The sequence below is a fragment of the Candidatus Nitrospira nitrificans genome, assembly GCF_001458775.1.
GTDB classification, from domain to species: domain Bacteria; phylum Nitrospirota; class Nitrospiria; order Nitrospirales; family Nitrospiraceae; genus Nitrospira_D; species Nitrospira_D nitrificans.
This window is the reverse complement of sequence record NZ_CZPZ01000003.1, coordinates 1-115343: the sequence shown is the minus strand read 5'-3', so window position 1 is coordinate 115343 and position 115343 is coordinate 1. Positions and strand designations below refer to the sequence as shown.

General features: G+C 56.3%; 103 protein-coding genes, 3 tRNA genes, 4 pseudogenes and 1 CRISPR repeat array (1 of these 111 running past the window's edge). Of the genes and pseudogenes, 56 read left to right on the top strand and 54 right to left on the bottom strand.

The genetic code is table 11. The annotated features are described in order from the left end of the window. A protein-coding gene (locus COMA2_RS03490) for a CC0125/CC1285 family lipoprotein (RefSeq protein ID WP_139077013.1) crosses the window boundary here: on the bottom strand, positions 1 to 30 show its 5' end (the start). Its footprint begins 360 nt before the window's first position; 30 of the gene's 390 nt are visible here — the first part of the coding sequence; it begins with the start codon at positions 28 to 30; its stop codon lies off the left edge, out of view. 309 nt (positions 31 to 339) lie between these two features. On the opposite strand from COMA2_RS03490, the gene COMA2_RS03485 reads away from it, so the two are divergent. The 6 genes and pseudogenes from COMA2_RS03485 to COMA2_RS03460 all read left to right on the top strand — a co-directional run bounded on the left by COMA2_RS03485 (position 340) and on the right by COMA2_RS03460 (position 3145). Further along, entirely contained in the window at positions 340 to 579 is a 240-nt protein-coding gene (locus COMA2_RS03485) for a type II toxin-antitoxin system RelE/ParE family toxin (RefSeq protein WP_217490604.1), read from the top strand. 14 nt (positions 580 to 593) lie between these two features. Next, a complete protein-coding gene (locus tag COMA2_RS03480) occupies positions 594 to 902 on the top strand; it encodes a HigA family addiction module antitoxin (protein ID WP_217490603.1) in 309 nt (102 codons plus the stop codon). Positions 903 to 1118: 216 nt separating this feature from the next. Further along, positions 1119 to 2075: an IS5 family transposase gene (locus COMA2_RS03475; protein ID WP_090894682.1), complete on the top strand. Its 957-nt coding sequence runs from the start codon at positions 1119 to 1121 to the stop codon at positions 2073 to 2075. Positions 2076 to 2341: 266 nt separating this feature from the next. Next, a pseudogene (locus tag COMA2_RS21015) lies at positions 2342 to 2502 on the top strand (glutathione peroxidase); the annotation flags it as partial. A gap of 204 nt (positions 2503 to 2706) precedes the next feature. Continuing rightward, positions 2707 to 2931, top strand: a complete 225-nt coding sequence (locus COMA2_RS03465; RefSeq protein WP_090894675.1) for a type II toxin-antitoxin system HicB family antitoxin — start codon at positions 2707 to 2709, stop codon at positions 2929 to 2931. Then, the gene (locus tag COMA2_RS03460) at positions 2924 to 3145 is read left to right on the top strand and encodes a type II toxin-antitoxin system HicA family toxin (RefSeq protein ID WP_090894673.1); all 222 of its coding nucleotides are present in this window, start codon (positions 2924 to 2926) and stop codon (positions 3143 to 3145) included. Before COMA2_RS03465 ends, COMA2_RS03460 begins: the two co-directional genes overlap by 8 nt. Before the next feature lie 460 nt (positions 3146 to 3605). Here COMA2_RS03460 and COMA2_RS03450 read toward each other — a convergent pair whose 3' ends face one another. The 11 genes and pseudogenes from COMA2_RS03450 to COMA2_RS03400 form a co-directional block, all read right to left on the bottom strand. Next, positions 3606 to 3950 carry a hypothetical protein gene (locus COMA2_RS03450; RefSeq protein ID WP_090894669.1) on the bottom strand — a complete coding sequence of 115 codons (345 nt, stop codon included), beginning with the start codon at positions 3948 to 3950 and terminating at the stop codon, positions 3606 to 3608. Between the two features lie 272 nt (positions 3951 to 4222). Next, positions 4223 to 5707 (bottom strand): patatin-like phospholipase family protein, encoded by a 1485-nt coding sequence (locus tag COMA2_RS03445; RefSeq protein ID WP_245630859.1) that lies wholly within the window; start codon positions 5705 to 5707, stop codon positions 4223 to 4225. A gap of 120 nt (positions 5708 to 5827) precedes the next feature. Further along, positions 5828 to 6055: pseudogene (locus COMA2_RS21240) on the bottom strand (patatin-like phospholipase family protein); the annotation flags it as partial. Positions 6056 to 6283: 228 nt separating this feature from the next. Further along, a complete protein-coding gene (locus COMA2_RS03440) occupies positions 6284 to 7129 on the bottom strand; it encodes a hypothetical protein (protein ID WP_090894666.1) in 846 nt (281 codons plus the stop codon). A gap of 63 nt (positions 7130 to 7192) precedes the next feature. Next, the gene (locus tag COMA2_RS03435) at positions 7193 to 8212 is read right to left on the bottom strand and encodes a chymotrypsin family serine protease (protein ID WP_090894665.1); all 1020 of its coding nucleotides are present in this window, start codon (positions 8210 to 8212) and stop codon (positions 7193 to 7195) included. Between the two features lie 14 nt (positions 8213 to 8226). Then, the gene (locus COMA2_RS03430) at positions 8227 to 9372 is read right to left on the bottom strand and encodes a hypothetical protein (protein WP_090894663.1); all 1146 of its coding nucleotides are present in this window, start codon (positions 9370 to 9372) and stop codon (positions 8227 to 8229) included. A 1077-nt stretch (positions 9373 to 10449) separates the two neighbouring features. Beyond that, positions 10450 to 10773 (bottom strand): type II toxin-antitoxin system PemK/MazF family toxin, encoded by a 324-nt coding sequence (locus tag COMA2_RS03420; protein ID WP_175304370.1) that lies wholly within the window; start codon positions 10771 to 10773, stop codon positions 10450 to 10452. Then, positions 10767 to 11021, bottom strand: a complete 255-nt coding sequence (locus tag COMA2_RS03415; RefSeq protein WP_090894658.1) for an AbrB/MazE/SpoVT family DNA-binding domain-containing protein — start codon at positions 11019 to 11021, stop codon at positions 10767 to 10769. Before COMA2_RS03415 ends, COMA2_RS03420 begins: the two co-directional genes overlap by 7 nt. A gap of 485 nt (positions 11022 to 11506) precedes the next feature. After that, positions 11507 to 11752, bottom strand: coding sequence for a CopG family ribbon-helix-helix protein (locus COMA2_RS03410; RefSeq protein WP_090894749.1), 246 nt, complete (start codon positions 11750 to 11752; stop codon positions 11507 to 11509). A gap of 183 nt (positions 11753 to 11935) precedes the next feature. Beyond that, a complete protein-coding gene (locus tag COMA2_RS03405; protein WP_090894656.1) occupies positions 11936 to 12382 on the bottom strand; it encodes a bactofilin family protein in 447 nt (148 codons plus the stop codon). A gap of 188 nt (positions 12383 to 12570) precedes the next feature. Next, the gene (locus COMA2_RS03400) at positions 12571 to 12828 is read right to left on the bottom strand and encodes a hypothetical protein (RefSeq protein WP_139077007.1); all 258 of its coding nucleotides are present in this window, start codon (positions 12826 to 12828) and stop codon (positions 12571 to 12573) included. Between the two features lie 82 nt (positions 12829 to 12910). Here COMA2_RS03400 and COMA2_RS03395 point away from each other — a divergent pair, with 82 nt between their 5' ends. Then, entirely contained in the window at positions 12911 to 13501 is a 591-nt protein-coding gene (locus COMA2_RS03395; RefSeq protein WP_245630858.1) for a DUF423 domain-containing protein, read from the top strand. Positions 13502 to 13568: 67 nt separating this feature from the next. Here the strand turns inward: COMA2_RS03395 and COMA2_RS03390 are convergent, their stop codons facing one another. Further along, positions 13569 to 14564 carry a hypothetical protein gene (locus tag COMA2_RS03390; RefSeq protein ID WP_090894652.1) on the bottom strand — a complete coding sequence of 332 codons (996 nt, stop codon included), beginning with the start codon at positions 14562 to 14564 and terminating at the stop codon, positions 13569 to 13571. Next, the gene (locus COMA2_RS03385) at positions 14561 to 15361 is read right to left on the bottom strand and encodes a dienelactone hydrolase family protein (RefSeq protein WP_090894650.1); all 801 of its coding nucleotides are present in this window, start codon (positions 15359 to 15361) and stop codon (positions 14561 to 14563) included. The genes COMA2_RS03390 and COMA2_RS03385 overlap by 4 nt, the downstream gene beginning before the upstream one ends. A gap of 136 nt (positions 15362 to 15497) precedes the next feature. Here COMA2_RS03385 and COMA2_RS03380 point away from each other — a divergent pair, with 136 nt between their 5' ends. Further along, a complete protein-coding gene (locus COMA2_RS03380; RefSeq protein WP_090894649.1) occupies positions 15498 to 16478 on the top strand; it encodes a Gfo/Idh/MocA family protein in 981 nt (326 codons plus the stop codon). A 201-nt stretch (positions 16479 to 16679) separates the two neighbouring features. Here COMA2_RS03380 and COMA2_RS03375 read toward each other — a convergent pair whose 3' ends face one another. After that, complete coding sequence (locus tag COMA2_RS03375; RefSeq protein ID WP_090894647.1) at positions 16680 to 16913, bottom strand: Lrp/AsnC family transcriptional regulator; 234 nt, start codon at positions 16911 to 16913, stop codon at positions 16680 to 16682. 157 nt (positions 16914 to 17070) lie between these two features. After that, a complete protein-coding gene (locus COMA2_RS03370) occupies positions 17071 to 17661 on the bottom strand; it encodes a hypothetical protein (protein WP_090894646.1) in 591 nt (196 codons plus the stop codon). A gap of 277 nt (positions 17662 to 17938) precedes the next feature. Here COMA2_RS03370 and COMA2_RS03365 point away from each other — a divergent pair, with 277 nt between their 5' ends. From COMA2_RS03365 to COMA2_RS03355, 3 genes are all read left to right on the top strand, one after another. Next, on the top strand, positions 17939 to 19468 hold the full coding sequence (locus COMA2_RS03365) for a YifB family Mg chelatase-like AAA ATPase (protein ID WP_090894644.1): 1530 nt from the start codon (positions 17939 to 17941) through the stop codon (positions 19466 to 19468). Between the two features lie 7 nt (positions 19469 to 19475). Continuing rightward, positions 19476 to 19688 (top strand): hypothetical protein, encoded by a 213-nt coding sequence (locus COMA2_RS03360; RefSeq protein WP_090894642.1) that lies wholly within the window; start codon positions 19476 to 19478, stop codon positions 19686 to 19688. A gap of 254 nt (positions 19689 to 19942) precedes the next feature. Then, on the top strand, positions 19943 to 20944 hold the full coding sequence (locus COMA2_RS03355; RefSeq protein ID WP_090894640.1) for a helix-turn-helix transcriptional regulator: 1002 nt from the start codon (positions 19943 to 19945) through the stop codon (positions 20942 to 20944). Between the two features lie 12 nt (positions 20945 to 20956). Here the strand turns inward: COMA2_RS03355 and vapC are convergent, their stop codons facing one another. Together vapC and COMA2_RS03345 are read right to left on the bottom strand one after the other, a co-directional pair. Continuing rightward, the gene (gene vapC / locus COMA2_RS03350; RefSeq protein ID WP_090894638.1) at positions 20957 to 21340 is read right to left on the bottom strand and encodes a type II toxin-antitoxin system VapC family toxin; all 384 of its coding nucleotides are present in this window, start codon (positions 21338 to 21340) and stop codon (positions 20957 to 20959) included. After that, positions 21327 to 21566, bottom strand: coding sequence for a type II toxin-antitoxin system VapB family antitoxin (locus tag COMA2_RS03345; protein WP_090894636.1), 240 nt, complete (start codon positions 21564 to 21566; stop codon positions 21327 to 21329). The genes vapC and COMA2_RS03345 overlap by 14 nt, the downstream gene beginning before the upstream one ends. 292 nt (positions 21567 to 21858) lie before the next feature. Between COMA2_RS03345 and COMA2_RS03340 the strand changes: the two genes are divergently transcribed. The 7 genes from COMA2_RS03340 to COMA2_RS03310 all read left to right on the top strand — a co-directional run bounded on the left by COMA2_RS03340 (position 21859) and on the right by COMA2_RS03310 (position 30728). After that, on the top strand, positions 21859 to 22218 hold the full coding sequence (locus COMA2_RS03340) for a hypothetical protein (RefSeq protein WP_139077005.1): 360 nt from the start codon (positions 21859 to 21861) through the stop codon (positions 22216 to 22218). A 318-nt stretch (positions 22219 to 22536) separates the two neighbouring features. Next, the gene (locus COMA2_RS20025) at positions 22537 to 22713 is read left to right on the top strand and encodes a hypothetical protein (RefSeq protein WP_175304369.1); all 177 of its coding nucleotides are present in this window, start codon (positions 22537 to 22539) and stop codon (positions 22711 to 22713) included. Positions 22714 to 23032: 319 nt separating this feature from the next. After that, positions 23033 to 25600: a type I-G CRISPR-associated helicase/endonuclease Cas3g gene (cas3g, locus tag COMA2_RS03330; protein ID WP_090894630.1), complete on the top strand. Its 2568-nt coding sequence runs from the start codon at positions 23033 to 23035 to the stop codon at positions 25598 to 25600. Next, the gene (gene cas8g1, locus COMA2_RS03325) at positions 25597 to 27870 is read left to right on the top strand and encodes a type I-G CRISPR-associated protein Cas8g1/Csx17 (RefSeq protein ID WP_090894629.1); all 2274 of its coding nucleotides are present in this window, start codon (positions 25597 to 25599) and stop codon (positions 27868 to 27870) included. Before cas3g ends, cas8g1 begins: the two co-directional genes overlap by 4 nt. Before the next feature lie 13 nt (positions 27871 to 27883). Continuing rightward, entirely contained in the window at positions 27884 to 28876 is a 993-nt protein-coding gene (gene cas7g, locus COMA2_RS03320; RefSeq protein ID WP_090894627.1) for a type I-G CRISPR-associated RAMP protein Csb1/Cas7g, read from the top strand. Between the two features lie 7 nt (positions 28877 to 28883). Beyond that, on the top strand, positions 28884 to 30467 hold the full coding sequence (csb2, locus tag COMA2_RS03315) for a type I-G CRISPR-associated protein Csb2 (RefSeq protein ID WP_090894625.1): 1584 nt from the start codon (positions 28884 to 28886) through the stop codon (positions 30465 to 30467). A 60-nt stretch (positions 30468 to 30527) separates the two neighbouring features. After that, on the top strand, positions 30528 to 30728 hold the full coding sequence (locus COMA2_RS03310) for a prevent-host-death family protein (protein WP_090894624.1): 201 nt from the start codon (positions 30528 to 30530) through the stop codon (positions 30726 to 30728). 282 nt (positions 30729 to 31010) lie between these two features. Here the strand turns inward: COMA2_RS03310 and COMA2_RS03305 are convergent, their stop codons facing one another. Further along, positions 31011 to 31214, bottom strand: coding sequence for a type II toxin-antitoxin system HicB family antitoxin (locus COMA2_RS03305; RefSeq protein WP_090894622.1), 204 nt, complete (start codon positions 31212 to 31214; stop codon positions 31011 to 31013). Between the two features lie 116 nt (positions 31215 to 31330). On the opposite strand from COMA2_RS03305, the gene cas4g/cas1g reads away from it, so the two are divergent. Both cas4g/cas1g and cas2 read left to right on the top strand, forming a co-directional pair. Continuing rightward, positions 31331 to 33031: a CRISPR-associated endonuclease Cas4g/Cas1g gene (cas4g/cas1g, locus tag COMA2_RS03300; protein ID WP_217490602.1), complete on the top strand. Its 1701-nt coding sequence runs from the start codon at positions 31331 to 31333 to the stop codon at positions 33029 to 33031. A gap of 3 nt (positions 33032 to 33034) precedes the next feature. Then, positions 33035 to 33325 carry a CRISPR-associated endonuclease Cas2 gene (cas2, locus tag COMA2_RS03295; protein ID WP_090894621.1) on the top strand — a complete coding sequence of 97 codons (291 nt, stop codon included), beginning with the start codon at positions 33035 to 33037 and terminating at the stop codon, positions 33323 to 33325. Positions 33326 to 33536: 211 nt separating this feature from the next. Continuing rightward, positions 33537 to 36487: a CRISPR direct-repeat array (repeat unit 36 nt; unit sequence AATTCCACGGCTCAATTGCCGTGGCCCCATTGAAGC). A 390-nt stretch (positions 36488 to 36877) separates the two neighbouring features. On the opposite strand, the gene COMA2_RS03290 is transcribed toward cas2, so the two are convergent. Then, positions 36878 to 37450, bottom strand: coding sequence for a Uma2 family endonuclease (locus tag COMA2_RS03290; RefSeq protein ID WP_090894619.1), 573 nt, complete (start codon positions 37448 to 37450; stop codon positions 36878 to 36880). Between the two features lie 123 nt (positions 37451 to 37573). Here COMA2_RS03290 and COMA2_RS03285 point away from each other — a divergent pair, with 123 nt between their 5' ends. Then, on the top strand, positions 37574 to 38059 hold the full coding sequence (locus COMA2_RS03285; protein WP_090894618.1) for a hypothetical protein: 486 nt from the start codon (positions 37574 to 37576) through the stop codon (positions 38057 to 38059). 123 nt (positions 38060 to 38182) lie between these two features. Here COMA2_RS03285 and clpB read toward each other — a convergent pair whose 3' ends face one another. Then, positions 38183 to 40789 carry an ATP-dependent chaperone ClpB gene (gene clpB, locus COMA2_RS03280; protein ID WP_090894617.1) on the bottom strand — a complete coding sequence of 869 codons (2607 nt, stop codon included), beginning with the start codon at positions 40787 to 40789 and terminating at the stop codon, positions 38183 to 38185. Between the two features lie 267 nt (positions 40790 to 41056). Here clpB and COMA2_RS03275 point away from each other — a divergent pair, with 267 nt between their 5' ends. The 5 genes from COMA2_RS03275 to COMA2_RS03255 all read left to right on the top strand — a co-directional run bounded on the left by COMA2_RS03275 (position 41057) and on the right by COMA2_RS03255 (position 46833). Then, a complete protein-coding gene (locus COMA2_RS03275; protein ID WP_090894615.1) occupies positions 41057 to 41887 on the top strand; it encodes a hypothetical protein in 831 nt (276 codons plus the stop codon). Between the two features lie 215 nt (positions 41888 to 42102). Continuing rightward, on the top strand, positions 42103 to 43548 hold the full coding sequence (locus COMA2_RS03270; protein WP_175304368.1) for a sensor histidine kinase: 1446 nt from the start codon (positions 42103 to 42105) through the stop codon (positions 43546 to 43548). A 164-nt stretch (positions 43549 to 43712) separates the two neighbouring features. Further along, entirely contained in the window at positions 43713 to 44324 is a 612-nt protein-coding gene (locus COMA2_RS03265) for a hypothetical protein (protein WP_090894612.1), read from the top strand. Positions 44325 to 44345: 21 nt separating this feature from the next. Continuing rightward, positions 44346 to 45767: a sigma-54-dependent transcriptional regulator gene (locus tag COMA2_RS03260; protein ID WP_245630856.1), complete on the top strand. Its 1422-nt coding sequence runs from the start codon at positions 44346 to 44348 to the stop codon at positions 45765 to 45767. Positions 45768 to 46227: 460 nt separating this feature from the next. Further along, complete coding sequence (locus tag COMA2_RS03255) at positions 46228 to 46833, top strand: rolling circle replication-associated protein (RefSeq protein ID WP_090894610.1); 606 nt, start codon at positions 46228 to 46230, stop codon at positions 46831 to 46833. A gap of 497 nt (positions 46834 to 47330) precedes the next feature. Here COMA2_RS03255 and COMA2_RS03250 read toward each other — a convergent pair whose 3' ends face one another. Beyond that, entirely contained in the window at positions 47331 to 47633 is a 303-nt protein-coding gene (locus tag COMA2_RS03250; RefSeq protein ID WP_090894608.1) for a putative quinol monooxygenase, read from the bottom strand. Positions 47634 to 47736: 103 nt separating this feature from the next. On the opposite strand from COMA2_RS03250, the gene COMA2_RS03245 reads away from it, so the two are divergent. The 4 genes and pseudogenes from COMA2_RS03245 to COMA2_RS21235 all read left to right on the top strand — a co-directional run. Further along, complete coding sequence (locus tag COMA2_RS03245; protein WP_090894606.1) at positions 47737 to 48699, top strand: GlxA family transcriptional regulator; 963 nt, start codon at positions 47737 to 47739, stop codon at positions 48697 to 48699. A gap of 625 nt (positions 48700 to 49324) precedes the next feature. Beyond that, a complete protein-coding gene (locus tag COMA2_RS03240; RefSeq protein ID WP_139077003.1) occupies positions 49325 to 49576 on the top strand; it encodes an AbrB/MazE/SpoVT family DNA-binding domain-containing protein in 252 nt (83 codons plus the stop codon). Continuing rightward, positions 49569 to 49979, top strand: a complete 411-nt coding sequence (locus tag COMA2_RS03235; RefSeq protein WP_090894602.1) for a PIN domain-containing protein — start codon at positions 49569 to 49571, stop codon at positions 49977 to 49979. The genes COMA2_RS03240 and COMA2_RS03235 overlap by 8 nt, the downstream gene beginning before the upstream one ends. Before the next feature lie 4 nt (positions 49980 to 49983). Continuing rightward, a pseudogene (locus COMA2_RS21235) lies at positions 49984 to 50583 on the top strand (site-specific integrase); the annotation flags it as partial. A 142-nt stretch (positions 50584 to 50725) separates the two neighbouring features. Here COMA2_RS21235 and COMA2_RS03225 read toward each other — a convergent pair. Then, positions 50726 to 50801, bottom strand: a tRNA-Thr gene (locus tag COMA2_RS03225). Between the two features lie 497 nt (positions 50802 to 51298). Here COMA2_RS03225 and COMA2_RS03220 point away from each other — a divergent pair. Continuing rightward, a complete protein-coding gene (locus COMA2_RS03220) occupies positions 51299 to 51925 on the top strand; it encodes an NAD(P)-dependent oxidoreductase (RefSeq protein WP_090894600.1) in 627 nt (208 codons plus the stop codon). Here COMA2_RS03220 and COMA2_RS03215 read toward each other — a convergent pair. Both COMA2_RS03215 and COMA2_RS03210 read right to left on the bottom strand, forming a co-directional pair. Beyond that, positions 51919 to 52368 carry a DUF5069 domain-containing protein gene (locus COMA2_RS03215; protein ID WP_090894599.1) on the bottom strand — a complete coding sequence of 150 codons (450 nt, stop codon included), beginning with the start codon at positions 52366 to 52368 and terminating at the stop codon, positions 51919 to 51921. The genes COMA2_RS03220 and COMA2_RS03215 overlap by 7 nt on opposite strands. A gap of 2 nt (positions 52369 to 52370) precedes the next feature. Then, a complete protein-coding gene (locus COMA2_RS03210; protein WP_090894597.1) occupies positions 52371 to 53042 on the bottom strand; it encodes a DUF3386 family protein in 672 nt (223 codons plus the stop codon). Between the two features lie 259 nt (positions 53043 to 53301). Here COMA2_RS03210 and COMA2_RS03205 point away from each other — a divergent pair, with 259 nt between their 5' ends. Next, positions 53302 to 53643, top strand: coding sequence for a hypothetical protein (locus tag COMA2_RS03205; RefSeq protein WP_139077001.1), 342 nt, complete (start codon positions 53302 to 53304; stop codon positions 53641 to 53643). A gap of 16 nt (positions 53644 to 53659) precedes the next feature. Here the strand turns inward: COMA2_RS03205 and COMA2_RS03200 are convergent, their stop codons facing one another. The 4 genes from COMA2_RS03200 to COMA2_RS03185 form a co-directional block, all read right to left on the bottom strand. Next, complete coding sequence (locus tag COMA2_RS03200) at positions 53660 to 53956, bottom strand: ATP-dependent Clp protease adaptor ClpS (RefSeq protein WP_245630854.1); 297 nt, start codon at positions 53954 to 53956, stop codon at positions 53660 to 53662. 68 nt (positions 53957 to 54024) lie between these two features. Next, positions 54025 to 54237: a hypothetical protein gene (locus COMA2_RS03195; RefSeq protein WP_090894593.1), complete on the bottom strand. Its 213-nt coding sequence runs from the start codon at positions 54235 to 54237 to the stop codon at positions 54025 to 54027. Between the two features lie 138 nt (positions 54238 to 54375). Continuing rightward, entirely contained in the window at positions 54376 to 55506 is a 1131-nt protein-coding gene (gene hemW / locus COMA2_RS03190; protein WP_090894591.1) for a radical SAM family heme chaperone HemW, read from the bottom strand. Next, on the bottom strand, positions 55503 to 55775 hold the full coding sequence (locus tag COMA2_RS03185) for a hypothetical protein (RefSeq protein WP_090894589.1): 273 nt from the start codon (positions 55773 to 55775) through the stop codon (positions 55503 to 55505). Before COMA2_RS03185 ends, hemW begins: the two co-directional genes overlap by 4 nt. Positions 55776 to 55846: 71 nt before the next feature. Here COMA2_RS03185 and COMA2_RS03180 point away from each other — a divergent pair, with 71 nt between their 5' ends. From COMA2_RS03180 to COMA2_RS03170, 3 genes are read left to right on the top strand one after another with little or no spacing between them, the layout of a single operon-like run. Beyond that, the gene (locus COMA2_RS03180) at positions 55847 to 56071 is read left to right on the top strand and encodes an FmdB family zinc ribbon protein (RefSeq protein WP_090894587.1); all 225 of its coding nucleotides are present in this window, start codon (positions 55847 to 55849) and stop codon (positions 56069 to 56071) included. Positions 56072 to 56078: 7 nt separating this feature from the next. Then, positions 56079 to 56405 carry a hypothetical protein gene (locus tag COMA2_RS03175; RefSeq protein ID WP_090894586.1) on the top strand — a complete coding sequence of 109 codons (327 nt, stop codon included), beginning with the start codon at positions 56079 to 56081 and terminating at the stop codon, positions 56403 to 56405. Beyond that, positions 56389 to 57114: a hypothetical protein gene (locus tag COMA2_RS03170; protein WP_090894584.1), complete on the top strand. Its 726-nt coding sequence runs from the start codon at positions 56389 to 56391 to the stop codon at positions 57112 to 57114. The genes COMA2_RS03175 and COMA2_RS03170 overlap by 17 nt, the downstream gene beginning before the upstream one ends. A gap of 36 nt (positions 57115 to 57150) precedes the next feature. Here COMA2_RS03170 and COMA2_RS20020 read toward each other — a convergent pair whose 3' ends face one another. The 3 genes from COMA2_RS20020 to COMA2_RS03160 all read right to left on the bottom strand — a co-directional run bounded on the left by COMA2_RS20020 (position 57151) and on the right by COMA2_RS03160 (position 59004). Next, positions 57151 to 57324, bottom strand: a complete 174-nt coding sequence (locus COMA2_RS20020) for a hypothetical protein (RefSeq protein WP_175304366.1) — start codon at positions 57322 to 57324, stop codon at positions 57151 to 57153. Positions 57325 to 57331: 7 nt separating this feature from the next. Beyond that, entirely contained in the window at positions 57332 to 58099 is a 768-nt protein-coding gene (locus COMA2_RS03165; RefSeq protein WP_175304365.1) for a formylglycine-generating enzyme family protein, read from the bottom strand. Between the two features lie 167 nt (positions 58100 to 58266). Beyond that, positions 58267 to 59004, bottom strand: a complete 738-nt coding sequence (locus COMA2_RS03160) for an iron-containing redox enzyme family protein (protein ID WP_090894580.1) — start codon at positions 59002 to 59004, stop codon at positions 58267 to 58269. 69 nt (positions 59005 to 59073) lie between these two features. On the opposite strand from COMA2_RS03160, the gene COMA2_RS03155 reads away from it, so the two are divergent. Together COMA2_RS03155 and COMA2_RS03150 are read left to right on the top strand one after the other, a co-directional pair. After that, positions 59074 to 59358, top strand: coding sequence for a hypothetical protein (locus COMA2_RS03155; protein ID WP_090894578.1), 285 nt, complete (start codon positions 59074 to 59076; stop codon positions 59356 to 59358). A gap of 85 nt (positions 59359 to 59443) precedes the next feature. After that, positions 59444 to 59674 (top strand): putative signal transducing protein, encoded by a 231-nt coding sequence (locus COMA2_RS03150; protein ID WP_090894576.1) that lies wholly within the window; start codon positions 59444 to 59446, stop codon positions 59672 to 59674. A 143-nt stretch (positions 59675 to 59817) separates the two neighbouring features. Here COMA2_RS03150 and COMA2_RS03145 read toward each other — a convergent pair whose 3' ends face one another. After that, positions 59818 to 60258, bottom strand: coding sequence for a hypothetical protein (locus COMA2_RS03145; protein ID WP_090894574.1), 441 nt, complete (start codon positions 60256 to 60258; stop codon positions 59818 to 59820). Positions 60259 to 60380: 122 nt separating this feature from the next. Here COMA2_RS03145 and COMA2_RS03140 point away from each other — a divergent pair, with 122 nt between their 5' ends. Further along, on the top strand, positions 60381 to 60965 hold the full coding sequence (locus COMA2_RS03140; RefSeq protein ID WP_090894572.1) for a hypothetical protein: 585 nt from the start codon (positions 60381 to 60383) through the stop codon (positions 60963 to 60965). A 30-nt stretch (positions 60966 to 60995) separates the two neighbouring features. Here COMA2_RS03140 and COMA2_RS03135 read toward each other — a convergent pair whose 3' ends face one another. Next, the gene (locus COMA2_RS03135; protein ID WP_090894570.1) at positions 60996 to 61781 is read right to left on the bottom strand and encodes a hypothetical protein; all 786 of its coding nucleotides are present in this window, start codon (positions 61779 to 61781) and stop codon (positions 60996 to 60998) included. 130 nt (positions 61782 to 61911) lie between these two features. On the opposite strand from COMA2_RS03135, the gene metH reads away from it, so the two are divergent. Both metH and COMA2_RS03125 read left to right on the top strand, forming a co-directional pair. Next, positions 61912 to 65607 (top strand): methionine synthase, encoded by a 3696-nt coding sequence (gene metH, locus COMA2_RS03130; protein WP_090894741.1) that lies wholly within the window; start codon positions 61912 to 61914, stop codon positions 65605 to 65607. Positions 65608 to 65698: 91 nt separating this feature from the next. Next, on the top strand, positions 65699 to 67090 hold the full coding sequence (locus tag COMA2_RS03125) for a sigma-54-dependent transcriptional regulator (protein WP_090894568.1): 1392 nt from the start codon (positions 65699 to 65701) through the stop codon (positions 67088 to 67090). Positions 67091 to 67109: 19 nt separating this feature from the next. Here COMA2_RS03125 and COMA2_RS03120 read toward each other — a convergent pair whose 3' ends face one another. The 3 genes from COMA2_RS03120 to COMA2_RS03110 all read right to left on the bottom strand — a co-directional run bounded on the left by COMA2_RS03120 (position 67110) and on the right by COMA2_RS03110 (position 71868). Then, entirely contained in the window at positions 67110 to 68900 is a 1791-nt protein-coding gene (locus tag COMA2_RS03120) for a sensor histidine kinase (protein ID WP_090894566.1), read from the bottom strand. 49 nt (positions 68901 to 68949) lie between these two features. Next, entirely contained in the window at positions 68950 to 69858 is a 909-nt protein-coding gene (locus COMA2_RS03115; protein WP_175304364.1) for an ABC transporter substrate-binding protein, read from the bottom strand. 195 nt (positions 69859 to 70053) lie between these two features. Further along, on the bottom strand, positions 70054 to 71868 hold the full coding sequence (locus COMA2_RS03110) for a TonB-dependent receptor plug domain-containing protein (protein ID WP_175304363.1): 1815 nt from the start codon (positions 71866 to 71868) through the stop codon (positions 70054 to 70056). Between the two features lie 611 nt (positions 71869 to 72479). On the opposite strand from COMA2_RS03110, the gene COMA2_RS03105 reads away from it, so the two are divergent. The 5 genes from COMA2_RS03105 (at position 72480) to COMA2_RS03080 (ending at position 79029) form a co-directional block, all read left to right on the top strand. Further along, a complete protein-coding gene (locus tag COMA2_RS03105) occupies positions 72480 to 72761 on the top strand; it encodes a hypothetical protein (RefSeq protein WP_139076999.1) in 282 nt (93 codons plus the stop codon). Between the two features lie 298 nt (positions 72762 to 73059). Then, entirely contained in the window at positions 73060 to 74793 is a 1734-nt protein-coding gene (locus COMA2_RS03095; protein WP_217490601.1) for a multiheme c-type cytochrome, read from the top strand. 423 nt (positions 74794 to 75216) lie between these two features. Further along, positions 75217 to 75909 carry a response regulator gene (locus COMA2_RS03090; protein WP_175304362.1) on the top strand — a complete coding sequence of 231 codons (693 nt, stop codon included), beginning with the start codon at positions 75217 to 75219 and terminating at the stop codon, positions 75907 to 75909. Between the two features lie 671 nt (positions 75910 to 76580). Beyond that, the gene (locus tag COMA2_RS19670) at positions 76581 to 76889 is read left to right on the top strand and encodes a hypothetical protein (protein ID WP_139076997.1); all 309 of its coding nucleotides are present in this window, start codon (positions 76581 to 76583) and stop codon (positions 76887 to 76889) included. A 148-nt stretch (positions 76890 to 77037) separates the two neighbouring features. Next, entirely contained in the window at positions 77038 to 79029 is a 1992-nt protein-coding gene (locus COMA2_RS03080) for a hypothetical protein (protein ID WP_090894553.1), read from the top strand. 253 nt (positions 79030 to 79282) lie between these two features. On the opposite strand, the gene COMA2_RS03075 is transcribed toward COMA2_RS03080, so the two are convergent. Then, on the bottom strand, positions 79283 to 79789 hold the full coding sequence (locus COMA2_RS03075) for a hypothetical protein (RefSeq protein WP_090894551.1): 507 nt from the start codon (positions 79787 to 79789) through the stop codon (positions 79283 to 79285). A gap of 142 nt (positions 79790 to 79931) precedes the next feature. Next, entirely contained in the window at positions 79932 to 81074 is a 1143-nt protein-coding gene (locus tag COMA2_RS03070) for an HD domain-containing phosphohydrolase (protein ID WP_090894549.1), read from the bottom strand. 464 nt (positions 81075 to 81538) lie between these two features. Between COMA2_RS03070 and rph the strand changes: the two genes are divergently transcribed. From rph to COMA2_RS03055, 3 genes are all read left to right on the top strand, one after another. After that, complete coding sequence (gene rph / locus COMA2_RS03065; RefSeq protein WP_090894737.1) at positions 81539 to 82264, top strand: ribonuclease PH; 726 nt, start codon at positions 81539 to 81541, stop codon at positions 82262 to 82264. A 175-nt stretch (positions 82265 to 82439) separates the two neighbouring features. Beyond that, positions 82440 to 83069 (top strand): XTP/dITP diphosphatase, encoded by a 630-nt coding sequence (locus COMA2_RS03060; RefSeq protein ID WP_245630852.1) that lies wholly within the window; start codon positions 82440 to 82442, stop codon positions 83067 to 83069. A gap of 127 nt (positions 83070 to 83196) precedes the next feature. Beyond that, a tRNA-Pro gene (locus COMA2_RS03055) sits at positions 83197 to 83273 on the top strand. 903 nt (positions 83274 to 84176) lie between these two features. Here the strand turns inward: COMA2_RS03055 and COMA2_RS03050 are convergent. The 14 genes from COMA2_RS03050 to COMA2_RS02985 all read right to left on the bottom strand — a co-directional run bounded on the left by COMA2_RS03050 (position 84177) and on the right by COMA2_RS02985 (position 106133). Further along, on the bottom strand, positions 84177 to 85628 hold the full coding sequence (locus COMA2_RS03050; RefSeq protein WP_090894548.1) for a sigma-54-dependent transcriptional regulator: 1452 nt from the start codon (positions 85626 to 85628) through the stop codon (positions 84177 to 84179). 38 nt (positions 85629 to 85666) lie between these two features. Beyond that, entirely contained in the window at positions 85667 to 88030 is a 2364-nt protein-coding gene (locus COMA2_RS03045; protein ID WP_090894546.1) for an ATP-binding protein, read from the bottom strand. Continuing rightward, positions 88031 to 88999 (bottom strand): ABC transporter substrate-binding protein, encoded by a 969-nt coding sequence (locus tag COMA2_RS03040; RefSeq protein WP_090894544.1) that lies wholly within the window; start codon positions 88997 to 88999, stop codon positions 88031 to 88033. A 93-nt stretch (positions 89000 to 89092) separates the two neighbouring features. Next, positions 89093 to 91111, bottom strand: a complete 2019-nt coding sequence (locus tag COMA2_RS03035) for a TonB-dependent receptor plug domain-containing protein (RefSeq protein WP_245630851.1) — start codon at positions 91109 to 91111, stop codon at positions 89093 to 89095. A 20-nt stretch (positions 91112 to 91131) separates the two neighbouring features. Further along, the gene (locus COMA2_RS03030) at positions 91132 to 93189 is read right to left on the bottom strand and encodes a TonB-dependent receptor plug domain-containing protein (protein WP_245630850.1); all 2058 of its coding nucleotides are present in this window, start codon (positions 93187 to 93189) and stop codon (positions 91132 to 91134) included. Positions 93190 to 93252: 63 nt separating this feature from the next. Beyond that, positions 93253 to 95295 (bottom strand): TonB-dependent receptor plug domain-containing protein, encoded by a 2043-nt coding sequence (locus COMA2_RS03025; RefSeq protein WP_245630848.1) that lies wholly within the window; start codon positions 95293 to 95295, stop codon positions 93253 to 93255. Between the two features lie 277 nt (positions 95296 to 95572). Next, positions 95573 to 96316, bottom strand: a complete 744-nt coding sequence (locus tag COMA2_RS03020; protein WP_090894542.1) for a DUF928 domain-containing protein — start codon at positions 96314 to 96316, stop codon at positions 95573 to 95575. A 14-nt stretch (positions 96317 to 96330) separates the two neighbouring features. Beyond that, the gene (locus tag COMA2_RS03015) at positions 96331 to 98682 is read right to left on the bottom strand and encodes a CHAT domain-containing protein (protein WP_175304360.1); all 2352 of its coding nucleotides are present in this window, start codon (positions 98680 to 98682) and stop codon (positions 96331 to 96333) included. 19 nt (positions 98683 to 98701) lie between these two features. Next, a complete protein-coding gene (locus COMA2_RS03010; protein ID WP_139076995.1) occupies positions 98702 to 100018 on the bottom strand; it encodes a ShlB/FhaC/HecB family hemolysin secretion/activation protein in 1317 nt (438 codons plus the stop codon). Next, positions 99972 to 100502 carry a POTRA domain-containing protein gene (locus COMA2_RS03005; RefSeq protein ID WP_090894537.1) on the bottom strand — a complete coding sequence of 177 codons (531 nt, stop codon included), beginning with the start codon at positions 100500 to 100502 and terminating at the stop codon, positions 99972 to 99974. Before COMA2_RS03005 ends, COMA2_RS03010 begins: the two co-directional genes overlap by 47 nt. A gap of 128 nt (positions 100503 to 100630) precedes the next feature. Continuing rightward, positions 100631 to 100996: a hypothetical protein gene (locus COMA2_RS03000; RefSeq protein ID WP_090894536.1), complete on the bottom strand. Its 366-nt coding sequence runs from the start codon at positions 100994 to 100996 to the stop codon at positions 100631 to 100633. A gap of 494 nt (positions 100997 to 101490) precedes the next feature. Then, positions 101491 to 104178 (bottom strand): two-partner secretion domain-containing protein, encoded by a 2688-nt coding sequence (locus tag COMA2_RS02995; RefSeq protein WP_090894534.1) that lies wholly within the window; start codon positions 104176 to 104178, stop codon positions 101491 to 101493. 1260 nt (positions 104179 to 105438) lie between these two features. Continuing rightward, complete coding sequence (locus COMA2_RS02990; protein ID WP_090894532.1) at positions 105439 to 105771, bottom strand: helix-turn-helix domain-containing protein; 333 nt, start codon at positions 105769 to 105771, stop codon at positions 105439 to 105441. Then, a complete protein-coding gene (locus tag COMA2_RS02985; protein ID WP_217490600.1) occupies positions 105768 to 106133 on the bottom strand; it encodes a type II toxin-antitoxin system RelE/ParE family toxin in 366 nt (121 codons plus the stop codon). The genes COMA2_RS02990 and COMA2_RS02985 overlap by 4 nt, the downstream gene beginning before the upstream one ends. Positions 106134 to 106211: 78 nt before the next feature. Between COMA2_RS02985 and COMA2_RS21010 the strand changes: the two are divergent. From COMA2_RS21010 to COMA2_RS02960, 6 genes and pseudogenes are all read left to right on the top strand, one after another. After that, a pseudogene (locus tag COMA2_RS21010) lies at positions 106212 to 106553 on the top strand (transposase); the annotation flags it as partial. Next, positions 106519 to 106839 carry a transposase gene (locus COMA2_RS20645; protein WP_245630846.1) on the top strand — a complete coding sequence of 107 codons (321 nt, stop codon included), beginning with the start codon at positions 106519 to 106521 and terminating at the stop codon, positions 106837 to 106839. The pseudogene COMA2_RS21010 and the gene COMA2_RS20645, both read left to right, overlap by 35 nt. Before the next feature lie 271 nt (positions 106840 to 107110). Then, positions 107111 to 107187, top strand: a tRNA-Arg gene (locus COMA2_RS02975). 201 nt (positions 107188 to 107388) lie between these two features. Further along, complete coding sequence (locus COMA2_RS02970) at positions 107389 to 108840, top strand: outer membrane protein assembly factor BamB family protein (protein ID WP_090894531.1); 1452 nt, start codon at positions 107389 to 107391, stop codon at positions 108838 to 108840. 303 nt (positions 108841 to 109143) lie between these two features. Continuing rightward, positions 109144 to 109512 (top strand): alanyl-tRNA editing protein, encoded by a 369-nt coding sequence (locus COMA2_RS02965; protein ID WP_090894529.1) that lies wholly within the window; start codon positions 109144 to 109146, stop codon positions 109510 to 109512. Positions 109513 to 109878: 366 nt separating this feature from the next. Then, on the top strand, positions 109879 to 112812 hold the full coding sequence (locus COMA2_RS02960; protein ID WP_090894528.1) for a DUF748 domain-containing protein: 2934 nt from the start codon (positions 109879 to 109881) through the stop codon (positions 112810 to 112812). A gap of 112 nt (positions 112813 to 112924) precedes the next feature. Here the strand turns inward: COMA2_RS02960 and COMA2_RS02955 are convergent, their stop codons facing one another. Further along, positions 112925 to 113290: a pentapeptide repeat-containing protein gene (locus tag COMA2_RS02955; RefSeq protein ID WP_217490599.1), complete on the bottom strand. Its 366-nt coding sequence runs from the start codon at positions 113288 to 113290 to the stop codon at positions 112925 to 112927. A 273-nt stretch (positions 113291 to 113563) separates the two neighbouring features. Here COMA2_RS02955 and COMA2_RS02950 point away from each other — a divergent pair, with 273 nt between their 5' ends. After that, complete coding sequence (locus tag COMA2_RS02950) at positions 113564 to 114199, top strand: peroxiredoxin (RefSeq protein WP_090894526.1); 636 nt, start codon at positions 113564 to 113566, stop codon at positions 114197 to 114199. A 665-nt stretch (positions 114200 to 114864) separates the two neighbouring features. Next, the coding region (locus tag COMA2_RS02945) for an OprO/OprP family phosphate-selective porin (RefSeq protein ID WP_217490598.1) at positions 114865 to 115343 on the top strand (479 nt) is incomplete at its 3' end.

Sequence of the window (115343 nt, the reverse complement as noted above, 5' to 3'; positions counted from 1 at the left end):
AAGAGCCGGCACACACAATCTGAAAGCCATTGTTCCGCGATACATCTCCATATTGGGCGGCTATCGTAGCGAGACGGTCACGCGAGGTCAACAGCGGCCGTACTCGCCCACCTCGGTTTCAACGGGGAGCAGTTTGAATCTAGGAGGAGGAGAATAACTGATGGTACAAAGTAAGATTTGCCCCCACCGCTATTCCTCTGGAAGCGCGCGAGGGAGAGACTCGAAAGCGAAAGGCCAAGATGTGACTTTCGATGTCTGAAGTTTTTGGTTGACGAGTGAAGCGCTACGCGATGCAGTCAACGCCTGATAGAGAGTTTTAAGCACCGAGGACTGAAACGGTTGTTCGAAGGTGATCCTCGGAGGCTCCCGCCGGACATGGTGGATCGGATCAGGGCCATTCCCGCGCGGCTACATCAAGCGGAAGCGATTGAAGATATGAACGTCCATTCCTACAGGCTGCACCCATTGAAAGGAAGCCGGAAGGGGGAGTGGGGTGTCACGGTGGGAGCCAAATGGCGCATTACGTTTCGGTATGAAGATGGTTGTGGGTTAGACGTGAATTTAGAGGACTACCATTGAAAAAGGAACGTGCAATGAAAACGTTGAAAATGAAGAATCCACCGCATCCTGGCTTTTCCGTGTACGTCGATTGTCTGGAGCCGCATGGGTTGAGTGTGACGGAAGGGGCTAAAATTCTTGGCGTATCGCGGTCGGCACTGAGTCATCTGGTGAATGAGAGTGCAGACTTGTCTTGGGACATGGCGATTCGCCTGGCGAAGGCGTTTGGCGGCACGCCTGAGGGATGGATGCGGTTGCAGTTTCTGTATGACGCGGCTCAGGTGGAAGAACGAGCTAAGAAAATCAAAGTGAAGATGTTTGTTGCGGGTACGGTGAGCGCGTAAGGAGCACATGTGTGCACTGGCGTCGCCTCATTCCCCATATGGCGCATCTGCCGATCGAATTGGCGTGGACAAGACCGTTGAGACGAGCGGTGGGCCGCTAGGCCATCATGGATGCACAGAACAAGACTTGAACGAAAAGTTGCCAAGGGAAGGTCTGATTTATTCTTCCCGCGGGATGTGCTAAAGGACACGCAGTCCTGATGAGGAGGCGCATCTATGCAGCAATCGACGTTTGCCGAGGTCACGTTTGAGCAATATCGCAAGCCCACCCGCCGTGAGCAGTTCCTCGACGAGATGAATCGCGTGGTGCCATGGGCGGAATTAGTGGCCGTGATCGAGCCGGTTTATCCCAAGGCCGATGGGCCGGGGCGTCCACCGGTCGGGATCGAACGCATGCTGCGCCTCCATTGCCTGCAACAGTGGTTTAACCTGTCGGACCCAGCTGTGGAAGAAGCGCTGTATGACTCACGGGCCATGCGACAGTTCGTCGGGATTGATCTGGGCCGTGAGCCCGTACCCGATGAGACGACGATCTGCAAGTTTCGCCACCTCCTGGAAGCCCACCAGTTGGGTGAGCAGCTCTTTGCACAGATCGGTGCGTATCTGACGAAGCAAGGGCTCCAGGTGAGCCGCGGCACCATCGTCGATGCGACCATCATCAGTGCGCCCAGTTCGACGAAGAACCGGACAAAGGAGCGGGATCCCGAGATGCATCAGACCAAGAAGGGCAATCAGTGGTATTTCGGTATGAAGGCCCATATCGGCGTGGACAGCCAGACGAAACTGATTCATTCGGTCGCGGCGACCGCTGCCAATGTGCATGACAGTCAGATGTTACCGGAGTTGCTGCATGGCCAGGAGACTCGGGTGTGGGGCGATGCCGCCTACAGTGGGCAACGCGAGGTGATCCGGCAGCATGCGCCTAAGGCCAAGAGTTTCATCCAGGCGAAAGCATACCGCTATCGACCGCTGAGTGAGGAGGAGCGGGCCAGGAACCGGACGAAATCGAAAGTGCGGGCCAAAGTGGAGCATACGTTCTTGGTGATCAAGCGCATCTTCGGCTGGGCCAAAGTCCGCTATCGCGGGTTGGCGAAGAATACCCATTGGCTGCATATCAGCTGCGGGTTGGCGAATCTGTACGTAGCGCGACGGCGGCTCATGGCGGGGACGTAGAAGACGTGTGTCCGGAGGCGGACAGCGGGCCATCGGACGGTGGGTGCGCCCGATAAAAAGGCTTCCGAGCCAGCGGATGCCCACCGAATTCACCCTGGTGATCACCCCAGAAACAGATTGCCGAGTGGAAACGTGAATTAATCAGATCTTCCCAAGATAAGATGACTCCCAATATGTGTATTGGAACGCAGAGGGGACAGCGTGGCATGGGAAGAGCCTGGATCAAAACCATCATTAAAGTTGTCAAGTAAAGAGTCCCGACCCCTTTTCAATATCTGAAATCGGAGAGACCCGGGATTCTCGGTACCGAGGCGATCAAATGGAACTTCACTAAATTCCTCGTCGGTGCCGACGGCATGTCCTGAAACGCTATGCGCCGAGTGATAAGCCGGAGATGATCGAGGCCGACCTGGTCACGAAGGTCTAGACGACTGGGGAGCGTCGAGAAGCGAAGTTTTTACCTGCTTGAAAATTCAGAATGTCCCCGTTTTTTCTTTCTGTTCTCGAGGCCCCAAGTGTATGACACATCGTGTATCGCCATGTTTCAGCCCCTGCTAGGCATTCGAGGAGGGATTGACTATAATAAGCCCTATCGCAGATCTTGGATTCGATTCGAGTGAGGGAATGGGCAATGGGAACAAGAAGCTATACGGCGATCGTCGAAAAGGAAGGAGCGAGCTATGTCGCGCTCTGCCCGGAACTGGACGTAGCCAGCCAAGGAGAGACGGTCGAATCGGCCACGGCCAATCTCAAAGAAGCTGTCGAACTGTTTCTCGAATGCGCCGATCCCGCCGAAGTCGAACGCCGGCTCCATACACAGGTTTTTGTCACCCGCTTCGAAGCGGCCCATGGGTAAACTCCGCGTCCTTTCGGGGCGAGACGTCTGCCGCATCCTCGAACAACACGATTTTCAGATCGTCCGTCAACGCGGAAGCCATATCGTGATGCAACGGCGAACGGACTTTGGCACCGTCACAGTTCCAATTCCCGATCACACTGAGATTCGAATCGGAACGCTGCAATCAATCATTCGGCAAAGCGGGGTCCCTTGCACCGCCTTCGAGATCTAACTCGCTGTAGAGGAACGCCTGCCTTCTCCGTTGGCCGGTGCGCGGCGCAACTGGTAGATGGGGGGTACGTGCGATATGGACCTAGCGCCTGGTCCATTGAATGCAGAGAACAACTTGATCCCTAAGGTTAGGCTGAGGGCGTCGAGAAGCGAAGTCTTTACCGGCTTGGAAATTCAGAATGTCCCTGTTTGATCCCTTCATGATTAAAACGCAAGAGAACAACGAAATTATGGTTTCGAATAGCGTGATGGCCAGCCAGGCGATCATTCAGTCAGCGCAGAGAATTAGGCGATGCCTCGATTCGAACGGTGAGGTGAGTTGGCAGGTTAGGAAATGTATGGTGGGTGGGCGAGCCAGGAGAGCTATGCTGGTTCTGTGACATGCACGATACAAGATCTGACTCTAAATTCGTGACTGAGTTTTTCCAAAGGTGACTCTATCCATGGATAGACTTGGTGATTCATGGCCGTTGTTCAAAACTTTGCAGTGCTGCTTCGGCAAGAATGTACACGAGTGCTACAGCGAGAAGAAGATATTTGGTCCCAGCAAAAGCTCCTGCTATTTTAGCCATTCTTTCCGAAGCACTATGCTCGACCATGTCGAGAAGCGCATAGTTCTCGACCGCGTCAAACGGGCCGGTTAATAAAACTACCCATGCAAGAACGCTCCCGATGATGGCCCGGTCACTGTTGTGTGTTGAATCGGCTAATATGCCACAGGCGAGAGAAAACAAAAGAGGGTAGAATATTAAAAACACATTGTCCACTTCAGTTGCTGGCGTGCGACACACAGCGAATGCCCCCATGAACTACGTATGGCTTCTGCCTTAGCGTTAGTCCAACTCAACTGAAACGAAATCATACCGTATGGGGATGCGGCTGTTACTAACGGTTTGCCTTGGGATCGCAGCTTCAAGCCCAATGTGATAGTCGCCAGCACAAGTACAGTCAATAAGTACCATCGACATGGATACTGGATCGATGAAAACAGGTGCACCATGGTTCATTCCTTGTCGCTTGATATCGACTGAAACCATCCTCAAGGTAAGTTTATAGGACTCATCCTGCTTGGCGAGTCCTATAGCGGTGGACGAATACGCAGCGCTGGAATAGGGATGGATTGGAATGGGATTGATGAGTTGAGAGGCTGAATGCTCCGTGCAAGAGCTACGAGCTCACTAACGAAGTTGTTCAAGTCAGTACAGTTATGCGGTGTCATCTGATACGGATAGCCGGGAGGAAGAGGGTTAATCATGCCAGCCTGGATAGCGTTCAGAAGGGTGGCAAAATTAGTCGCGTATGGATTCCCCTGGCCATTGAGACTGACAGCAGAAACAACCCCCGGCGATCGAGCCGCGAGCATATTCAGTAGGACGTGCAATCGAATGAACCGATGTTCATCCCATCCGGTGATCGTGCTTCCATTCTGTGGTCTATTGAACCGACTCGCAAGTTGCCGAATGGCGCTCTTGCCGCGATCGGCAACAGCCGTAATCTCATCCTTGTTCATGTTGAGATTCAGCCCGCCCTCAGTTTTGTTCAGCCGGATTTTGGCGACTCTATCTCTCACCCCTGGCATACGTGTAAGCGAATTATCGTTCCAGTTTTGCATTGCACCGACGACCGCACCAATAAACCAGCCCAATGTGCTGGCGCCTTTTTTCTGCTCCACTTGATCAGAGAGATAGTTCGAGTGTTCTTCGTAGCCTTCGCTGTAGGCTTTTGCGATGGAGACATCGTCCTGCCCATCAAGTTTCGGCTCCAAGGTAAGGCCAAAGGTGGGCCATCTTGGGAGCAGATCATCGAAGAGGTGGATGGGGAAGTTAGAACTGATTCCGCCATCTGAAAACCAGCATCGCCGAAATTCTTTGACTCCGGAAACTGGCGAGCGGGCAACATTGCAGTAGAGCGGAATGGGTGTGAAAAGAAATGGGAACGACATGCTCAAGCGTGCAGCCAACAGAACAGGAAAATGTTCTGGAGTCGGTAACCGCAGATGCCCTTTCTCGTCGTTCGTTTCCTGATTGGATGGAGAGTATTTCACCAGATGCTTGACTACGTCCTCCGGTAGGTATCTCTTCATGTCCTCCACGGTAAAATAGAGCTCTTCATTGTCTGCCAATGGGAAAATATATGGCCGGCCGTGCGAGAGGTTAGTAGAGAACATCTGAAGGTCAATTGAACGTGTTTCTGACCCGTCCGATCCGGACGCATGCCAGAGATCCCCGAAGGTCAGAGGGACGTCCGTCATGCACCGGCCGGCTGCCCGCTGTATATGATCATGCAGCCAAGGAGTGAGCGCTTCGTTTATCTTGTCTGTTGTTAAGCCGGTACATAGGCCAAGGCCGTTTTCTACGAGTCGCCTTGTGACGTCACGATAGACCCAGATACCGATTGGCCACGGTGCGATGAGTGCAAAGATGATCGCGGCAAGGAAGAACCCATACGGCCAGGCGTCAATGTGCAAGGGACCTATGAATTGTTCGTAATAGTTCGCTGCTTTCCATACAGCGAGCCCTGAGAGTACTGCCACTGCCAAGGTGGCAGGCCAATAGGCTTTCATGAATCCAATCAGAATATGAAAGACTCGCGAGGGCGTGGTCTCTCGATTCAAGCCTGCGAGAAGTACTGAGTAGAGTCGTCGCAGAGCAGGCTGAGGTTGAAACAAACTGAGCAATTTACTCCCGCCTGATTCCACTGGTTCCCCAAGTTCTATTGGAAGGCGTTTGAGGAGGGCGAAGCCGTCCTGTGCCTGTGACTCGGTCTGCCGCCGCTGATACTCCGCCGCTGCCGTGATGGCTGCGGCGATGGCCCCGACCGAGGTCCCCCCAATACTTTGAAAACGATAGTGGCAGGAGAGCTCCGCAATCGCCGTGGGATAGGCCACTCCGCTTGCAACCCCACCCTTCATGACTAGGTCGCAGAAGGGGAGGTCTTTAGGTTTTGATGTCTGAGTAGTGGTCATCACGATCACCTTCTCACTTCTCTTTGATGGTTGAGCCAAGGATATCCACCAGATTGCTGGCTTGGATGGGGAAAAGGTGTCAGGAACCAATCCGCAACAGAATTCATAGTCGACAATTCAATCAAAGGTTCCTGCCACCATTTTCTCATGTTCGAGGCCGTTAAATGCTCTTATTCAACGCCGTGGGCTAAGACTGCTAAGACGTGTCGCTACATCTTTGGCGAATGGCGCGACCAGTCCGGCAAGAATGCCGAGCATAATTGAATCACAAAGACCTTCTGTTTTCGGGCTTTGGAATGCTATCAAAAGCAGTGCGCTGATCCCAATCGCAGCGAGCTGATTAAGGCGTGCCCAACGCCACTCTGTGTAGATTCTCAGCGTGTCAATCCGACGCTGTGCAAGGAAGTACTCGGGCGAGTCTCCGCTCCCTAGGTCCTCGAGAACTTTTCCCCCGTCTGAGTTCCGTTTCAAGTGAGCAGATGAAATTTCCTCTGGCGCTTGTTTTCCCTCACCATGCTTTAATGACGTCTCATTGACCCGACCCCAGCTGGATCTCCCGACAAGAAAGTTCACAAAATTTGGATATCGAGGCCAGGACCGAAGGGCAACATTCGTGGATGCCTGCATTTGGGAGAATAACTGGTCGGAGGGCTGGTCGTACCATCCGCGGGCGTCGCGGAACTCCCCGGCCGAGAGCTCCAGGCACTCACGTCGAGCATCTTCGTGCGTCGGGTGTTGCTTTAACCAGCAGAACAATGCAAAACGATGTTCTGGACAACGTCGAAACCAAGCCCAGACAGCTAAGTTGTGATATAGCCGACGTGCCATAAAAAGCGACTTGATCAACTCGATTAGAACCATAGAAAGCGTACCGACTGCGGCTAAAAGCAGGGCCCAGTCGAGGGCTATCTTTGCAAAGCCGTCTGCGATACAGCTCACCTGGTCAAAGGCCGAGGCCTTCGTTTGGCACTCCTGGAGTGCGCGACCGATGAGCGTGGATTCAGAGTGTGTCTCTGCCATGTCGATCTCTCCTCCAGTCCCGTGGAACTGCGGTACCGAACGGCTTCTATCTCCCTAAGTTCTCTATATGAAACGTACTTCCCAGTGGTCATGTGGTCCTAAACCCTGCACCTTGAGCACCTTATAGATTGGTGTCACGATGCTGCGTCCGAATGTCCCGGCAATTACCATTCCGATCGCCCTGCCATTGGGCTTCAACTCCACAACGATCGAGCCACTATCACCAGCCTCCGAAAAAGTAGGCCAGCCATCCGGGGCGACGCTTAACTGCTCTTCAAACCAGGCCGTGCACGGTCCCTCCGGTGTATCGACAGTAATCCGTTCGTTGCAGTGCCAATCGTCTATGATGCCTTCAGTATATCCCGTTGTGCGTCCCAGCTTGGCGACGCGTAGATGTTGTCCCTCAGCCATCCCAGGTCTAAGTATGTTGAGAGGGGACAGCCTGCCGAGCTTGCCAAGATCGTTGTCGGCCAGCATTCCCGGAAACAGCCGAGCCAAGGCTGCGTCGACGTGATTGACTTGGACGCCTAACTTCACTTCTGTGAACTTCTCAAGGGTGGCAATCTGACGAGGTGGGCCGAAATCGTCGACGCGCGATGGTTGTCGGATAGCATTTCCTGGAGCCCGTGGCGGAGCTAAGACATGACTACAGGATAGAAGATATTGTGAGCCAGGGGAATTAACATCCTCAACAACCGCTCCCATAGTACCAGCACCCACACTCACGTGCGCTGCGCTGTAACCCATCTTAAGCGGGCGTGTCCACTCCGTGTTTATCCCCGTCTGGGCAAAGGGGATATCTGATTCAACTATGTCTATCGGAATGCCATCAACATCTGAACTCAGGAGGGAACTCCTACTCAAGAGTTTCTTGGGCAACTTTCTGAAAACGTAGAGCCGAACCACGACCTGATCGGTGAGCCGACCGTTGACCATACGGAAGCCAATACCAACTCCGTGCGCATTTCCTGGAGCAATCGCTTGCTCCAGCCCCGTAAGGTTGCTGATTACTTGCTGGACAGCGATGTAGTCTTCGAATGGAAACGGAGTGGTGCGTCTTACAGGATTTTCTTTTACGTCCATTTGATAAGGCCCTGCTATTTTTCCCCAAGGGCTTTCTTTACTGCCTTGACTACATCTTCCTTCTGTTTGCCTACTTGTTCAGAAGTCTCCTTAACTTTCTTTCCATAGTCGTCGTATTCCGTCACCAGGATCGTAACTACGAAGTTCCCTAATCCAAGAACTGGGGTTTGGCCTCGAAGTTTATACCACTGCATGCCAGATGGAGCCTCCTCCCCAGAGGGTGACATTGTTACCTCGAGGTTGAGTTCTTTTAGCTGATCAGCGAAGGATTTGCGTCGCCAATCTTCGAGAGTTATTTTGTTCGGTGGAATCGCACTGGCCACCTGCTCGTTCAGACCCTGCAGATTAAGCAGCCTATATTCTTCTTTTCCGAGCGTCTCTCCGAGGAAGGAGCGTGCTGGCATTGGAAAGAGTTTTCCATTGAAGTCTCCGCCGGGAACCGGTGGCGTACCATTTCCGCCATACTGATCATTCAACTTGACGTTACGGATTTGGAATTCCCCCTCCGCAAGGTCCTGAACGTGTACCTTGAGCTGCTCGTCGCGCCAGACAGCGTGCATCTTCAGGTTGACTGTAAGATCGAGATCTTTGTCTGCGCTTGAGAACCACGAGACTGGATCCAGTAAAGCAAAGCTGGCGAGCTTCGCCTTAGCACGTTCAAGGTGCACATACGATGGCTTCAGCCGAAAAGCGGTACCATCTTTAGTTGGAATTACAGCAAAGCTGATTTTAACGGCATTTCCGGACTCAACCGTTCGGTTGAGGGTAATCGTCTGAAGATTCACGGACCCATCTGGTGTCCAGTCACTATAGAACTGATCCCCAACGGCCACTGCCGAGTAGGTGGCAGTGTAGCGCTCAGATTCTTTCTTCAAATATTCGCTGATCTGCTCAACAATAAAACCCGCTGCAGCCGCAATCTCAGCAGTCCCGACGGCATGTTGTCGAATCCCAGAAGTTGCTGTCCCTGGGATTGGCTTAGGCCTAGAAGGAGGATCCCCGGGGTACCGATACCCGAAATCGAGTCTGACTGTCTCCCCTTTCCGCTCGAAGGAATTATCCGTTTTAGGAAAAAATATGTTGGAAGCTTGGTCTCCGAAGTTGGCACAGGCTGGTAACAACAAAAATATGAGTGAGAACATCGATGTCAATCGAGACATAGCATCTCCCTTCTTATTCAAAGAACCACAACCTTAATCGGTGGTCCACTATTTGCCGAGATGAATTTACTGTAAAATCCAAGCCGACACTGTGAGCAACTTCACACTTTGTCTTCGTAGCCTCCCGATACCAGATAAACTTCATAAATAAGAACTTGGTGTCAGACAAGACTATTGACTTATCGCCTTACTCATTCCCGCGTTGTGCCGCGCGGAGTTTCATCGGGCGGCCAGTGTGACCGCTAGCAATAGGAGCAACCATCCAATGTTCAACTCCATGTTCAACCACAGTGAGCCGCGCATCGAATATCCCTCAAAGTAAAAGCCATATGACGTCAATCGCGTCGCTGGATTCTGAGGTGCACTGGAACAAGTCCAATCGGTCATGGCGATAGTCGATCAACAAGTTGTGCAACCTCATGTGAGTTCTTTTCAGCAAAGAACGGACCAACGATGGGTTCGCAAGAACTACGTATATTCCCAAGCATTGTGCTGTTGCCTGAGAAGTTGACGCCTGACGAGGTGAATCTCTTTCGATTCAGACAGTATCGAAAGAGATTCAATGCCGCACCTCCGAACCACTTGCCTTCCACGATGATGCTTCAGTCCTCAGGCTCCTCAGACGCATTCGTGGAACTGGTCGCACTCAATCGCGGCGGGATCATAGCGCCGAAGAAACGATTCGGCTACGACCCGTTAGTTTGAGGAAGTTCGGCTTTGTCGGATGGATATGGTAGGCCCTATTAAAGAAGAATAGAGCTGATTAGGCCGGTCTCGTCTCTGGATTGGGCGAGAATTCAGCGGAGACGGTGATGTCTGATGCAGGAAGCAGCGTACAGGAGAGTTGACAGGGCAAGACTGCTTTGCTCGCGCACAACGTCGAAGGGTTATTACCGTGCCTTGGCTGAGGTAGGTCGTGAAGTACAACTATAAGAGAATCATCATTGTGTATGAGTAGGCTGTGTGCCTGGGCGATTCAACCTATTCCGTCGCTGGTGTTGTTAACGCTCTCATTGGTCTGGCCATAGTAAGGGCGCAGCAGCTGAGGATACCTGCAACGCCATAACAGATGCCCCGCTAGGGAGCGAAGAGTTCCGCAAGGAGGGAGAGGACTTGCTGGTGGGTGGATTCGTCGATCTTGCCCATGCGCTTGACGAGGCGGCTTTTGTCTACGGTTCTGATTTGATCCAGCACAATCTGTCCTGACTTCCCCTTGAACCGAACCGGTACACGGGTAGGGTAGGGGCGTCCCTTCGTTGTCATCGGTGCCACGATGACCGTATCGATATGGGCATTCAACTCATCCGGTGAGATGACAAGGCAGGGGCGGGTCTTACTGATTTCTCGTCCCTCAGTAGGATGGAGGTGGACAAGGAAAACATCAAAACGGGATGTTACCACGTCCACTCGTTCCGGTCCCACTTGGAGGTCAAGGCGGATTCGCGGTCCACGAGCAGGTCGTCTCCGTGACGATGCATCTGCTCAAAGGCTTGGCTCCATCCTGCTCGCGCCTTTGAAGCGGACCGAATGACGAGTTGCCCCTGCTGGATTTCCAGATCAACGGCTCCATGTAAGTGACACTGCTCAATCACGGCCTTTGGAATCCGGATGCCTCGGGAGTTTCCGATTCTCACCATCCGTGCCTTCATCACGCCTCCACAATGCGGTGCGCTTAATACGGAGTAATTACATTGGCATTACTATTGTTGTCAAGATGCATGGCGCGAGTTCACCGGCGCACGAGGCCGTCAGAGGCTGTCGATGGGATGTCGATGGGATGTCCTCGCCGTACGGCTGGCAGAAGCCTATCCTGCCTGCGCTGTGTGGTCAGGAGGATTGAAGTCAATACTCATGCCTGACCCCAATACTTCTTTTATGTGAGTCCGCTGCTGGTAAGCGCCTGAGCAATCGGAGGCGCCGAGACTGCCAGTGCTGTCGGCGTGAAAGGGAGGTTGCGAATTTGATGTATGAGTGTTGTGGCAGGAGGATATCTATGTCTGAGTCTCAGCAAGAAAGTCGGCGAGCGACATGATGGCACTGCCTGCGTGGCCTTTGATCGCCCGGAGGTAGGCTTCCTCGGCGTTCCCTCCTGGAACAGCAAGAGCCGAGATAGTGTCAAAGACGACACGCACGATCAGCGGCCTTGGAAGACAAGTTTCTCCACGTCGGCCTCAGTCAGCGCGCTTTTCTTTCTGGCTTTCTTTGCGCCGTATCGCTGTAATTCGTGGAATTGCTTTTCTCGACGCCGTTGTTCATAGACCGTGAGCATTTCCCTGAAGAGTTGGCTCTTATTCTTGGCCTCTGCTTTGGCCAGTCGGTCAAAATTCTCAGCAAGATTGGATGGGAGGGAAACCGTCACTGGAACGCGCGAGTATTTCATGGGCATCCCCACAGTATGACAAAATCATACAGTGGAAGATGCCTTTCCGGGTGGCGAAGGGTCAGGGGAGGTATCTTTACAGAAGGACAAGCGGAGAGAGATTGAATGCGAGCGGTAACGATATTCGATTGATGAAGGGAGATGGCCGAGCCGTCTCTACGCAAGCGGGGAGTGTCAGCTCTCTCACTCGCTTTCAATCAGCACAGGCCTCGATGAGTTGAGCCGCGGCGAAAACTCAGAGAGCACCACGGTCGACTGTTGGAGCTCATCGACCACCGGATGGGAGCCCATGTCGATGGATCCTTTAAAGAACGCGCCTTCTTCCAGCGAAAACGACGGGGAGACGATATCGCCGAGCAGGACCGCCGGCTTCAGGAGCTGGATCTTGCTGCTCGCGGTGACGTTCCCTTGAATTTTTCCTCTGCAGACAACGGATTCGGCAATGATCGAGCCTCGGATGAGCGCATTTTCGCCGATCACCAACATGCCCTTGGCGTGGATTTCTCCTTCGATGGAACTATCAATTTGAACGGTGCTGTGAAAATGGACGATGCCTTTGAATGTGACGTCTTTCCCTAGAACCGTAAAATTTGCATTGTCCGATTCGAGTTCTCGCTTTTTGTCCCACATGGTGACGATCCTCTTGTAGGTGAGCCGGTTCGATTCCTCTGCTGTCTCTGGGCGACACAGGCGTTTCACCGTGAGAAGCGGGAGTCGCCTGTGCGTCGTGTCAATGGCGAACGAAGGACAACATACAGGAGTCGAGAGAAAGAATCAAAGGCAGAGTTGTACGTATCCCTCTTGGCCGGGATCGAGAATTATTTCTTGGGAGCGGTGTGTGGCCGAGTTGGTTTCGTTTCCGAACTATTTCCGGTGAGGGAAGTGACGGTTTTGCCGATCGCCGGTCCGATCTTGGGGATTTCTTTTTCGATGTTGCGCGCGGCGCTCCGTACCCCCTGTGCGAGGTCTTCGACGGTCAGACCGTTGTTGCGTTCCGTCTGTGGGGATTCAGCCGACACGAGCCCGCTTCCCAGTACGAGAAGCAGGGTCAGTAACCAAAGGGGACCTTTCGTCACGCCACGTCGATCCATGAGAAAACTATAGCATAAGCATACGAGGAGCGGTCATCAGGCACGGTGCGCCGGATGGAGTATTCAGGTGGGATCGCGTATTATCGCCGAGCAGGATGCGGAAAAAGACCGCCAGCGGCGTTCTCGCATCGCTCAGAGACTCAACGTACGGCCCAGAGTACGATTCGCCTCTTCGCTCGCTGCGGTCTTGCTGGACGGCCTTTTTGCGCATCCTGCATGGCAGCCGGCTAGGTCTGCAATCGGTATATCAGGAGGAGAGTATCCGATGGATGTCGATGCGTCATCACGGTGGCTGGTGTTGATCGGCTGTGTCAGCGCTGGATTGGGCGTGGCAGCCGGCGCATTCGGCGCTCATATGCTCAAAGACATCCTGGAGCCACCCATGCTGGCAGTCTATGACACGGCGACTCGCTATCAGATGTATCATGCCTTCGGCATGGTCTTGAGTGGGTTTGTGGTGCGGTTCGGCCGCGATGCGGGAGCGGCCAAAGCCGGCTGGCTGTTTTTGGCAGGGATGGTGTTATTTTCCGGTAGTCTGTATGGCGTGTCGTTGTCGGGAGTGCGTTGGCTCGGAGCAGTGACGCCGATCGGTGGAGCGCTGTTTATCGTGGGGTGGTCGGTGCTGGCCTGGCGCGCCTGGCGTGGCACAGAATGTTGAAAAGATCCCACTATCCTCCACGCGCTTCACGCTTCACGAGATACGCTTCACTCGTTTGTAAGCAGGGCTACGGCTGGCAGGGGGCCATGCGTTTGGCGGAGATCGGTCCCCATCCTCCCATGTTGTTCACGAACGACCCTTCGATTTTCGCATCGTCCTTGATGAACAACAGACTGTCCTCTTGGAGCTGGCCGTTATGCTCCCATCGCAAGTAAATGGCATCTCCAAGGACGATGATCTCGGTCGGCGCCGAGGCCTGGGCCGAGACCTGTCCGAGTGGGGGGAACATGACGGTGGACTTCTGCTCTCCATGGATCTGGTGGTTATGAATGATCCATTGCCAGGTCCCGCACAGTCGAGCCCGGCCTTTCGCCTGCCGGATCCGTTCCTTCCACCAATAGATGTCCCACCAAGCGGCGGTCGCCTTTTGACTGGCTTCGAGCGCGGTACGGGTCGCGGCGAGTAACAGCTCCGTATTCTTCGGCGGGACGGTCGCGTGAGATGGTTCTGTTCTCTGGTCTGTCTGGATGAGGCGGAACAGGTCGGCGAGTGGCGTGATCTTGCTGCGGCTCGTGACCCAATCCTGCTGTGCGGCGCGCAGGGAGGCGCCGGTCGTGGAGGGCGCCTCATCATGGGCGATCGAATCAGCAAACTGCCAGACCGCCAGCGCCGCCATCAGTTCAGAGATGGATTGGGACAAGTCAGTCAGGCGCAACTCCTTGACCAGCTTGCCGGAAAGTCGTTTGGCTCCGATTGCCCTTGCGGCATCGTTGAGACCGAGCGCAGGGCCGATGGTTGCGGTGAATAACGCTTGGGCGCTCTCGTCCGAATCGATTGATGCGAGGGGGCTTCCCTTCTGCGAGATCATCTGAGAGAGAAGCATCGGCGACGCGTCTTCCGCTCGGACCGGTGGGGACGACAGGAGGATGGAGCTCCCCATGATGAGCGCAAGGAACATCACCGTGGCATTCCACAGTTCGCCGAACGCTCGGCGGCGGGATGGGCCGGCGAGAATCGAGCGCGCGTGAGTCTGGTTGCGCGGAGACGGTGTGCCGTGGGTCATATTCCTTGGAGACAAGACTTTAAAAAAATCGCGGTTCGTTCCCAGGCGAGGGCCGAATCGTCAGGGGCATAGGAGGCCGGCTTCATCTCGTTGCAAAAGGCGTGGGCCGCCTCGGGATAGAGATGAATCTCGACTCGCTTGGCATATTCGGCGGAGGCGCTGCGTAGTTGTTCGACGTCGGCTTGAGTCGCCCAGGTGTCCTTCCCTGCCTGGTGATAGAGCACCGGTGAAAAGAGATCGCGCATCAGCTCTGTGGGCGTGACCGGCTTGCCGTAGTAGGAGACGGCCGCGCGCAATCGTTTCCGATGGCACGCGAAACGGAGCGCATAGGACCCGCCCATTCCGTACCCCACGACTCCATGAATATTTCTTTTCGCGAAGTGGCAGGTATTGAGGTATTCACAGCAGGAATTGATATCCGTGATGACATGCGCGTCGTTCTGGCGCTCCAGCAGCGCCGCCGCCACGTCGTCGTTGGCGGTCACCATTCCTCCCAACCGGCCGTAGAGATTGGGAATGATCACCGCATACCCTTCACAGGCCAGCCGAGCGCCGAGATCCTTCATCTGTCCGGTCAAGCCCCATCGATCATGCAACAGGACAAGCCCTGGATAGGTCCCCGGTTGTTGCGGCCAGAAGAGCAACGAATCGATTTGGTGCTCCTTCGGCATTTTGCTCTTGAAGTAGGGGTCGACCATCTGATCGGTGTGCGTGGGAATCGGCACGCCGGTTGGAAAGCGCGCGGTTCCTGTTCCGATCTGTTCTAATGTGAACGGTGTGGCGTGCGTCGTGGACATGGTCGGCGTGTTTTTATTGGGAGCGGCTTTCTGCTCAGAAAGACCGTACTATATGAACCCTGTTCCGGGAATGTCAAATGGGCCCCATTGACTGAATGACCGGCGCTGCTTACAGTGGCTCTGTCGTAGGGAGTCTGTGAACGAAACTCGCATCGGTGTGGGGTTGATCGGCGTGGGTCGGCATGGGATGCGCTATGCCCGGCACCTTGTGCGCGATCTCCCCACTGCTTCTCTCAGGGCCGTCTGCCGGCAGCATCCCGAACAGGGGTTTGATCTTCCCGGAGCTTCCTCCGTTACAATTTATAAAGAGCCTCGATCGCTGATCGCCGATCCCATGGTCGACGTGGTTCTTGTCGTCACTCCGCCGATCTATTCCCTGGATATCTGTCGGCTGGCGGTCCAGGCCCGCAAGCCTCTCCTGATCGAAAAGCCGCTGGCAACCACCGCAGCCGATGCTCAGGCGATGGTGGTCCTGGCCCGTGAGGCGGGGGTGCCGTTGATGACGGCGCAGACCCTCCGGTTCGATCACACGATTCAGCGCATGAAAACGTTGCGGCATCGTATCGGGCGATCGGAACGATTGGATTTGATCAGCCGGATTGAGCTCAAAGCAACGGCTCCTGACCATGCCGACGGCTATGGCAAGCGGGGAGCCCTGCTGGAAATCGGGGTGCATATGCTCGACCTGGTTCGATTCTTGACCGGTGAAGAAGTCTCCACCGCGCGCTGCACGATGGATGTCCTCCCGTCCGCCGCGCCTGAAACTTCGGCCTCCGTCGATCTCACCACCGGAGGAACGGCATGCCGGATCGAAATCGCGCGGGTGGCGGTAGGGCGCGTTGGGCGGGCAATATGGAGCGGCTCGCAGGGACGACTGGAGGCCGATTGGGGGCAGCGCCGGCTCCATTGCTCCGACGAAACCGGAACGAGTGACTGTGATCTCCCTCCGGCCCAGACGGTCCTTGCCACCCTCACGGCGTTTTTGCAGGCCGTGAAGGATGGCACGCCGATGCCCGTCACGGGCGAAGACGGATTCCGCGCGGTGGAAATTGCCGAAGCCTGTTACCGCTCAGCGCAAGCGGGAGGCGCTCATGTCGTCCTCGATCGCCGCTCGTAATGCCTATTCCGATCAGTTCGAGTTTTCAGGTTTCCCGTTTCAAGTTCGAACAGGATACCTTCGCGCAACTTGCAACCTGAAACCCTTGCCTGGATGACGAGATAAGAACGACGCTTAGCCTCGCTGAGTCGGCTCGCGTCGATGAAGCCGCGAGACGTGCGAAGCGGGCTTCACGAGCCACTCTTGCATCGTGACGCGCTCTCATTCCGCGACGATGTGAGTGTCGGTTTCTTCGACGCCGTCGACCGCATGGATCTTGGTGATGACGACGTCGGACAGCGCTCGTTCATCCTGGACGCTGATAAAGAGAAAAATATCCGGACGGCCGAAACAGGAATGGGCTTGTTCGACTCCGGGCATGCGCTTCAGCGTGGCGACGACATCCTTGGTTTTGCCCGCTTTGACCTTGATGAGAATGTAGGCTCTCGTTGCCATGTGACCCTCCCTGCTCTAAGTGTGTGATGCCGAGTGTCTATATGCCTGCCCGCGGTGCTGAGTTTCAAGTTGCAGGTTTCTGGTTTCTCGTTGGTGATTCGTCGGGGAACCTGAAACCTGAAACCCCAAATGTGAAACATGCGCGCAAGCGCTTCGCTCACGGCATCGCCTTTCGATGGTATGCGTAGATCTCTTCAAACGTGTTCCCTCGCGCGGCGAGCGCCGACCGGCCGTCTCGCACGAGCTGCATGAGTCGCGTGAAATCATCGACGGACAGGTTGAACGGTCTCAGCCCCGTGGCCAGTTGCTGTTCGGCCGCCGCCGGCAGGTCCGCGTCCGCGAGCGCCTCCAATATCTCCGCCGTCCATCCGCTTGAGCGAAATCGTTCCAGGACAGTCGATGCGTGCTCGCCGTGCTTGGCGGCCACGGCACGGCGCGCGAAATTCTGCACGAACGGATCGGTGCCCTTGGCGAACGCGGATTGGAGTTGGATCACGGACTGAATGACACGATCAGCTTCTCGGCTGCCTTCAGGCGGAAGCACCTGGGCCTGTTCCAGCGTCGCGAGAACGGCCATGGCCGACCCGACATAGGGAGAGGGGCGCGTTGCCTGCTGCGCCGGAATTGAAAGGGGTTGGTGTTCCGCAACGGATGACGCGTGGTCCATTGAGAGGGCCGAGAGCGCGAGGCCGACGGCCACGATCAGGCGAACCTGCCAGGTGGAGGGTGAGCGAATCGGAGAGACCATTCCCTCCGGGAAATGCCAGAGGCGCATGGGCGGATTATGACAGAGTCGGGAGGAGCGGTGCCAGCAGGCCGCGGAAAGACTCGATCGATGCCGACAAGATGGCCGGACCTTCCCGGAGGATGTCTCTCCGAAGGCCGTAGCGAACGACGGGGCGAGGAGGTACATGCCAAGCTTCGCTTGAAGGGGACTTGGCGCCGGTCCACTATTGAAACGTCCGTAGGGACTTCCTATAATTCCCCGGTTCGGCCGCGGTCCGGAACAGAAAGGCAATATTTTCATGCTTGCCAAAGTGAGGAGCGCGGCGCTTGTCGGGCTCGACGCGCATCTGGTGGATGTCGAGGTCGATATCTCCGGCGGTCTCCCGCAATTCTCGGTCGTCGGCCTGCCTGATGCCATCGTCAAGGAAAGTCGTGACCGCGTGCGCTCCGCGCTGAAGAACACGGGGTTTCACTTTCCCGCCAAACGGATTACCGTCAATCTCGCTCCCGCCGGTCTGAAAAAAGAAGGATCGGGACTCGACCTTGCCATCGCCGTCGGAATTCTCGTCGCGGAAGAAGTCATCCCGCAGGCGATGCTGGACCAGCGGGTGCTGATCGGAGAATTGTCGTTGGATGGCCGAGTGAAGCCGGTCACGGGAGCCTTGTCGTTTGCGCTCGCGTGCCGAACCAAGTATGACCTGTTGCTGCCGGCCGACAATGGCGCTGAAGCGGCGCTGGTGGACGGCGTCAGCGCCTATCCACTCCATACCCTCCCCGAAGCCGTGGAGTTTCTGAAGGGGAGCCACGCCATTGCGCGGAGCCGGTCGACCCATGTGTTGCCGGAGTCCGCCGGGACGACGGAAGACGAGGACTATACCGATGTCTGTGGGCAGGACCATGCCAAGCGGGCGCTGGAAGTCGCGGCGGCGGGCGGACACAATGTGCTGATGGTCGGTCCTCCTGGTTCGGGCAAGACGATGTTGGCTCGGCGCCTGCCCTCGATTCTTCCGCTGCTGGAATCAGAGGAAGCCATTGAAACGACCCGTATTCATAGCGTCGCCGGGCAACTTGCTCCGGACCGGCCCTTGTTGACGGTTCGACCCTTCCGCGCGCCCCATCACAGCATTTCTGATGCCGGCCTTGTCGGGGGAGGCACCGTTCCGAAGCCCGGGGAAGTTTCCCTTGCGCATAACGGCGTGCTGTTTCTGGACGAGTCTCCTGAGTTCAAACGGGGGGTGCTCGAAGGATTGCGACAACCGTTGGAAGATGGACATATCGTCCTGACCAGAGTAAGCGGAACGCTGAAATATCCGGCTCGGTTCATGTTGATTGCCGCGATGAATCCTTGTCCTTGCGGATACTACGGGGATCGAATCAGGCCCTGTATGTGTACCGGCCCTCAGATACATCGATATCGCGCGAAACTCTCCGGGCCGCTGCTGGATCGGCTGGATATCCATCTGGACGTGCCTCCCGTTCCGGTCCGGGAGCTCCGCGCCGACCTGCCCGCGCCGGAGGGATCGGCCGTGATCCGATCGCGCGTCATCGGAGCTCGAGAACGTCAGCGGCGACGGTACCGACGGGACGGAATTTATACGAACGCGCAGTTGAAGCCGCGGATGGTAAAGCGGTATTGTGGACTCGATCAGTCCGCTCAGGAGTTGCTTGAACAGGCCATGGCGAGATTGCGACTGTCGGCGCGAGCGCATGGGCGTATCCTACGGGTTGCGCGCACCATTGCCGATTTGGCCGATTCGGAGAGGATTGAGGCCCTGCACATCGCGGAAGCCATTCAATACCGTTCATTTGACCGCAGCCCTGACCTGTGAGGTTTCGGTGACGTCGACGAAAGTTTTTCTTTGGTGGTTTGTCGTGGGGGCGACGATGGCGCTGGCCGTCATCATGGTGCAAGGCGGCATCAGGGAAGTGATGCAGGCGCAAGGGTCCGTGTGGGAGCTGAAACTGGTTGAGTTGCTGACCACCATCATGGGCGGGGGGCTGTTGGGCGGCTGCATCGCGCTGATCCTCGACCGAATCAAGAAGTCGTAAGACACGTATCAGTCCCGCCTCGGCCTGGCACTCGCTCGTCGGGACTTTGATGGGTATCGGCCGGCCAAGCTTGGCCGGTTTATCCTCCTGCCGAGCCAGCCACGGCTTAGCCGGCTTCTGACTTCGGAGAAAAATACCCACATTCGCTCATGTGATACGAAGATGGAGATTGATTAGGCCTCGAAATAGGCGTATAAACGTCCCGCCACATCTCATGCCGATGCACGCTTCCTGGCAAACCGTCAGGGTAAACGATGCCGCGCAATGATCAGGCCGTTCGGCAGCTCATCCTGCTCACGAAACTGGAATCGTCGCGGCATGGGCTCACGCTCGAACAACTCGCCGAAGGGCTCGACCATTCCGCCGCGCGCCACCTAAGAACCTTACGCCGGGACCTCGACGCGATCGAATCGGCCGGCTATCCCTTGTTGACCGAACGGATCGACGGCCGCACGCGCTGGAAACTCCTCGACGGCCTGCGGAACGCTCCGGCGCTGCGCTTGTCACCCACCGAGCTGATGGCGCTCACCTTGAGCCGCAGCCTCATCGCTCCGCTGCAAGGCACCGCCATCCATGCCTCGTTGCAATCGGCTCTGAGCAAAGCCTCCGCGGCGCTGCCGCCGGAGGGGCTCGCGCTTGTCCATCAGCTTGAAGACACGTTCTCCGTCGGCCTCGGCCCGCACAAACGATACAAGCGTCATCGTGAGATCGTCGAGCGCCTCACCCATGCCATTACCGACAAGAAGCGCATCCAGATGCGCTATGACTCCGCCTCGCGGGGCCGCGTGACTCGGCGCGAGGTCGATCCGTACCGCCTTTGGTATGCCTCCGGGGGACTGTACTTGGTCGGGTACTGTCATCTGCGCGAAGAGCCCCGCATGTTTGCCGTCGAACGGATCAAGTCCGTCACACCGACCGATCTGCCCTATCAGATCCCGCTGCACTTCGACTTCGATGCCTTTGTGGAAGACTCCCTCACCGTCATGCGCGGGCCTCGTGTCGAAGTTGAGTTAGAACTTGATAAACCAACGGCGGCCTGGGCGAAAGACCGGGTCTGGCACCCCAGCCAACAGCTTACGGGACTGCCGGGCGGCAAGCTGCGGATGGTATTGGCGGTTGCCGACAGCCGAGAGCTCGTCGGCTGGGTGCTCAGCTTCAGCAGCGGCGTGCGGGTCGTGCGCCCCAACAATCTGCGAGTGGCTGTTGTGGAAGAGGCTGACTCTATTCTTCGAAGAAACTCCGGCTCAACGCTATGAGAACGATGAGCGTCATGCGGGCGGATACAGACGTACACCCGGAATCCTTTTGAAGTGGATGTCCAGACTGTACACATGGCAGTTGTGCTCGATTGCCAAGGCAGCGATGATCAGATCCGACAGCGGCAAGGTCACGCCTCTGCGAAGCAACTGTGACGAAAGGTTACCCGTCTGTGACCAAGTGGACTGGGTCACTTCATGATAGGGCAAGGCCAGCAAGGCATCGGAAAGGGTATCCCGTTCGGATGATGTGCGGCAACCCTGGAGCAATTCAGCCAGGACCACCCCGACAAGGACGACCTCGTCGGCGTCAATGAGCAAGTCGAGGGTAGCTTTTTCAGGCGAATCTGGACGATTAAAGAATGGAATCCAGACAGAAGTATCAGCGATGACCATGTCGGCGGCGTTTCAAGGAGGCTTGATGACGGATCTCGGTCTGTTCCAGCTTACTCCAATCCAGGTCGAGGTGGATCTTGCCGCTCAAGGACTTGAGCCCATCCAGTTTTTTTCGCCGAATCAATTCCGAGGCCGCCTGATGAATTGCATCCGTCTTGGTTTTGGCTGAGGTCACGTCCATAAGTTCACGAATGAGTTTCTCATTGAGATCCAAGGTCGTACGCATGCATCACCTCTGTTCGATATGCCGGTATCGTATGCATGGAGTAGGCAGATGTCAATCGTTCTCGCTGGAAATTCGGCCTTGGTTGGATCGTAAGCGGTCGGCACAGAGGCATCGGTAGGGACCTTGGATGTCACGACCGGCTCAGAGCGAGAACTTCAACAGCTGTCGAACCCCCCTACCTGAGTCCGAGGAAAATGCGCGACAAGGGAATCTTTTGGACAGGGACCTCCGATGTCACAGTCGTTGCGTATCATGGACACAGCAAATGAAGGTGCATCATATGGAGGTGGCCATGAAATATAGTTTGCTGATTGGGACGATGCTATGCATGTGGGTCGCAACGTGCCTGGCCGATATGGGATTCGACGAGCGCTATGAGCGCGACTACAACATTTTCAATCCGGTCAACCGCTATGCGCCGGACAATCCGCTCAACCCAGTCAACAAATACGACCCGGACAGCCCGTTCAATCCTGTGAACAAATTCGATCCCGACAATCCGGTGAATCCGGTCAACCGATACAATCCCACCAATCCCTTCAATCCGGTGAATCGATATCACCCGGAGAATCCGTTGAATCCGGTCAACCAGTACAACTCGACCGTGCCGTTTGAGCCGCTGGGTGCGGGCAGGAGAGAGAACAGACGCTGAGTGACGGTATGGAAGGACGGTCAGGCCGAGGTCGAGAGGCTCCTCAGCAGATCGCGCCACGCGGGCCATACAAATGGGATTTCACATGAGAAGAGATCGGGACCTTCTTCGTCCGCCGCGTAGGCATCTTGGCCATGAGTCTCAAGAGCGTCGTGGCGGCTCTAGGCGCAGGTCCTTGCTCGACGGCGCGAATTTCAGCGATCACCTGGTCATGCACGGTAATCTGCACGCTGGCCCCCGCCTCTCATTGGACTCGTCGGAGCTGGGGAGTGAAGGACAGTCGTACGGGTTTGATCAGATCTATCTAGAGCGCTGCGCATGGCCGATATCCAGCGCTGTTGGATGGGTGGATTGGCGGGATCGAACGCCATGGGGCGATTGGACAGGAAGCGCATCGAAAGGCAAAGCGGGCGAGCGAGGACTCCATTGAACAGTCTCCTGCACAAAGTCAACCAATGCAATCCACCGCGCCGGTTGCGCCGCTGGGTGAAATGATGGGGATTCGATACAAGAAGTGAAGATAATACGTACGTTTGTCTCTTGATTCCGCCAAAAGAAAAGCGTATGGCTCTTCAGCTCCTATAAAGAAATCAGGCAGGCGAGGTCTCATGCTGCGCATGAGGGGGCGATGCCGGAGATGAATCACCAGCAGCAGACTTCGACTGGTGGTGGCAACACATGCCCTGGGCTTACCGGGATATCGGCTGATTGCGCCAATTTCCGCAGAACTGCTTGAAGTCGCAAATTGCGACCTCACAAAGAATCGTGCGATATCGTTCATAGGTTCATAGGGTAGGCGACAGGGAAGGTGACAATGAGAGATACACAAGAGTTCAAACTGTGGTTTCATCGGGCAACTGAGTATGAGCCCTATCCCTATCAGGTTCGTTTTGCCTGTGAGCAAACTTTACCGGAACTGGTGGATGTGTCGACGGGGATGGGCAAGACCGCGATGGCGGTGTTGGGATGGTTATGGCGAAGGCGCTTCGCTGATTTAGAAGTCAGAAGGGCAACTCCAAGGCGGTTGGTATATTGCTTGCCCATGCGAGTGCTGGTGGAGCAGACGCATAGGAACGTATCCAGCTGGCTCAAGAAACTTGGTATTCAAGGCAAGGGGGGCGAAGGCAGGGTATCTGTACATTTCCTGATGGGCGGTGCTGAAGACGTGAAAAGGGCGACCTGGGCCGAGTACCCGGAAGAAGATGCGATCCTGATCGGTACCCAGGACATGCTTCTTTCGCGAGCGCTGATGCGCGGCTATGGAATGAGCCGATATCAGTGGCCGGTGCACTTTGCCTGGCTGCATAACGATGCGCTGTGGGTATTTGATGAAGTCCAGTTGATGGGGCCTGGCTTGAAGACCAGCGCGCAATTGGAGGCATTTCGCCAGAAGATCGGTTTGGCCTCAAACAGCCACAGTATTTGGGTCTCGGCCACGCTCAAGCGGGATTGGTTAAAAACGGTAGATTTCGATCCTACCTCAACGATCCCGCTGGAGCTGAGCGACGACGAAAAGAAGACATCTGAGGTTCGAGAGAGACGGGAGGCGGTCAAGTCTCTGAGCTGTTGCGATGCGGCGCTCGTCTCGACAAAGTCTACCAAACCGGAAAAGGCGGAGGAAAACGAGAAGGCCGACAAGCTGACGGGCGACGACATCAAAGCTTATCTCAAAGGATTGGCTGACCGCATCCTTGCCGCGCATCAGCCGCGCACCACCACACTGGCAATCCTCAACACCGTCGAACGGGCGCAGGGCTTGTTTGCTGAATTGGAAAGACGTTTCTCGGAACCGCCGGTGAAAGGCAGAAAGAAAACAGCGACACCAGTTCAATCTGTTTCAAGCATCCCGGAACGGCTGCTGATTCACTCCCGGTTCCGCGCCGAGGATCGCCGCGCGAACGAAGAGCGTCTGCATTCTGTCCCGCCAGCCGAAGGCCGCATCGTCATTGCCACCCAGGCGATCGAAGCTGGCGTGGATCTATCCGCTCGTGTGCTATTCACGGAACTGGCGCCCTGGGCTTCGCTGGTGCAGCGTTTTGGACGCTGCAATCGTTATGGCGAGTTCAATGAGGCAAAAGAGGCGCAGGTTATCTGGATGGACGTAGCGGATGCGAAGCCCTACAACACCGACGAACTTGAGGACGCGCGAAAAATTCTCACAAATCTCACGAGCGCCTCACCCGTGGATCTTCCGCCGGTCACCGCTGATGCCCCGTTGCATCCAGTCTTGCGGCGCAAGGATTTCCTCGACCTGTTTAACACCGACCCTGATCTATCTGGTTTCGACGTGGATATCGCGCACTACATTCGGGACGCCGATGATGCCGATGTACTCCTGTTCTGGCGTGCACTGGCCGGAGATCCGCAGGACGAACCGCCGGCATCGCGTGAAGAGTTGTGCCGCGCTGGGTTAGGTGCGGCAAAGAAGCTGCTGGATCGTTTGGAAATCGGAGATGTATTTGTGTGGGACACATTGGCCCGCAAATGGACGTCGCCCAATCCCAAAGGTCTGCGCCTGCGCCCTGGCATGACGCTGATGCTGAAAGCCGCTGTTGGTGGCTATACAGCGCAACTCGGTTTTTATCCGGAAAGTGATACGGTCGAGGCTCCTACGGTCATCGCGCCTGAAAAGGAATCTCTGAGCGAAGAAGCGTTTGACGACGACCATCGCAGCTTGTTGCAGGTAGCGGTGATGCTTCCGCGCCACCTTGCCGACGTGGAACAAAAGGCGCGTGAGTTGTGTACGGCGCTGGCGGTCGAAGAGTCGCAGGCCATCATCCGCGCTGCACGTTGGCATGATGTAGGCAAGGCGCATGAAGCCTTCGATTCGATGCTCCGGTACGCGCACGAACAGGGAACGGGAGCAACATTGGACACTGGACATTGGGCGAAGGCTGGACGTAATTCGGACCGCAAACCAGGCAAACCTCGTTATCAAGTGATGGTGGACGGCAAGGCGGTGAAGCGCGCTTACTTTCGTCACGAACTCGCGTCGGCGCTTGCCTGGCTGGCACTGCATGGTGCCCAGGCTGACGCCGACGAGGTCGCGTACCTGATTGCCGCGCACCACGGCAAGGTTCGCATGTCTCTGCGCGCACTTCCTCAAGAAGGTGAAGCGCCGGATGGGCGCCTGTTCGCGCGTGGCGTATGGGATGGTGATCGCCTTCCAGTCATGCATTTCGAGGACGGCGAGGCTATCCCTGAAGTCGAACTCAAACTGGACCTGATGCAGCTCGGCGATGGCCCCCAAGGCCCGTCCTGGACCACACGCACCCAAAGATTGTTGAAGAATCTCGGACCTTTTCAATTGGCTTGGTGTGAGGCACTGGTGCGAATCGCCGACTGGCGCGCTTCGCGTGTAGAACAGGAAGGTGTGAAATGATCCATGAACATCCGTTGCCCGGCTGCACGCCCACGCCACTAGCCTCTTATCTCAAGGCGCTGGCCGTGCTGCGCTTGGTGGCCGAAGCAGGGGCCGATGGGGGTGGAGACCCCGAGGCCACCGGATTTTGGCGCGAGGACGTGTTTGTGCTGCGCACGGAGTTGACGAAGGACGAACTGCGTGCGTTCTTTTTGGAGTGGTATCGGCCTACGCCGTTGATTGCACCGTGGAACGGCGGCAGCGGCTTTTACTTCCAGGAAGGCAAGCTCAAAGAGAAAGACCCAGTCACAGGCAAGAAGCTCAAGACCGGCGTTCGAGATCAAGAGACAGAGGCCACAAGGACAGTAGCCGCGATAGCGCAATCCACCTCCGCACGATTCGCAGACTATCGAGATGCGATCGCCATCGCTCGTGGCATTGTCGCCGATTTCAAGATTGTTGAAGTGCCTGAAAACACCTCGACGAACAACCAGAAAGACCGATTCATTCAAGCGTTCAGAAACCTTGCTTCTGACCATTGTCTGTCCGCCATGGACAGCGCGGTTGTGATCGCTGGCTACGAGACGAGCTTTCCTCCATTACTTGGCACGGGAGGGAACGATGGAAACCTCGATTTCACGAACAATTTCATGCAACGGCTTTTGGATGTGATTGACGTAGCAACAGGTGCGGCAGGTCCAGGCGCAGACGACAGTCTCAATTCAGCGTTGTTCGGCGCCCCGTGCAATTTGCTTTCAGAAAGTGCTATGGGGCAGTTTGCTCCTGGTTTAGCAGGCGGCCCGAACGCATCGTCGGGCTTCGAGGGTGGTGCCCAGACCAACGCGTGGGATTTCATCCTTATGCTCGAAGGTGCCATGCTTTTCGCCGCTTCCGCTGTGCGGCGGTTGGAGTTCGTCGACCGGGCCATCCTGTCGGCTCCGTTCGTCGTGCGTGGCCGGATGGGAACCGAGGGAGCCGCCAGAGCAGGAGATGATGATGATTCGCGCAATGAAATATGGATGCCACTGTGGGCGGTTCCGTGCGGGGTGGCTGAAATTCGATCTTTGTTGAGCGAAGGCCGCGCCACCCTCAATGGTCGCTCCGCCCGCGATGGTCTCGCCTTTGCCCGCGCTGTGGCTCAATTGGGGGTCAACCGTGGAATACGGAGTTTCCAGCGTTACGGTTTCCTGAAGCGGCAAGGGAAGAATTTTCTGGCGACACCCTTGTCGCGCATCGCCGTGCGTCGAAATCTAGATGCCGACCTCATTGCCGAACTTGAACGCCGCAACTGGCTTGCCACCGTGCAGCGTTATGCGCGTGACGAGAACGCCCCTAACGCCTTCTGCGCTGCCGCCCATCAACTTGACGCCGCGCTATTTGCGTTGGCACAACAAGCCAGCCGCGCTGCTATGCAAACTGTGCTGCGATGGGTGGGGGATATTGAAGCCGCACTCAATGTCAGCCCCAAGTCACAAGAATTCGTGCGCGTTCCGGCCCCTTGCCTATCATTACCTTGGGCGATAAAGGCGGACGATCAGTCCACCGAATTCCGCATCGCTGCAGCACTCGCTGGTTTGTGCCTGTGGGATGACAAAGGTCGAAGAGTTCTTCACGCCCGCCGACATCGTGCTACGGTCAGCGAAACCCTCAACAGGGATGGTGACCGCGCATGGGACCCCGCGTCCCGACTCGCAGTTTGGGGGCCGGGGCCGCTCACCGGAAATCTAACCAAGCTGTTGCACCGGCGGAGGCTGGAAGCGATAGCGCTCGGCGCGGAAGGCGAAGTGTTAGCCAGCCAGACCGGCGCCACCTGCGACGATGTAGTCCAGTTTCTCGGTAGAGTCACCGATGACACCCTCATCAGCGAACTTCTTGGGGGTCTTGCTTGTGTGGACTGGAGCGGTGCCAAGCCGCCACGTAGTAACGAAGAAGTTACACTTCCGCCCACATTCGCGTTGCTGAAAGTCTTCTTCACGCCGGAGTCAGTTCTCCGTGCCTTGAAGTGGCTGCCGCCTGATCAGAGCGTTCGCCTGCCTGCTGAAATCCCTGCACGTCTGGCCGCCAACGACCTACAGGCTGCCGTGCGCATGGCCTGGCAACGGCTGCGCGCGGTCGGCGTGCAGCTGCCAGGCCGAAACCCGCCCGGGGCCGTCGGAGTGGACGGTGCACGCTGGCTCGCTGCACTGTGTATTCCGCTCAGTGTTTTTGAAACCCGAAAGCTGCTGCGCAGTCTCGATTTACGCCCGACATTGGACATCGAACCGATTGAACCAGCCCACATCATCGCCTAACAGGAGAACCACTATGCCGCAAACTCTCGACGCACTACTCATGCCTTTGGCTGATGCTCCACGTCTGTTGTTGGAGGCCCACTTACAGCCCTTGCAGGGCACACGCTTCCAGCCGACTGGCTTTCCTAATTTGGGACCCGCTACGTATGATGGGCCGAATGGTGAACGGATGCTGCTGGTCGAATCCGCCCAGAGCATGGCGAATCGCCTGGAAGCCGTGTGTTGGGATAGATCTACTGATGATTGGGTGGCACCGATTAAGGGGCTTCCACTCATTAAGGTGTTCAAGAAATTGAAAGGTAAGGACGGCAAAGAAATTGAGGAGGCACTAACCAATACCGTTTTGGAAGCACATCGCATCAACTCGCCTTATGTTCTCGAGGGTAAAGACAAGAGTGTTCTCCAATCCCTCAAGTCCCAGCTTGCTGAAATGGAAGAGGGGCCGGTCGATATTAAGAAACTCGCGGCCGTTCTTTTGAAGCTAGACACGAATGCTTTGATCCACGGCGTTTTCCTCGCCAAATCCGATCTTGCTGGCGGGCGCCTACGTTTGCCGCGTGTACTGTCATCATTCATTGAAGCCGAAGAAATCACGGAAGCGCAAAGCGGCGGGGTAAAGAATGATCACGTCAACCCTTCCGGTGACACAGGCAAGGGATTCGGCAATGTGCCTTTTCCGCGTTCCGAGTTCACATCCGCAAAGATCATAGCCTTTTTCAATGTTGATTTAGCGCAGATTCGCGCCTTCGGCTTGGGCCATTCTGTTACACAGCTTTTGATTGCCTTAGCATTGTTCAAGATTCAGGCCTTTCTCGATTCAGGTTTGCGTTTGCGCACGGCCTGCGATCTTGAGGTTAAAGAGTCCGGCATCGTCGTCAAGCGTCCGACGGGCTTTGTCTTGCCAGCGCTTAATGAACTCAAAGCTGTGCTCCCGGGTTTAATTGCCACAGTCGCCAAGGAACAGAAATGGCCGGATGACCGCGTTACTCGCGTAAATTGGAGCTGAGGTTGCCATGCTCTCCATTGCCTTCACTTTTCCAGCCGGGCGTTATCATGCCACTCCCTGGGGGCGGCACGTCAACGAAGCGGACGTGGCCTGGCCGCCAGACCTGTGGCGTATCACGCGCGCATTCATCGCGGTATGGCATCGCAAGCTCGATCCCGTACGTTTTCCACGCGAGCGCCTGCATGAACTGTTGGCGCAACTTGCGGGAGCAGAACCGCCATCGTATCGCTTGCCTGAGTGTGCGATTCACGCCCACTCTCGACACTATATGCCTGGCAAGGATAAACGCACGTTGGTGTTCGATGCCTTCGTGCGAGTCGCGGATGATAATCCTGTTGTCGTTGTTTGGCCGGCACTCGTGCTCGACACGGCACAAACTGAAATGCTCGACGCCCTGCTTGAGAATCTGGGCTTTCTGGGTCGCGCCGAGTCCTGGGTGGACGCTCGCCGCACGGACGCGCCGGTGGACTGCAATTGCCTGCCGGCTGCTGAAGCCGTGGATTTGGAGAGAGGAGAAGTAACACATGAGATCGTACGTCTGATGGTACCAAGCAGGCCAGAGAATTATCGTGCGTTCCGTTCAGCTAAGCTCGAAACCGCCGGTATCGAACTCGATCCTGAGGTACGTTCGTCCAAAATTAAACCAGTGGAGAAAAAGCTGCTGACAACCCTTCCCGGTGACTGGCTGAATGCCATTAGTGTGGAAACTGGCGCACTCCAAGCTGCTGGCTGGAGCGCGCCGCCTTGTGCGCGGGTCGTAAGCTATTGCCGCCCACTTTACGCACTCAAGACTATTGCGCCGAAGGTCCTCCGTAAGTCGGCGACCATCAAGCCGAAAGCAGGCATCACTACAGCACGCTTCATGCTCTACGGCAAACCGCTTCATCGTATCGAAGACGCGGTCCGCGTTGGCGAAATGTTACGTCTGGCTGCGATGGGCTGCGCCAGGCAACTTCTAGGTGAAAACGCCATTCCGTGCGAGCTATCCGGCCATGAGCTGGATTCACCCAACCACCACGCACATGCCTTCTGGCTTTCTGATCCAAACGAGCGCGGTGAGATTGAGCATCTTCTCGTACATGCTCCAGGCGGATTTAGTTCCGAAGCCATACGTGTACTCACCGCCCTTCAGCAAATTCGACAAGGAGAAAACGAGCCGCTAAGGCTGATGTTGGAGGGTTTTGGCACTGCATCGCTGTTCGACAAGGTTACATCTTTGACCGGTAAAAGCGCGATATGGCGAAGTGTAACGCCCTATCTTCACCCATGGCATCTTAAGAAACCCGAGTTGCGCACACCGAAGGCGACCGCCGCGGCCATCCTTGGGCAGCTGCATCGAGAGTGGTGTCAACGTGGCACAGATTTACCCAAGATCGTTGAGATGAGTGAGCTGGCTTCGATCCGACACGGTGGTCGCGTCATGCGCTCATTGCACTTCCATCGCTTTCGCCGCAAGCATGGTCTCGCGCAACCCGATACACGCGGACGATTGCTCGAGTTGCGATTTGAACAACCTGTGACTGGGCCTATCGCTCTCGGATACGCCTGTCACTTCGGCCTCGGCCAGTTTATGCCGGTGGTAGAGAAATAGGATGCAATACACAATTGGATTCGAACCCAGAGCGATCAAGACTCTCAAGGTATTAAGACCATGATGACCTTACATCCAGAGATTTTGGTGAAAGACGGGAAAAAGCAATTCGCGGTGTTGCCGTATCAAGAGTTCGTGTCCCTCAAGGAACGGCTTGAAGACATGGAAGACTTGCTGGAACTGCGCAAAGCGAAAAAGGCAGAAGGCCGGAAACGTACGGTGCCGCCGGCGCGGGTGAAGCGGCAGTTGCGAATGGGGTAACGATACTTCGGCCTCGGCCGGGCGGTGAACCACCTGAATGGCGCGACGGGTTTACGCCGGAAAAGTAGAACGTCAGAGCAGCTCTTTGAACCGGTCCGCAGAAATGTCGGCGGCGTCGAGAATCTGTTTTAGCGTGCCAGGTTTGATCACATGATGACGCGGAATAATCACGATATGCTTCTCGTCGGTCATCTAAATATGTTTGCCTTCGCGAAGGACATAAAAGCCGGCTCGTTTTGAGGGCTCTCACGACGCGATCATGAGAGACCTGCGGCAGTTTGGTCATACGGCAACTTCGATGGTCCTCAGCTTCTTTAACCGCTTGAGATCCTCGATGCTGGCGAGATATGTCCGGATGGCGTCTTTGATGTTATCCAACGCTTCTTCTTCCGTTTCGCCTTGTGAGACACATCCCTTCAAAGTCGGACAGGAGACGACATACCCTCCGGCCTCGGGGTCGGGTTCGATGATGATGGGATATTCCATAGGGACCTCTCAATTGTGGCAGTGGCCGTCAGTATATAACACAAGGCGTCACTCATTCAGCCGTTGACCGTTCTTTGACAACTGAATATTTCCACACCTCCGGCCGATAAGGAGGTATGGAACAGGAATCACAGGGACCATCCACGGGGGGCGATGTTCCATTGCTCCCCGCGCGGATGGTGAACGAGTTTGCCTACTGCCCGCGCCTGGCCTATTTCGAGTGGGTGGACGGGGAGTTTGCCGATAACGCGGAGACGGTGGAGGGGCGCTTCCAGCACCGGCGTGTGGACCAGAGTCCGACGAAAAAACCTCGACAGTCTGACGAAGAGGAGCCGGAGAAAGCCACGATCCATCAGCGATCCGTCTGGCTCTCGTCGGAACAGCTGGGCGTGACCGCGAAGATCGATCTGGTGGAGGGTGAGGGAAGCGCGGTCGTTCCTGTCGACTACAAGCGCGGCAAGCGTCCGCATACGGCGCAAGGGGCGTGGGAGCCCGAACGCGTCCAGCTTTGTGTGCAAGGCCTGTTGTTGCGGGAACAGGGATGGGCTTGTACGCACGGTGTGCTGTATTTCGCCGGCTCCCGCGAACGTGTCGAGGTGCCGTTCGACGACGAGTTGATGACACGAACGCGCGAACTGTTGGCCGGCATGCGGGCCATGACGACGGCGACCGTGGCTCCCCCGCCATTGGTGGACAGTCCCAAATGCCCGCGCTGTTCGCTGGTGGGTCTCTGCCTACCGGATGAAATAGGCTGGTTGCGGGCTTCGCGTGAAGGCGAGGAGCCTGCGCTCCGCAAGCTGGTTCCGTCCAACGACGATGCGCTCCCGCTGCATGTACAGACACCCGGCGTGAAACTGGCGAAGGACGGCGACTGTCTCAAGATCAAAGACCACGATGAGGTAATCGGGGAAGCCCGCTTGGTGGAAACGTCGCAAGTGGTCCTCTATGGCGCTGTTCAGGTGAGCACGCAGGTCGTGCAGGAACTGTGCAAGCGGGGTATTCCGCTGGTGTACTGCTCCAGCGGCGGCTGGTTCTACGGGATGACGAGCGGCCTGCTGCATAAGCATGTGGAGCTGCGGCGCCGTCAATATGCGGTGGCGGCTGATACGGAGCGATGCGTGGTATTGGCCCGTCGATGTGTGCAAGCCAAGATTGCGAATTGCCGCACGTTGCTCAGGCGGAATCATCGCGCCGCGCCGGAGACCGTGATTCAGAATTTGAAGCGGGATCAGGTGCAAGCCGGGGTGGCGGATTCTTTGGCGTCCTTGCTGGGGATCGAGGGCACGGCGGCTCGCCGCTATTTCTCGGAGTTTGCCGGCATGTTGAAGGAAGCCGAGCCGGGCGCCCGCTTCGACTTCGACGGGCGCAATCGCCGACCGCCGCGCGACCCGGTCAATGCGATGTTGTCGCTGCTCTATTCGATGCTCGCGCGGGAGTGGACGGTGGTCTTGCAAAGCGTGGGGCTTGATCCCTTCCTTGGTTTCTATCATCAACCTCGCTACGGTCGCCCGGCGTTAGCGCTGGATATGATGGAAGAGTTCCGGCCGCTCATTGCCGATTCGGCAGTCTTGACGGCCATCAACAACGGCGAGATCCGGCAGAGCGATTGGTTTGAACGCATGGGATCGGTCACGCTCACGCCGGAAGGCCGTCGCCGACTGATCGAAACGTACGAGCGGCGCATGAGCCAAGAGATCACCCATCCAGTGTTCGGCTATCAGATCAGCTACCGTCGGGTGCTGGAAGTGCAGGCGCGATTGCTGGGCCGGTATCTCCTGGGAGAGATTCCCGAATTGCCGCCCTTTACCACACGGTAATCCATGCGCCATCATTATCTGGTCACCTATGACATTGCCGATCCCAAGCGCCTGCGGCGCGTGTTCAAGACCATGAAGGGGTTTGGGGCTCATGTGCAATTCTCCGTCTTTCAATGCGACTTGCCGGATATCGACCTCGTGCGAATGAAGGCGGCCTTGACGGACATTATCGATCTGCGGGAAGATCAGGTCCTCATCATCGATCTCGGATCAGCGGACAGCAACCCGATCAAGCGCATTGAGTCGATGGGGATCAAAGCCGAATTGGAAGCACGCCGCGCTCGTGTCGTCTAAGTTCCGCCGATGGCCACGCGAGCGCTCCTATAATGGATTGGGACCGATCAGCACTCGCCGCATGCAACGAGAACGAACAGCTACTCATGAACAAGAACCGATCACAAAAGGAGGGAAAAGATAACGATGCACCAATCCGTCGTCACATTGAGGCGAAGTACTCGCAATGTGCCGCAGAACTCCTTGTCTGATGACAGCTTTGCAGAAAGCTAATTCCACGGCTCAATTGCCGTGGCCCCATTGAAGCAAAGACTACCTACTATCCAAAGTGCTATCGTCGCTTCGTCAATTCCACGGCTCAATTGCCGTGGCCCCATTGAAGCGACCTTGCGGACGATGGCGATGTTGGACGACAGATCAATTCCACGGCTCAATTGCCGTGGCCCCATTGAAGCAGCACCTTGTCAAAGCGACGGAACGGGCGAAGGCCGAAATTCCACGGCTCAATTGCCGTGGCCCCATTGAAGCAAACAGCGTGGCATCAGTCTCAAGATATCAGTGGGCCTAATTCCACGGCTCAATTGCCGTGGCCCCATTGAAGCAAGCAAGACCGGGAAATGAACGCCTCGAAATATGAGAATTCCACGGCTCAATTGCCGTGGCCCCATTGAAGCGAGCGGACCAAGCTGGTGTATGAGCTGGGCAAAGAAAATTCCACGGCTCAATTGCCGTGGCCCCATTGAAGCTCGCAGGATGTTATTGAACTCTTGCGTCCGCAATCGGAATTCCACGGCTCAATTGCCGTGGCCCCATTGAAGCCCGAACCTGGGACGGCTCGACCACAAACCCATGCTGCAATTCCACGGCTCAATTGCCGTGGCCCCATTGAAGCAGTTAACCCGCGCTCCAGGTAGTCACGCATCCAGACAATTCCACGGCTCAATTGCCGTGGCCCCATTGAAGCAGAATCTTAGCCAAGTTTTTTGGGCCTAATACCCAATAATTCCACGGCTCAATTGCCGTGGCCCCATTGAAGCAGATCAGCGGGCGTCATACTTGTTTAGGCTCCCTCGGAATTCCACGGCTCAATTGCCGTGGCCCCATTGAAGCCACACAGGGCCAACTGGCTCACCACGTTCGCCGCTGAATTCCACGGCTCAATTGCCGTGGCCCCATTGAAGCCCAATGCCCCTGCATCACATGGATCACGATCTCAGAATTCCACGGCTCAATTGCCGTGGCCCCATTGAAGCAAGCACATCGGGTCGATCGGTCTAGCCAAGCTGACCTAATTCCACGGCTCAATTGCCGTGGCCCCATTGAAGCTTCCTGAATATCCCTGCATCACATGGATCACGATCTAGAATTCCACGGCTCAATTGCCGTGGCCCCATTGAAGCCATCGGATTCAAGCCAGCGGGTTGCATCACTGGTGCAATTCCACGGCTCAATTGCCGTGGCCCCATTGAAGCAACCATTTTGACAACTAGCGCAAATTTCGGAGAAACGAATTCCACGGCTCAATTGCCGTGGCCCCATTGAAGCAGATCAGCGGGCGTCATACTTGTTTAGGCTCCCTCGGAATTCCACGGCTCAATTGCCGTGGCCCCATTGAAGCCACACAGGGCCAACTGGCTCACCACGTTCGCCGCTGAATTCCACGGCTCAATTGCCGTGGCCCCATTGAAGCCCAATGCCCCTGCATCACATGGATCACGATCTCAGAATTCCACGGCTCAATTGCCGTGGCCCCATTGAAGCAAGCACATCGGGTCGATCGGTCTAGCCAAGCTGACCTAATTCCACGGCTCAATTGCCGTGGCCCCATTGAAGCTTCCTGAATATCACCGAAGCAACCGCAGGGCCTATAATTCCACGGCTCAATTGCCGTGGCCCCATTGAAGCCATCGGATTCAAGCCAGCGGGTTGCATCACTGGTGCAATTCCACGGCTCAATTGCCGTGGCCCCATTGAAGCAACCATTTTGACAACTAGCGCAAATTTCGGAGAAACGAATTCCACGGCTCAATTGCCGTGGCCCCATTGAAGCGGGTACATGCTCTCAGGCACCTGGTCAAGCACCATATCTGAATTCCACGGCTCAATTGCCGTGGCCCCATTGAAGCCCGCGTGTCGTCTCAGTCGGAACCTCTCCCACCTTGCTAATTCCACGGCTCAATTGCCGTGGCCCCATTGAAGCTTATACTGTGATTGTCGCTTCTCTTCAGGCTATGGAAATTCCACGGCTCAATTGCCGTGGCCCCATTGAAGCCCCGATACAGGATCGAGCGATTGAAGATCGACCGTCATAGAATTCCACGGCTCAATTGCCGTGGCCCCATTGAAGCCACCACAATGCCAACACGGGATTTCAGTGCTATTCTGAATTCCACGGCTCAATTGCCGTGGCCCCATTGAAGCGGCGTACTCCAAATCCAGGCGGACCTCGATTTCCTTGAATTCCACGGCTCAATTGCCGTGGCCCCATTGAAGCAACGCCTCGCGCACGATATAGTGCCCCGTCGCCTCCTAATTCCACGGCTCAATTGCCGTGGCCCCATTGAAGCGCTTCCCGCTTGTCGCCGGTCTTAAGGCTGACCCAATAATTCCACGGCTCAATTGCCGTGGCCCCATTGAAGCGACGCTAGCGAGGGCCGATTTCTCAACACCGTTCGGAATTCCACGGCTCAATTGCCGTGGCCCCATTGAAGCTGCACGGTGGTATAGGAGTGCGTGTGCGCGGGAAGCGAATTCCACGGCTCAATTGCCGTGGCCCCATTGAAGCGAGGCTGCCTGTGCGTTTTGTTCGTCGTCGTCTGGATAATTCCACGGCTCAATTGCCGTGGCCCCATTGAAGCCCGTATTTCTGGGCGCCACGTGACGGTGCCGAGCGGCGAATTCCACGGCTCAATTGCCGTGGCCCCATTGAAGCGTCCTTGCCGAAGTGGTCCCCGATTGCGATAACTGAATTCCACGGCTCAATTGCCGTGGCCCCATTGAAGCAGATTCGGGAAAGCCCTTCGAGCGGAGGCGGCGGTTAATTCCACGGCTCAATTGCCGTGGCCCCATTGAAGCGCGATCAAACAAGCCAAGGTCAAGCCTATGGCGGTCGTAATTCCACGGCTCAACTGCCGTGGCCCCATTGAAGCGGCGTCATCGAGCAAGAGTCCGCCGAGAAGATGCTCAAATTCCACGGCTCAACTGCCGTGGCCCCATTGAAGCACCTATACCAATGGTCGGACCTGCTGTCGATCGTTGCAATTCCACGGCGGCCCGGTGTCGGAACGGCTTCGACACAGCCCGCCTACGAGGAGCTAATTCGACGCGGGTATACTCCCGATCTAGCGGCCATTCTGTACACTCCTGAAGAATTCCAGAACACCAAGCCGATTTTCTTGGATCTGGTAGAAGAGGCGATCTTGAAGGCTGGAACCGTCGAGATCTTTGTGGCGGAGTTGGTCCGGCGGTATCTCTGCTCATAACGAGGGGGATGCTTCCGGTCTGAACATGGATGTTCGGTTGCATGCCCCAGCACCTTAGTCCTTGCCGCTTCGATCTCGCACAACAAATAAGAATCACAATCTGCTAACGTGATCCGGCAAAACAGTGTGGTTAAGGGAGCAAGTCCACGACGGCTACGGTCGTTTCACGCGTGGCGAGAGGAGCGATACTATCGGCAGGAGCGAGTTTCTGGGATGAACGATACAAGCCGGCTTGGCCCGGAGAGGCCACCGGGTCTCGGTACACTTCCAGACAGCGTTCAGCGAGGTTGACGATCCAGTACTCTCGGATGCCGGCGCGGGCGTAGACAGCGCGCTTACGGTCTCGGTCCAATGAAAGTGTGGTATCGGAGACTTCGACGACAAGCAAAGCCGATCGAGGGTGTTCGTCGCGGTAGTCATCAGGCACCCCCGGGACGACCACCAGGTCCGGTTCCGGTTCTGAATCAGGATCGACAATGAACGGCATTTGCACACGAACCCACACGTTCGTTCCGAAGAGACGTTCGAGAGCTCGTTGTGTTTTCCCGATAGCCGCTGAATGGGGACTGTTTTGAGGAGTCATTGTGACGATATCACCATCAATTAATTGGACGCGGTCGTCGGGACTAAAAATTCCTGCTTCGGCCATACGGTCGTATTCCCGACGGGTCCAGCGCTTTATGTGTACGGCGGGGGCGGCCATGATTACCTCGTATCGGCTTGGAGTCTAACAAACCACCCCTCTGATCACAAGCGATCGACCTATCTGCAAGGGAGTGGCTAGGACAAGGATTGAAAAAGAGCGGCTGTTGGCGATACAAGTGACGTGGAAGACGTGAATGAGCTGTGTGTCACGCCAGGTGAATCCCATCTCGATCGAGGAACAATGGATATTGAAATCGGCTCCAATCTCTACCGCAATTCAAACGGCACCATCGAAGTCGAGGGCGTGCCGCAAATTCACATCGCCCGGCATCCCTCCACCGGGATGCTGTTGGTGAATTTCGCACTGTTCGACTCGAACGGCCGCATGCTCGCCAAGGTGGTGGACAGCACCATGATGTTCAACGAACGGCGCGCCTATGAATTGACGAAGACGGACAAACGCGTGTCGATGAAGGAAGCCGAGTCCGGCAAGATTCTTCTCCAGTTCGACGTGAAGGCTTCCGATGTGGTGTCCTGTTCGCGCGGGGAGTTTCACACGATGAAAGGCCACCTCTTCCACGTGTCGCCGACGGAGTGGAAGCTTGATAAGCAGCAGAAGAGCGGACTGACGCAGGACGCCAAAGGGGGCGCTGTGTCCATCGGCTAGCCTGAGGATGCTGCAAAAGCCCTCCCGCGTCGTTCCCGCCTTGCCGAAGCGGCTTCGCGAGGCAGGTCGTATCGCTCAAAAGGCCTCAACGTGCTAACCTCGTACACAGCGCACGTTCATTTCTTACGGATTGACTCGTGATGCCACGGTCGGCGCCACGACAAGCCCTCCGTTTTCGACATCGACCGACGCCGTATCCCCGTCCCGTAGTTCGCCTTTGACCAGCAGCTTCGCGATCGGCGTTTCTAATTCCTGCTGAATGAGGCGCTTGAGCGGCCGGGCTCCGTAGACCGGATCATAGCCGCGCTCGCCCAGGTGCCTGAGCGCGGATGGGCTGATTGTCAGGGTGATCCGCCGCTCGGCCAATCGCTCGCGGAGGCGTTCCAGCTGAATTTCCACGATTCGGATCAAGTGTTCGGTGCCGAGCGGATGGAAGACCACGAGTTCATCCACCCGGTTCAAGAACTCCGGGCGAAACTGTTGCCGCAGCTCATCCATCACGACCGTTCGCATGTGCTCATAGGATGCGCCTCGTTGCTGCGCCTCGAGAATCTGCGGGCTGCCGATGTTGGAGGTCATGATCAACACGGTGTTCTTGAAATCGACCGTGCGGCCTTGTGAATCGGTCAGTCGTCCATCGTCCAGCACTTGCAGCAAGATGTTGAAGACATCGTGATGGGCCTTCTCGATTTCATCGAACAGGATCACCGAGAATGGACGTCGCCGAACGGCTTCGGTGAGTTGACCGCCTTCTTCGTACCCGATATAGCCGGGAGGCGCGCCGATGAGGCGGGCGACTGTGTGCTTTTCCATGTACTCGGACATGTCGATCCTGACCAGATTGCCTTCGTCGTCGAACAGAATCGTGGCCAGCGCGCGGGCCAATTCGGTTTTCCCGACACCGGTGGGTCCGAGGAATAGAAAGGAGCCGATCGGTCGATTCGGGTCTTTGATACCCGATCGCGCCCGGAGGACGGCGTCCGCGACGGCGCGAACCCCTTCCTCTTGTCCCACGACGCGCTGATGGAGCAATTCCTCGAGCTTCAACAGTTTGTCGGTTTCCCCTTCAAGTAAGCGAGAGACCGGAACGCCGGTCCAACGGCTGACCACGGCGGCAATCTCGTCTTCATCGACCTCTTCCTTCAGCAGCCTCGTTTGGTCCTGCTTCTTTCCCAAGTGCTGTTGTTCCAGGACCAGTTCTCGTTCCAGCCGAGGCAGTTCTCCATACCGAAGTTCCGCCACGCGATTGAGGTCGTAGGCCCGCTCAGCCTGTTCGATCTTGAGCTTGATGTCCTCGATCGCCTCACGTGTTTTACGGAGCCGGGAGACGGAGGCCTTTTCAGACTCCCATCTGGTCTTCAGGGCCTGGGAGTCGCGTTGCTTTTCGCTCAGCTCCGTTTCGAGGGCGGTCAATCGGGCGGCGCTCGCCGGATCTTTTTCTTTTCTCAACGCTTCCCGCTCGATCTCCAGCTGGAGCACCTTGCGCGAGACTTCGTCCAGTTCGGCCGGAAGGCTGTCGATCTCGGTCCTGAGCCGCGCGGCCGCTTCATCGACCAGGTCGATGGCTTTATCCGGTAGAAAGCGGTCCGAAATGTATCGATGCGACAATTTCGCCGCCGCCACGAGCGCGCCGTCCTTGATCCGCACGCCATGGTGGACCTCGTATCGCTCTTTGAGGCCGCGCAGAATGGAAATGGTGTTCTCCACGGACGGCTGGTCGACCAGGACCGTCTGAAAACGACGTTCCAACGCGGCATCTTTTTCGATGTGTTTGCGGTACTCGTCGAGCGTGGTGGCGCCGATCAGGTGCAACTCACCCCGCGCCAGCATCGGCTTCAGCAGATTGGCCGCATCCATCGCTCCTTCGGCCGCTCCGGCCCCGACGACCGTATGCAATTCGTCGATGAACAGGAGAATTTGACCTTGGGAGGATTGAATCTCCTTGAGCACGGCCTTGAGCCGTTCTTCGAATTCTCCGCGAAACTTCGCCCCGGCGACGAGCGATCCCATGTCCAACGCGAAGAGCTTCTTGTGTTTGAGACTTTCGGGGACATCCCCCTTGACGATACGAAGCGCCAGCCCTTCCACGATCGCGGTTTTCCCGACTCCCGGTTCTCCGATGAGCACGGGGTTGTTCTTCGTGCGGCGGGAGAGAATTTGAATCACTCGCCGGATTTCATCGTCTCGCCCGATGACGGGATCAAGCTTGCCTTGTCCGGCCAATTGAGTCAGGTCACGCCCGTATTTCACCAGCGACTGGTAGGTGCTTTCCGGATCCTGACTGGTGACACGCTGATTGCCGCGCACCTGCTGCAATCCGGACAAGAGGCGGTCTCGAGTGAGTCCCAGTTTCTTGAGCACCCCGTCTTCCTGGACCATGGCCAAGAGCACATGCTCGACGCTGAGAAAGTCATCCTTGAGCGATTTCTGTTCGTCCACCGCATGGGTCAGGACCTGATTGAGGCGGGCGGCCACATGCATTTGACCGGGCGAGGCGCCGGCGCCTTGTACCTGCGGCAGTTTGGCTAAGGCTTGTTCGACCGCTTGCCGAACGGCGGACAGGGCGAGACCGGCGCTTTCGAGCAGCGCCGGCGCCGTTCCGCCTTCCTGATCGAGCAGCGCCAACAGCACATGTTCTATGTCGATACCCTGATGGCTCCGACGTTGCGCATGCCCCGAGGCGGACTGTAAGGCCTCCTGCAGCTTGATGGTCATCCGATTCATGTCCATGGCCGTTCACCTATTAAAAGTGTACTCAGGCACCCTCGCTGACTCATGTGATAATCATGAGGCCTGGTAAGTCAACCTGTCCGGTTCACGTTTCACGAGATACGCTCGCCTCGCACGCCTCACAGACTCGTCGATGCGGGCTGAGAGGGCGAAGCGGGCTTCACGCACTTCCAACGCCGCCGCCGGACTTTTTCAGCATCCTTCAGCATCCTATTGAGCGACTAGTTCTTGACCTCTTGGACAATCCCGATTAGGGTACGCACCGGAATGGTCAGTCTCGTATCAGCTACGCTTCAACTGTATCGACAGGTCTTGTACTCGACGGGACGGTCGCTCACCCGAAGTTGGGTGACGATGGTCGCGCTCATCGTGTTTGCCGTGCTGTTTGTGGGGGTATCGAGGATCGCCGCTCCATTGGGCATGGCCGGCGGGTTCGTCCTGGGCATTGTGAACGCCTTGTTGGTGGGAGCGACGCTCCGGTTGATTGAACAGTCTCTCGGCGCGGCGCGGACGATTCAGTTCACGGATGTGACCGACAGTTTTGGGCATTATTTTTGGGATGTGATCGGCGTCGGGTTTATCTTATGGATTCCGACGATGCTGCTCGATATGGGCATGCAAGCCAATCCGTACGGCCACTTTCTTTCGTCCGCGTTTCTGCTCCTGGTGTTTATCCTGCTGAACCCGGCTCCGGAGGTGATCTATCAAGTCCGACACGATTCATCCCTTGAGGTCTTGAAGACGTCCTATCAATTCATCCTGGAGCATTGGGTCGAGTGGTTTCTCCCGTTCGCGATCCTTATTTTGCCTGTGGTGCTTTCTCCCAGCGGCCTGCTGGAATTTTTTTCGTTGTCCGATCGTGTCGGTCGAGGAGCCGGTCTCGACTTCTTCCAGATTCTGTTGCTCCCGTTCACCGCGATCGGGGGGTGGTTGTCCTATGTCGGATTTGATTCCGAAGGACAAGTGATTGTGTTGCTCCTGCTCACCCCACCAATGGCCATGGCCATCCTATTGTTCCGCGGCCATCTTTTTGCGTCACTCCATGGGTCTTCCCGGCGGCAACGTCTCTTTTCTCGCCAGTTTGATACGAGGCAGTAGGGCCTGAAGTCACGATCGACTGTCATCGAGAGGGTGTTTCATGGCATTGGTCCCTGTGCCAGCTTGAGCCCCTTCTTGGGTCATTGATGGCGCTTGGCTTGTGATTCTGAACTGAAATAGCGTATGGTTTACCATACACCTAAGTTTTGTTCCTTCACACTGTGGTCAGGGCGCGGTGCGGATTCATGCAGCTTTCTATCTTTTGGCGGTTAGTGATGACCTCCCTCATCATTATTACGGTCATGGGAGGAGTCAATATCTACGCGCTCTTTCAGCTTCGGCAGTTGACGTCGATGAGTACCCAGATGGCGTCCTACCATTATCCGGCCGCTGAATCCGCGAAACGACTGTTGGGGTCGCTCTATGCTCAACTGAACAGCGAAAAGAAATACCTTGCGACGAGAGATCGCACCTTTCTGACGAATCTGAATGAAGAGGTGGATGAGTTTCAGCGCAGTCTTCAGCTGCTGCGGGGGCAGGAAAGCTCGTCCCAGGGGTTGACGCTGCTCCAAAAGACGGATGATTTACTCAGGGAGCGGCTGAAGCTTTTCCAGGATGAATTTCAGATCGTCAAGGGAAAGGCCCGTCAGGCTGCTCCGGACTATGAACACCGGCGCGATGGCATGATGGACCGGATGTCCGCCTCGATTCAGAGCTACATCGATCTGCACGAGGCGCGAGTGAGTGTCGGGGTAACGGAATCTCGAGCCAGCGCGGCCCAAGCAGAGGCTGTCACGGAGCAACTGGTCCTGGTGGCGTTGGTGTTCGGGGTGGGGCTTGCCGGCATCGCCAGCTATACGATTTTGCGTCCCCTTCGGCAGCTGCAAGGGCATATCAAACAGATCGGGCAAGGAAATTTTGGGGCCTCCCTCCAGATCAAGGCTCCCGCGGAGTTGCGGGAGTTAGTCGACACCGTCAATTGGATGGGCAGGAAGTTGCAGGAAATAGACGATATGAAAACGGAGTTTTTGGCGCACGTCTCTCACGAATTGCGCACCCCGATGGCTTCGATTCAAGAAGGCACGCACCTCCTGCTGGATGAGATTCCCGGTCCGCTCGTTCAGGAGCAACGCACCACCCTTCGGATTATGGCCGACAGCAGCCGGCGGCTGATCCATCTGATCTCCACGATTCTGGATCTCTCGAAAATGGAGGCGGGGATGATGGAATACCGTATCGTCCCGGTGGATTTCCAGCGAATCGGGGAAGTCTCCATCAACAAGGTTCGTTTGTTGGCGGATTCCAAGCATGTGCAGCTGGTGCTGGAGAACATCGGGAATCGTTCGTGGGTCAAGGCGGATGCGTCTCGTCTCGAACAGGTGCTCGACAACTTGCTGTCAAACGCTTTGAAATTCAGCCCTGAGGGCGGGGTCGTGAAGGTGCAGGTGAAACCCGATCTCCAAGCCGGAGTGCTTGAGGTGACTGTTTCGGATACGGGACCCGGGATCGCTCCGGAGGATCTCCCACATATTTTTGAACGGTTTTATCAAGGTCGCACGAAAGGGAAGCATACGGCAGGCAGTGGATTGGGCTTGGCCTTGGTGAAGAAAGTCGTTGAGGCTCACGGCGGGAGAATTTGGATCGAAAGTGAGAAAGATAAGGGGGCGACTGTACGGTTTATCCTACGGTTGGCAAAACCGGAAAAGGTAGGGCATGCGTGACTAGAACGGCAGAGTCTCTGACAAGATGCTTCATCCTCATCAGTTCTCTCTTGCTGGCGGGGTGCGCGGCTTGGACGACGCCGGTCCCTGGCTCTCGTCCTTATTTTTCAGCCGAACCAAGAGAAGTCAAATTATTTCAGTCGCTTGCAAGAAAACAAGAGAGTATGGCCATAAAATGTGGTGAATCGAGCTCCTGCGACCATGTGTACTTTACGCGCGGGTTGCTCGGATTGTACGAAAGCCGCGAAGTTGCTGAGAAATATTTCGGGAAGGTTATCGCGGTTGCTCCCAAGAGCCAGCTGGCGGTGTCAAGCAAAGCCTGGCTTGCCTTATTGCAACAACCTGTTCCTGGAAACAGATCATGGCCCGAAGCCGTTTTCAGAGCGCCGGTCCTTGCGGAGACGAATATCGCATTAGCAGCGACCACTGATCGTCTGGCGCGAGACTTGCTTGATCGAGAGGTACTCCTTCAACAACTTCGTGCGTCCAAGGAGGACGAATCCGAGACCGTTGAGGCCTTGCAGCGCGAGCTGGCGGATCGCGATCATAAGATAGAGGCCCTCTTGTCGAAGAAAGATTCGGCGAAGGCGTCGGCCGACCCTGCATCGATTCAAACTCTGCAAAAACAGCTTGCCGAGCGAGACAGAAAGATAGAGGAGCTTTCCACGCAACTCGAGGCATTGAAGCGAATCGATCAGGAGATGCGGGAAAAGGTGCGTCCGATACGTCCACCCTTAACCACCGTTCCGGTTCCCGGTTCCGAGCCGACACCTTAACGAATACCAGAAGGAATTGTGATGATGGAGCAAGAAAACATTCTCGTAGTCGACGACGATGAGGGGCTGTTGCATTTATTGAAGATGCGGTTGTCCGCGATGGGGTTCGCCGTCACGCCCTGTACGACGGGGCAGGATGCCGTCGGCGAGGCGAAGAAAACGATGTTCAACTTGGCCATTACCGATCTGCGCCTTCGCGGCGAGGATGGGTTGGATGTGACCGAAGAACTCCTCAGAAGTCATCCGGGACTTCCGGTCATCATCCTGACGGCCCATGGGAGCATTCCCAATGCCGTGGAGGCGATGCAGCGGGGGGCGTTCGGGTATCTGACGAAGCCGTTCGACGATAAGGAGCTGAAAGCCACGATCGAGAAGGCGCTTGCGCAACAGCGGATGAGCCGGGAAATTCAGCGGCTCAAGTCGCTGGTCAAGGAACTGTACGGGCTCGAAAATGTCGTGGCGCGGAGCCCGGCGATGCAGCGGCTCTTCCAGCAAATCGCCCAGGTGGCCGAGTCGGATGCGACCATTTTGCTGTTCGGTGAAACCGGAACAGGCAAAGAAGTGATGGCTCGCGTCGTCCATACGAACAGCCGGCGCGGAAAAGGTCCCTTCGTGGCGCTCAACTGCGCCGCCATACCCGAAGCGTTGTTCGAGAGCGAGTTGTTCGGACACGTGAAGGGCGCGTTCACGAGCGCCCATGGGGCGAAGCGCGGGTTATTTCAAATGGCCAACGGCGGCACGTTGTTTCTCGACGAGATCGGCGACATGCCGCTGTCCATGCAGGTCAAATTATTGCGCGCCGTACAAGAGCGGGAGATTCGAGAGGTGGGGGCGGAGACCTCGGTCAAAGTGGATGTTCGCATCATTGCGGCGACGAATAGGGACCTCGGCGAGGCGGTGAAAAACGGGACGTTCCGCAACGATCTGTACTATCGCATCTCAGTGGTTCCGCTGTTCATCCCACCGTTGCGGGATCGCCGGGATGACATTCCGTTGTTGGCTCAACATTTTCTCAAGCTCAGCGTGAAGCGGGCCAATAAGGAGGTGAAGGGATTCACGCCGGCGGCGCTTCATCGGTTGATGGTCAATCCCTGGCCGGGCAACGTGCGTGAGTTGGAAAATGTGGTCGAGAAGGCCGTGGTGATGTCGCGGCAAGATATGCTCACGCCGGATTTATTGCCGGCTGTCAGCGTGTCGGCCGAGTCGCCGCTCAAGCCGCTGACGGAGGCCAAAGAGGAATTCGAGCGGACCTATTTGAAGAACGTCCTCCAATTGACGAGTGGAAATATCTCGCGCGCCGCGCAGTTTGCCGGCCGGTACCGAGCCGACTTCTACAAGATGCTGAGAAAGTACGGCCTTCATCCGTCGACGACGAAGGGAAAGGCGGATTCTGAGATTGACGAGCTGGAACCCGAAACAAATTTGACGGAGGTGGAACGATAGACCGGTCCCGTCAATCGGGGTGAAATTCAGATGCGAAACCGATAAGGCCGCGTCACTCGTGACGCGGCCTTTGTGTTTCAATCAGTTTCCAGCTCCTTGCGTTCGGCTCGAATCGTAGCTCCTACACCCGTGGCCTGATGTCCTGAAGTCGGGGAATGATCGGGAGCAGCGGAGAGGGAGGGCTAGAGAAGATATCTATCCGCCGCCGTCACAATGATTGAGGTTCACTTGGTTTGGAGTTGGCGAGAGGAATCGGACCGTCCAACCTGAGGTTTACAAATTAGTTCTGAAGGAGTTTCCAACCCTCCCTCTAACAGAATCATACGAGGAATGGCCAGGTTAGATAACTGCGTCGAGTTGCGCTCTCTGGCTTGCGGAGAGGGCAACATCGGTGCGCATAGTTACAGATTTGGTTACAGTTGTTGAGGTTGTTTGAGAGTGGAATTATAGAAGGATCTAGGTGAGAGGACAGAGGAACGTCGAGCCTCGAGCGACGGTCGATGCGCCTGCTGGCGACTGCCAGCGGCGCACGGCCGCCGGTCCGCCGGCGGCTCCTAAACTTGTTAGAAAGACATTTCTCGTCGATCACACGGAATCCAACTTAGCCCCATCAGCCACTCCCGGCGCTGTGTGGTCAGTCAAGATTCACGATTTTGGAAAGCAGTGGGTCGAGGCATGGGGAAAAGTCGATCCGTGTCCGGGTAAACGAGGGTTCAAAGGAGAATCAGCTTATAAAGAACAGAATGAAAAGCGGGCACAAGCACGGGCAAAAGGAGAGATCAGACGGAAATGCCTGTCGATCGGGGCGGACCATCTGGTCACTCTCACCCATCGCGACAATGTGGAAGATCGAGAACGAGTGTTGACCGATTTGGAACGGTTGCATCGTATGCTGTCCCGTGCGGGTTATCCAATGCCCTACGTGGCAGTGTTGGAATGCCAGCAGTGCGGCGCGATTCATCCGCATCTCGCTGTCAGAGGATTTCAGGATATTCGTCTCCTGCGCCGGTGTTGGTACAAGATCGTGGGAAAAATACAAGGGCAGGTGAATGGGGCCACGGCCTGAACTTCGCCAGTAAAGCTGGCCTGGTATCTCTCCAAGTACATCAGCAAGGATTTCGACAGCCAGCTCCGAGAATTTGAAGAACACCGGTACTTCTGCTCGTTGGAAATCGCCGTACCGACAGAATGTTATCAATTCGTTCTGGTACGGCATGCCAGAGATTCAGAACGGAAACTCTTTTCCCTTATGTTGACGGACACAATCAGCCGGATAGGAGAGTACTGCACAGTCAAGCACTGGATCGGTGGGGCTGGGACGTTCGGATGGATATCGGGATACGAAGACCAAAATTGCCGTTGGACGATCAATACATCAAGTCTCCTGCCCCCGCTCCTTCCAGGGCAGGAGACTAATTCCTCGCTGCGAGCGACGGGGCTGCAATCCTGCCACGTTGCTTCGCCTGGCGCGATTGGCTTCCCGGAGTAAGCCACCGCACGGGTTTCCTAATTCACTCCAACCGGCCGAGCTACTCGCGGCCAGGCCACCTCTCACGATAGACTTTAGTGCAAGACCTTGGCGGCGAGCACGTCGACCTGCTCGATCTGTGGCGCTTCGGCCAGCAACTCAGGTGCCTTTGCCATCAGGGCTGCCGCAATCTGGCCAGCCAAATGCGCCTTGCGGCCTGCTTCATCGGCAAAGGCATCGAAGATACCAAACGTCGCCGGCCCCAATCGTAGTGCGAACCAGATCGGCGTTGTGGTTTCCTGATTCGCCAGGGCGAGTCCGCTTTCGAGAAAGCGGACGACATCCGCTTCTTTTCCCGGCTTGGCTTGCAATCGCACGAACAGAGCAACTCGTACCATCGTACTCTCTCCTTTTAGAGGTTGAACAGAGTGAGGCGTACTCTAGCCATGTCTACCAATTGGCACTAGTGGCAAGAATGACAATTATGATACAATTCTCGCCATGCGAATTTATGTTCTCGCTTTGAATGAAGTCTTCGACACCGGCTTAACTACTCTTCTCGACACCTTCGGCACGGCGAACGACCTAGCGGAATCCGCTGGAACAACTTCGACACGATTCAACGTGACGGTCGTGGGTGTCCGTTCCCACATACACACCAGTCACGGGTTGTTGGTGCCTATACGGTCGGCGACACGACTTGCGAGCCCGGACATCGCCCTCGTGCCAGCGCTCGGGGCAAAGATGCCTGATACTCTGCGACTTGCGCTTGAACGGCGAGACGTGAAGGACGCACAAGCGCTCATTCGTCGCTGGTCTGGCAGCGGCACGCTCGTGGGCGCGGCATGCACGGGCACGTTTGTCCTTGCTGGCACGTCTCTGCTCAATGGCCAGCAAGGGACGACATCATGGTGGCTCGCCCCGTTCTTTCGTGAACGGTACCCGCATGTCCTGCTAGATGACTCGCGGATGCTCGTGAGTTCATCCCGCTTCGTCACCGCCGGCGCTGCGCTAGCCCACCTTGATCTGGCGTTGTGGCTGGTGCGTCGCAAGAGCCCGGCGCTGGCGGCTCTAACGGCCCGCTACCTGGTGGTTGAGCCAAGGCCATCGCAGGCGGCATTCGCGATTCCTGACCACCTTGCGCACTCGGACCCACTCGTCGAACGGTTCGAGCGGTGGGCACGGCGCCAGCTGGATCAAGGCTTTTCACTCAGCGAAGCGGCTCGTGCAGCGGTGACAAGCGAACGGACCTTGGCGCGTCGCCTGCAATCCGTTCTGGGTAAGTCTCCGCTCGCCTATGTTCAGGATCTTCGCGTCGAGCGCGCGGTACACCTGCTACAGACAAGCAGCGCCAGTGTTGACCAGATTGCCGCCCAGGTCGGGTACGCAGACGGGGTGACGTTGCGCACACTCATTCGGCGTAAGATCGGCCGCGGCGTACGCGAGCTGCGCGCACGCACCTGATTGAAGATGGTGAAACAACGTTGCCATTCTGAATTTCTGTTACAAAATGTGAGTAGGTTCTATCGACGTCAACGCGGGCACCGTTATGGGTGCTTGGAGATGTTGGAAGACGTCTCCAACTTTTGTTGGTTTTGAGTTCTCGTACCAATCGAGCGCTTTCAGATCGTCCTGACACGCCACGTGTGCGAAGCGGCATCGAAACTCTTCCTCCTCATGTTCAACGACACGCTCCGTCGGGTGGGAGACTTCTGCACGGTCAAACACTGGATCGGCGGGGCAGGGACGTTCGGTTGGATATCGGGGTTTGAAGATCCGAGTTGCCAACGGGTGATCAATACATCAAGCCTCCTGCCCCCACCCCAGCCAAGGCGGGAGGCTAATTCCTAGCGCGCGACTGGGCTGCAGTCGTGCCAGGTTGATTGTTCCTGGCGCGATTGCCTCCCGGGAGTGAGTCACCGCAGAAGGTTTCTGTTTCTTGCTCGCCGGCGGCAACGGGGGCGCTGCTCGTGGGGGTAAGGGGGGTGTCGTGAGATTTCCCCTATTTCTGTCTTTCCAGGGCTGCGGTTGACTCGATCGAGTGGTAGTACTAAACTATAAAAGTACTACAATCGTGATGGAGGTAGGCATGCTGGAATCTACGATAACCCGGAAAGGACAGGTCACAATTCCCAAGGCGATTCGTGACCGGTTGGGCGTGAAAGAAGGGGAGAAAGTCCTCTTTGTGATGCGAGGGGAGGAAGTGATCTTGAAGGTCGTCAAAGGAACCATTCTTGATCTCAGGGGCTCGGTCCAGGCATTAGAGCACCCGGAAGATTTTGAGAAGATTCGTCAGTCTGTCAGACAGGCCATAGCCAAGAAGGTGGTTGGGCATGGCTAGTTTCTTTGTCGATACCAATGTGTTTCTCCGTTTTCTGACCAACGACGACCCAGCCAAAGCCAAACGAGCGGAAACCCTCTTTCGCGATGCCTTGCGCGGTAAAGTCAAATTGGCGACCAGCCTGCTGGTCATTGCCGAGATTGTCTGGACCCTAGAATCCTTTTACAAATTGGAAAAGTCGGATATCGCTGCAAAGGTCGAGAAGATTCTGAATACGCCCAATCTGTTCTGCCCGGAAACCCCACTGCTCTTCATGGCCCTAGATCTCTATGTCCACGCAAATATCGATTTTGTGGATGCGTACAACGCTTTCCATATGAAAGAGCAAGGACTCACAGAGATTCTCACCTACGACCGCAAGCACTTCGCCCGTATTCCGTGGGTCCAGATCGGGGAGTTGTAATCACATGGTAGTGAGCTTTCCCAAGTGGGAACTTGTTGGTCGCCCCCCTCATATTCCAATGTTGAAGGAGCGCAATATCCGGTCTGGTTTCTTTGAGCATGAGGACTTTCTCGCGCTCAGAGGCGCGTTACCTGATTACGCACAGGTCGCCGTCAGTCTTGCCTACTACAGCGGCATGAGGATGGGTGAGGTCTGTTCTCTCCAGTGGCGTCAGATTAACTGGACGGAAGGCAAACTCTACCTTCAAGCACAGGATACGAAGACGAATACTCCGCGAGTACTCTTCCTCACGGGTGATCTCCATCGAGTCCTGCGGACTTGGAAAGCCCGCTGTGACAACAAGTGGCCTGCTTGCCCGTGGATCTGTCATCGAGGGGGGATACGCTTGCAGACCCTCAGTCACTCCTGGCGGAAGGCCTGCGAGGCGGTGGGACTCGGACAGATGGTGGAGGATGCCGCCAAGTGTCGGAAGGTCTGGCAGGGCAAGATCCCCCATGACTTTCGACGGACGGCTGTTCGCAACATGGTTCGGGCTGGCGTGCCTGAAAAGGTGGCAATGGCGATTTCCGGCCATAAGACCCGGAGCGTGTTCGACCGCTACAACATCGTGAACGAGAAAGCTCTGCAACAAGCCGCGCAGTCATTATCTGCCTATTTCGAAAAGCAGACGGTTACACTGGCTGAATTGCGAGGGGAGAGCAGGAGTTCTGTAAGTCGCAAAGTGGTTGAATCGTCAGCGGAATTTATGGAGCTGGCGAGAGGAATCGAACCTCCAACCTGCGGTTTACAAAACCGCTGCTCTGCCGATTGAGCTACGCCAGCAGCTTAACGATATCGAGGAGTTACAGTTCTACAGACTCTCGGCCATGGGGTCAAGTGTTCCGGGCGTGTTCTCCCCGGAGATATTTCCCAAGCTTACTTGTGCCTGGGTGAGGTTCTTCCCTCTGATCTGATTGTATCGTTTCCGCATCCGCGGGGACGTATGGCCTACAATCTGCCTGGCTGTATTTCAATTCCGTAGTTCGATGCAGCACAATGGGGGTTGCACGGAAACACGTGTCTCATTGAGAGGCTCCGTATCCGGCTAACCGCTGCAACGTGACTGCGTAACTGTGCCGGAGTGACAGCAACTGAAGCGGAAGTCAGGCAGTTCATCTTTGCGCACTCTGACAGATCAGTATATGAATCAGTACGGGATGATTGCCGGTCAGCAGCGCTTGACCTGAGCCTACGAACGGGCTGAGAATGTGCCCACGGTGAAGATTCGCGATATGATTCATTCCCGCTAAGCGGTCTTGGAACCCTGACATCAAGGAAACATGAAGATCACCATCATCGGAGCATCAGCCGGAATAGGACTCCAGTGCACGCGTCTCGCCCTTGCAAAAGGGCATGAGATCACCACCTTGTCGCGCCGAATCGTTCCGCTTCCGGATCGCCCAAAATTAAAAATGGTGCAGGGGAGTGCGACAAAACTCAACGATGTGAGGACTGCCGTGCAAGGGGCTGAAGCCGTCCTCGTGACGCTCGGCGTGAAAAGCCCCTTTGCCACCACGTTGTTTTCCGACTCCGCGCGCCTTCTATTACAAGTGCTTCAGGAGACGAATGCTTCCCCCACGCTCCTTGTGCTGACCGGTTTTGGCGCAGGCGACAGCTCGGGGTACAATTCGCTCCCCATGAGACTCCTATTCACGCTGCTTCTCAAGAACGTCTATGCAGACAAAAGTGAGCAGGAGCGCCTGATTGCCGGCGGGTATTCTCGTTGGGAGATCGTGCGCCCGGGCCGCTTGACCAACGGCGCGATGACCGGCCACTATCGAATTCTGGATAGCCTTGTGGACGGAATGAAGGTGGGCGCTGTTTCTCGCTCTGATGTGGCGCATTTCATGCTGGCGCAGGCAGAGCACCCGACCTATCTTGGCAAATATCCGGCGCTCACCTATTGAGATTGATGTGCCGGCTCTCGTCTCGGAACAACTCGCCCTTCTTCCAAGTCTTGCAAATCCGACCAGGCGGTGATGTCGGTGCGCGAGGGATCGATGGCGGCCAGGTATTGTTTGAATCTGGCCGCACTCTCAGGTGAGCTCGGTTCGCGTGCCAACAGCTGCTGATTCCATTTCTCTAACTCGGCAGGTTGGCGCGGTGTTGTCGTCTGCTCAAACCACTTCACGACCCCCTCGTCGGTCGGATGGGCCTGAACCGCCGCCATGAACTGGTCGTTGGTGATTCCCGCGAACTCCATGAGCCGTTCGTCCATGGGGCAAGGGTAGATGTAGTCCCCCTCTGTCCCGGCGAGCACGGCCCGACATTTGTCGATCATGCGCGCAAGATGGGCATAGCCTGCCAGCGTGAATCGCATGCTGCGAGGGAAGCTCGTCCTCAAGTCCATGGCTAGAGCAGTTGGTGGTTCGTGAAGGTCAGATTCTTCACGACGACCTGTCCCTCTTCGTAGGTAATAATCCGTCTCGTGGCCGGGAGGTCGGCTGGGCCGACGCGGACATGGGTATCGGTGAAGCTTTCCACGTTGGTCAATCGGCCGTCGGTCGGCGAATAGTAGTAGACCGTGTATTTGGTTGTCAGATTTTTCTGGTCCTGCGTGATCGCGCTCTCCTCGACATTGATCGTAAAGGCAAACGGGTTCATGCCGGGATGGGCCATCTTCCGGTTGATCTGCGTGATGCGGTCGTCCTTGATCCGGTAGAAGGAGTGAGAGCCGTGGATGTTCAGTTTAGTGCCGAACGGGTGACCGTCTTCCTCCATCGTGAGTGAATATTTCCCATCAGACTCTTCAAAGCTTCGTGGTCCACGATGGACCGCGATCATGCTCAGCTGCTCTTGCGCCCACTTTTGAATCTCGCCGTTGTCCAGCTGAACGGAGACCTCGCGGGGACCCTTGGCGATGACCGGGCCTCTGGTCTCTTTTCCGTTCACATTGACGGTGAGGTCAGCCGTAAATCCCGTAAAGCCTTTCGGCCACCGGGCGGTCTTTTCGAACGCTCGGCGCAGGAGATCGCGCGCGCGAGGATCATCGGCGACGGTCGAAGGTTCCGGTGTATGTTCCATGATGGCGCTCCTCTTAGACAAACTATCATCCTTATATACTTATACCGGTGCTTGTGATGCCACTCAAGAGTGAAATTCACGCGCCGCCGGCCTCTTTCTCTATAGAGAGTCATAGGGTGAGGCCTCTCACGGTTGCGCGATATTCGATATTCCAAAAATCATCATAATTCTGATATACTTCGGCAATTTTAGGCTGGCTGGGTATCGTACCGCAGCCGCCACGATCAGTTGGTCAGCCTGTGTTGAGGGAAGGATGGGCATGGAACGACGAGCTGCTTCGCATACCGAAGAAGAAGAGATGAATCAACGTCGCAAACTCTTGAATGCGGCGAGACGAGGCGACACGAAAGCCATCGGCAAGCTGTTTGAGCTGTATCAAGTCCGCGTGCTCAGCGGAGACCAATTAGCGAAGGTCAACCGCACCTCCGCGTACATGACTCCCGTGAAGCGTTCGAGCGGCAAGTCCAAGGTTGCGGAGAAAAAGGAAAAACCAAGCGCGTCGAAGACCGTGAAGAAATCGGGCGAGGCTTCCAAGCCCGTTGCCTCAAAGGCGCCGACCAGCTCAGCCAAGAAAACGGCCGCGCGCACATCGAAACATTAAGGTACGGGCAGTCGGATTACTGTACGGCCACTCTGAGCCCACCTCCCGCGAGTTTTGCTGCAATGTCATCCGCCTGTTCCGTCGATCCGGTGAAGACGATGGCTTCCCCATCATGGTCGATCCGGTAGGCCAACTCAAATGCTTTGGTCGAGGTCATGGCGGGAATAAATCGGCAAAACAGCTCAATCACTTGTTGGTATGTGTGGCAGTCGCAGTTATAGACGACGACACGAGATTCAAATCCGGTTCCCGAACCGATTTGCACATCTTCGGTGGTGTCCGGAGTTGTCTGGGGCATGGCGGGTGTCGGCATGGAGCGGAGTTTCTAGCAGGCCCGGTGGAAACAGTTCAATGCTGAGTCGCTGGACGTCATGCAAGGACTTAGACTTTGTCCATATCAATCACTTCAGTGGCGTCCCATAAGTTTTTCAGCTCGGCCTCAGCCAAATCTTTTTCACGATCCGCTTCCGTTTCCTCTCCAAAACTTCTTCGCGGGGATGTCGCTGTGGCGCCTGTCTGTCTGTCTTCAGCCGCTGCGGCGGCGCTCGTCTGGGGGCGACGTCGCTTTTTCGACGGATCCATATTGACCGGCATGAGGTCCTCCTGAGAATGACAATAGTCTTCTCCAATTACGACCGTCTTGTCAATCGTGGACAGAGGCTCGATGCCCGGAACCAGAATGATTCTTACTGCCCTGCCGTACGCTCGATGCGCCGGTGTTCATGGCCCCACTCAGAAGAGCTGTTCAGCCACTGTATCAGCGTAGCGCCGCCCTAAGGAAGTCAGTCGTACCCGGTCATGATCGGTATCGAGCAGGCCCTTCGCGATAAGTTCGGCGATCTGAGGATCTCGCTCCGCGGCCTTGATGGTCTTTCGGGGGACCCCATCAAGAAGACGCAAGCCGAAGACAAGGGCATCTCGCTGGCGTTCGGAGGTCGAAAGGATTATGCGGTCGGTTACCGTGAGCCGGCCGTCGTTCACGCTTGCCGCATAGGCGTCGAGGTTTGCAATATTCCCAAACCGGGTCCCATGGAGATAGGACTGCGCGCTCGGGCCGAGCCCAAGATACTCGCCACCTGTCCAGTAGAGGAGATTATGGCGACAGGCATGGTCGGGCTTGGCATAGTTGGAAATTTCGTAACGGGAAAATCCCGCGTCGGCCAGGAAGCGCTCTGTCACGGATTCCATGTCGAGCTGAAGCCTGTCGTCAGGCGGCAGAACAAGATTTCGAGCGATGTCCTGGGCAAGCCTGGTCCCTTCCTCGATGGTCAGGGCATAGCAGGAGATATGTGAGGGGGCAAGCGTCATGAGCGATTCCAAAGTGCGTTTCCAATCTTGCAACGACTGGCCCGGGAGCCCATACATCAAATCGAGATTGATATTGCTGAACCCGGCGCGGCGCGCGGCATGAATCGCAGCCACCGTATCCTGCGCTTGTCCAACACGACCGATGGGCGCGAGATCCTTGTCCGTCATGGATTCCGCTCCAAAGCTGATCCGATTGAATCCGGCCTCAGCCAAGACGGTGAGGTCTCCGACAGTGACGGAAGAAGGGTGAGCCTCCACCGTGATTTCGGCCGTAACACGGGTCTGCCAGGTCGCTCGAATCAGCGCCAGTAGTGCAGCCAGCTGATCAGCGGGGAGGGATGTCGGCGTCCCTCCACCGAAGTAGATACTCTGGAGGGCGCGGCGATTCAGGGACTCATGCCGACGATGGAGCGCAATTTCCTGGTTGAGGGCGGAGTAAAACAGCGCCATTCGCTCAGCGCGAGCGATTTCGAGATAGAAGGCGCAAAAGTGGCAACGGCGGCGGCAAAATGGGATATGGACGTAGAGACCGAGGTCTTGATCCGAGGGGCTCATCGTTTCAGCGAGAAGGGAGGAGGTTGTGAGAAATCCTTGGCCAGTACGATTTCGACTTCATCGGCGGGCGAGACGCCTCGGTTGCGGATGTGCGACGCCCACCCCTCATGCCGGCGAAGCGATTCAAAGACGGATTTGAGCAGTTGCGGTTTGATGCGGGCTTCCCATTCGCGCAGCCAGTTGCGCTCATCGTCGTCCTCGGCATAGTCGTCCGGAAACGAGGCTTCCAGCGTGAAGCGAAGCGTGAACGTTTTGTCTTCCTGGTACATGCGATCCCTATCGTTGCGATTCAGCCGGGGTGATTTTATAATGGTCTCAGTAAACGAAGGAGTCCTCAACCATGCCTATCTTCGAATATGTGTGCCGTGAATGCAATCACCGTTTTGAGCTGTTGATCCAGGGGTCAGCGGAGGCGGCTTGTCCTCAGTGCAAGGCGATCAAGGTGGATAAACAGTTTTCCGCCTTTGGAGTCGGAGCCACGACCAGCTGGACGTCCTCAGCCGGACCCGGCGCCTGCGGCAGTTGCGGCGATCCCCGCGGGCCCGGCGCCTGCTCGATGAATTGAAGAGCCGATGGCTGCGCCGGATGAACAGGCAGTGGAGCGCGCGATCGCGAGCATCGCTCAATCCGATCCCCTGATCAAGCTCCTGCAGCAGGTGCGATTGGGCCGCATGAAACCGACCGATGCGGGCTTGCTCGCCGTGACGGAATCGTGGCTCAGTGCCTATGAACAGGCCTTGGCCACGGATGGCCTGTCGCAGTCCGGTCTGCGCCGACTCGATCCCGCTCCTCGGCTCTCAGTCTTGATCGATGCCGGAGTACTCAGCGATGACCATCAGGGCGTGATGTCCCTGAAGACCTCGTATAACCGAGTACTGACTCATGCCGGTGGTGAGTAAACCCTTCACGCGGCTGCTGGTTTGTTTCCTCCTCTCCGGTCTGTTTCTTGTGCCGTCTCCAACCCGATCGGAAGATGCGGCCGAGCTTCGCCCGCTGAGAACCCTTTCTCTGAACAAACTCGATTCACTTCTTCCCGCGGGGACACATATCCTGGTCGAGCCGAGCGCGATCGAGGCGTTTCTTGTGGCACTGGAAGGGACGCCTCCCGATTGGGCGACAGTCTATGGCCGGGGCCACCAGGATCCCGGCCATGACGAGCGGCTCTTCAACCTGAACCGTGAACGGGACACCGCTCGCGATGGGAACCCTGTTCTGAATTGGCATATGGCATTCGTCTGGTCTGGAGAAGTATCGCAATTTGATCCCACATCCCGGAGCTATGGGGTGGCGGTCGGGCCGGAGTTCAATGCAACACAGTGGGGGATGGTCCGATTCAAACCTGAGGAGTTTCCAAGCAATCTGCGTGTGAGGCCGGAGAAAAAACTCGCGGATCGGATCGGTCGAAGCCTCGCACGGCATGAGAAGGTCCATGTGTTCGTCGTGATGGCCGGTGTGCTGATTCCCTCTGAGTCGGTTATCTATGATTTCTCGCACGAGGAGGAGGGGGTTGGACTCATCATGCCTGTCGTGAGGGTTGAACAGGTGGAGGTTCTTCTCAGAAGATCGCCTGGCAACTACGCACAACCGGGGAAGGCTCCAATCAAATGACGTCGCTTTGCAGGACGGTCAAAAAGGCCGTCATTCTCACCTGCCCACCCCCAGCGCGCCTGAGTCGGCGCCCGGCGCAGCGAAGCCGATGGCTAAGACACGCATTTCACCGGCCAAGGCCGCAGCGTCTGTCCGCTTCACGAGATACGCTCGCACGCCTCGCGAAGCCGCTTCGGCAAGGCGGGGAACGAAGCTGGAGGATTTTTTCAACAGCCTGCTAATACGCGTCTTTTGCGCAGCGAAAGCCGGTCCCACTGGGACGGCTGTCCATCGTGCCCCAATCGCGATCACTGGCGCGGAGGCTGGCAGCCGGTTTGAGCCATGACCCGCCACGCATGGCCTTAATCGCGCCTCGAACCGGACCAGTGGGGTCTGTGAGCGGAGCGTTTTTATAATAATTCGGGTCGTACCAGTCTTGCACCCACTCCGACGCATTGCCGGCCATGCCGAATAGGCCGTAGGGGCTTACGGTGTGTGGAAAACTGTCGACCGGCGTCGTCAGGATTTCTCCCCGTATTCCTTTCTCCTTGGCCAGACGAGCGCCCTCGCCGCTGACCCAGAATGCATCCCAATCCGCTCCGCTCTTGAATTCGATCGTCCGTTGCGCCCAGTAGCTGGCACTGTTGGCTATGGAAAAGTCCCAGTCGTTTCCCCAGGGGTAGCGTCGGCCGTCGGTCCCGCGTGCGGCCTTTTCCCATTCGGCTTCGGTGGGGAGGCGTTTCCCGGCCCAGCGGCAATAAGCGTCAGCATCTTCCCAGCTCACATTGACGACGGGATGGTGTTCGATATCCGGAATGGGGCGATCATTCATCCAGAGAGTCGCGGCCGGGCTTGCATTCACCGGAGAGCGATGTCCCGTGGCTTGCACGAAAGCGGCATAAGCGTGGTTCGTTACCTCAAAACGGTCAAGGAGGTATCCACTGAGGAAGACCCGTCGTTCCGGACGTTCGTCAGGGAAGCCCTCGCTTCCCTCAGGGGTCCCCATTGTAAACTCGCCCGGAGGTATTAAGGCCATGTCCGTGGGAATATCAGCGCCGGTAACCTGCGGGTGATGGCTCGCCTCGCACGCCTCGCAAAGTTGGCGATGTGGGCTGAGGAGGCAAAGCGGGCCGACGGCAAGGACGAATACACAGCAGGAGAAGAAGGCTCGGATCATGAGGGGTGCTTGATACCACAGGCTCGGGCGACCGCATCGCGATAGCTCAGCCACAGAGACAAGCTTTTTTTGACGCAGGTCAGAACCGATTGTCGAAGCGCAGGCGCGGTGTAATTGACGACCATGGCATACGCATCGTGCCGATGGCCTGCTTCAACCATTTGATGAGCTCGAATCAAATCCATTCGGCTCGGCGACACCCCGTGATACCGGACCAAGGGGTGAAGGCTGATGATGGATTCGATGTCTTCCGGATGTTTTTTCTCAGGAGGCGCAAGAATCTCCTGGCGATCCTTCACGCTGCCTTCCACGAAAATGGTCAAGGTTGCCGCGGCAACCATCCAATGGCGATGGTTCGACATGCGCTCAAGCCAGGCGCGATAGGTTCGGGCCGCCGGCAGCAGACGGGTACGTTCAAAATCCCGCCGACGGAACCCCAATCCTTCCATCATCGTCAGGAAAAGATCAGGATGAGAGTGCCCCAGCGAAAGCCCTCCGGTTTCTTCCTCATAGATGTTTTCCGCCAACATATGGCGGACTGAAAACGGAGGATTCGTTCCAAGGATCCGTGATAAGAAGACGGGAAAGTCTCGCACGTAGACGGCATACTCATGTTGAAAGTGAGTTTTGAGCTGGGCTTTGCTGAGCCGACCGGAAGAAAAATGTTCCCATGCCCAGTGATGCTTGTCGTCCATGACCCGGAGGAGCGCTTCAAGAAACACGGATTTCTTCATGTGAACGAGCACGGCGCCTTGCCTTCTTCAGTGGAGCGTCGTTACAATTAGGATGACAGATAACAACCGATGAATCCCATAACGATTCAGAATCCTGACGAAATCCTCACTGTGTTGGCCGACGTGACCCTTCGTGGGACGGGTTTCACGACCGAATCGTTACTCGACTACGTGTTGGAAGAGGGATTCACTGAGCCGATCTTCCTCCATGCCAGCGGCGTCGACCCCGCGGCGTTCTTCAAGGGCCAACCGAATGCCTGGGCCATTTACCAGATCCGTGAGTGGAAGCGCGTATTGACTGTCTCGGGCGGTCCGGGCCAGGAGCGGCGCGCGCGAATTACGGAAACTCCGTAACTCGTAGTCGAGTGTAAAGCGAGAGACGGCAAAGTGCAACGAATGGACACGTTTCACGCATGAACGATCGATCGGCGGATCGCTCATGCGGATGATTCATCTCACCGATGCGCAGGACGTCGGCGAGCTTGCGATGATCAAGAGCTTGCTCGATGGTAATCGTATCGCCTATGTCGTCCACGGTGAACATATCAGCAGCCTCTATCCCGGTGTGCCGTTTTTTGTCAGCCGGGTCATGGTCGACGCATCAGACCAGGCGCGTGCCGAAGTGCTACTCAGCCGCCTCAGATTGTCTATCCGAGAGACATCGGCCTAACTCCCGGGTGAAGATCGTATTCCGGCACCAGTTCGAGTTTCATGTTTCTCGTTTCAAGTTCGAAAAGTATATTTTTGCCCGACTCGAAACTTGAAACCAGCAACCTGAACCGCTTGCCTGGTTGGCGAGATACGGCCGGCCGGTTACGGCTGAATTTTGGGGTGTGGTTTGTCCGTCGGAAAGTCTTTCGAACGGCGCTCGCGCGACCCTTCGTACCATCCTCCCATCAAGACTCCTTCCTCAAAATAAAGATAGCGGTGACGGACGACCGCCGAGCTTTCCCAATCTTCGAAAATCCATTCTTCCTGCCGTATGCCGTCTTTGGTGAACGTCGTATTGATGGTCTGTGGTCCGCCCCACGATTGCAGAACCTGTTCTTTGGTCATTCCCACCATGACACGGTGTTGTTCGATGTGCTTGTGAAAGTCCGGGTCACTCAGCTGAACGATCTGGGGCCAGACCACGACCATAAGGACAAACAGTACAAGTCCGACATAAATGATGATCCGAACCGAGCGGCGGCGAATGAACGACGGCTCTTCAGCGTTGGGATCAAGGGCGAGGGGTTGAGATTCGGTGGTCATGGAGCGCAAGAAAGTTTGGATGCTACCAGCGAGGGTTCTCACGAGTCAAGGATCGTCCAGTAATATCCTATGAAATCATAGTGATAGGAAACGCGCTATACTTACCCCAGCGATTTCTGAGCATGTTGAAAATTATCGTCATGCACGACAGCAAGATGTCCACACGACCTCAACAGCTGATCCTCCTAATGGGTCTCTGTCTGGTACTCGGTCAAGGAGCCTGGGCTGAGACCTGGGCTACGACCATCTATTCTTATATCGATGATCGAGGGAATCTTGTGTACACGGATGACTCCGCTACGATCCCGGTAAAATATCGATCGAAAGTACAGACGCATGAGCAGCCTGATTCCGTTTCGAAAACTCAGTCTGCGATGCAGTCGATGCAACAGAAATTCAGAGAGCACGCCAAGAATTATTATGGATGGAGCATGCCGTCGTTCCACTTCGCGATGGAAGGGCTGACCCCGGCTCAATCCAAGATCGTGACCTATGCCGGCGCCGCGGCGGTGGTGTTGTTGCTGATGATGTATCTCAGCGCGAGTCAGTTCCTGAGGATGTTAGGATTGTTCCTGCTCATCGTGATTGGAATCGGAGCCCCGTTGCTGATCTATGTGAGTGATAGTGGTCCAATGGATACCATGAAGAAGAAAGCGGTCTCGTCCGGACAAGCGCAACAAGATCGACTTCAGCAAGTCCCGCGGTAAGCCCCTCTCTTTCGGTGTCTCTTCCGAACCTTACTCCGCATACTTGGGAACCGGTATTGATTTGGATGGTGGCTTGAGGGGATCAGGTTGTTTGTCGAACTGGTGAGAGTATGGGTTCGGAATCCGTTCATGAGTATGCCGTTGCCGGTGGGTCACCAACTGCAGGCTCTGGGTACTGATCTCCACACGGTCGATCAAGGCCTCACTCGTTAAGCGATCGGGAAGCCCTTGCATCGAGAATAGTTGGTAGCAGAGCGTCCAATCGAGCTGTTCTTTCCCTTGCTCCCTCACAATGAAACGGGCATCGGATGAAGCGGGGCCTTTGCACAACAGCACCCAAATATTGGATCGAAAGGCGGGGTTGGACGGATCAGTCGAAGGACGAAACTCCGGAATCAAGCCGGGGAGTCGAGTGATCGGCATGGCCGAGGAAAATTCGATGTCCACCAGCCGTACGGTCAGCGGTCTGTTCTCATTGTGATCATTCGGATCGACCGCGTAGCTGAAGGAATAGCGGATCTCGATGCCCTCACGACTAAATGTATAGACATCTTCGCCGTTTTCAGGCGACACGAGTTTACTGAAGTACGTCGACCAATCGGTAATCGGATAATAGGTGAAGACGCGCAGGGCGGATTTTCGGTCCCGCACGGCCTGCGGCCTGCCGAGTCGTTCATGCAACTCCTTCTGAGAGAGTCCCAAGAAACCGTCCTCAAAATAAGGGGCGGCAGCGGCCGACGAAGGGAGCGTCTCAAGGAAGGCGAGGCCGAGAAGAAAGTGCAAGGCTCCGGCACGTAGGATGGTGCACACGCGCATGAGGTGGCATCGTAGCCAGGCCGCTGAATTCATGTCAAGGAACGAGTGTGCTTGCTCGTTCCGAAGCGGTTCCAGTATGATCGCGCACAGCCGATCGGAGAAACAGCCCGGTGATTTCAATAGGGTGATTATGCCGATATCACACGAGAGTTCCATAGCAGCGCTCTTGCGGGAGCGTATCCTCATCCTCGACGGAGCGATGGGCACGATGATTCAGCAGCGAAAGCTGGACGAGGCGGCCTTTCGAGGGGAACGGTTCAAGGATTGGACGAAAGATCTCAAAGGTCACAACGATCTCTTGAATCTCACGCAACCGTCGATCATCGAGGACATTCACCGACAGTATCTGGAGGCCGGCGCGGACATTATCGAGACCAATACCTTCAATTCCCAGACGATCTCGCTTGCCGATTACAAGATGGAGACGCTGGGGTATGAACTGTCCAAAGCCGGCGCAGTGTGCGCCAAGCGGGCCGTGGCGACGGTGCAGCGAGCGCAACCCGGACGGCGTTGTTTTGTCGCCGGCGCCATCGGACCGACGACCAAGACCTCGTCGATTTCTACCGATGTGAACAATCCGGCGGCTCGAGGGGCGATCTATGAAGAGTTGGTGAATGCCTATGGCGAGCAGGTGCGGGGCCTTTTGGACGGCGGTGTGGATCTGCTGCTGGTGGAGACGATCTTTGACACGTTGAACGCGAAGGCCGCCTTCTTTGCGATCCAGCAGGCGTTTGCGTCCGGCGCGCGACGGGTTCCGATTATGGCGTCGGTGACGTTCATTCAGGCCGGCAGTAATCGCGGGGTGACCGGGCAGACCGTCGAAGCCTTCTGGAATTCGATCTCCCATGTGCCGTTGTTGAGCGTCGGGATGAATTGCGCGCTTGGCCCGAAAGAGATGCGCCCGTTGATCGAAGAGTTATCGCAGATCGCGCCGATCTATGTCAGCGCCCATCCCAACGCCGGCCTGCCGAATCCGTTGTTGCCGACGGGGTTTCCCGAAACGCCGGAAACCTTGGCGCCGCAACTACGCGAATGGGCCGAAAACGGGTGGCTGAATATCGTCGGCGGCTGCTGCGGCACCACGCCGGCTCATATCAAGCGCATTGCCGAAGCCGTGCGCGGGGTGAAGCCGCATGCGCTCTCGAAGGTCGAGCCCTATACGCGATTGAGCGGCCTTGAAGCCGTCACCATCAGGCCGGATTCCAATTTCGTCAATGTCGGTGAGCGAACGAATGTAACCGGGTCGCCGGCCTTTGCGAAGCTGATTCTGGCCGGTGATTACGAGGCGGCGTTGTCGGTGGCGCGTCAGCAAGTCGAGGGCGGAGCCCAGATTGTCGACATCAACATGGACGAAGGCATGCTCGATTCCAAGGCGGCCATGGAAAAGTTCCTTCGCCTGGTCGCGTCGGAGCCGGATATCTGCAAAGTACCTATTATGGTCGACAGCTCCAAGTGGGAGGTGTTGGAGACCGGCCTGAAGAATATCCAGGGCAAAGCCGTCGTCAACAGCATCAGCTTGAAGGAGGGCGAACAGAAATTCATCGACCAGGCGACCCTCATCCGTCGCTATGGCGCGGCGGTCGTCGTTATGGCGTTCGATGAGAAGGGCCAGGCCGACACGCTTGAGCGGAAGCAGGAGATCTGCGCGCGCTCATACAAGATCCTCACCGAGCAAGTCGGATTTCCGCCGCACGATATCATCTTCGATCCCAACATCTTGACCGTCGCAACGGGGATCGACGAGCACAACGACTATGCGATCAATTTCATCGAGGCGACGCGCTGGATCAAACAGCATCTACCGGGTGCAAAGGTCAGCGGGGGGATCAGCAATATTTCCTTTTCATTTCGAGGCAACCATGTGGTGCGGGAAGCGATGCACGCCGCCTTCCTCTATCACGCCATCAAGGCCGGGTTGGATATGGGCATCGTGAATGCCGGCCAGTTAGCGGTGTATGAGGAGATTCCGAAAGACTTGCTCGAACTGGTCGAGGACGTGTTGCTCAATCGTAGGCCCGATGCCACCGAGCGTCTGGTGAATTTCGCCGAGACGGTGAAGACGAAGGGGAAAACGGCCGTCAAGGACGATGCGTGGCGGCAGGGGACGGTTGAGGAGCGGCTCTCCCATGCGCTCGTCAAGGGCATCACCGACTACATCGATCAGGATACGGAAGAGGCGCGTCGGAAATACCCAAAGCCGCTGGAGGTGATCGAAGGCCCCCTGATGGCCGGGATGAACGTCGTCGGCGACCTGTTCGGGTCAGGCAAGATGTTCTTGCCGCAGGTCGTGAAGAGCGCGCGCGTGATGAAGAAGGCGGTAGCCTATCTCATGCCGTACATGGAAGAAGAGAAAAAGCGGTCCGGCAATTTCAAGGCGCAGGGGAAGGTCCTGCTCGCGACCGTGAAGGGCGATGTGCACGACATCGGAAAAAACATTGTCGGGGTCGTTCTTGGCTGCAACAACTATGAGGTCATCGATCTTGGCGTGATGGTGTCCTGCGAGAAAATTCTCGCCGCGGCTCGAGAGAACAACGCCGACATCATCGGCCTGAGCGGGCTTATTACGCCCTCGCTCGACGAAATGGTCCATGTGGCGAAGGAAATGACGCGCGAGGGGTTCGATGTGCCCCTCTTGATCGGCGGCGCGACGACCAGCAAGGCCCATACCGCGGTCAAGATCGCTCCCTCCTATGCGCCGGGCGTGGTGCACGTGTTGGATGCCTCTCGCGCGGTGGGTGTCGTGGGGAGTTTGGTGAGCCAGACCCAGAAGGAAGGTTTCGTTCGGCAAGTGCGGGACGACTATGCGCGGATGAGACAAGCGCATCAGGATCGAGGAGCCAAGCCGCTTCTCACGATTGCCCAGGCGCGCGCCAATCGGTTCATGCCCGACTGGGCGAGCGTCGATATTCCCATGCCGACGGCGTTGGGCGTTCGGACGATTGCCGATCAACCGCTGGTCGAGTTGATCCCCTACATCGACTGGTCGCCCTTCTTCCATACATGGGAACTGAGAGGGCGGTATCCGACGATCTTTGACGACCCGACCGTCGGCCCTCGGGCGAAGGAACTGCATGAGGACGCGAGACGCCTCCTGGATGAGATCGTTCGCAAGAAACAACTTAACGCCAAGGGTGTCTATGGGCTCTTCCCAGCGTCGAGCGTGGGGGATGATATCGAGCTCTATCGGGATCCGTCTCGGAAGACGGTGCTCGCCACAATCCATCATCTTCGACAGCAATCGGGGAAGCCTTCCGACCAGTCCAATCTCGCACTGGCCGATTACGTCGCGCCGAAGGAATGCGGTCGTCAGGATTACATCGGAGCGTTCGCCGTGACGACCGGCATCGGGATGGATGAACTCTGTCGGGAGTTTGACAACGACCATGATGATTATAATTCGATCATGGCCAAGGCCCTCGCGGATCGACTGGCCGAAGCCTTTGCCGAATGTCTCCATAAGCGAGTCCGAGAAGAGTGGGGATACGGCACATATGAACAGCTGACGAATGACGATCTGATTCGAGAGAAATACCGTGGCATCCGTCCGGCGCCGGGATATCCGGCTTGTCCGGACCATACGGAAAAGCGGCTGCTGTTCGATCTCTTATCGGTGGAGGTGAATGCCGGCATTACCCTGACGGAAAGCTACGCGATGCTGCCGACCGCGTCGGTCAGCGGATTTTATTTCGCCCATCCGGACGCGAAGTATTTCGCGGTCGGAAAAATCGGGAAGGATCAAGTCGAAGACTATGCCCGCCGCAAGGGAATGGATCTGCGCACGGTCGAGCGATGGCTTTCGCCGAATCTGAATTACGAGCCTGAATGATGCGTGGTTGAGCCCAGTAGCCAAGGCGCTTTCTCTTCAACTATATCTTTCCCTACAATAGCGCCTCACGAATGGAAACCAGGAGCGTCTGATGCAGGCTCGTATTCTCATTGTCGACGACGACCACGATATCCTTACTGCGCTCAAGAAGCGGTTGATCTGGATGGGGCATGAGGTGCTCACGGCTGAGGACGGCGAGCAGGGGCTGAGGCTGGCGGCAGAGGAGCAACCGGATCTGATGCTGCTGGATATCGAACTGCCGGGACTCAGCGGACTCGATGTGCTCAAACAGCTCGGTGAAAAACGTTCCGGCACTCCGCCACAGACTGTCCCGGAAGTGATCGTCATCACGGCATTCGGGACGATCGATCGAGCCGTAGAGGCGATACGGCTCGGGGCCTGCGATTTCCTGACAAAGCCGTTTGAACCCGATCACCTCTCCGTTGTGATTGAGAAGGCCATGGCACAGATGGCCCTTACGCGTCAGATCGGTCTCCTGCAAGCAGAAGTGGGGGGGCGGTATGAACATGTGGTCGGGCAGAGTCCGCGCATGGTTGAGCTTTTGGACACGGCGCGGCGCGCCGCCGGTTCGTCTGCCACGGTGCTCTTACTGGGGGAAACAGGGACGGGTAAGGAAGTGATGGCGCGCGCGCTGCATCGGTGGAGCCCGCGCGCCTCGAAGCCGTTTGTCGTCGTGAACTGCGGGGCGTTCCCCGAAAGCTTGCTGGAAAATGAGTTGTTCGGACATGAGAAGGGGGCCTACACCGGAGCGGTGAAACGCGAACCAGGCAAAATCGAAGCGGCGGAGGGCGGGACCGTCTTTCTCGATGAGATCGGCGATATGCCGGCGGGACTCCAGACGCGGCTGCTGCGCTTGTTGCAGGATCAGGAGTTTTACCGTCTGGGCGGGGCGCAGCCGATCCGCACGGATGTGCGTTTTGTGGCCGCGACGAACAAAGATCTGAAAGAGGCCATTCAGGATGGACTGTTCCGCGAGGATTTATTTTACCGCCTCAACGTGATCTCGCTTACCCTCCCGCCCTTGCGCCAGCGAGTCGATGATCTCCCACTCTTGGTGGAGTATTTTGTCCGCCGACATGGGGCGACGATGGGCCGGCGATCGTTCGTCGTGAGTCAGGATGCGCTGGACCTGATTTGTGAGTACCATTGGCCCGGGAACGTGCGGGAGTTGGAAAACGTCCTGATCCGGGCCGTCACCCTGTGTGAAGGGGACTGTATCGAGCCTCAACATCTCGGCATCGCGATTCGAAGGAAGTTGCCGGTTGAAACAAACTTATCGGAGGAAAACAACCTGAGCTACCATGCCGTGATGGAACTGTACAGCCGGAAAGTGATTGAGGAAGCGTTGCGGCGAACAGGGGGGAACCAAACGAAAGCGGCGGAGCTGCTGGGCTTGCAACGGACCTATCTGACCAGGCTCATGAAACAGCGAGGCGTCACCATGAAGCCTCCCGCCGCCTGATCGTCTCTTTGTGACAACCTCATGCTCCAGGCGCATGGGCGATCGGAGCATATTGAAGCAACGGCAGTTCCTGTTTCGAGACAGCCGGCTGCAGGGTGAAGTAAAAACAGCTCCCTTTCCCGAGAGTGGTCTCAACCTCGAGCCGGCTGTGATGCAGCTCGACGAGTAACTTGGCGATCGTCAATCCAAGCCCAGCGCCCTTTGCCTGCTTTGGCGTAGCGGCGGCCCGATAGAACGGTTGAAAGACTTTCTCGATTTCCTCCGGAGCGAGACCCGGGCCGACATCCCGCACGGAGATTTGGATCTCGCGGCCCCGCCGCGAAGCGATCTCAACGTCGACTGTTGAGTGCGGCGGGCTGAATTTGATGGCATTGTGAATGAGATTGAGGATGATCTGGTGCAACTTGTTGGGATCGCCTGACACGGATGGCAGGTCGGATGGGAGGGAGATCACGATGCTCACTCGGCGTTCGGACGCGAGCGGGTGAAGATCCTCGACTGCCTTGGCGATCACGTTCCCCAGAGCCACCGGCTCCGGACGCAACGACGCTTGGCCCATCTCGATGGTGGAGAGATCCAGCAGCTCATCGATCAATTTCTGGAGACGCGAAAGGTTGGCCTCGACACGGGCTAGCGAGCGACGCTGATCGTCGGTGACGGTTCCGTCGATGCCATCCTGCACATTCGCCAAGTGGACCTTCATGGATGTCAGCGGTGTGCGGAGCTCGTGGGATGCCGTGGAAACGAAAAAGGATTTGCGTCGGTCGAGTTCTTGAAGTTTGGCGTTCGCGGCGACAAGCTCCTGTGTGCGCGTCACAATGCGGTCCTCCAACGTGTGGGTCAGTTCACGCAACTCGTGCTCGCGCGCTTGCAATGTCATGGCCATGGCATTAAAGACACCCGTGAGGGTCCCGATTTCATCGCCCGTGCGCCCCGCGACAGGCGGCACGGTTTCTCCGGCGGTGAGCTGGGTGGCCGCTTGCGTCAGCTCTCGCAACGGCGTGGTGATGCGGCGGGCCAACAGCAGCGCCATCAGCAGTCCGGCGGCCATGATGCTGATGGTGATCGCGGCCGCCTGCCACAATAATTGGCGCAAGACGTGCTGAAGGCGCGAGGTCGACAGTCCGACTTGCACCAGGGCCGGAGCGAGAGCGCGCTGGATCTCTCCCGCAAGCGGCCCGTCTCCTCGTTCATCCAATGTCAGACTCAGGGCAGGGTCTCGTGGGGTCATGAAGGGGCGTTGCGGAACGCGAACGATGATGTCGTACACGATGGGAAGTTCGAATCCGCCCGCGACACTCAGCAATTCTTCCAGGGTGAATTCAATGTTGTGACGAAGCAGGGGCCGGTCGTCCTTGAGCTGGACGGCGCTGATGAGCGGAGCATCGGAATCAGTGTGAAGCCGAGGAGGCCACGTCACGCTCGTCAAAGAAAACTGACGCCGGCCGCTCGGCTGAACGGAGAACTGCTCCGCCCACATGCCTTTGCCGAACCCCGTCTGAAGTTCCCCGCCGGAAGAAAGGACGGCTGCGTAGGCCACCGGATCGACAGCGAGAATTTCTTGAACCAGATGACTCAGCCGCTGGGTGTCGCCGGCTACGAGGCTCAATCGACCCATGTGCGCGAGATGTTGCGCGAGGAGCGTTCCGCTTTGTCTCAGGCCTTCGGCAACCGATCGCACTTGCTGGTGAATAAACAGCCAGCCTAAGACGAGACAGGCGACAACCAGAATGACGGACATACTGAGGACGAGCTTCGTTCTGAGGGCGAACGAAAACAGAGAGCGGCGCGGAGTCAGGACTTCAAACATGGCAGCTCGCCTAGAAACCGGCAAGTGGTCGGGGTCCTTTCGATGCGCGCTAGGGAATCAAATCCGACGCCGGACCTGGTTTCCGGGCTATCGCCCCTGGTCCACCAAAACGCTGATGCGCGAGGCGCATGGTCTCAGGAGAGGGAGACAGGCCCAAATATTCGGCGGAACTCACGTTCACGGCTAATTGCGGCTGTTCGGGCGCCTGCATGGAACTCGTTGCGGTGTTGGGTTCCTTGAGCCGCGTCTGCGCGATCCGCGCGGCTTGCTGCCCCACCGTCCAAGCATCGACCACCAGCGCGCCCAGCGCTCCTTGTTGGACCAGCGTGGACGAGAAGGTAAAGAGGGGCACTTTCGCGTCAAGCGTCGATTCCAAGTAAAACGGAATGGCCGATTCGGAGATGACGGTCTGATCCTGAATCAGCCAGAGCGCGTCGATCGCGGGCAGTAAGTTTCGAACCGCTTGGGGAATATCGTCTTGTCCGCGGATCGCAACGGCCACAAGCTCAAGCCCCTGCTGTTTCGCGGCGCGATGCGCGTCACGGATAAAGGTCCCGCTGTGTTCTTCGTCGTAGAGCACACCGATCCGTCGGCGATGGGGTATGACCGAGCGAAGCGCGGTCAGTTGAGTTTCCGGCGGGGTGCGGACCGCAATCCCGGTCATGTTCGAGGCAGGGAGCCCATGCGCGTCAGGGTTGAGCACCAGGCAGAACACCACCGGCTGGTCGAAAATTTCCAATTTCGCGGCGATAGCCGCCTTGAGTCCGACAGCCAGGATCAGATCGGGAGGCGAGGCGCGCAAGGACTTGCCGATTTCCCGTCCTCGTGTCAGCTGGCCGCTGAGGTTGTACTCCTGCACCTTGGTTGTCGCGGGGATGGCTGCTTTGAAGCCTTGAACGGCTTGTTCGTAGTAGGGCAGCTCCGAAGATTGAAGGATGACAATCTCTGTGGCATCCACGAAGCTCGATAGGCTCGTAAGCCACAGTATGACGAGAAGAGAAAAGACGGGCAGCATAAGGTCACCACGCTTTATCGGCCACGGACCATCATAACGCATTCTCTCCGAGGACTGCCAACATCCTCAACCTCGAGAGTGCGATGAAGATGAATAATTAAGCAACTCTTGGGCCAGGGAATCTGTGCGACATCTGGTTTACAACTTCACCGTGAGCCACCCCATCACCCGGGAACCGAGAAGATCGCCCAGTGGGTGTTCACGATGGTTGTCATTGAGGGCATTGAAGACCGAAAGCGCCAGCTCAGCTTCCCGTACGTTGTCGCCAGATCGTTGTTGCCAGATGAGGTAGCCAAAACGGAGGTTCAGTAAGTTATAAGCGGGAACATGTTCTTGGGGAATGATAGCCCCGGTGGGGAAAAATGGAGCGAGATTCGTAAAGGCATCAGCTAAGGGATAGGATGCGGCACCTACGTGGTGGTAGAGCACCTCTCCGGTAAATGGATGCCATGTCACACGGAGTCCGGCATTGACTTTGTGGTGTGGAAACCCGTGCCGGCTGTATCCACTGGAGCTTTGTCCGATCTCCTGATATGCATAGTTGGCAAATCCCGACAGCCAGGAGGTCATCAAGACCTCAACCCCCATTTCTCCACCGTACACATCGGCCACGCCGCCATTCACCGGACGCACCGGATTCAAATGATTACCGGTCGGATTCCGAAAGGCAATTAGATCCGAAATGTGGTTGTAGAACCCCGTCAGTCTGGTCCGTAATCGATGCTCCCACCACCAGCCTTGGTAGCCCACTTCATAGGAGATGATCTGTTCTGGCTTCACGTCGGCTGTGCCCGTAACGACGGTAATCTGAGGTGGCAAGGCGGGAAGGGTGACAGGGTTTAGTAGACTGAGGCTAGCCTCAGTCGTGGTCGGCGGACGATAGGCGACCGAGGCGGACAGCCGAAGCGCATGGTTCGCATTCATATGATACACGAGCGCACCACGAGGAGAGAGGGTGGGGGCAAGGAAGGTCTCAAGGTCATAGCGCAGTCCGGCGCTCAGCTCCAGGGAAGGAAGCACCAGCCAGTCTCCCTGGGCATAGAGTCCTAGACGATTTTCCGTTGTGCGCCTTGTAAGAATGTTCGAGGAGTGAAGGATGTGACGGAAGTTTGCACCGATACTTAGGTTAAGTGTCTGAAACGGTGCCAAGCGGTATCGTGTCTCGAAGTCATAGGTATTAAGGTGGTGTTCCTGGTCTGTTCGTCCAAAGCGGTCGGTTTGAGTGAGAAGCGGCACCAGCGTTGGAAATATTCGCGGACTACTTTCTGAGAAGAGCCCGTTCCACCAGCCGCGGACTAGGAGCCTATTCTGTTCATAACTGACAAGTGCATAGGCCTGAGAAAGATGATTATCTGAAGTGGAAATTTGGTTCACGAACCCACTATAGGGGCTTGATCGTCCTAGCCCTGTCTCGGCTCGGATCTTTCCATCTCCTGACAGGCGATATTCGGCTAGCCCACCAATTCGTTGGCCACTCAGTGCTGGCGCGTCGTGGTTAGACCAACGTTGGGCCTGCTCGTGTCCGCCTGATATACGGTAGCCCCAATTTCCAATAGTTCCCGCTTGGACCGCGCTCGTGAGTAACGTGCCCACTTGACCACCTGCCACCTGAAGTGTGGTTCCTTTCAATTCTTCGGGAGATTTGGTGATGATGTTCACGACTCCGTCAAAGGCATTGAATCCATACACAGCCGATGCTGGGCCCTTCAGGACCTCAACTCGTTTGATCTCGAGCAGTGATGTGGGCAACTGTTTCCACAAGGTGAGACCAGCTTGGTCAACATAGATGGAGCGGCCATCAATCAGGACCAAGAGCTTATTGGCCGCCAGCTGATTATTTCCGCGCACACTGACGTTGAAATCGACCGCGTTCGTTTGCATGACTTCCATGCCAGGGACTTGCCGCAGCAGAGTCGGGATATCGGTTGCCCCTGAGTTTGCGGATATCTTCATCGGTGATGACGTAGACATCCGATGGGGCTTTAGAAATCGGTTGTTCATACCTGCTCGCGATGCTGACGGTTTCTTCTTTTAGGTAGAGCGATTCTTCGTGGAGCTGCTTTTCAGTTGCTGAAGAAGGACGAGGGATTGAGAACAAAGGCTCAGCCCAGCCGTCGAGCGGACCACTCCACCAACAGACGGCAATCAGGACAGTTCGTAACCATTTCATACACATTCAGAGGAGAGGCTCGACTTGTAGTAGGGTGCTGACACCTTTCCTATGGTTAAGCAACGAATTCGATCGAAAGATTCGCAAAACTCCGGGAACGGGTCCGGGAATTTACAGTAATTCGAGGGAGGTTGCCATGGTTAGGAATAAATAGCGTTTGGCTACAGAAGTTCACTGGATGTTCGCAATCGTCTCACAGGAACCGATCCGGAACATGAACCTTTCTTCCAGGTGAATCGAATCAGATACCGAATCTATTTCGATACATTTCACCGAGGAAGCGATTTTTTTGCCCTGTGACATGGTTGCTCTTCTAGCCAGGACGCGTCTCGTTGATCTCTCCCGTTGGCGTTTACGCGCGTGGTGTCGGCGGTTTGAGCCATCAGTGCACATCATGATAATCGGTAAGATCTGTGAAGGATCGAATGAGGATTTCTGGCATGAGACTGGCAGTGCATTTACCTTTATCAATCCCAGGCCGCAGCCGGACTGGATCGCCCTATCCAGCCCATATCCTTGTGAGGCTCCGACCTGGACCGGCGAGTCCGGCGGTGGTTTCCCCGTCTCACTGCCGGGCGTCGTCGTGATTCGTGGTAAGGACATGGGGAAAGAGGATGTCGCTGGGACTTATCGTCTGGGCGTGTGGGCCACAGGTTCGCCGACGGACGTATTCTAGAAAAGGGGATCAGGTCGCATGACGGTGAAGGGGTTCATTATGGAAGACGACCATGGGAAGGAATTCGTCGTGGTATGCGAGAAGCCGTATAGGCAGCCGGGAAAAGTCTTCGCGCTCAGGGGCTGGCAACGACGGCGGATGGTTCCGCTGCAATGTACAGGGCAAGAGCTTCGTCAAATCACCGGGGGAGTGCTGATGACACTCGATGACTTGTGTCAAAGCCTCCGGAGCGTATGAGGACGGTGGTTATCCTAGGGGTCTGCCTCGGGCCCCTCAATGAAAGGAGTGGTATCGCATCATGGTATGGACACAAAGCATGTGGACGATGAGCGTCAACCTCATGCGGGTATGTGCGCTGCTGGTCGTCTGCGGTGTTGTCCTGGCGGCGCAGGCGCAGGCGGATTTCCCCACCGTGCCGAAGGAAACCTACGAGGCCTTGAAGATTGATCGCTCAGCCTCGCCGAAGGAACTGTATGAAGCGTTGGTCAAGCGGTATATGGATCCGGCGCAGCAGGGCGTGGGAAAAGGGAAATACGGCGACTATTGGCAGCCGGTCTCCTTCAGTAAGTATTTCGATCCCCATACCTTCTATAAGCCCCCCCAGGCGGTGAAAGAAGTCGCCAGCCGTGAGCAGTGCGTGAAGTGCCACACGGATGAATCACCCGGATGGGTGGCGGCCTGGAAGAAGAGCACCCATGCGAATCTGGACAAGATCCGTAAGCTGACCCCGAAAGATGAGACCTTCTATAAGAAGGCGAAGCTGGAAGCGGTTGAAGCCAACCTCCGCTCGATCGGGAAGCTGGGCAAGGGGGAGAACCTGAAGGAAGTCGGCTGTATTGATTGTCACTTCGACATCAATACCAAGAACAAGGCCGATCACCGGAAGGATATCAAGCTGGCCACCGCCGATACCTGCGGGACCTGTCACCTGCAAGAGTTTGCCGAGCGCGAATCCGAGCGGGATACGATTACGTGGCCGAAGGATCAGTGGCCCAAGGGACGTCCGTCCCACGCATTGGACTATAGGGCCAATGTGGAAGTGGAAGTCTATGCCGGGATGCCGCAGCGAGAAATCGCCGATGGCTGCACGGGTTGCCACGTCAATCAAAATAAGTGCGATACCTGCCATGCGCGGCATGAATTCTCGGTGGCGGAATCACGCAAGCCGGAAGTCTGTGCGCAGTGCCATAGCGGGGCCGACCACAACAACTGGGAAGCCTATTCACTCTCCAAGCATGGGTTGAAGTATCAGCGCGCTAAAGATCACTGGAACTTCAATATCCCCATCAAGGAAGCCATCGCGAAGGGCGCCGAAACGGCCCCAACGTGTCAGTACTGCCACATGGAATATCAGGGCAAGATTGCCCACAACATCGTGCGGAAGGTCCGTTGGGCGAACTATCCGTTCGTGCCGGGCATTCGGGAGAACATCAAGACCGAATGGGCCGACAAGCGGAACGATGCCTGGGTGAAAACCTGTACCCAGTGTCACTCCGAGACCTATGCCCGCGCGTGGTTGGAGTTCATGGATAACGGAACCTTCTCAGGTATCGATAAGTACGACGAAGCCCATCATGTCGTCGAGGAGCAGTATAAGTCCGGGCTGTTGACCGGTCAGAAGACGAACCGTCCGGCACCACCGGCGCCGGAGACGGATGGCTTTGAAAAGTTCTTCCAGATCTATTGGTCGAAGGGAAACAATCCAGCGGCCAATGAATTGAAACTGTTCGAAATGGCGGAAGACCACTTGGTGCAATTACACGTCAGCTTGGCGCACCAGTATTGGGGCTATACCTATACGGTGGGTTGGGCGGCGATGAATCGGGCCTATGTGGAAATCATGGACGATGATACGCGCCTTAAGGAAAAGCTGGATCTTCAAGCGCGGGTGGCCAAGCTCGAAGGCCAGATGAAGCATAGTCTGCTGGATCTCGATACGGAGACCGGCAAGATCTCGCTGGGCGGGATCGGCGGCGGCATGATGCTCGCCGGGACCCTTGCCCTCGCAGGGTGGCGGCGTCACAAGAAGTAGCAGTGAGCGCGACGCCGTCCCTGAGCGAATCGGTATCACGTCCGTCAGGGACTAAGATCCTCCCGTCACTAGGGTTCCTCCTGGTGACGGGAGGGCTGTTTCTGATGGACGCAGAGTCGTTGCTTAGTCAGGGCGTGGCTGAACCTTTCCAATGTTGCCCTAGTGACGATTACGGTGGCGAAATGTGGCGTACAGGATAGAGGCGTGAGCGAAGTATCCAGAAATTGTGCTACAGACCCTGCGTTTTTGGCGAGTATCAGGTAGGGCGCGGCGTCGATTCAGGCTCAACCAGCAGCCGTGCCGGCCATGCTCCCTCTTTTATTCACGAGCCAACCCCTCAAGAAAGACCTTTCAGCAATGTGGAAGGTTATTTGCGAAACACGTCCGAGCCGATCTATCGGCTGTTCGTATGGATATCGCTTGATGGAGCAATTGATTCGAATGCAAGAACGAGCTCGTGTAGTTCTGATCGACCAGTCGAGTGTCGTGCTTGAAGGGCTCCAGGTGGCCCTGTCAAAGAGCAGTCGTATTCTTGTCGCTGGCACCGCGCACACCGAACAGGAGGCCGTCGCTCTGGTACGGACCTGTCAGCCGGATGTAGTGATTTTGGATATTCGAGTGGGGCATGCGAGCGGCATCACTCTCTGCGGGGTCATTCGCGAATCGTATCCGAACACCGCCGTTCGCTTCTTCACCGGCGAGGACGACAGGCACATTCTGCAATCTGCCATCCTTGCTGGCGCTCAGGGCTACTTGCTGAAGAGTGCGTCGGAGGAGTCCATCGTGAAGAGCGTTGAAATCGTCGCAGCCGGCAAAGCAACCATAGACCAGCGATTGACGCCGCGGCTTCTGGCGTGGGTCCGGGATGGAAAACGGACTGCGCCACGCGAGCGAGTGGAAAATTACTCAAATGCCGACCGTCGAGTCCTCTCGCCCATTGCCGCGGGACAAAGCAACAAAGAGATCGCCCGAGAACTGAACATCACGCCGAGTGCTGTGACGGTTCGCCTCCGGACGGTCTACAAGCGGTTGAAGATCTCAAGGAGATCGGAAGCGGTGAGATACTTCGTGCAGTGGGAGAAAGGACTGTCTGGGCGCACGAACTATTCTTCTTAACGGCTATCTCATCACCATCGGTTCTAGACCGAGTCAATTACCATATTGACTGATTGCCTTCCTGAAGGATCGCTTCACAGCATACGGTTCTAGATTTGATGATGTGAATCGAATTAGATACTGAATCAATTTAGATACTGAATCTATTTAGATATATTTGGCGCCTGACGATCATTCCGCTTGCCTGGTTGGCTTTCCGAGAGTTGAGGCACCATACCAGGCAGGTAATGAATACCGTATCAAAACTACTGATTGGCTGCGTTGCTCGACCAAGGGGAGATCCGTTTTGGAGTAGGACATTTTCGATGGCACCCGGGTATTGCATGCAGGAATGAAATTCGCATCGGAACTACGGGACTACCACTGGTTTACATATTAGCTCACGACGGATAGTGAACGTTGCTCTCTTGCCGAATCTTTCGAGACCGAATCCCATGAATAGCCCGTGCTTCGCCGACGTCATGAGGCATTGGTGCAATGGATGGCTGTTTATGAAGGATGTGAAGCCATGCATCCTAACGCACGTCTCCATGTCTATCGGAGCCTGTGCGCTGCTACTGGCTTTCGGAGGCTGCGGGTCATCGGTATCGGATCAGGATGTGCGTGCCCGGTCGTTGCCGAGAGGAAGTACCGTCGAGGCCGGTATTGCACAGATACATGAGTCGCAGCCAATGGGCTCGACAACCATGCAGGAGCGCAAGCTTGAGAAGGTTCTATCTCGAGCCGGAGTCTCCGAGCAGGAAGAGAGTCCCACCCAGTCCTTGAATTCCTCCATTCCATCGTCTGTCGAGAAGGATCTCAGCTCCTCCAATGCTCGCGACCGGTACCGAGCGTTGGATCACTGGGAGTCAAAGGACAGCAAGGCGCCGCTCGATCCGGTATTCGATGCGATGGAGGATGACGATCCCGCCGTGCGGGCCAAGGCCACGGCGATTGTCGAACAATACTGGGCGGCGGAGCAGGAGAGGGAGAAACAATAGATCAAGAGGGAGGCTAGGCACGGAAGCGCATCTTGTTGTGAAACATGATCAGTGTGCCGAATTAGTGACCGTCCTCAACCAGGGCGGTATGTGGTGGCCTAGGTTCCAAGTCCTGGGCCGGTTCTTCAATCAATAGGGAGGCTGTGTTATGAAAATGAGTCGTGTATTACCCCTGGCCGCAGGACTGTTGCTGGGAGCGAGCCAGCTGGCGGTAGCGGCGAATCAGACGTTTGTCGTCAATGATACGCCAGGCCATTGGTTCGACGCGGGTTCCGCGTGGGACTTGGGAGGCACCCGGTCACTGGTTGTCGTGACTCCGGGCGATACGGTGTTCTTCACGCAGACACAAGGACCGAAGGCCGTGGAGAGCCGCCACACCGTGACCAGTCTGATCTGGCCGGCCGGTTCTCAAGCTTCCGAGCAGATCGATCAAGACAGCGCCAATATGCTGGACCATCAGGTTACGCTCCAGACGCCGGGCCTGCATGTCTTCGTCTGCAAGCTGCATCCTTACATGCTGGGCGCTGCCATCGTCGATGATCCCAACACGCCAGGGCTGGATCTCGGTGAAAATCTGGTCCTGTTAGGCGGACCAGGCGGAACAGTCCCGTTCCCCACTGTGGTTGGCGGCGCGCCGACAGATATTGCCCTGCGCGTTCTGCGAGCCTTCTTCATTGTGACCAATCCAGGCAATTGGAAAGACTACACGAAGGTCGGCACCCCGTACGAGCCGAAATATCCCGAGGTGCCGGTCAAGCTTGGTAGCCTCTCGATCGCCAACCTGAATACCGCCATGCAAGCCTATTTCGTGACGACCAAGCACATTGACGGTGGGGTCATTGAGAAGCAAGACAAGCCCAAGAAGAACGGCATCGGCGAGGTATGGGTCGATACCGCCTACGAATTGACGGCTGGGAAGCCGGAGCAGTTTCCCGGGACAATGACCGTGGTGTCGGCCACGGGCTGGGGCGTGAAGCGGAAGATTGCGTTGCCCGAGCAGAAGATGAACAATGGACACAACTTCTGGACCAGCCATGATCAGAAGGAGATCTATCAGACGGAATGGCACGGCAACAGTCTCTACGTGATCAATCGGCGGAACGGCACTCTCATGCAGGAGATTGATCTCGTCAACGGACCTGAGGTCAACGATCCCAAATTCAACGGCAAGAAATGCTATGACCCCGCCCATGTGATGACGCGGGTGGACACGCAGCAAGTGCATGCGGGGTGCAATGGTGACGATACCGTGGTGGAGTTGAATCGCGATCCCGCCACCGGCCTGCTGAGCATCAACCGGTTTATTCCGATGTCCATGGTCGCAGGGAGCAAACAGACCCAGCCCCATGCCCACTGGATGGGGTTCGACGGTAAGTCGATGATCACTCCGAATTCGAACACGGGCGACTCCACGCTCTATGATTTCAACAATAACGTCATTCTGGATCAAGAGCCGAGTGGCGTGTTGCCTATTGCGACCGGCATGATGCCGGATTCGAGCAAAAACTATGTGTCCAACTACCTGGGCCACACCATCTCGGTGATGTGTGGGCAGTATCCGAAGCCGGCGGGGAGCTGCGTTCCTGGGCAGAAGATCAAGGACATCAGCCTGCTCCTCAATGGGAACTATCATCCGGTCACCGGCGACATCACCGGCCCGATCGGTGGCTTTTCGGTCCAAACCCCGGTGAGCCCGGATGGGAAATTCGTGATTCAGGGCAATACGTTGACGGGGACGATCACCATCATCGATACGGCGACGGATACGCTGGTGAAGATGGTGCCCTGCGATCCTGGCTGCCACGGGGTGAACTTCGGCGCCAAGAAAGGTGGCGGGTACTATGCCTATGTCACCAGCAAGTTTGCCAACCGGCTGATCGTATTGGACTATGATCCCAACAATGATGGTAACGTCAATGACGCCGTGATCGCCGGGACCGTGGTGCTGGCGAACGACAATGTGCCGAAGGATGACCAGATCATCGGCAACAAGGGCTTTGGTGCCCAGGGTGTGCAACCGGTCCCCAACGTCTACAACGGTTGGGTGCAAGAGCTGCCGGTGGGGTACAAGGCTCAGCTCACGAGAAAACAGCGGAATCCAATCGGGCCACTTCCTGGCCGGAACCCGCATGACGAATAGGGCTGAGTGAAGAATAGGCCCCCTGGCCCCGCAATGTCACATCCCTGGTGACGATGGCTTGCCGCTATCGTCACCAGGGTCCCCTCTTGCCCTCTGCCCAGCTCGCCCGAAGCATTGTCCTGGCCTGGCGGAGGTGTTCTCGTCAAATCGATCAGAAACGTTGCGCCTCCGACGCGCTCCGTGGTCCGGTATGAGCCGGTGATGGTGAAGGTGGGTCTGACGGTTGTTGTGCGGAGGGAGATGTTAAGTCAGCCTACACAACTGATTTCAATAGATCGTCCTCGAATTCCGTTATCTTACTCCGCAGCGCATTCACGAGCTGTCGGTACCGCTCCTCGGCCCAGGCATTGAAGGACTCGGCGTTCGGGAACACGAGGTCCCAGGCCTTGGCGGCTTCCAGCATCAAGAGCTGCTGCGGCTTGTTGTGTCCGGGGAACAAGACGATGAGGACGGCGGAGTTCCCGGTCAGACTGATGTCGGTGAAGATGTGCAGGAGGGAGGTGGAGGGGAGCATGACTTCTCGCGAAGCGGCTTCAACGAGCGGTTGATAGAGACGATGCAGCAATTGCGCGGTGACCTCGTGTGGGTTGGCAGGGGTCAGCAGGCGAGGATTGGGCTTTTCTCCGAATAAGTTCTCGGTCAGATAGGTGGCTGCTTCCCAGGTCGGCATGGTGCCTGAGGCCACCAGTGCTTCGCAGAGGTAGGCGATCCAATTACGGTTCCGGAGACGTTTGCGAACGGCAGCCAACTTTTTCGCCATACTCGGCAATTCCTTCTTCCCATGGCCCCGATGGCTGTGAGTTCATCAAAGTCTTCGGTCGGTCGAAAAAGTATATCGGTGGTGTCACAGTCGGTCAACGAATTGCCGACAATCGAGCAATGGGTGGGGCCGGCTGAGAGACTTATGGTTGGCGGAAGGTATTGGAATGCACGCGGTCCGCATATTGATCATGGATGCGCGTCAGTTCCTCGTTCGAGGCGACGAAGATGTCCAGCAGCTCGGGATCGAAATGTTCGCTCCGGTGCTTGAGCATGAGCTCAATGGCATGACTGACTTCAAAGGCCGGCTTATAGACCCGTTGCGTGGTCAGGGCATCGAACGCGTCGGCAATCGCGGCAATGCGGCCTTCGATGGGAATGGCCTCGCCTTGTAATCTGCGGGGATACCCCGTCCCGTCGAAACGCTCATGGTGGGTGTAGGCGATGACGGCTGCGACTTTCAGCAGTTCCGCCTCCGACCCGCTGAGGATTTTGTACCCGATTTCGGCATGCTGCGCGATCACTCCGAATTCCTCCTGCGTGAATTTGCCGGGTTTCAGCAACACATGATCCGGGGTGCCGATTTTGCCGATGTCGTGCATGGGGCTGGCGGTCCGGATCAAGTCGCATCGTTCAGGCGATAAGCCGGCTTTGCGCGCGAGCATTTCACAGTAGTGACTCATGCGTTGAATATGCTGAGCGGTGGCGTTGTCCCTGAATTCCGCCGCAATGGCGAGCCGCTGAATGGTTTCCTCGCGAGATAGGCGGAGTTCTTTTTCACTCCGTTCGAGCCAGTCCAAGGCCTGCTGTAATGCGAGAGTTCTTGTTCGGACGACATCCTCAAGATTTTCGCGATGGAGACGGTTTTCCATCTCAAGCCGGCGGCGGCGGAGGGCATTGGCGACGTCGATGAGTACTTCATTGGATTCGAACGGCTTGACGATGTATCCGAACGCGCCACCGTCGAGCGCCGCGTTGGCCAGGACGGAGCTATCGAGGCCTGTGACCATGATGGCCGCTGTATGGTTCTGGTCCGAGAGAATGCTACGCACCAGGTCCATGCCGGATTCTCCCGGTAAATTGACATCGCACAGCATCAAGGCAAAAGGCTGGTCGCTCAGCTTTTGCCGGGCCTCTCGGGCATCGGCGGCGCAGTCGACCTCATACCCATGGGATTGCAGTAAATAGGCGAGGAGGCGCCTGATCGGTTCTTCATCGTCGACCACCAGAATGTTGCGATTGTCGAGCAAGGCTTGATGAGCGGTTTGGTTTAGCAGGATCGCCATGAGTCGGGTGTTCTTTGGATTGTCTGGGTCGAGAATCGTGTTGTTTCTTCTTTATCGGCTCATTGGCGATTAACCTGAGTGCCGTCAGACCTTCGTAGACGTGTGCACTTTTTGTGCCATTGCATTCCTCCGTGTCTTGAGCTATCGGCTCGTCTACCTATCAAGGTTGCGCGGGGGAAAAAGTCTGAATCCTTCCGCCTGGAACGGTTTTCATCGTGGGGCTGCCGCGATCAGAGTCAAACATCAGTGGTGCTCTCGAACGGCTATGCCTGTGTGATGTGCGGAATTCACCAAACGCGAGGGGCGGGATTTGTACAGGATGGGCAGGGGCATAGGGATGGTCCGACCCCTCAACAACGCCGACGATGCCGGGACAACCGATCGGTTTGCGCTTTCTTAGGGCCTTCACTATAATTCCGACCTTACTCTTGAGGAGGGGCGTACGAATGAGCGCAATTTCAGGGTTGGTCCGTTTCGATGGGCGTCGCCGAGATCAGGTCCGTCCCGTGAAAGTCACCCGCAACTTTACCAAACATGCCGAAGGGGCTGTTCTGATCGAAATGGGAGACACGAAGGTGATTTGCACGGCGTCCGTTGAAGAAAAGGTACCGCCTTTTCTCAAAGGCAAGGGGACCGGATGGGTGACGGCCGAATACGCGATGTTGCCGCGCGCAACTCATGAGCGATCGCCGCGAGAGGCGGTCAAGGGAAAGCAAGGCGGCAGAACTCTGGAGATTCAACGTCTCGTCGGACGGGCGCTGCGGTCGGTGACGGATATGTCGCAACTGGGCGAGCGGTCCATTTGGATCGACTGCGATGTGATCCAAGCGGATGGAGGCACCAGAACTGCCTCTATCACCGGGGCTTTTATCGCATTGGCCGATGCCTGTGCCGTGCTGAAAAAAAGGGATCTGTTGAAAAAGATTCCCCTGACCGACTATTTGGCGGCCATCAGCGTCGGAAAGGTCGGCGGAGAAGTCATGGTGGATCTGGCGTATACCGAAGATTCCATGGCGGAAGTGGATATGAATCTCGTGATGACTGGTCGTGGCCGGTATGTCGAGGTACAGGGCACGGCGGAACGCACCCCGTTCGCGAAGCAAGATATGGATGAGTTTCTGAATTTTGGCTGGCAGGCCATCCAACGATTGACCGCCATTCAGAAAGAGCTGATCGGTGCGCTCGACTAACCCGCATTATTCATGAGCGTTTCAACCGCAATCGCGAATTCGCTGCTGCGACAAGCCTTCGGCGGGCAAGCTCGCCCCTCGCAACCTCGACATACAGTTTCACGTATGCTTCGGCTCCTCGGGACTCCGCGTACCTGTCTCGCCACGCGACTGCGCGATTTCGTCACGAACCGTCATGAATAATGCGGGCATGAGACCGATCGAACAAATCCTCCTCGCGACCAGAAACCCGGATAAAGTCAGGGAGCTGACGGCTCTTCTCGGAGATCTTGGGATTCGCATCCGTACGCTGGTCGATTTTCACGCCGCGCCGGAAGTCGAAGAAGACGGCGCAACCTGCGAAGCCAACGCGCTGAAAAAGGCCGGAGTGATCGCCGCTGCGACAGGCGTTCCGTCGCTCGCGGATGATACAGGACTCGAAGTTGACGCGCTGGGGGGGAGGCCCGGTGTATTTGCGGCTCGATATGCGGGGGACGGCGCAACCTACGAAGACAACTGTCGGAAGCTGCTCAAGGAACTGCATGGCGTACCGCGAGCCAGGCGGACTGCCCGCTTCATAACCGTCGCCGCCTTGGCGATGCCGGGCGGAGATACTCGAGTCGCCATCGGAACTCTGGCTGGTGTCATCGCTGAAGCGTCGATTGGTATGCAAGGATTCGGGTACGACCCCGTGTTCTTCGTTCCGGAGCTGGGTCGCACGTTGGCCGAGTTGACGGCTGAAGAAAAAAACCGTATCAGCCATCGAGCCAAGGCATTTCGAGCCATGGCCGACATTCTTCGACCGTTTTCCGCAGGAACGTCGTGAGCTGCGTGGCGCGCTGGTACGGTATGCGAAGGCGGACATTGCCTGGACACCAATCGGAACATTCCTGTATATAAGGATCTGTAGTTTCGTGCCGCTTCGCTAGGAAGCGTGAAGGTGGAGAGTCCGTCGGGGCGTAGCGCAGCCCGGTAGCGCGCCTGCTTTGGGAGCAGGATGTCGGAGGTTCAAATCCTCTCGCCCCGACCAAACCGCACTTCGTGTGGGCCGTGCGCTGATCATCGCCGTATCGTGATTGACACGCACGGATAAACACCTCCTAGTGATTCGAATTTCCAATCGTGCTCGACACGGAGCCTCCTCTTCCATAAAGGCGACGGGATAAACCTCTTCAGTATCTTCTTTCATTTCTGCCTCGTTCGAGCTGTTCAACGCGAGCCGGTAGGTAGTAGAACCCATCCCGGCTCGCATCTAGATCTATTCCCCACGATGAAAACCTTTTGGTAAGGGATCAAAGCCGCACGCCTCACCACGATTACTCGCGCTCAGGGCGAAACGTCCCATACATAAAGAACAGCGCACCGATCACCAGCGCTCCAATGTTCAACAACATCAGCAGTATCATCACCTCTCACCCCCTTTCATGAAGAGTTCGTCGCGATGCTGCATCGCGCGAGATTGAGGCAAACCTATTTCCTCACGCGTCACGCCTCGCGCATGAACATCACCATCATCACCACTGCAAAAATGATCGCGCCCAAAATCGTCACCATGGCCATCTCATCACTCATCATATTTGTACCCGTCCTTTCTGTGCGTTTCGTAACGTGTGGTTCTCCGGATCTTGAGCCGTCATCGCTCGGAATCCCGTGATCCCACGGTGGCCTGATCCTTGTTGATGAGGAGTGCTGAAGCATTTTTCGGACCACAGCCGATCCGCGCATAAAGACTTGTAGTTGCATCACCTCTGTGATCCGCTCGCAGATCGGATCATTCGCTTCCGAATCCGAACGGATGCTAGGTGAATCGGATGTGATGCAGCGGGCGAGATGAATTGATTCTTGAACGACCGAGGAAACGGCACGCCGGCGGGCGACGGGTGTCCGCCGTTGTTCGGAGAGACGGAACTATGAGACGAACACTTGCCAGCCTTCAATCGGCAGGAGGAACAGGCGGCTTGCCGGGAATCTGCTTCTGCCGGAGCAATTTGGTCAAGTAGGTTCGTTGCAAGCCGAGTTCGGCTGCCGCTTTCGTCTGATTCCACCCGTTCCGACGCAAGGCTTCCTCAATCAGCTTCTGGCTGTAGGCATCCATGCTCTTGTGATATGAGAAAAACAGGATCTCGGTAGCGGGCTCTTGATTCACCGGAGGAGCGGCGATCGTTGACGTCGTGGAAGCCGTCAAGGCGAGGTGCTCCGGGTCAATCGTGTCGCCGGGGCATAAGATCATCGCGCGAGTGAGCACGTTTTCCAACTCACGGACATTGCCGGGCCAGGCGTACTGTTGCAGCGCCTGGAAGGCTTCGTCGCTGAGGGTCAAGCGTTTGCACAGGCCTATGTTGCTGGGACGGGTGAGAAAATGGTGGATGAGCGCGGCAAGATCGTCCATCCGTTCCCGCAGCGGCGGCAGAGCGACGGTAATCACGGCCAGGCGAAAATACAGGTCTTCACGGAACGTGCCTTGCTGAATGGCCTGTTTCAGATCTTTATTCGTCGCGGCGATAAACCGGACGTTGGTCCGGACTTCTTGCGTGCCGCCGACCCGGTAGAAGGTCCGGTCTTGCAGGACTCGCAAGAGATGGCTTTGCATGGTGAGCGGCATGTCACCGATTTCGTCAAGAAACAGCGTGCCTCCTTCGGCGATCTCGATTTTGCCGGGCTCCCGCTTGATGGCGCCGGTGAACGCGCCCTTCTCATGGCCAAACAGCTCGTTCTCCAATAAGTGTTCCGGAAAGGCGGCGCAATTCACGGCAATAAACGGTTTCGCGGAGCGAGGACTCCATCGGTGAATAGCGCGGGCGACGACTTCTTTTCCGGTCCCCGTTTCGCCGAGCAATAAGACGGTCGCGGAGGACGCCGCCGCCTGTTTGGCCACCGTCAGTTGTTCGCTCATCGGTTTGCTGGTCGAGACGATCGGTTCGAACTGATCATCAACCTCCTTGCGGAGCGTATCCACGTGTCGGTGGAGGGAGACGGTGGCCAAGGCCTTGTTGATGACGATGGCGAGGTGGTCCGCGGTGAACGGCTTCGGCACAAAGTCGAAGGCGCCAAGTTGCATGGCTTGTACGGCGAGTTCAATGGTTCCATAGGCAGTGAGTATGATGATCAATGGGGTGGTATAGGGGGGTGTGGGCTGGGGTGTCTCCTCGTTTCTGGGTTCACTCGGAATGGATGCCGCACCGATTTGCCTTAATACGTCAAGCCCGGAGATCTCCGGGATTTTCAAGTCGAGCAAGACGAGATCGGGCTCTTCTTCCCCGATCATGCGCAAGGCATCCTTGCCGTTCGTTGCCGTCAGGGGTTCGTGTCCCATAAAACTGACACGATTCTGCAGGCTCAGGAGGATATCGGGGTCATCGTCGACAACAAGAATTTTAGCGCGCATCGTCTGTCGCTCCTTTTTCAATAAACAACGTTATGCTCTCACACGATGGGGATGCCATCGGCCTGTCGAGTTGTTTCGCTCGACTCACCCTGTGATCCGGCGAGTGGGAGTGTAAAATAAAAACGGGACCCCACCTCCGGCCGGCTCTCCACCCAGATCTGTCCGCGATGCATGGTGACGAGTGTCTTTGTAATGCAGAGACCAAGTTGCGCGCCTTGCGATGTGGGCATGGCCGACGGCACTCTGGAAAACTCTTCGAAGATGTTCGACAGATAGGACGGGGCGATTCCGCAACCGGTGTCGGCGATACAGGTCTGTACGAAGCCCGGCGGCGACACGCGACACTCCACCGTCACACGACCCCCGGCTGGGGTGAATTTAATCGCATTGCCGATGAGGTTCCACAGAATTTGTTCCAATTTGTCGCGATCGCCTTGAACAAGTGGAAGCGACTCGGCCGGCGCGACGGCAAGGGTGACGGTTTTCTCCGCGGCCATCATCTGCAAGCTGTCAGCCGTGATCGTTGCGATCTGGTGGATGCAGACGTCCTCCAAGCGAAGCTGGATGTTTTTGGTGTCGAGGCGCGACCAATCGAGCAGTTGCACGATGATTCTCCCAAGCCGGGCGACGTTGTGTTCGATGCGGGAGAGGTAAGTGTGTTGTAGATCATTCAGCGGGCCTGTGACGCCGTCAAGCATGTTTTCTGAAAAGCTTCGAATCGCCGTCATGGGTGTTCGAAGCTCATGCGAAACGACGGAAAGAAACGTCGACCGGCGCCGATCATGTTCTTGCAGCCGGGTGTTGGCGCGCGAGAGCTCTTCGGTCCGTTGCTCGATGCGTTCCTCCAGATGCTGCGTCAACTCCGTCAAATCGGAATAGGCCTTGGCATTGTCGATGGCGGCCGCCACATGGCCGGCGATCGTCAGCAGAATATGGAGGTCCTCGTCGCTGCATTGCTGCACGCCTCGGCTACCTGCCAGATAGCCGAGGATCTTGGCATGGCTTTGCAGCGGCACGCACGCAACCGAGCGCGTCTTGGAACGGCGCAGCAATTCAAGCACCGGAGGGTGCACGCGTGACGTGACGGCTTCAATATCGTGGATCAGCAGTGGTTTGCCGTGAATGAGGAGATCGGCCGTGGTGCTGCCGTCATGCACTGGTATGTGTATTCGGCGCGCCGCATGCTCTATCTCCGGGGAAACGCCGATGATATGGGCGACGGAACAACTGTTCCGCTCCGCGTGGTAGAGCACGATCGCCATCTTAGAAAACCCTAGATTCGCGGCAAGCAACTGGAGCACCGTGTCAAGCAACTGGTCCAGGTTAAGCATGTTGGCGCTGGCGATGGCGGCACTGGCCTGATGCACCGTGGTCAATTGCGTAACCTGACGCCGGATCGTTTCGAGGTTCATGGTGATGGCGTGATTGCGATCATGCAAGGACTGTGTCATCGCGTTGAACACATCGGTCAGTTCACCGACCTCATCGTGAGTGGATGCGATAAGAGCAACCGGCGCATCATTTCCTTTGGCAAGTTGGCGAGCAGAGTTGGCGAGACTCCGCAGCGGCGTCGTAATGCGTGATGTCAACAGATGAGCGCCGACAATGCCTCCCGCGATGATGAGGAGGGTAAGGATCGAGACATTGCGGACGATCACCGATAGGGCCTCCTTGGCCTGCATGTCGGTGATTCCGATGCGGACGAGGCCGATGATCGGAGAGGATTGTTTCGGGAGAGCAGAGCGTGTTTTTTCTTCCAATTCAACCGAAAGCTGAGGTATGGGTGGCGCAGCCGGGGATTCCCGAAGAATAGGCATCGCGAAGTCGAACAGAGTTTCTTTTCCCAGGAGAAATGGCAGGAGCCAGTCTGAAGACGCATCCTGCGGGACCAATGTCTGTTCAGGCGAGAGCACGACCCGCGTGATCAGCGGAGTCGTCAATGGAGCCTGGAACAGCGATTGTGAGATTCGGTCGTTCGGATAGAGCGGTTGTTCCGTGGCAGGAGAGAATCCGTTCGACGCGTTCCGAGTTCGTTTGCTTTGTCGGTCAAGAATCCGGCCATCGGACGCCGCGATGACCACATAGACGACGTGGTCGATTGCCATGAGGCTCTGAATGAATTGCTCGAGCGTGACGTGATCTTCAAGGACGACGCCGGCGACGCGAAAGTGCTCGTTGCGGACGGTATTGGTCAATAAGATCGTTCCAAGTTCTTCCAGATTATCGGTCATGGCCTGTCGTCTGGTCTCAATGAAATACCAGCTCAAGGACGAACAGGTCATGATGAGGATCAGGCTGAACAGGACCACGAACTTCATGCGGAGGCCGAAGAACCGCGCGGTCGGTCTGGGTTCCGGATTCGGCTTCTCCTGGATCGTGGTGTCGCGCATGGATTGGTCCATTCAATAAGTCTCGTCGATCAGGTTGTCGAGCTCTTTGGGAATCGTCACGCCTAAATATCGCGCGGTCTTCTGATTCACCGTGATTTTGACCCGCTGGACCGAGACAGGATTGAGCGGGAGCCGTTGTTCGCCGTTCACGATACGTTTGGCGAGGAGACCGGCTTCTCGGCCGACTTCGCCGTAGTCGATCGACATGCTGAGCAGGGCGCCAAGGCGCGTCAGCTCGGAGGAAAAGCCGATGACGGGAACCTGTTTGGCCACTGCCGATTCGAGGATGAAGCGGATCGATTCGTCCGTCAGGACGGTCGAGTCCGGAATGAGCCACAACGCTTCCGATTCGGACAAGAGCGTCCGTAGTTGCTGTGGAACATCTTTCTCATTCTCGACCGGAAACCCCTGCAAGCGAAACTCATAGACGGAGGCTCGCGCCGCCGCCTCCTTCAACTTGGGCGCGGACTTATCGGGGTCGTACATCATGCCGATCCGGCGCAGGGTGGGGAGGAACGTGCGCATGATCTTGAACTGACGGTCCGTCGGAATTTCCAGTAGAACTCCGGTCATATTGTCAGCGGTGAGGCGATGTTTCAAGGGGTCGAGAATCATCATGTACAGGACCGGAGTGTCCACGATCTCCAGCTTGGCCGCCAATGCCGCTTTCAGGCCGACCGCGACCACGAGCGCCGTGTCCGACGCGCGGAGTTTTCTGGCGAGTTGCTTTCCCCGTTCAAGGTCGCCTCGCAGGTCGTATTCGGTATAGGTCGTTCCGACGGGCGCCGTCGTCTTGAATCCTTCAACGGCATCATTGTAGGCCTTCAGATCGGACGATCTCAGAATGGCAATCTCCACGCCTCCAGCCTGTGTCCTGGTCGGGACGGAGCAAAAAATAGCGATGAGGGTAAACGACGCCAGCCAGGCATGCCACGAGCGCAAGCTCGTCTTTCTTCGGCTTGTACGGGCGAGAAGCATCATAATCGTATCGTCCGAGCAGAGATCACAGGCTCTGCAATCGATGAATCAGTATGGCCCGGCAAAACGTTCAGCATCGTCGTCCGGTTCTCTGGGCTAGTAGCGTGCCGTCAACCAGCCCATGACGCGGCTCCCGAGTGTGTCCCCTAAGGGATGTTCTTTGTGTGTGTCGTTCAATGCATTAAACGCGGAAACCGCGACTTCAGCGTCCCGCAGGTATCCCGCCGCAGCCGGTTGTTGCCAGAAACGATAGGCTGCCCGTAGGTTCAACAAATCATAGCTCCGCACCCGCTCGTTCGGGGGCGTGGGTGAAAGCGAGTAGAATCCTTCGATCGGGTAAGTAGCCGAGCCCACGTGAAAATAGTTGATCTCGGCGCTGAGGCCGTTTTCCCACAGGCCGCGCGCGCCGGCGTTGATTTTAAAGCGAGGGGCGCCGCGATCGGCTCCCCGTTGGGTGACCTCCTGGTACGTATAGTTGGCGTAACCGCTGAGCCAACTCGTTGCCATACACTCAACGCCGGCCTCCCCGCCGAAGATGTCCGCCTCCCCGACGTTGGAATTGTTGAACCCGGTCAGAGGGTTCCCGCCGGTATCGATGAGGTCGGAAATGTGATTCAGAAAGAGATCGGTCCGTAATCTTACACGGTGGTTGAAGTACCAGCCTTGATACCCAATGTCATAGGCGATGATTTGTTCCGGGTGCAAATTATGCGAGCCGCGGACCGGCACGTTGGCTGTGACTCCCGACGGAGGAAGAAACTGTACTCGTAAGTCCTCGTGAGTGTCGAAGAGCGCGGGTGGACGATAACCCATCGACACGGAGGCCCGCAAAGTGTGGGCAGGAGTCAGTTGATACAATAACGATGCTCTCGGGCTGATCGTGGGATTAATCTCCGTATGGAGATCGTAGCGGGCGCCGGCCACCACAGTGAACCGGTCGGTGACTTTCCACTCATCCTGTACATACATACCGAGGCGGTTCTCCTGACTCGCGCCCGTGATGCTGTTTCCTGAAAATGTATTGAGTCGGTAGTTGAGGCCGTAGATCAGTCGATGTCCACCCCATTCCAGGGTATGCTGGGCCTCAAGGTTGTAGGTATTCCCGAGAAAGTCCAAGCGCGTGCCGCCGTTTTTGTCGGTCGTGCGGAGAAACGCAGCCAGCAGAGGGTCGGTCAATATATCGGACAGTGCATTGAACTGGTTCCAATAGGCGCGGACAAAAAAATCGGGGCGTTCGTAGACGATGTTGGCGTAGGGAAGTACGAACTGGGAGTTCAGAACGACGGCGCCGCGGAAGGTGGGTCCGTCAAATCGGTTGTTATCAAGAAATCCGCCTGACACCTTGAGTGTCGAGTCCGATGTCAGCGCGTACTCCGTGTGGGCGTTGAATTTATAGGTTCGAAAGGCGAGCGCATCCCGATTCCGCCATTGTTGATTTTGCTCCTCTCCCGCGGAAAGGCGATAATTCCATTTTCCGGCCCGGCCGGCATGAATGGCCGAGCCGGTCAGCGTGCCGAACTCTCCACCGCCGATCTGCATGGTCGTGCCCTTCATCTCTTCCGGAGATTTCGTGATGATGTTGATGATGCCGTCGAACGCATTGAATCCATAGATGGAGGAGGCTGGACCCTTCAGGACCTCGATCCGTTTGATCTCCGGTAATGTCACGGGCAGCATTTTCAGAAAGGTCGTGCCCTGCGCGTCGATATAGATGGAGCGACCGTCGACCAGGACCAGCAGCTTATTGGCCAGCAACTGATTGTCCCCTCGGACGCTGACGTTGAAGTCGGCGCCGCTCATCTGAATGATTTCCATGCCGGGAATGCGCCGCAGCACGGTCGGAAGGTCCACCGCGCCTGATTGGCGGATGTCCTCGTCGGTGATCACATAGACATTCGACGGCGCTTGAGAGATCGGCTGCTCGTAGCGCGACGCGATGCTGACCGTCTCTTCCTCTTTGAGCAGTTGGAGTTCGACAGGGATGCCCTGATCGAGCGGCGCGCCCGATTTGTTCTTGCTGTCTTCTGGCCGGGCCGCGACGGGGCACAGCATCGACAAGGCAATGGCGACGAAGGATAGGCAAGCGGGAAGGAAGGTTAGATGATATCGTGCCATGCAAATCCTATCAGGAAGCGCTAATAACGCACCGTCAGCCACCCCATGACGCGGCTTCCGATGAGATCGCCCAAGGGATGCTCTTTGTGCGTGTCGTTGAGCGCGTTGAACACAGATACTGCGGCCTCCGCCTCGCGGCGATAACCGGCCGCCGCTGCTTCTTGCCAGAACCGATACCCGAGTCGGAGGTTCAGCAAGTTATAGCTGCTGACTGTCTGATTTGGAGGGCCCATTCCACTGAGTGGAGCCAGCTGTAAAATGGTGTTGGTCAGCGGATAGTCGGCGCCGGCGACATGATGAAACAGCAGCTCGCCGTTCCACGTCGTGCCCAAGTTGCCTCGCAATCCGGCATTGGCGATCCAATGGGGCACCCCCCGTTGACTCGTATCGATAAACGACTGTCCGACATCTTGGTAGGTGACGTTCGCAAAGCCGGTAAGCCATTGCGTGAGCAGTGCTTCAATGCCGATCTCGCCTCCGTAGATATCCGCCTGGCCTGGAATGTTGACATAGGAGGCGACTCCGGGTGACACCGTGATGGAGTTGATAAGATCAGTAATGTGATTGAAAAAGAGATTGCCGCGAAGTCGCAGCCGGTGCGCCCAGAACCAGCCTTGGTAGCCGAGTTCATAGGAAATGATCCGTTCAGGATCAAGATTCGAAGAGGGCCGTAGGATAGTTGGAGGAGGTGAATTGGCTGGTGATGGTAATGTGATGACTGCTTGAGACGTAGCCAATGACTCATGCATTGTAGGGGGACGGTAAGCCACCGATAGTCCAAGCCGGAACACATGGTTAGGGGTAGGCTTATAAAGCAGCGCCGCGCGTGGACTCCACGTGCCATTGATTTCACTATGGAGATCATAGCGCGCACCGGCGATAAGGCTGAGAGAAGTGGACATGCTCCATTCATCTTGGAGGTACACTCCAAAACGATCCTCACGGCCTGGCTGCGATATGAATTGGTGGTCCAAGGTGTTGCGCCGATAGTTAGCACCGTATGTCAGGAGATTAGAGGGGGTCAGTGCCAATGAATGCTGAGCTTCCAGGTTGTAGGTATTGGACCGGCTATCATTGCGCGAGAGTGGCTCTCCCGTCAGATTAAAAAGTTTGATGAATGAGGCGACGAGCGGATTAAACATAATATCCGTAGAGTCGGAGAACCCTGTCCAGTTGGCACGTAGAAAGAAATGAGAGCGCTCATAAGCAATTGAGGCATAGCGCTGCGAGGATGAACCGGCATTCATGGTAGATTCTCCAATATTGCCGTCAAACCGGTTTGCGTTTGCGAGTCCACCATTGATTACCAGTCGAGAGTCTTCTGTGAGGGCGTATTCAGTGGAAACGTTGAATTTATTTGAACGGAAGGCTAGTGCATCGTGATTTCTCCATTGGCCATGTTGGTCGTGGCCGACTGACAGACGGTAGCCGAGTTTGTTCACCACATTGGCGTAAACGGCAGCGCCGCTCAGGGTGCCCACGTCTCCGCCGCCGAATTGCAGCGTCGCGCCTCGCATTTCCGCCGGAGATTTCGTGGTGATTGAAATGATCCCATCAAACGCATTAAATCCGTAGACTGCTGAAGCAGGCCCCTTGAGGACCTCGATCCGCTTGATTTCTGGCAAGGTAATGGGCAGTAACTTCCAATACGTAAGACCCTGGGCATCCACATAAATCGAGCGACCGTCCACCATGACGAGCAGCTTGTTGGCAAGCGGTTGGTTATTGCCACGTGCACTCACATTGAATTCGGCACCGCTCATTTGCATGACTTCCATCCCAGGGATTCGGCGAAGGATGGTGGGGAGGTCCGCCGCTCCGGACATTCGGATGTCCTCGTCGGTGATCACATAGACGTTCGACGGGGCCTGAGAGATCGGCTGCTCGTAGCGCGACGCGATGCTGACCGTCTCTTCTTCTTTGAGCAGTTGCAGTTCGACAGGGATGCCATGATCGAGCGGGGCGCCCGATTTGTTCTTGCTGTCTTCTGCCCGGGCAGCGACGGGGCACAGCATCGACAAGGCAATGGCGACGAAGGATAGGCAAGCAAGAGAGAAGATTTGCCGATATCGTGCCATGCGCGCCTCGGTAATTGAGCCAGCTATGAGCAACCCCGCGCACTGGGACTTGAAACCACCAGGCTAAAACCGCACCGTCAACCACCCCATGACGCGGCTGCCGATCATATTCCCTAAGGGATGTTCGGTGTGTCTGTCGTTCAATGAGTTAAACCCGGAAACCGCCACTTCGGCGTCCCGCAGGTATCCCCCGGCAGCTTTCTGTTTCCAGAATTTGTAGGCGCCTCGAAGGTTAAGCAAGGTGTAGCCGTCCACACGGGAATTCGGCACTGTCGCCCCGAACGGCGCGAGCGTTTGGTAGGTCCCGACGACGGGATAGGTCGCTCCAGACACGTAATGAACGGTTGCCTCGCCGCTGAGGCCGTTATCCCACTCACCCCGCAACCCGGCATTCACCTTCCACGCAGGAGCGCCTCTCCGACTGGTTCCCACGAATGTCTGACCGATCTCCTGGTAGGAGACATTCGCAAATCCGTTGAGCCACGGAGTCGCCAAGAACTCGACGCCGATTTCCCCACCATAAATGTCGGCTATCCCTCCGTTGGCAAACGTGCGTGTTGTTCCGACGGAGACGAAGTTGATCAAATCGGAAATATGGTTGAAGAAGAGATCGGCTCGCACGCGCAGACGGTGTTTGAACCACCACCCTTGATAGCCAAGATCGTACGAGACGATCTGCTCCGGCTTGAGCGTTTGCGATCCCACAAGCGGAAAAGGTGATGGAGAGGGGAACGGCGGCGGAAGCGTGGTCACGAACCGCGCGATGCTTTCACGTTCAAAGAGTGTCGGTGGCCGATAGGCGACGGATACCGTCGCTCGAAGGGTGTGCTCAGGCGCAATGATATAGAGCAGCGCGAGACGCGGACTGATGGTCGGGTTGATGAAGGAATTCAGGTCGTAGCGGACACCGGCGGTCGCGCTGAAGCGGTCCGTGAATCTCCATTCGTCTTGGAGATAGAGGCCGAAGCGGGTTTCCTCGCCGGTATTGGCCACGCCGTTTCCTGAAACGGTATTGAGACGATAATTGGTTCCATAGGTGAGCCGGTTATTCGACCACAGGTCCAGACTGTGTTGTGCTTCGACATTATAGGTATTGGTCAGGAAGGCAAGGCTGCGTTCGCCGAATTGGTTGACCTCTTGCAATCGATTGTTCAGAAACGGGTGCATGATGAGGTCTGCGTTGATGTCGTTTTGTGTCCACCAGCCGCGAATATAGAAGTTCGGGCGTTCGTAACCGATGTCGGCAAAGCTTTGCGTGAGTGGAGTCGACGGAGTTTGTAGGTTGAACACCGGGCCATCGTAGCGAGTGGCGTCGGCCCACCCCCCGGAGAGTCGTATCCGAGAGTCGGCCGTTACCGCATAGTCTGTTTGGACGTGAACTTTGTTGTTTTGAAACGCCAAGGCGTCTCGATTGCGCCATTGCGCATTCTGGTCATGACCGAACGAAAGCCGATATCCGAATTGGCCCTGTGTGCCGGCATGGATGGCGGCGCTCGAAATCGTGCCCAGCTCACCTCCACCAAGCTGAACCGTCGTCCCGTTGATCTCGTTCGGGGACTTGGTGATGATGTTGACGACCCCGTCGAAAGCATTGAACCCATAGATCACCGACGCAGGGCCTTTCAATACCTCAATGCGTTTAATCTCCGGCAACGTCACCGGAATATTCTTCCAAGACAACCCGCCCTGCATGTCGACATAGATCGATCGTCCGTCGACCATCACCAACAACTTGTTGGCGTTCAACTGATTGTCTCCGCGAATACTGACGTTGAAGTCGGCTCCCGTGACCTGCATGACCTCGATCCCCGGGACACGGCGTAAAATCGTCGGAAGGTCAGTGGCGCCCGAATGGCGGATATCCTCGTCGGTGATCACATAGACATTCGACGGCGCTTGAGAGATCGGCTGTTCATAGCGCGACGCGATGCTGACCGTCTCTTCCTCTTTGAGCAGTTGGAGCTCGACGGGGATGCCCTGGTCGAGCGGCGCGCCCGATGTGTTCTTGCGGTCTTCTGCCCGGGCAGCGACGGGGAACAACATCAACAAGACAATGGCGACAAAGGATAGGCAAGCAAGAGAGAAGATTTGCCGATATCGTACCATTCACTCGTCCAACCAGGGTGCGCCCGCTTCGCCGATTCAGCGAGGCGAGACACACCTCTCCACGTGAGTTCTGTTTCATATGGCAAGCCACATGCCATCAGCGTCTTGATCGCCAACAGCCGCAGTGGGGAAATTATTCGTGCGGGACCCTAGCGAATCTTGATATGAGATGATGCTTCGGCCACGGATCTGAGACGGATGGTGAATCTAAATGTATTCATGCTGAATCAAAATAGATTCAGTCGGCTGAGGCTATGGTACAAAGGCATGCAAGCGGCTATTTGGTATGACTCTGAATCGAACGCAGATCCCAGTCTGCCACCCCGTTGAGTCCCACCTGTCTCAGGAGGGCTGCGCGCAGCCTGCGAAGCGACGGATCATTTGGTTCCTTTTCGATCAGAGAACACACGCAACCCATTGCGTCATACCAGAACCCGATGAGGGCATTCGTGCGGACACTGTCCCGGTCACAGCTCACATTCACCGAGGTCACCGTCAGACATTCGCTGAACTCACATCGCTCGATCATCCCGCCGGCGACGATATCCCTGGAGGGGGACTCAGCATTGGGGCTGGCCGACACAAACCATCGATATTGGACGTTGGGTTCGAGTGTCAGTCCCAGTCTTTTGAGATCGATGGATTGAACCCCTGCTTGCGTCGGAATGGGGAGGGAGCCTTCGTAGATCGGAATGATTTTTTGAGTGTCATTGAGCGTAAATCGTAGCGGATAAGTGGTCGGTTTTGAAAGGTACCAGTTCAGGGTCGGTGTTTGCTTGACGGTCAATCCGACATGGTCGGGCACCAAGGCGACGAGTTCCGGTTCACTGCTATCCGTTCCCCGCAATGTCCCGCCGACTCGAGCGCGAGGGGTCAGTTTTTTCGGCGGTGCATAGACGGGAAGCTGCTCGTCATCCCGTTCAGCGGTCGTTACCGTTATCGCTCCGTCTGCGGCGTCCAGGATAGGCATTCCCGAGACGGTCAGCAGAAGACTCAGCCCCAATGTCAACACATATCTCATGGCGACGCTCCTTCTCACAGCCAATTATTGAGCAACAGAAACGGCGACCAGTAGGCCGGGTGTTCGTACACTCGGTCGCTCAATAATTTCATTTGCGCGCGCTGGAGTGCCACGGCTTTGGATAGAGACGGATTCCGCAGCTGGCGATAAAATTCGGAAACCAATGCCGCCGCCGCTTCGTCATTGATAAACCACAGAGTGGCCAGCGCGCTGCGGGCGCCGGCCTTGAGGGCCACGCCGGCCAGGCCGAGCGCCGCGCGATCGTCGCCGACCCCGGTCTGACAGGCGCTCAAGGTCAACAGTTCCAACGGCTCTTGCCGAAATCGAAAAAGACCGACCAATTGGTCGAGTGATTGTATCGTCAACTTGCCGTCGAAGGTCAGGAGAAACGAATCGTTCGCGTCGGTGGAAAATTTACCGTGTGTCGCAATATGCAAGGCCCCATACCGTCCGTCACGCAATTCTTTTTCCAGCCTGGTGGCTTGAAAGTCGCTGTTGAGGAGTTGATCGCCTTTATACAGTTGCTCGATCGAAGCCACCTCCTCGGCGACGTAGGGAAGGGGAGGGAATCCTTGCACGGACTTCGTCAAGCCGGCGGCAAGGAACCGCAACTTATCGCGGTTCAGCGGCCGTGGATCGGTCAAGGTCAGGCCGGGGGTCATCGCGAGGGCGAATTTATCGATCAGGAAGGACGAGCCGTCGTGAAGCGCCGCCAAAGGAATCGTCCGTAGAGCGCTGTCCGGCACGAACACCAATGTCGTGATCCCGAGTCGAGAGAGGTCCGTCTCCAATGGCCGCACAAGCCAATCGTACAACTGTCGGGCGTGGGGCAGATATTCTCGGGTGGTGCGTTTTTCCACCAATCGACGAAACGCGCGGATTTCCAGAGTCAGACGATCGGCTGTCACGGGCACAGCGATGCGCGTGAGTCCCGTCGGTAGGCTTATGAGCAGTTCCAGCCGGGAACTGAACATGATGGGATAGACGACGGCGGTGTCCGATGACAGCCGATCCAACAGGGCAAGCTTGGACCGCACGGCGTCGACGCAATCATCCTTGAAGTAGTCTCGCAACTCGGCCGTTTTATAGGCTTCGATCGCATCGCGAGCGGCGAAGAGAGAGTCCTCCACCGCGTGGTTGTCACCAGTGAGCGATGCCCGCTGCAGCAGCAGGTCGGCCAGTTCGAAGAACAACGGTTTGACGCTGTCCTGGTCGGCTGTCGGATCTTCGAACGAGGCTCTGGTTACCTCGACGCGAATCGGGTGAAGTGTCGAGGCCGCTTGCCGATAGGAATCGATGGCCTTATCCGGCTGTCCGGTTGCCGCCAGCTGGCGCCCCAATTGCCATTGCCAGCGATAGAGCGATTCCGGAGCATCCACGGATTGCGCGGAGAAGATCGCCCGTCTGGTGAGCCGCAGTGCTTCGTCCATGCGAAATTCTGTTTCGTAGAGACGGCCAAGATGCCCGAGAGCATAGGACAGCGTTCTCTTGTCGCCTTGTCGCTCGGCGATGGCGGCCGCTTCCTGGAGCGCGCCGGCGGTTCTCAGCGCAAGAGGATCGCGCTCCTGCGGCAGGTGAGGAATCAGTCGCTGGTAGGCCAACGCGATGCCGATCAGCCCGAGTGCTGTATTTCTGGAAGGGGGGATCACGTCCTGCAATTGAGTGAGCGCTGCGTCAAGGGCGAGGCGGCTGTCGGTCGGCTGGTTGACTCGCAACAAGACACGCGCGGCGTTCGTCCGGGCTGTCGCCGCAAGCAAGTGAAGGTCGGCATTGTGCGCGTGGGTCAGGCTTTCCTGAAATGCGACCAGCGCGTCTCGATCCTGCCGCTTGAACCCCAAAAGAATGCCAAGATCGTTCAGTATGGTCGCAAGGAGCGGCGAAGCCTGTCGCTGTTTCGCCAAGGTCAGGGCCTGTTGGAGATATTCCGAGGCCTCAGGGAGTTGCCGGAGCGTCGAATAGGTCCGCCCCAGTTGCCCGAGCACGGAGGCCTCCGCGAGTGGATCATCGCTTTTCCGAGCGAGTGAGAGCGCCAGTTCCAAGGACTGGAGCGCCTGTTTCGATTGCCCCAAGCCCATTGATGCCTGAGCCGAAAGAACAAGGGCTTCGACCTGCGCCGGTTTGTTTCCCTCGTTTTTATACAGATCGGCAGCCTGTTTCCAGTGGGACAAGGCCTCGCTCAAGGCTCCCCGTTCAAAATACCGCCCACCTTCCTTCATCACCGAGTCGGTGGACGACGAGGCCTCATGCGATTCCGATCGTGTGACGGTGAAGAGGAGAGCGCTCAGCAACAAAAAGAGGCAGGTTCTGCAGAAGATGAACAGGTAGCGTGGTTGATTGAATGTCGGCCGAGATTGTACGTTGGGCATGTCTGCTGTAACCGTCGTATCAAAAAAGATTGACCACAATTCCCGCGTGCACTCCATGATCCTGAGCGGTATGTCCGATGCGTGGAACGCCGCGCAGCTTCTGTCCCCAATAGACCTCGAAGACCGCTCGACCCTGTGGGAGAATGTTCCAACGGAGGCCGGCGCCCACGCTGGCGAGTGTGTCGGGGAAGTTCGTGGCAGGCGCGATGGCGGAAGGGCGGTTTTCCCCGAGACTCCATCCGTGCGCCACATCCACGAAAGGGGCGAATTGCACCATCGGCTCGCCGTTCTTCCATCGGATCAACGGAAATCGGGACTCAAAGGACACGATGAACGAATTGTCGCGCAGAATCGTCACTTCTCGGTAGCCCCGCACGGTATACCGGCCGCCAAGCGAAATCTGCTCGAGTGGAAACAACGGCGAATCGGTGAGTTGGAGATCCATGCGTCCGAGAAGTTGCATCCCGAATAGCTTTTCGCCGTATTGCTTGATGGCCTGGATCTGTCCCAACCACGAAAAAAAACGTCCGTCCGGCGTGTCGGGGGGACCGTTGATCGTTGCACCGAGGACATTCAGCCCGATGCTGAAGCGTGAACGCACGGCAAAGACCGTGTCGATGGTTCGGTGAGTCCACTCCTGAACAAACCTGAGCGCGGAGACGGTGGCCGCGCCGTTCTGAAAGCCAGGGAATGTGCTGAACGGAACATTTGCAAAGATAAAACTCTGGGTAAACAGATGCTCACCGATGAGCGAGAGGGCCACCTCGTCTGTAATGGTCCGATAGATCGGTTGTCGGAGCGTCATCCCGATGATTTCCGTGTTGGTATTGAGATCGAGCGGTTCGAAGGGTTGCTCGACCAGTTTGAAGTCGTATCGCCGATAGTGCGGAGAAAAGGTGGTCCCGTATCGATTCAAGGGGAAGGCATACGAAACGTCGATAATCGGGAAGCCTCCGCTCGAGTGGCCATAACTGACGCTGAGCGGATCTCCTCGACCGGTCAGGTTGTCATGGACGAGTGTGCCCATTCCGCGGATTTCCCCGACCAGAGGCGTTTGGTAGTTATTGACCTCAAGCGTGGCGTGAAACGGATTCTTGTCGGTCACGCGCACGTTCAGCACGCTTTGGCCGCGTTGCTCATCCGGCCGCAGCTCGGCATTGATGCGTTCAATCCTGCGATCTTGTTGCAACAGTTGCAGCTGTTCTTGAAGCGGAGCGAGCAACACCGGTGTGCGGCTGCCCAGCGACAGCCGATCGCTCAAGAACGATGAGCTAAACCAGCGGTTCCCCTCAATATTGATCCTTGTCAGCTTCCCCTCGATGATTTGAACCGTCACGACCCCCGTCGATCACGTCCTGGTCGGGGATAATCGCGCCGGAGGTCAGATATCCCCTATTGATGTACAGCAGCGTGAGGGCCAGCCGAAGCCGCTCGAGATCCTCGGTCATCACCGTCCGATTCTTGAATGGGGCAGTTACCTCATCAATCTCAATGTTTGAGAAGGCCGTGTTACCGATTACACGCACCTCGCGAACGAAAACCTGCAACACACCGAGCTCTTTCCGCATGTCTTCCTCGGGAGGAGCCGGGGGGAGGGGGGGGAGAACCGGACGCGGAGAGGGCTGGGCGCGTTGAAATTCCTCTTTCAATGGTCCAGGCGGTTGGCCGGACCGTCCCGTCGGATCAATCGCCGTTTGAGCAAAGACGGAGGCGTCTAACAACGTGCTGATCATGGCGAGCCCGATAAGGAGGCACAGGAAGTATTGATGAACAAAGTGAGCAAACGAGGCAGGCGCTGAATTTCGAGCGCCTGCCGTCACGATTCACGATCCTTTAGGGATGGCTTGCCGACTTCTCGATCCAAGCTTTCTGGAACTTTCACTCAGAAACCATTATCGATACTATTAAGAGAAGCACGGGCAGAAGTTACACGAACAGACGTCGTGCATCATTCCGCACCATGTTCCTTATTGTTTATTTCCAATGGCGTAAGAGTTATGTACCACTTGTTTTCACCGCCCTTCTCAGTCGCATTATGATGATCTGGGTCATATATGGCGTAACGTAGCCGTACAAATATTCGTTGTGGCTGAGGATTCATATCAGAGATATCAATGGCACAGCGGTTTCTCGTGCCCGTGTATGCACACATGACGTCCCAATCATCATCTGAGGTGCCTACGAGGAGCATCGATTCGGCGATGGTGAGGCTCGACCTACTTTCCCATGCGATGCTGAATGGGCGAGAAAACATTTGCGGTCCTAGCGGCTCGATGAATCTAATGTCATCTTTAGGATTTTCATGGTTGACCATGACTCGTTCTCCTTGATTCATCCATAATGACTTTGCTTCAGGTAACCGAAGAAGTCATAACGTGGTTTTTATATTAGGGGTTGCAGGTAAAACTTATTATGTCTCCTTGATTGGGAAAGGTAGCGCCGCCGTTTGTTGACCACTCGACTAACGCATAGACTTTTTTCCCAGTCGGTGGGTTCTGATTGAATATAACCGTTGCTTGATGGGCAGGCTCCGGAACTATTCCCGTATAGTAGTTCCCGGAACCCGGTGTTCCTCCTACCTTTAAACGCCAATGGGTAGGAACAACCTGAGGGCTTCCTGCATTCCAATAGAAAATCCTTTGGGCTGGATTTCCATGGCGGTGTATTGATCCTAGGGCGGGCGTGGTAACTTTTGGAAGTGGCATATGATTCCTCCTTTGCTGTTGGACATATGGTTTTGCTTACCGACACGCAAACAGTAGATCCCCTTTCATCCTTGTCAGCAGGACGGTGAATTCATCCAGTGGATCATGAGCGGCAACCCTCCGACGACGACCCCACGGCATAAGCTCGCAACAAGAAACCAGGCGGTACAATTTGGCGCAACGACAGAAGAAAACGCTCTCCCCGCAGTTCATAGGGGTTCGCTTGCGAGCCTATGTTGGGTATCGTGTCGCCATGGGATTGCGATATGGCGAGCGCCGATGGGCTTGAGAGCCAGCCACCTGGTTCTACAGGTAGACTATCCCGACCTGCCAGGGTGAAACTGCTGAACTCGCCTCCGGCCAGTGCTGCGCAGCGCTGATTGAGGAGTGACCCCGCTTGTAGAGGTCGGTAGCCAAGCGGCTGAATTTTGCCGCTGCCTGGAGCATATGGCGCTTGGATCGTCACGGTGCCGTTCACCCCAGTTCTGGAATCCGCATTCACGATACTAGTGGCATCCTTCTGAAACATATTGGCAATGATTGTAATGTTACCGCCTGTGCCCTGGTCGGTTTGAGCCAGAATCCGGCTGCCTTGCAAGATGACATATTGGGGGTCGATCGTCACATTCCCGCCGCCGCCGGGTCCGTCGGCAACCGACGCGCTAATCGTGCTGTTGTCCCGGAGATAAACCGTCGCGTTAGGAGAGGTCGTTATTTTGATGTCTCCGCCACCGGCGTTATTGCCGTTGTTGTTCGGATGCACGAGTGTCGTGATCGAGCTGTTTTGCATGGCGAGGCCGGCGGTCGCGACGACATTGATATTGCCGGCATTTGCCGCGCCGTTGCTGTTCGCCGTGATGGCAGCGCCATTGGAAAGAGCCACAGAAGCAGCTGCGATGGAAACTTCTCCGCCAGTTCCGGCGCCTGTTGTGTTACTGGATATCGCACTGTCATCGATGAGGACCAGCTGAGCTGGGTTTATCTTTCCAATCAGAATCTTGCCCGCCTCGCCCGCGCCGGTCGTTTCAGTGGTTATTTTTGCACCGGTTCTAAGGTGCAAATGGTTTGTTTCAACCGAGATGGTCCCGCCGGAGGCTGATGGCGTCGTGCCAGAGGTCGTGGCCGAAACTGTACCTCCATTTTGGAGTGTAATGGAGTCGGCATTGATATGGATGTTTCCGCCCGCGCCGCTGCCTGTCTCGGAGTTGGCATTGATTTGACTGTTATCCGAGATCATCAGCCTGTCCGCAGCGATCCTTATTTCTCCTGCGGCCCCCGCATTGCTCGTACGGCTCCTGAGTACGCTTCCTGTAATTGCCACATCGTTTGCACGACTTCCCTCTCCGCCGAGACCCTGGATGGTAATCTTCCCTCCGTTGCCTGGGCCTTGTGTAAACGTAGAAATGTCTGCGTCGACTCCGACGTTGAGTCGCTGGGTCTCCAACAGAATGGTGCCTGCATTCCCGGCGCCAAGTGTCGAGGTGCTCAAGAGCGATTCGCGAATATTGATCCGTGGCGCCTTTAAGTGAATCAGGCCGCCGTCACCTGCGGCTTCAGGTAAGATGGAGAAAGACGCAGCGTCGCTGTTAATGGAAGACGTGGTCAAATCGATCGAGTCTGTTGCATTGAGTAAGATATTCCCAGCCCGCCCCTTGCCTTCGCTCAGGGTGCTGAGAGTGCTGCCCTCAATGATATCCACCAGGTCTGCATCGATGCGAATGCTGCCTGCGTTACCTTCGTCGGTGGTTTGGGTAGTTACCTGTGCCCCCTTAATCAGCAGCGTTCCTGCTGCGATCTGTATGTCAGCGCCGGCCCCGCTCCTGTTGTGTGAGGAGACGATCGCGCTGTTTGGGCTTAGCGAAATCGAATTCAGCGCTCCTGTGCTTTCAGCGGTGTTGAGGATCGCATCGTTGACGGTCAGGACGAATTGGCCTCCTCTGATCGAAACCGTATTCGCGCCGTTGACGTTGATGGTTGAGTTTGGGGCGAGGGAGACGGTACCGAAGGAGGTAAATGAGGTCCCGCCTATGTGTTGAGCGTCGAATTCTCCCGGAGATGCTGCGGCGGCCAACTGAATGACGCCGTTCGGTGCGGAGAGTTGTGCTTGTTGAGCCGTGCCGCTGCTCGGCGTGCCGGATTCGATCGTGATAGTTCCTCCGACCAGCGAGATGCTCGCTCCATTGAACTCGCTGCCTTGAACGACGATCGCGCCAGGATTGGAGCCCAAAAATCCAAACGCCGCCACCGGAGATGCAGACAGCAGCGCGTCGGCGGTCATGTTGGTGATTGCGTTGAATCGTTTCCCGTCCCCGAGCTTGAGATAGTCGGCGCTGGTGAAGCTCACCATTCCGCCGACGTTGACCGTGGCGTTCGGGCCGAACAAAAATCCCGCCGGGTTCATGAGAAAGAGATTGACGCTCCCGAACTCACTGGTTCGAATGGCTCCAAAAATATGTGATTCACTGCCGCCTGTGATACGCCCGAGGATGTTGACTGTCTGAAGCCCAGGGGAATCGTTGCGAAAATTTGCAATGTTGTTATCGGGAACTCCGAACTCGCCGAAGCTATGAAACAGATTCACTCCTCCTCCCGGTCTGGTTCCGCCTGTAATGTTGTATTGCGTCTGGCCATCCACTTGTATCGGAGCACTGATCTGTGTGTGTAGGCCAGAGGAGGTAATGGGAGCAGTCTGAGCTGATGCATCCGCATAAACCCATGCGAAGTGCATCGCTACGATGGAGATCGTAAAGACACACCATAGGCTTCGGCTAGATTGATGAAACTGGCGCATGGGGGCAGTTCTCCTCCTGACCCTGGAATGAATCGTCCGAGTACTCTTCACAGTCACAACCGGATATGCATCGTTCACAAAAGGTCCGCACCAGGGTATGGCATTCCGTTCTTGGCCGCCTAACTATTCCTGTTACGTATTTTGCACAATAACCCTTTAAGGTGATTCCTCGTCCCTTCATCGCCCTGCTCCCCACATCACCCCTGAAAATTTTTCCGGGCATCCTGTAGTTCTCGTCTTCCACATTCGTTACAGCGAATCCGTTTTACTCCTCACAGGTGTTCTCCGGAGAGAAATAGTTTTCTTGAAAAATGATAACTCCAATAGTCCGGTTTTCATGTCCCCATGCGTATCGAGCCCTGAAGTGACTGTCCCCCCGGTGGAGGCGGTCAGAGAGAAACGGGTCGGCAACCGGCTGATTCAACTGTGCCTGGGCCGTGATCCATCCAGGCCCTACACGTGCCTCGCTCCAGCAATAGACGAGCCACTGATCGGATTAGGGAATAGACAACTCAACAAAAATACGTAAAACAGTTGGACTGCCTCGATAATACAGCAGTTTCTTTGAATAGAAGATTTCTCGCGATGAGATGCGAATGAGATACGGGGGAAGGTTGGTGATGAACCTAAAGCGATACACCCTGAATCCAATTCGATTCACCTCAAGATGGGGGACGTGATCGAATCATTCATAGTTGAGACATGGCGTGGACACGGACGTAACGACAGGGAACTCACTGCCGTTGCCGCTCCACTTGACGTCGGCCGGCCTTCCACTTCAGACTAGCTGCCGGCACTTTGAAAAATGCGCCCGTAGCTCAGTCGGATAGAGCATCAGCCTTCTAAGCCGTTCCGAGCCCTCCCCTTATCTCCTTGTGAAAACTCTGAAACGATGCTCCAGGAGCGGCGTTTAGCTATTTTGAGAGTTCAGTTTGGTTCAATCCAGTTCAGGGGAAATAGGTCAAAATTTTGCTGTGGTGATAACACGCCGGTAATATGTAGGGTTGGTACCTAGAATATTGAGAAAGACTGGCTCATGTAAGAGATCAAGCACTCAGAACGCACGCTGTTCTTCTGGACCGATATACTGCTTCAGTGTTAGGAGATCGTTGATCCTGACCGTAGGAAGGCGGTTATTGAGGAAGGCAGAAGTGACCCCGAGTACCATAGGTAACGATTCTCACGAGGCCTCCTTCACTACCGGTACGTGCTCGGTTTAGCGTCCCTGTCGTGGTTGCTCTGGGCCAGGCAAAGTCCGGCTTACGCAAGGACCACTTCTTGGAGCGGTTCATTTTTCCGGCGTCGTGAGACCTGCACCGTCACTTTGCGGTCCAGCTTGTTCAAGAATGCCATCAACCGGGCTTCGGAAAACCGGTAATACCGCGCATTCATCAGGTGGGAGACCTCCGTCTGTCCAATATCCAGCACATCCTGCACGTCTTTTTGTTTCTTAAGTCCTCGGCTTTTGAGGATTTTGAAGATTTGATGGCCTAGCTCAGCCCGCATGAGCAGGCTCTCGGAGTCCTTCAAGCCTAAATCCGCAAAGACATTCCCGGAACTGACTTCATAGTTGCTGGTGTTCTTTTTCTTCATGACTGCCACTCCTTTTCCATGACGACTGCTTCCTTATATCGCCGCGTAATCAACTCCACGTCTCTCGGGGGTGTCGCGATGCCCTTTTTGCTCTTCTTCTGAAACGCATGCAGCACATAGAGCCGCTTGCCGATCTGGACGGCGTACACCAGCCGATACGTGTTGCTGTCGAAATCATCCCTGATTTCAAATACGCCGCTGCCTAGTCCCGTTAACATCTTGCTGTGCGGCGGATCTTCGCCTCGCTGAGCCAGATACAGCTCGCCGCCCATTTGTTTTTGTACGTCTTCCGGCATCTTTTTCAATTGCTTCTTGCTATCGCCCATCCAAACCACAGGCCGGAGCACACTATCTTTCGACACGTCTTGTTCTCCTTGCCGATACCCACCAATGATATGACAGAATTGTAATAATGGCAAGAATCATGTCTGATGAGGTGGATCACGCTCCTGGTGCAAAGGACCACCCCAAGGCTCGGTGGGCGAAGGCAGATTGCTCGCCGGGAGCGGTTTCTCGACGAGAGCAACCGCGTCGTGCCGTGGACAGACCTGGTCGCCACGATTGCGCCGGTGTCTCCCAAGGCCGAGGGGCCGGGGCGTCCGCCGGTGGGCATCGAACGCATGCTGCGCCACCATTGTCTGCAACAGTGGTTCACCCTGTCGGATCCAACGATGGAGGAGGCGCTGTACGACTCACGGGCCATGCGGCAATTCGTCGGCATTGATCTGGTCTGCGAGCCTGTGCCGGATGAGACGACGATCTGCAAGTTTCGCCAGTTGCTGGGAAGCCCACCAGCTGGGCGAACAACTCTTTGTGCGAATCCGAGAGCATTTGGTCAAGCAAGGCTTGCAGGTGAGCCGAGGACCCATCATGGAGGTCGCCACCGATGTCCAGAGCTTTATCCAGACGAAAGCCTATCGCCATCGGCCCTTGAGCGAGGCCGAGCGTGCCCGCAATCGCACGAAGTCGAAGGTCCGCGCCAAAGTCGAGCATGTGTTCTTGGTGATCAAGCGGATCGTTGGATGGGCCAAAGTCCGGTACCGTGGGTTGGCGAAGAATACCCACTGACTGTTCATCAGCTTGAGGCTTGGCGAATCTGTACGTGGCTTGCCTGCGCCTAACTCAGGTGGCTTGATTTCAGGGGAGCACTACACGCAGTCTGACGAAGATCATCGGCCATAAGTCAGAGAAGATGTGGAAACGGTACAACGCCATAGAGGAAAGAGACTTGCATGAAGCTGCATTGAAGGTGCATAAATACCTTCAAGAGAACACGCCGGGAACACTAGAGGGATTGGCCGGAAAATTGCCAGACCCTAACTCGTTGAAATAGCAACGTGCGCCCGTAGCTCAGTCGGATAGAGCATCAGCCTTCTAAGCTGAGGGTCGTTGGTTCGATTCCAACCGGGCGCACCACTTGTCCAACCTACTCGATAGTTATATGCAAGCTTTATAATCCTCTCGGTAACGCGCTTGGTTAGTAGGGCAGGATATGGTTTGACAACCAAGATGTGTACGACAGATACAGATATGTCCCCCCCGAGTATCCCGGATCGTTCGGCACCAGGTGCTATGTATTCGTTCTCACCGATTTGTAAGCCGAGGAAGGAGGTTCAAATGATCCAATCGCTCGTCCGAATGGCGGCTGCCATGATGTGTGGGGCGATCGTGCAGATGACGACTCCGGCGATCGGCGCCTGGGAAGGTTTCCATGGCGACGCTGCCAATCGGGGGTTCGCCGATGTGGATACGAAGCCGGCTGCCGGGAGCTCCCTCAGCGTTCCGGGTCTCGGCACGTTCGCACTGGGCGCTGGTCCTGTCATCGCCACCGATGGAAGCGTCTATCTCGGCACGCAGGAAGGGAAGCTTATCGCTCTACATGCGGACGGCAAACCGTTCTGGAGCCGGGACATCGACGCCGGCGAGACCATTGTTGCCTCACCGGCCATCGGAGCAGACGGCAGAGTTTATGTGATCGGCGCCAAGTTGAAGATTACCAAAATAGGAGCTATCAAGAAAACTCAAATCGGATCGACGTTATATGCGTTCAACGCCACCGGCGCCTTGCTGACACGGACGCCCTTCCCCATGAAGGGGCTTCGCGCCCCCACTACCGCGCCGCCCAACATCGTCAGTGTCGGCGGTCGAGAGATCATTCTCGCGCCCGCGATCTATAGGAATCGCAACATAAGCGGCGTGGAGATGCGGCTTATCGGATTCTCTCCCGATGGGGGCGTCGTAATCGATCGGTTGGTGGCAGGACAGCCGGGGACTGCAACCGGCGGGGCGACGGCCAAAGGCAAGGGAATCAGCGCATCCGATGCTCTTTGCCTTATTCCTCCTGGAGGCTTCGTCTATTGCGCGATTTGCGGATTCGGCCAATGTGACTACAATCCGCCTCGGGAGGCGGAGGCCCCCCCACCCATGCCCGGCGTCGGTGTCTTCACGTTCGCCGGCGGCGGCGCACCGCATGTCGTTGTCAGCGACCAGCGTCACATCATTAAAGGATTCACCGCCACCTCCGCGGCCGGTCTGACAGAGACGTTTCGGCTACGCGATGACGGGCGATCGTTCGTTTCCGCGCCGATGGTCTTGCCTGACGGCCACACGCTTGTCAGCACCGGCGGGGGAGAAATAGTCTTCTCCGGACCGAACGCGAGCAAGCTTGCGCCAGTCGCGAGTCCGGGCATAGTGTATGGACCGGCGACACTCACGGTGAACGGCTTCGCCGTTGTCGTCGGCACGTCCGGGCTTGCGGCCTTGAACAACGGCCAAGTGGTGTCGCAAGCGTCGCTCCCATCGTCTTATACCTCGGCTGCGGCGTCCCGCACCCATGTCTTCGTCTCGACGATCGACGCGTTCGTTACTCTAGACGCGGACGCGCAGTTGGAGTTGCAGAGGTTTGACTGGGTCGGGGGCGGGAAATCGCCGCCTGCGATCGGACCAGACGGCCGCGTCTACGCGATCGCCTCGGACATCCTGTTCATCTTTCCGCCGCCGCTTAAGGTCTCTAATCCGCTCCAGCACGCGCCTGGTGCTGTCCTGCAAAAAGAGCCAGGCGGACAATAAGCGACGGTACATGTACCGTCGGCTCCACATAATCTTCCGTTGATCAGAGCAGCCTTGGAATGAAATAAGCCCCTCCGTCACCGCCTTTTCCAGCAGTGGAAACATGAGATTTGTCGCGTGTGGTGCACCTCGCACTGAACGGCTAATCTACCATGACCACGTTGAACAGGGTGAGCCAGATATGACTGGCCTCATGAAGCCTCTGTTGAAATGCACGGTGTTCCAAGCTGTCATGAATCCGTTCCGTTCGTGCCCTTTCGAGCGAAGTCCGCGTTCAGCTCTACTCACCGCGAGGAGCAGCGTATGAGGGACACCCGCATGGTTGACACTATTCGACAAGAGGAGCTTCCCGATCCTGATTTACGGACTTTTGCCACAGTCACAGCCATTGAGCTTGGAGAGCGCCCTATTGTGCGGTTATCTCACACGTTATTTCTTCCGGAGGCACAATGTCAGACGGCGGATCGAGGATGGATCGGTCCTGCGCAGGTGGTCCATGTGGCTCGGAACGGCGGCGATATCGATCACTATGTGGATACAGCCGACTCGCTGGTCGTTGGTCAACAATACTCCATTTCGATAGATGGACAATGGCGCTATGAGCAAGCTGTAGCCCAGTACCTTGCAGCGAAAATTTTTAGGGACATCCTGCAGAGAACGCCAGGAGCTTAGCGGTAAGAGCACTCGCTCACAAAAACTTCTGTCATATTGCGGATGATGAGCCCTTGCAGACCATCGCACATCCCGGTCGTCTTGGAGTCGGAATCTTCGACGATCCCAAGCCCAGGCCTTCCTCGTCCATGCCCTCAGTTTTCTAATTCCGGTGGTTAGAGGGTTCTGGGTTTGCCTTCTTTCGCGCTGTCTGCAAGATGTGTGAGCGAAACATTTTTATGACCTCTTGATTTTCAAGTCAAATGGACAGCGGGTTGCATTCCCTAATAAATTGCATGACCCAGTGGGGGATCTCCCAGTAGACATTCACTCCTCCGTCCCCTATAGTTTCATCTCCATATTGGCTTCTGAGGGGTTTGAGACCGCATGCGCCGAATACTCCGCCCCCGAGTGCTGATCGGCATCTTGCTGGGCCTTCTCACGCTTTATACGCTCGTCGGGTTTTTTCTGCTTCCCTATCTGATTACATCGTATGTCATTCCCACGGTCTCGGATCAGATCAAGCACCCGGTCGTCTTGCGCGAGGCCGTCTTCAATCCGTTTGCGCTCTCGCTCCGCCTCACTGGGTTAGAGGTACGGGGGGAGAATGAGACGCCGATCCTAGGTTTTGAAGAGCTGGTCGTGAATCTACGCGCGACGACGCTGCTCTTGCAAAAAGTCGCGTTCGATGAGATCCGTCTCGTCATGCCGTTCGTGGCGGCCAAGGTCAATCGTGAGGGCAAGCTGAATCTGATGTCGTTGGTTCCGCCTCCGGATGAGGCGCCCCAGCCTCCTGCTCCAACCAACGAGCCGAAGAAGATGATGCCGGTGCAGATCGATCTCTTGGAGATCGGACAAGGCATTATTGAATATCGAGATGATTCAAAGGCGCGGCCGGTAGTGATCGACGTGGTGCCGTTTGAAATTGTGCTGCGCAACTTCAGCACGGTGCAGGCCGAGGGAGGCGAGAGTGCCCATGCGTTCACGGCGGAGATCGGTAAGGGAGAGAAAATTTCATGGGAGGGGACCATCTTTCTGGAGCCGGTGGAATCCGATGGTCGGGTGAATCTGTCCGGCATCAAACTCAAGACGTTGTATCAAGTCGTCCACGACCTGTTCCAGTTCGACATTCCGCAGGGCACCATTGGCCTTTCCGCCTCGTACCATTTTGATCTTCGCGGGCAGGCTCCTCAGGCAACGGTCAAGAATGGACACATATCGATTCAGAATCTCGCGATCGTGGAACGAGGCGGGCTTGAGCCAGTCATCAGCATTCCGGCTTTTGATGTGGGCGGGATTCAGCTGGATCTGCAAAAACAGACCATCGAGGTCGCGAAGGTGCATTCAGCCGATGCGCGATTCGAGGCCTGGATGGACCAAGGCGGGGTGATCAATTATCAAACGCTTTTTACGCCGGTCGGCGGGGATGAGGCATCGAATCAATCCTCCACGGCGCAGGCCAAACCCGAGCAAGCATCAAAGCCCTGGACCATTGTCGTCGACGAGGTCGCGCTGCGGAACTATCGAGCCGCGTTTGAGGATCGAACTCTCTCGCGACCAGGTCATGTCGATGTGTCGGCGATGAACCTCACGGTCAAAGATGTGCAGATTCCCTTCAGAAAACCGTTGCCGGTGGATCTGGCACTGAAACTGAATGAAACGGGCACGATCGGCGTGCAAGGAAAAGTCACGGTCGAGCCATTGGTTGCGGATGCCACGCTCAAGTTGGAGCATATCGAGATCCAGCCGTTTCAACCCTACTTCGATCGGTTTCTCAATGCCGATGTGCAGGATGGCGCGATCGACTTGAGGGGATCGGTGCACTTTGCCAAAGCTCATCCGAATGAGCCCATGCTGCGGTTTCAGGGTGACCTTGCGGTCAATCAGTTGGCCGTTGTCGATCGCAAAGAGTTTGACAATGTGTTGACGTGGAAGCGGTTGGCCGTGAACCGCGTGGCCTTGGATGTGGAGCCGACCGCTGTGAACATCGCCGAAGTGGTCTGGCAAGAGCCGTCCGTGCAGATGGTGGTGGAAGCCGACGGCCAACTCAATCTTGCTCATCTGGCTGCCTCGCCTCCATCCGGCGATCAGGCGGCGCCCACCAAAGAACTCGAAACCGAGAAGTCGCATGCCAAACCGGCGGAGCCCGTGCCTGTGACGATCGACCAAGTCAAATTGATCAAACTGGCTGCAAGGTTTCAAGACTTGTCCATCGAGCCGAACGTCAAGGCCAGCCTCACCGAGTTCGGCGGGACCGTCAAGGGGCTATCGTCCAAGCAACTGAAGAAAGCCGACGTCAATTTGTCGGGAAAAGTCGGCAGGGCGGCCCCGCTCAAAATCGTGGGAACGATTAATCCGCTGAGCGAGGACGCCTTCACCGACTTGGTCATTACGTTGGGAGGAATGGATCTCATACCGGCTGGTCCTTACAGCGGCAAATATGCAGGCTATGGGTTGTCAAAGGGGAAACTGTCGCTTGATTTGAAGTACAAGGTCTCGCAAAAGGTGTTGGAAGCGGAGAACCTCGTGCACGTCGATCAACTGACATTCGGCGACAAAACAAACAGTCCGGATGCCACGTCGCTGCCGGTGCCGCTTATTGTGGGACTGTTGAAGGATCGTAAAGGTGTGATCGAGGTCGACATGCCGATTCGGGGCAATCTGAATGACCCGGACTTCAAGTACGGCAAGGTGGTCATTTCGACGCTGCTCAATCTGCTTGGAAAAGTCGTGGCCTCGCCGTTTGCATTGATGGGGAAGCTCGTGCCAGGAGGCGGGAGCGAGGAAGATCTTCAATTTATCGAATTCCAACCAGGGAGCGCCTTGCTGGCTGATACTGAACTGACGAAGCTCGAGGCATTGGAGAAGGCGTTGGATGAGCGGGCGGGACTCCGACTTGACATCAGGGGAACCACCGATGCAACGCGTGATGTGGCGGTGCTTCAAACGATGAAACTTCGAGCTCAGCTGTTCGAGATGAGCGGCGAGAAGAAGCCGGACCAGGAAGAGTTGTCGCCGAAAGAGGAGCAGCGGTTGGTGGAAAAACTGTATGCGAAACTTCCTGCGCCTGATCCGTCGGTGGCATCGGCGGAACCTGCCCAGCCGACCGTGGAAGGCATGAAACGAAAACTCGCGGCGGCCATCCAAATTTCTCCGAGCGAATTAGAGGAGCTCGCCCGCCGGCGTGCTGAGGCGATCCGTAGCCATCTCTTGGAGGGGGGGAAGCTCACAGAGGAACGAGTTGCGCTTCTCGATACGGGTTCGGCTGAGTCTGGTCATGAGAAGGTGCGGACGCAGTTGTCCTTGTCCGCCGGTTTATAAGCCGTGTCGTTCGTGAAGCGAATCGGACCACGGTTTCAAGTTTCATGTTTCACGTTGAGGTCTTCGGTTTATGCATGACTTGAAACTTCGAATGAAAAACTTGGAACTGGTGTTACTTCGTTCCGTACCGCATGCGGGTTCCATGTAAGAGGGAGAGTTCAATTTCCGACGCGCTGAGTTCTGGGGGGAAGAGGACCCCTGAGATCTTACAGGCGTTGATGCTGGCTCCGTCCATAGTGGCCTTGCTGAAATCGACTCCGCGCAAATCGGACTGTCGAAAATAGCAGTCGCTGAAATCCAGCCCATCCGCATCCAAGCCTCGAAGGTCAAGGCCGCGCAGATCGCAGCCTCGGAGCTCGCATTTGTCTCCGGCCGCCTTCTTGACGTTGAACTCCTTGATACAGCCTTCGCGCAGCATGAGGTACATCGGATCTTTTGAGATATGGAGCTTTGCGCGCGCCGTGTCCATGCCGTCCATGTTCGACTCCTTTTATGCAGGTTCTCGTGAATCATATCGGCAAGGCTATCGAGAAACTTGAGTCGAGTAAGCCCAGTGTCGAGGACCACGCGTCAACCGTCAGCAACCAAGGCTGGTGGGCGGAATAGCTTTCCCGATCACTGCTGTTCGATCGATGAGGTCAGGCGGCTGACATTTTACACTGCGACCTCTTGAACTCATCCGTTGGGGCACAGTAATGTATGAAGATAGTTGAATCTTGTTGTAGGTGATCACGATACAAGGAGGTATCTCATGGCTATACGGCTGGGCGATGACGCGCCGAACTTTACGGCAGAGACAACGGAAGGCACGATCAATTTTCACGAATGGTTGGGCAACGGGTGGGGGATTTTGTTTTCACACCCCAAGGACTATACCCCGGTGTGCACGACGGAACTGGGCACGGTGGCAAAAATCTCGCCGGAGTTCAAAAAGCGGGGCGTAAAAGTGATTGCCGTCAGTGTGGATCCGATGGATTCCCACAAAGGCTGGATCAACGATATCAACGAAACGCAAAAGACGACGATGAACTACCCTATCATCGCCGATCCGGATAAGAAGGTCGCGACGTTGTATGACATGATCCATCCCAATGCCATTGACAACATGACGGTGCGGTCGGTCTTTATTATCGGACCGGACAAGAAGGTCAAACTGACCTTGACGTACCCCGCTTCCTGCGGCCGGAACTTCGATGAGTTATTGAGAGTGATCGATTCGCTGCAACTGACCTCGAAGTACAAGGTCGCCACTCCGGCGAACTGGAAAGAAGGTGAAGATTGCATTATTACACCCGCAGTGGGTGATGCGGAAGCGCAACAACTGTTTCCTAAAGGCTTCACGACTGTGAAGCCGTATCTCCGTTACACCCCTCAGCCGAACCGCTAGGCTCTTGTCAGAGCACTGAGAAAGCCAGGCAGAGAGCGATGAACTTCTTCTGCCTGGCTCTTATTTATCGATAAGTTATCTCCTCCAATATTTTTACGTGCTGTCATAAATTTCAACAGCTGTCCGTCTCCTCTTCTCTCAGACGGTAGAGTCGTCGCGTACCTAGTGCGTAGGGTACAAGGATTGCTTTGAGGCAGGTCGAGCCTATGCTGTTACAGCGGCGGTTCGTTTGGTCCTCGCTGAAACCTGTCCTCGCTGTACCAAGGTTTCGGCCGCCAAAAGGCCCTGGCCGATGAGGCAGAGGACACTCGTTACGCGTTCTTCCAGCGCTTCACGGCGGTGCACCCTGCGTAGGCGAGGAAAGGCACCTAAGTTGGCAACTGAAGAAAGAGTCAGCGACGATGCGGTCTGCACGCGATCCGCTCGGGCTATGGCGAAACGCGCAAGTGACAACCACATCAGTATTCCGCCCGACCGCTTTCCGCATTTACATGGACAAGCAGAAATACATATGTATATTTGTCACATGTGGAAGCAATTAGAGAAATGTTTCTTGCTATCTTTCGAGTACTTAGGCATACTCGCCACCAACTTCCTGAATGTATACGTTTTTGGATATCAGTGCAGGTGGGCAGTGGTTTCTTAATACTCACAAGGGAGGGCGTATGAAGGAACATGTTGCGAGGCGGTGGAGCAAGGTTTTAGTTGCTGGGGCCGTGACGGCGCTGGTGGCTGGAATGGGAACCACGCTGCCGAGTGCCTATGCGGGGGGCACGATCAAGGCCGACGAGGACAAATGGATTTCGATCGGCATGGGCATCCGCTCCAGCTTCAACAGCCAAGAAGGGGCCGCAGGCGGGCATTATAGCAACGACTTCAAAATCGACAACGCTCGTATCTACATCAACGGGCAAATTCACAAGTACGTGAAGTTCACCTTCAACACGGACTGTTTCAACTGTAACGTCGGCGCCGGGGGGACCCAGTTCGGCGGGAACTCCAACATTGGATTGCTCGACGCGATCGGGAAATTCGAGATCAACGAGCGGGTCAACCTCTGGGTGGGCCGCACCTTGGTGCCGAGCGAGCGGGGGGAGTTGAACGGGCCGTTCTACCATGCGACCTTCGATGGCTTCCGCACGCC

Excerpts from the sequence above, each read along its gene's own strand:
- COMA2_RS03480 (WP_217490603.1), top strand. The coding sequence starts at position 594 with ATGAAAACGTTGAAAATGAAGAATCCACCGCATCCTGGCTTTTCCGTG.
- COMA2_RS03475 (WP_090894682.1), top strand. The coding sequence starts at position 1,119 with ATGCAGCAATCGACGTTTGCCGAGGTCACGTTTGAGCAATATCGCAAG.
- COMA2_RS03465 (WP_090894675.1), top strand. The coding sequence starts at position 2,707 with ATGGGAACAAGAAGCTATACGGCGATCGTCGAAAAGGAAGGAGCGAGC.
- COMA2_RS03460 (WP_090894673.1), top strand. The coding sequence starts at position 2,924 with ATGGGTAAACTCCGCGTCCTTTCGGGGCGAGACGTCTGCCGCATCCTC.
- COMA2_RS03450 (WP_090894669.1), bottom strand. The coding sequence starts at position 3,950 with ATGGGGGCATTCGCTGTGTGTCGCACGCCAGCAACTGAAGTGGACAAT.
- COMA2_RS03445 (WP_245630859.1), bottom strand. The coding sequence starts at position 5,707 with ATGAAAGCCTATTGGCCTGCCACCTTGGCAGTGGCAGTACTCTCAGGG.
- COMA2_RS03440 (WP_090894666.1), bottom strand. The coding sequence starts at position 7,129 with ATGGCAGAGACACACTCTGAATCCACGCTCATCGGTCGCGCACTCCAG.
- COMA2_RS03435 (WP_090894665.1), bottom strand. The coding sequence starts at position 8,212 with ATGGACGTAAAAGAAAATCCTGTAAGACGCACCACTCCGTTTCCATTC.
- COMA2_RS03430 (WP_090894663.1), bottom strand. The coding sequence starts at position 9,372 with ATGTCTCGATTGACATCGATGTTCTCACTCATATTTTTGTTGTTACCA.
- COMA2_RS03415 (WP_090894658.1), bottom strand. The coding sequence starts at position 11,021 with ATGAAGGCACGGATGGTGAGAATCGGAAACTCCCGAGGCATCCGGATT.
- COMA2_RS03410 (WP_090894749.1), bottom strand. The coding sequence starts at position 11,752 with ATGAAATACTCGCGCGTTCCAGTGACGGTTTCCCTCCCATCCAATCTT.
- COMA2_RS03405 (WP_090894656.1), bottom strand. The coding sequence starts at position 12,382 with ATGTGGGACAAAAAGCGAGAACTCGAATCGGACAATGCAAATTTTACG.
- COMA2_RS03390 (WP_090894652.1), bottom strand. The coding sequence starts at position 14,564 with ATGACCCACGGCACACCGTCTCCGCGCAACCAGACTCACGCGCGCTCG.
- COMA2_RS03385 (WP_090894650.1), bottom strand. The coding sequence starts at position 15,361 with ATGTCCACGACGCACGCCACACCGTTCACATTAGAACAGATCGGAACA.
- COMA2_RS03375 (WP_090894647.1), bottom strand. The coding sequence starts at position 16,913 with ATGGCAACGAGAGCCTACATTCTCATCAAGGTCAAAGCGGGCAAAACC.
- COMA2_RS03370 (WP_090894646.1), bottom strand. The coding sequence starts at position 17,661 with ATGGTCTCTCCGATTCGCTCACCCTCCACCTGGCAGGTTCGCCTGATC.
- COMA2_RS03365 (WP_090894644.1), top strand. The coding sequence starts at position 17,939 with ATGCTTGCCAAAGTGAGGAGCGCGGCGCTTGTCGGGCTCGACGCGCAT.
- COMA2_RS03355 (WP_090894640.1), top strand. The coding sequence starts at position 19,943 with ATGCCGCGCAATGATCAGGCCGTTCGGCAGCTCATCCTGCTCACGAAA.
- vapC (WP_090894638.1), bottom strand. The coding sequence starts at position 21,340 with ATGGTCATCGCTGATACTTCTGTCTGGATTCCATTCTTTAATCGTCCA.
- COMA2_RS03345 (WP_090894636.1), bottom strand. The coding sequence starts at position 21,566 with ATGCGTACGACCTTGGATCTCAATGAGAAACTCATTCGTGAACTTATG.
- COMA2_RS03340 (WP_139077005.1), top strand. The coding sequence starts at position 21,859 with ATGAAATATAGTTTGCTGATTGGGACGATGCTATGCATGTGGGTCGCA.
- COMA2_RS20025 (WP_175304369.1), top strand. The coding sequence starts at position 22,537 with ATGGCCGATATCCAGCGCTGTTGGATGGGTGGATTGGCGGGATCGAAC.
- cas3g (WP_090894630.1), top strand. The coding sequence starts at position 23,033 with ATGAGAGATACACAAGAGTTCAAACTGTGGTTTCATCGGGCAACTGAG.
- cas8g1 (WP_090894629.1), top strand. The coding sequence starts at position 25,597 with ATGATCCATGAACATCCGTTGCCCGGCTGCACGCCCACGCCACTAGCC.
- cas7g (WP_090894627.1), top strand. The coding sequence starts at position 27,884 with ATGCCGCAAACTCTCGACGCACTACTCATGCCTTTGGCTGATGCTCCA.
- csb2 (WP_090894625.1), top strand. The coding sequence starts at position 28,884 with ATGCTCTCCATTGCCTTCACTTTTCCAGCCGGGCGTTATCATGCCACT.
- COMA2_RS03310 (WP_090894624.1), top strand. The coding sequence starts at position 30,528 with ATGATGACCTTACATCCAGAGATTTTGGTGAAAGACGGGAAAAAGCAA.
- COMA2_RS03305 (WP_090894622.1), bottom strand. The coding sequence starts at position 31,214 with ATGGAATATCCCATCATCATCGAACCCGACCCCGAGGCCGGAGGGTAT.
- cas4g/cas1g (WP_217490602.1), top strand. The coding sequence starts at position 31,331 with ATGGAACAGGAATCACAGGGACCATCCACGGGGGGCGATGTTCCATTG.
- cas2 (WP_090894621.1), top strand. The coding sequence starts at position 33,035 with ATGCGCCATCATTATCTGGTCACCTATGACATTGCCGATCCCAAGCGC.
- COMA2_RS03290 (WP_090894619.1), bottom strand. The coding sequence starts at position 37,450 with ATGGCCGCCCCCGCCGTACACATAAAGCGCTGGACCCGTCGGGAATAC.
- clpB (WP_090894617.1), bottom strand. The coding sequence starts at position 40,789 with ATGGACATGAATCGGATGACCATCAAGCTGCAGGAGGCCTTACAGTCC.
- COMA2_RS03275 (WP_090894615.1), top strand. The coding sequence starts at position 41,057 with ATGGTCAGTCTCGTATCAGCTACGCTTCAACTGTATCGACAGGTCTTG.
- COMA2_RS03270 (WP_175304368.1), top strand. The coding sequence starts at position 42,103 with ATGACCTCCCTCATCATTATTACGGTCATGGGAGGAGTCAATATCTAC.
- COMA2_RS03265 (WP_090894612.1), top strand. The coding sequence starts at position 43,713 with ATGGCCATAAAATGTGGTGAATCGAGCTCCTGCGACCATGTGTACTTT.
- COMA2_RS03260 (WP_245630856.1), top strand. The coding sequence starts at position 44,346 with ATGATGGAGCAAGAAAACATTCTCGTAGTCGACGACGATGAGGGGCTG.
- COMA2_RS03250 (WP_090894608.1), bottom strand. The coding sequence starts at position 47,633 with ATGGTACGAGTTGCTCTGTTCGTGCGATTGCAAGCCAAGCCGGGAAAA.
- COMA2_RS03245 (WP_090894606.1), top strand. The coding sequence starts at position 47,737 with ATGCGAATTTATGTTCTCGCTTTGAATGAAGTCTTCGACACCGGCTTA.
- COMA2_RS03240 (WP_139077003.1), top strand. The coding sequence starts at position 49,325 with ATGCTGGAATCTACGATAACCCGGAAAGGACAGGTCACAATTCCCAAG.
- COMA2_RS03235 (WP_090894602.1), top strand. The coding sequence starts at position 49,569 with ATGGCTAGTTTCTTTGTCGATACCAATGTGTTTCTCCGTTTTCTGACC.
- COMA2_RS03220 (WP_090894600.1), top strand. The coding sequence starts at position 51,299 with ATGAAGATCACCATCATCGGAGCATCAGCCGGAATAGGACTCCAGTGC.
- COMA2_RS03215 (WP_090894599.1), bottom strand. The coding sequence starts at position 52,368 with ATGGACTTGAGGACGAGCTTCCCTCGCAGCATGCGATTCACGCTGGCA.
- COMA2_RS03210 (WP_090894597.1), bottom strand. The coding sequence starts at position 53,042 with ATGGAACATACACCGGAACCTTCGACCGTCGCCGATGATCCTCGCGCG.
- COMA2_RS03205 (WP_139077001.1), top strand. The coding sequence starts at position 53,302 with ATGGAACGACGAGCTGCTTCGCATACCGAAGAAGAAGAGATGAATCAA.
- COMA2_RS03200 (WP_245630854.1), bottom strand. The coding sequence starts at position 53,956 with ATGCCGACACCCGCCATGCCCCAGACAACTCCGGACACCACCGAAGAT.
- COMA2_RS03195 (WP_090894593.1), bottom strand. The coding sequence starts at position 54,237 with ATGCCGGTCAATATGGATCCGTCGAAAAAGCGACGTCGCCCCCAGACG.
- hemW (WP_090894591.1), bottom strand. The coding sequence starts at position 55,506 with ATGAGCCCCTCGGATCAAGACCTCGGTCTCTACGTCCATATCCCATTT.
- COMA2_RS03185 (WP_090894589.1), bottom strand. The coding sequence starts at position 55,775 with ATGTACCAGGAAGACAAAACGTTCACGCTTCGCTTCACGCTGGAAGCC.
- COMA2_RS03180 (WP_090894587.1), top strand. The coding sequence starts at position 55,847 with ATGCCTATCTTCGAATATGTGTGCCGTGAATGCAATCACCGTTTTGAG.
- COMA2_RS03175 (WP_090894586.1), top strand. The coding sequence starts at position 56,079 with ATGGCTGCGCCGGATGAACAGGCAGTGGAGCGCGCGATCGCGAGCATC.
- COMA2_RS03170 (WP_090894584.1), top strand. The coding sequence starts at position 56,389 with ATGCCGGTGGTGAGTAAACCCTTCACGCGGCTGCTGGTTTGTTTCCTC.
- COMA2_RS03165 (WP_175304365.1), bottom strand. The coding sequence starts at position 58,099 with ATGGGGACCCCTGAGGGAAGCGAGGGCTTCCCTGACGAACGTCCGGAA.
- COMA2_RS03160 (WP_090894580.1), bottom strand. The coding sequence starts at position 59,004 with ATGAAGAAATCCGTGTTTCTTGAAGCGCTCCTCCGGGTCATGGACGAC.
- COMA2_RS03155 (WP_090894578.1), top strand. The coding sequence starts at position 59,074 with ATGAATCCCATAACGATTCAGAATCCTGACGAAATCCTCACTGTGTTG.
- COMA2_RS03150 (WP_090894576.1), top strand. The coding sequence starts at position 59,444 with ATGCGGATGATTCATCTCACCGATGCGCAGGACGTCGGCGAGCTTGCG.
- COMA2_RS03145 (WP_090894574.1), bottom strand. The coding sequence starts at position 60,258 with ATGACCACCGAATCTCAACCCCTCGCCCTTGATCCCAACGCTGAAGAG.
- COMA2_RS03140 (WP_090894572.1), top strand. The coding sequence starts at position 60,381 with ATGTTGAAAATTATCGTCATGCACGACAGCAAGATGTCCACACGACCT.
- COMA2_RS03135 (WP_090894570.1), bottom strand. The coding sequence starts at position 61,781 with ATGCGCGTGTGCACCATCCTACGTGCCGGAGCCTTGCACTTTCTTCTC.
- metH (WP_090894741.1), top strand. The coding sequence starts at position 61,912 with ATGCCGATATCACACGAGAGTTCCATAGCAGCGCTCTTGCGGGAGCGT.
- COMA2_RS03125 (WP_090894568.1), top strand. The coding sequence starts at position 65,699 with ATGCAGGCTCGTATTCTCATTGTCGACGACGACCACGATATCCTTACT.
- COMA2_RS03120 (WP_090894566.1), bottom strand. The coding sequence starts at position 68,900 with ATGTTTGAAGTCCTGACTCCGCGCCGCTCTCTGTTTTCGTTCGCCCTC.
- COMA2_RS03110 (WP_175304363.1), bottom strand. The coding sequence starts at position 71,868 with ATGAAGATATCCGCAAACTCAGGGGCAACCGATATCCCGACTCTGCTG.
- COMA2_RS03105 (WP_139076999.1), top strand. The coding sequence starts at position 72,480 with ATGATAATCGGTAAGATCTGTGAAGGATCGAATGAGGATTTCTGGCAT.
- COMA2_RS03095 (WP_217490601.1), top strand. The coding sequence starts at position 73,060 with ATGGTATGGACACAAAGCATGTGGACGATGAGCGTCAACCTCATGCGG.
- COMA2_RS03090 (WP_175304362.1), top strand. The coding sequence starts at position 75,217 with ATGGAGCAATTGATTCGAATGCAAGAACGAGCTCGTGTAGTTCTGATC.
- COMA2_RS19670 (WP_139076997.1), top strand. The coding sequence starts at position 76,581 with ATGGGCTCGACAACCATGCAGGAGCGCAAGCTTGAGAAGGTTCTATCT.
- COMA2_RS03080 (WP_090894553.1), top strand. The coding sequence starts at position 77,038 with ATGAAAATGAGTCGTGTATTACCCCTGGCCGCAGGACTGTTGCTGGGA.
- COMA2_RS03075 (WP_090894551.1), bottom strand. The coding sequence starts at position 79,789 with ATGGCGAAAAAGTTGGCTGCCGTTCGCAAACGTCTCCGGAACCGTAAT.
- COMA2_RS03070 (WP_090894549.1), bottom strand. The coding sequence starts at position 81,074 with ATGGCGATCCTGCTAAACCAAACCGCTCATCAAGCCTTGCTCGACAAT.
- COMA2_RS03060 (WP_245630852.1), top strand. The coding sequence starts at position 82,440 with ATGAATAATGCGGGCATGAGACCGATCGAACAAATCCTCCTCGCGACC.
- COMA2_RS03050 (WP_090894548.1), bottom strand. The coding sequence starts at position 85,628 with ATGCGCGCTAAAATTCTTGTTGTCGACGATGACCCCGATATCCTCCTG.
- COMA2_RS03045 (WP_090894546.1), bottom strand. The coding sequence starts at position 88,030 with ATGGACCAATCCATGCGCGACACCACGATCCAGGAGAAGCCGAATCCG.
- COMA2_RS03040 (WP_090894544.1), bottom strand. The coding sequence starts at position 88,999 with ATGATGCTTCTCGCCCGTACAAGCCGAAGAAAGACGAGCTTGCGCTCG.
- COMA2_RS03035 (WP_245630851.1), bottom strand. The coding sequence starts at position 91,111 with ATGGCACGATATCATCTAACCTTCCTTCCCGCTTGCCTATCCTTCGTC.
- COMA2_RS03030 (WP_245630850.1), bottom strand. The coding sequence starts at position 93,189 with ATGGCACGATATCGGCAAATCTTCTCTCTTGCTTGCCTATCCTTCGTC.
- COMA2_RS03025 (WP_245630848.1), bottom strand. The coding sequence starts at position 95,295 with ATGGTACGATATCGGCAAATCTTCTCTCTTGCTTGCCTATCCTTTGTC.
- COMA2_RS03020 (WP_090894542.1), bottom strand. The coding sequence starts at position 96,316 with ATGAGATATGTGTTGACATTGGGGCTGAGTCTTCTGCTGACCGTCTCG.
- COMA2_RS03015 (WP_175304360.1), bottom strand. The coding sequence starts at position 98,682 with ATGCCCAACGTACAATCTCGGCCGACATTCAATCAACCACGCTACCTG.
- COMA2_RS03000 (WP_090894536.1), bottom strand. The coding sequence starts at position 100,996 with ATGGTCAACCATGAAAATCCTAAAGATGACATTAGATTCATCGAGCCG.
- COMA2_RS02995 (WP_090894534.1), bottom strand. The coding sequence starts at position 104,178 with ATGCGCCAGTTTCATCAATCTAGCCGAAGCCTATGGTGTGTCTTTACG.
- COMA2_RS02990 (WP_090894532.1), bottom strand. The coding sequence starts at position 105,771 with ATGAAGAAAAAGAACACCAGCAACTATGAAGTCAGTTCCGGGAATGTC.
- COMA2_RS20645 (WP_245630846.1), top strand. The coding sequence starts at position 106,519 with ATGAGACGACGATCTGCAAGTTTCGCCAGTTGCTGGGAAGCCCACCAG.
- COMA2_RS02970 (WP_090894531.1), top strand. The coding sequence starts at position 107,389 with ATGATCCAATCGCTCGTCCGAATGGCGGCTGCCATGATGTGTGGGGCG.
- COMA2_RS02965 (WP_090894529.1), top strand. The coding sequence starts at position 109,144 with ATGAGGGACACCCGCATGGTTGACACTATTCGACAAGAGGAGCTTCCC.
- COMA2_RS02960 (WP_090894528.1), top strand. The coding sequence starts at position 109,879 with ATGCGCCGAATACTCCGCCCCCGAGTGCTGATCGGCATCTTGCTGGGC.
- COMA2_RS02955 (WP_217490599.1), bottom strand. The coding sequence starts at position 113,290 with ATGGACGGCATGGACACGGCGCGCGCAAAGCTCCATATCTCAAAAGAT.
- COMA2_RS02950 (WP_090894526.1), top strand. The coding sequence starts at position 113,564 with ATGGCTATACGGCTGGGCGATGACGCGCCGAACTTTACGGCAGAGACA.